This is a genomic window from Actinomycetospora sp. NBRC 106375 (genome assembly GCF_030269665.1).
GTDB lineage: Bacteria > Actinomycetota > Actinomycetes > Mycobacteriales > Pseudonocardiaceae > Actinomycetospora.
On sequence record NZ_BSTS01000004.1, the window covers coordinates 1 to 110,550 of the forward strand.

Consider the following 110,550-nt stretch of genomic DNA (forward strand, 5'->3'; position numbering starts at 1 on the left):
TTAGAGGGGGACGCGGGGTGGTCCGCCGGGGATGGGGTGGTGGTCGGTGTCGATGTACCAGGGTGGGGTGAACCAGGGCAGGCCGTCGGTGATGGCGACGGTCCAGTGGCCGTGGTGGATGAGTTGGTGGTGGTAGAGACACAGCAGCACCAGGTTGTGGATCTCGGTGGGGCCGCCGTCTTCCCAGTGATCGATGTGGTGGGCGTGGCAGCGGCGGGGGCCGCGGGTGCAGTCGGGGAACGCGCAGCCGCGGTCGCGGATGTTCAGGGCCCGTCGTAGGGCGTCGGTGACGCTGCGTTGGAGCCGTCCCACATCCAAGGGTTCGGAGCGGGTGCCGAGGATGGCGGGGAGGATCTCGGCGTCGCAGGCCAGGCGGCGCAGGGTGCGGATGTGGACCGGGGTGTCGTCGTCGAGGGTGCCGTGCCCGATCGCGTCGCGCAGCCACTGGTGGTCGATGGTCAGGGTGAGCAGCGCCCGCGCCGCCGACACCGGCCGGCGCCGCTTCGGGCCTGACGGCGACCCGGTGGACCCGGCGGTTCCGGCGGACTCGCTCGACTCGGGGCGGCGGGGTTCGGGGATCAGCGCGTCGAGATCGGACTCGGCCTCGGGCTCGGCATCGTGCTCGGCGTCGGCGTCGTCGGTGTCCTCGGTGTCGGTGTCACCCGTGTCGCCGTCGCCGCTGTCCCGGGTGGGCTGGTCGGGCTCGGCGAGCAGGCCGCTGGGGCTCAGGGCGTCGGCGACGAATTCTTTGAGGGCGGCGGCTTGGCGGCGTTCCAGGGGGCGGTCGTCGTGGGGGCCGGCGGGGGCCGAGCCCGCGTCGAACCCGCTCTGGAGGAGGGCGGCGTCGGTGGGATCGTGGATCGCGCCGCGTAGCAGCAGGGTGCCGTCGCGGCGGTGGGTGAGCCGGAGTTCGTCGCGGTGGTCCTCGAGGTCGTCGGGGGCGGTGCCGTCGGGGTCGAGGCGGGCGAGCAGTTCGGCCGCGGCGCGGTCGAGCCCGCCGGGCCCGAGCCGGGCGGCGTGGGCGGCGAGGTAGGCCTCGGCGGCGGCGATGACATCGGGGGTGAGGGTGTCGACCCGCTCCAAACGGCGCATGGTGCGCCGGATGATCCCCACCTGGGCGGGGGTGATGTCCCCGGCCGCGGCGCCGGCGGCGGTGGCGGGATAGCGCGGGGGCAGCGGCTGGCCGAGCAGCGAGGTCCGCGCGGTGAGGTCGTGGGTCTCGGCGACCAGCCGGGTCGCCTCGGCGCGGGTGACCCGCAGCAGCTCGGCGACCAGCCCGCCCAGCGACCGGTGACCGGTGGCGGCCACCACCCCGAGCCGTTCGAGCTCGGCGATCTGCTCCAGCCGCGCGAACCAGTCCCGGCGCCGCGAGCGTTCGGCGACCTGCAGGGCTGCGAGCGCGGCACGTTCCCGCTCCCCCAGGTCGTCGCTCATGTGTTCGAGTGTACCCGACACCGGCGACAAGAGCGACTTCTGGCGACAATCACTTACGTGCGCGACAGCGGCGACGGCGGCAAGCCCGAGCCTGGCGCCTCGGTGATCGTGGTGGGTTTCCTGACGTTGACCGTCAGCGTGGACGCCAAGCTGACGACCCCCGGCACCACGCGCACCGTCCGGGTCAGCCGCGGGGCGTCTTCCGCGTGTTCTGGAAGGCGCTCACGCGCCAGCCGGCGCCGTCGCGGACAAGCACGTAGGACACGACCGACGCGCGGTCGGCGGCCACCTGTGCCTCGCCGGCGGGCAGGATGCCGCCGCTCGCGTTGACGACGTGGACGACACCCGGCGCGATCTCGCGCAGGGTGATCTCCGGCTCCGGGGCGCCCGGTGGCGGCGTGAGGGTCGAGCTCCGGAGCGGACCGTCGAACAGCCACCGGTGCACGTTCTCGACGGCCTCGCGGCCGTGCAGGACGGTGCCGTCGAAGACGACGTAGGTGCAGTCGTCGGTGAGGGGGCGGCGAACGCGGCGGCGTCGCCGGCGTCCCAGGCGGCGGTGACGGCGTCCAGGACGGTCTGGATCTCGGTGGTGGTGGACACGGCGGTCTCCTCGTCGGCATGGAAGGACCCCGGGCGACGCCTAGACTCGGATGTGCAGTATCGCGCCGGGCGCCCTCGCGGGTGGTCGGGGCCGGCCCGGGTGGTGACGTGGCAGCGCCGCCGCCCGGGCCTCCTGCTGTCAGGTCACCGGAGGCACCCCCTCGGGCAGGACGAGCTCGCGCATGTCGGCGGGCCAGGTGAGCACGCCCGCGTCCAGATCGGCGACGAGCCCGTCGACGAAGGCGCGCTCGGCGTCGAGCCGGGCGGTCTCGAACTCGGTCTCGACGAGGAGCACGCGCGGCAGGTGGGGCACCTCGCCGGCTGCCGCGCGGTTCCCGTCGGCGCGGCGGGACAGCTCCTCCGAGCGCGCCCGCAGCGCTGCGGCGGCGTCGGCGACCGGCAGCACGCCGACGAAGGAGAGCGCGGCGGTCAGCAGCGTCGCGTCGGGATCGGGGACGGCGAGCAGGCGGCGAACGCGGTCGCGCAGCGCCTCACGCCCGGCGCCGGTGAGCGCGTAGACCGTGCGCTCCGGGCGCCCCTCCTCGCGCTCGACGCCCGCGACCTCGATGAGCGCGGCCTTCTCGAGCTTCCCCACCGCGTGGTACATCGAGCGCGGCAGCCCGGTGACGAAGTCCTTGTGCGTCACGACCATGAGCCGCTGCATCTCGTAGGTGTGCCGCGGTCCGGTGAGCAGCAGGGCGAGCACGGTCAGCCCCGGCAGGTCCCGGTCCTCGCGGCGCAGTGAGGTCATAGTGCGGCGGACATTACTGCAACCTGCACTATGAACACCAGAGCCCTTCAGCCGGAGGCCAGGTGCGGCCGGGATCATGTCGGCGTGCGAGGGACCGGGCGGGAGGCGACGGGATGACGGCCACGGTCGTCGAGGGCCTGACCGAGGCGCGGGCGCAGGAAGGGGCGCGCGCGGGCCGGGCCAACACGCCGGTCTCGGGCTCCGGCCGGACCACGGCGCGGATCCTGCGGACGACGGTCTTCTCCTTCTACAACAACACGCTGTTCGTCATCGGCATCGCGCTGCTGGTGCTCGGCCGCTACAGCGACGCCCTGGTCAGCGTCGGGCTGGGCATCGTCAACGCGGCCCTCGCGGCCGTCCAGGAGCTGCGGGCCAAGCGCCAGCTCGACCGCCTGCAGCTGCTCGCCCGCGAGCCCGTGACGGTGGTGCGCGACGGCGAGGACCGCACGGTGGCACCGGACGAGGTCGTCGTCGGCGACCTGGTCCGGGTGCGGACCGGCGACCAGATCGTCGTGGACGGACCGGTCGTGCAGGGGCGGGTCGAGGCCGACGAGTCGCTGCTGACCGGCGAGTCCGACCCGGTCGCCAAGGAGGTCGGCGACCCGCTGCTGTCGGGCTCGTCGTGCTCCGGCGGGGAGGCACTGATGCGCGCCGAGGCCGTCGGCGCCGACAGCCACGCCGGCCGGCTCACGCTCGCGGCACGCGCCGACACGACCGCGCTAACCCCGCTGCAGTGGCGCATCGACCTGGTGGTGGCGCCTGCTGATCCTGCTGGTGCTGCTGATGAGCGGCGCGATCCTGGCGCAGGCCGCCCTCGACGGGTCCACGGTGCTGCGCTTCGTGCAGACCTCCGCGGTCCTGTCCGGCCTCGTGCCCTACGGGCTGTTCTTCCTCATCGCGGTGGCCTACCCCGTCGGCGCCGCCCGCATCGCCGGGCGCGGGGCACTGGTCCAGCAGACCAACGCCGTCGAGGCCATCAGCCGCGTCGACGTCGTGTGCACCGACAAGACCGGCACCCTGACCACCGGCCGGCTGAGCCTCACCGAGGTCGTCGCCGAGGACGAGGCCGGTGCCCGGGCCCTGCTGGGCACCTTCGCCCGCTCGGTGAGCAGCACCAACGCCACCACGACGGCGCTGGCCGCGGACACCTCGCTGCCCGGCGAGCGCGCCGGGACCGTCGACGAGGTCGAGTTCCGCTCCGCGCTGCGCTGGTCGGGGATCACGCTGGCCGACGGCACCTCGCTGGTCCTCGGCGCCCCGTCCACCCTGCGGGCCGCGCTCGCCGACCCGGGCGTGGTCAGCGAGGACGCCGTCCGGGCCCGCACCGACCAGGGCCTGCGCGTGCTGGTCCTGGCCCGGGCGGAGGGCCCGCTGCGGGACCACGGCGGCGACGGGGACCGGCCCCGCCTACCCCGCCCCCTGCACGCGGTGGCCCTGGTCGCGCTGGCCGACGAGCTGCGCGAGGGCGTCACCGAGGTCCTGACCGGGCTGACCGACGAGGGCGTCGCCGTGAAGATCATCTCCGGCGACGACCCCGACACCGTCGCCGCCCTCGCCCGCCGCGCCGGGCTCGACGCCCCCGCCGTCCCGGGCCCCCGCCTCGCCGCCCTCGATGGCGCGGACCTCGACGAGGCCGTCGACACCTACGGCGTGTTCGGCCGCATCGCCCCCGAGCAGAAGGAACAGATCGTCGCCTCGCTGCGCCGCCGCGGCCGCCAGGTCGCCATGGTCGGCGACGGCGTCAACGACGCCCGCGCGCTGAAGCAGGCGCAGGTCGGGGTGGCGATGCGCTCGGGCAGCGCGGTCACCCGCGACGTCGCCGACATCGTGCTGCTCGACGACTCCTTCACCACCCTGCCGCCGGCCCGCACCGAGGGCCGCCGCATCATCGCCGGCGTCAGCTCCTCGATGTTCCTGTTCCTGTCCCGGGTCGCGACGCAGATGCTGGTCATCCTGACCGTGACCCTGCTCGGGCTCGGCTTCCCCTACACCCCCACCCAGGTCGGGCTGACCCTCTTCACGGTCGGGCTGCCGACGTTCTTCCTGACGATGTGGGCGCGCCCGGAACCCCCGGCCGAGGACCTGCTCGTGTCGCTGGCCCGCTTCGTCATCCCGGTCGGCGTCCTCACCGCGGGCTTCGCCACCGCGATCTACGCCTTCCTGTACACGCGGATCCTCTCCGGCTTCACGGAGACCCCGGAGCCCCGCGCGATCGCCCTGTTCGAGCAGTACACCGGCCTGACGTACGGGGTCGACGCCGACTTCGCCGAGGCGTCGGCCACGCTCGGCGCCCAGTCGGCCATGTCGGTGTTCGTCTCCGTCATCGCGATGGTCCTGATCCTGCTCCTGGAGCCACCGCACCGGATCTTCACCGCGTGGCGGCCGGTCAGCAGCGACCGGCGCCCGACCTGGCTGGCCCTGGGCCTGTTCGTCGCGTTCGTGATCGTCCTCATCGTGCCGGCGACGCGGGAGTACTTCGGGCTGACGGCGCCGGACCCGCCGGTGGTGGAGTTCCCGGCGATCGGCCTGGTGGTCTGGTTCGTGACGTTGAGCCTCGTGCTGCGCCACCGCGTCCTCGAGCGGATCCTGGGTCTGCGGGATCGGCCTACCGTCGGGGCATGACGACCGCGGCCGACGTCGACGACTGGTTCTGCGAGCACCTCCACCTCGAGGACGACGCCCTGCGTGCCGCGCGCGAGCGCGCGCAGGCCGAGGGACTGCCGGACATCGCGGTGCCGCCGTCCCACGGCGCGCTGCTCGCGACGCTCGCCCGTCTGGCCGGGGCCCGGCGCGTCCTGGAGGTCGGCACGCTCGGCGGCTACTCCACGATCTGGCTCGCCCGGGCCGTCGGCCCCGAGGGCCTCGTCACGACCCTGGAGGTCGACCCGCACCACGCCGAGGTGGCGCGGACCTGCGTCGACGTGGCCGGGGTCGGCGACCGGGTCGAGATCCTCCTCGGGCCGGCGCTGGACAGCCTGCCGACGGTGAGCGGGCCGCTCGACCTGGTCTTCGTCGACGCCGACAAGCAGAACAACGCCGCGTACGTCCGCGCCGCGCTCCCCCTCGCGCGCCCGGGCACCGTGATCGTCGTGGACAACGTCGTGCGGGACGGGCGGGTCGCCGACCCCGAGGACGACTCGGCGGTGGTGCGGGGAGTGCGCGAGGTCGTCGACCTCGTCGACGCCGACCCGCGCCTGGAGCTCGCCACGGCGCTCCAGACGGTGGGGCGGAAGGGGTGGGACGGGTTCCTCGTGGCGGTCGTGGGGACGACCGGCTGACCGGGTGATCCGGCGTGCGCCGATCCGGTGCTGTTTCGGTCCAGACCGCCCACCGATGGCGATGATCTCGTGACCTGGACCACCATCGCCGGTGCCGTGTTCAGTCCGCGAGGCACGGCCGACTCTCCGTGATCGTCGGCGTGGCTTTCCTGGCCCGCGAGCACGGCCCCGGTGGTGGACGAGGAGGTCCCCGCCCATGTGGCACCTGCACTGGCAGGCCGACGCCCGGCGTCGGCCACGCACCGTCGAGCCGCCGCGTCCCCGCGTGGCCGGCGACACGAGGTCGGGGCGGGCCTCGTTCCCGCTCGTCTGGCGCGACACCCCGGCCGGCACGCTCGCCGGCGACGTCCCGGAGTCGGTCCGTGTCCGCGGGCGCTGAGGGCACCCGGGCCGACATCTGCCGGGAGGTCTCGCACGCGCTGGCCCCGTGCTCGCGGTGCGACGGCGGCGTGACGCTCTCGGGCTCGGCGGCGGCCGCGCTCGCCGAGCTCTTCCGGTCGCTGGCCCGCGAGGGGGACGAGGTGCCCGACGCCGCCGTCCGGGCCGCCCGGCGGCTGCTCGCGGATCTCGAGCCCCCGGCCGACGCGGGCGCTCCCGAGCCCCGGGCGCCCGCCGACCGGACCGGGCCGCTGCTGGCGTCCCGCTGAGCGTCACGGAGCGCGATCGACGCCTCGCGGAGAAATCGTCCGTCGAGCAGGAACATCCCCGCCTCGCCGGGTCGTCAGAGAGCCGAACGCCCACCGCACCGGGCACCGAGCCATCCCTGGCACTCACCGAGAGCGAGCACCGATCATGAGCAGCACCGCCGGCGACAGCTACTCCTTCGCCAACGGCTCCGTCTACGACGCGTCCGGTCAGGTGGTCGGGACCTACCACACCGACGCCGCCGGGAACATCGACTCGGTGTCGACCGACGAGGACCACAACGGGTACGTGGACACCGTCATCGCCGACACCGACCACAACGGCTCCTTCGAGTCCGCCGTGGTCGACACGAACGCCGACGGCTACGGCGAGACCGTGCTCGTCGACACCGACAACGACGGTGACTTCGACACCGCGGCGGTCGACACGAACGCCGACGGCACCTACGAGACCACCTCCTACGACCCCGCCGGCTTCTGAGCTATGTGAGCGGAATTCCCGGCTATGACCGGGAATTCCGCTCACATGCGCCGTCAGGTCGAGGAGAACGCGAAGCCCGGGTAGCCGTCGGCGGCCAGCTGGTCGCAGTGCGCCCGGTAGTTCCCGACGCCGCCGATGTAGGCCATGAACACCCGCGGCTTGCCGGGCACGTTCGCGCCCATGTACCAGGAGTCCGCGCGCGGGTAGAGGGTGTACTCGCCGACCTCGCGGACGTGGTCGGTCCAGCCCCGTTCGGCGTCCTCGGTGGACTCGACGACGGTGTCGCCCCGCGCGTGCGCGAACGCCACGGCGTCGGCGACGAAGTCCACGTGCTGCTCGATCGACACCATCATGTTCGACAGCACCGACGGGCTGCCCGGACCGGTGATCATGTAGAGGTTCGGGAACCCGGCGACCTGGAGACCGAGGTGCGACACGGGCCCGTCGGCCCACTTGTCGGCGAGCGGCCGGCCGCCGCGGCCCCGGACGTCCATCGCCAGCAGCGAGCCGGTCATGGCGTCGAAGCCGGTGGCGAACACGAGGTCGTCGACCTCGTACTCCCGCTCGCTCGTGCGCACGCCGTGCTCGGTGACCTCCGTCAGCGGCGTTTTCTTCAGATCGACGAGGTGGACGTTCGGCCGGTTGAAGGTCGCGTAGTACCCGCTGTCGAGGCAGGGGCGCTTGGTGCCGAACGGGTGGTCGCGCGGCGAGAGCGTCTCGGCGGTCTCCGGGTCGTGCACGACCTCGCGGATCTTCTCGCGGACGAACTCCGCCGCGGTCTCGTTGGCGTCGGCGTCGACGATGCTGTCGGTGTAGGAGGCCAGCAGCCCCACCAGGTTGCGGCCCCACACCGACTCGTACTTCGCGTGCCGCTCGTCCGGGTCGACCTCGAGCGCGGACTGCGTCGCCTCCGGCACGGGGACGCCGAATCCCGAGGTGCGGGCGGCCTCCCGGTGCTCGCGGTAGGTCTTCTTGCGCTCCGTCTGCGCCTCGTCGGACAGCGGCGCGTTGTTGGCCGGCATGCTGAAGTTCGCGGTGCGCTGGAACACGGTCAGGTCGCCCGCCTGCTCGGCGATGAGCGGGATGGCCTGGATGCCCGACGACCCGGTGCCGATCACGGCGACCCGTCGGCCGGTGAAGTCGACGGGGTCGTGCGGCCAGTGCGCGGTGTGGAAGGTCCGCCCGGCGAACGTCCCGACGCCGGGGATCTCGGGCAGCTTCGACGTCGACAGGCAGCCCGTGGCCATGACGAGCTGCTCGGTGTCCCAGCGCTCGCCCGCCTCCGTCGTCACCGTCCAGCGGCCGTCCTCGTCGCCGAAGTGCGCGGAGGCCACGCGGGTGCCGAGGCGGACGCCGTCGTGCAGGCCGAACCGGTCGGCGACGTGGTGGACGTAGCGCAGGATCTCCGGCTGCGTCGGGTACTTCTCGGTCCAGTCCCACTCCTGCTCGAGCTCCGGGGAGAACGAGTACGAGTACTCCATGCTCTCGACGTCGCACCGGGCGCCGGGGTAGCGGTTCCAGTACCAGGTGCCGCCGATGTCGCCGCCGGCCTCGAGCACGACGGTCGTCAGACCGAGCTCGCGGAACCGGTGGAGCATGTAGAGCCCGGACAGACCCGCGCCGACGACGAGGGCGTCGACGCGCCGGGTGTCGGACGCGCTGCCGGACGCGGTGCCGGCGGGCTGGGCGAGGGTGTCGGTCATCGTGGTCACCTCCGGGGTGATCTCGGGCCGGTCAGCGCGACGCGAGCGCCTTCGCGATCTCGTCGACGACGAAGTCCATCCCCACGGCGGCGCCGGGCAGCATGAGGAGCGTGAAGAAGCCGTGCATCTGCCCGGGCACGAGCAGCGTCGAGACGCCGGTGCCCGCCTCGGCGAGGCGGTCGGCGTAGGCCTGACCCTCGTCGCGCAGCGGGTCGTGCTCGGCGAGCAGCACCGCGGCGGGCGGCAGGCCGCCGAGGTCGTCGGCACGCAGGGGTGACGCGTCGGGCTGCCCCCGCAGCGAAGGGTCCGGGGCGTAGTGGCCCCAGAACCAGATCATGGCGGCGCGGCTGACGATCAGCTGGTTGTCCGGGTCGACGTACGACGGGCGGTCGACGTTCGCGTCGGTGACGGGGTAGACGAGCACCTGGGCGGCCAGCGCCGGACCCCCCGCGTCCCGCGCGCGGCGGGCCACGATCGCGGCGAGGTTGCCGCCCGCCGAGTCGCCCGCGACGACGATCGGGACGCGGGCGCCGGCGAGCGTCTCCACCTGCTCGTCCACCCAGCGCAGCGCCGTCCACGCGTCCTCGACGGCCGTCGGGTAGCGGTGCTCGGGGGCGAGCCGGTAGTCGACGAGCACCACGACGCACCCGGTGCGCACGGCGAGCGTCCGGCCGAGGTTCTCGAACTCGTCGAGCGCCCCGATCACCCACCCGCCGCCGTGGTAGTAGACGACGACGCCGCGCGGGGTGCCCGCGGGCACGATCACCCGGACCGGCACGGGGGCGTCCGGGGGCTCCGCGACGAGCTCGACGTCGGGGCCGGGCCCGTACATCTCGGCCAGCGCCGGGCCCAGGCCCCGCGCCTGCTCCGGGGTCATGTCGCTGATCGGCGGCAGCCCGCTCTCCCCGAGCTGGGTCAGCAGCGCCGTGCTCGCCTCGTCGAGAGCCATGGACCCGCCTCGTCACGTCGGCTACCAAACGACCGGTAGTTTAACGACGACGTGGCCGTGATCACAATGATCTCCACGGACCCGGCGGACCCCACTCGGCGCGGCCGGTCACGGCGTCCCGCCCGTCGGCGTGCCGGAGCGCGAAGGTGCCGTCGTCGCCGGCCGCGGGCGTGACGACGTCGCCGGCCACGACGGTGGCCCGGAACCGCGCCTCGAACGCCGTGAGCGTCGCGTCCGGGCGCCGCGCGGTGAGGAAGGTCAGCGCGTACGCGAGGTTGGCGGGCCCCTGGTTGACGCACGCGCGGCCGTACCCGACCGCGGCCGCGGCGTCGGGGTCGAGGTGGATCGGGTTCGGGTCGCGCAGCAGCAGGGCCATCAGCTTCATCTCGTCGGCGCGGACGGTGAGCGACGGGCCCCGGTGCGGAAGGTGGGGGAGGTGCTCCCGGGGCGTGCCCACGGACGGGGCCGACGGCTCCGACGGCGCCGCGACCCCCCGCCGGGGCAGGAGGAAGCCATAGGTGGCCGTGAGCACCGGCACGCCGTCACGCTGCAGGTCGAGCACCATCTCGACGTCGTCGAACGTCCCCAGCACGCGGCCGTGGCGACGCCGGACCGTCGTGATCCCGCCGTGCACCTCGTGCTCGGCGTCGAGCACCAGGGGACCCGCGAACCGCGCACCGAACCGCCCCAGCAGCGGCCCGGCCTCGAGCGGGCAGCCGAAGCTCGCGAACAGCTCCCCCAGCGACGGGCCCATCCCCCGCTGCGGCGCGAGGAACGCCCAGATCGGGTGCGGTGCCGGCGCGCGGGGCGAACGTACCGCGTCGTGCATCAGCAGGCTCTCGTAGCCCTCGACACGGGACGTGCCGCCGGGCAGGCGCCGACCCGCGAGCTCGTCGGGGGCGGGCGCCGTCACGCGCCCACCCGGGGCGCCTCGGTGACGCCGGCCGCCGCGAGCTCCTCGGCGATCCGCGCCCGCAGCTCCACCTTGCGGATCTTCGTCCCGGACATGGGCCACTGCTCGACGAACCGCACGTAGCGCGGCACGCGGAAGCTCGCGATCCGCCCGACGCAGTGGGCGATCAGCTCCTCGGCGGTGACGCTCGCCCCCGGCGCGAGCTGCACGAAGGCCGCCGGCACCTCGACGTACCGGGCGTCGGGCGCGGCGACCACCGCGACCACGCCGACCGCGGGGTGCGTCAGGAGGTGGTTCTCGATCTCGGCGGCGGAGACGTTCTCCCCGCCGACCTTGAGCATGTCCTTGAGCCTCGTGCGGAACGTGACCCGCCGGTCGGCGTCGACGGTGACGACGTCGCCGGTGTGCACCCAGCCGTGCGCGTCGATGGTCGCCGCCGTGGCCTCGGGGTCGCGGAAGTAGCCGTCGAACGCCGTGGGGCCGCGGAAGAGGAGCTCGCCGGGGACGTCGGGCGGCAGGTCGGCGCCGGTCTCCGGGTCGACCACCCGCACGCTCATCCCCGGCATCGGGTGCCCGCCGGTGGTCAGCCGGGCCTCGAGCGGGTCGTCGAGACGACCGAGCGCGAGGAACGCCGACGACTCCGTCATCGCCACGCACGAGACGTGCACGGCCTGCGGCACCCGGTCGGCCATCGCGCGCAGCCGCTCGGGGACGCCGACCGCCATGACCAGCCGGATCGCCGACCAGTCCCGGTCCGGCCGGTCGGGGCGGTCGAGCACCGGCATCCAGATCGTCTCGAACGCCGCGAGCGCCACCGTGATCCGCTCGGACTCGAGCAGCGCCGGCGTCGTCGCGGGGTCGAAGAAGCCGGGGTGGACGAACGTGGCGCGGGCGGTGAGCGCACTGAGCGCGAACGTGATGCCGCCGCCGTGGAACAGCGGGATGGCGGTCCAGATCCGGTCGACGGACGTCAGCGCCATCCGCTCCGCGATCCCGGCCGCGAGCCGGACGAGCGCCTCGTGGGAGAGCAGCGCGCCCTTCGGCGCGGCGGTGGTGCCGGACGTGTAGACGAGCACGGCGGCGTCGCGGACGCGGGTGCCGGCCTGCACATCGGCGACGGCGGCCGGGTCCCCGCCGCGCAGCTCGTCGAGCGTCACCAGCGCGCGCAGCTCCGGCGTCGGGCCGGCGTCCACGGCCTGTCGGGCCAGCTCGGCGAGGTCGGGGGCGCCCGGGGTGCTCGGCGGCGCCGTGACCACGACCGCGGCCCCGGAGTGCACGACGACGTGGCGCACCTCGTCGGGCCGGTAGCGGGCGTTGACGGGCACCGCGACCGCCCCCACCCGCGTCACGGCGAGCAGCAGCGCGACGAGGTCGGCCGAGGCGGGCAGGAGCAGCGCGACGCGATCGCCCGGCGCGACGCCGAGCGCGAGCAGGGCGGCGGCGTGGCGGACGGAGCGGTCGACCAGCCCGCCGACCGTGAGCCGCTCGCCGTCGGCGAAGACCAGCGCCTCCGCGTCGGGGTCGGCGGAGGCGGACTCGTCGACGAGCTCGAACAGGGTGGTGACCCGGGGCCTCACGACCGGCTCCCCACCGCGTGCCCGTCGTGCACCACCGGCAGCGACGTCTGGGCCCGCGAGGCGATCGTCGGGAGGTACTCCGGGTCCCCCGCCACCCGCAGCCCCGGCAGCCGCCGCAGCAGCGTCCCGACGGCGATCCGGGTCTCGATCCGCGCGAGCTGCGCCCCGATGCAGGCGTGGATCCCCCGCCCGAACGCGACGTGCGTGGCCCGTTCGCGGGCGAGGTCGACGGTGTCCGGGTGCGGGAAGCGCTCCGGGTCCCGGTTGGCGCCGGGCAGCAGCAGGTAGACGCGCTCGCCCTCGCGGATCGTGCGTCCGCGCAGCTCGTGGTCGGCGACGACCCAGCGCACCAGCACCTTGATCGGCCCCACCAGCCGCAGGGACTCCTCCACGGCGGGGTTGACCAGCGCCGGGTCGTCGCGGAGGCGGTCGCGCAGCCCGGGGTCGGCCGTGAGCAGGCGGATCGCGTTGGCGATCGCGTTCGTCGTCGTCTCGTGCCCGGCGAACAGCAGCAGCGCGCACATGCCGACGAGCTCGTCGTCGGACAGGGCGTCTCCCTGCGAGCCCTCGGAGCCGCCGGCGATCATCGCCGAGAGCATGTCGCCCCCGGGGTCACGGCGGCGCCGGCCGACCAGCTCGCGGAAGTATGCCGCCATCTCCTCGAGCCCCCGCAGCGCCCGGGCGTGGCGGTCGGGCCGGGCGTCGCCGCCGGCGCCGAAGGCCACGAGCGCGAGCTCGTCGGACCACTCCCGGAACCGGTCGCGGTCGGCGGGCGGCGCACCGAGCATCTCGGCGATGACGATCGCGGGCAGCGGGTAGGCGACGCCGGCGACCAGGTCGGTGCCCCGCTCGGCGAGGAACGCGTCGACCAGCTCGTCGACCAGCGCCTGGATGCGCTCCTCCATCGCCGCGATCTGCTGCTGCTTGAACGCCGCCCCGGACAGGCGCCGCAGCCGGGTGTGTGCGGGCGGGTCGGTGACCACCATCCAGTCGCTGATCAGCCCGAGGATGCGCTGCGACGGGTCGTCGGACGGGCCCTTCTCCATCACCGGCCGCACCCGGTCCGACGAGAGCGCCGGGTTGCGGAACGCGGCGACCACGTCGTCGTAGCGCGTCACGAGCCAGGCGCGGTGTCGCGGGCTCCAGTGCACGGGGTCGTGGGTGCGCAGCACCGCCGCGGCCGCGTCGGGGTCCGCGATCGCCGCGGGGGCCAGCAGGTCGTCGGGGAGCTCGTCGGTCACGACACACCTCGGGCGGGGACGGGCTGGGGGGTCGATCCGGCGAGGCCGGGCCGCAGGACGTCGGTGACGAGCTCGAGGTGGCGCTCGACGACGTCGTCGGGCAGCCCGCCGAGATCGGCGAAGCAGAAGACGTCGGTGACGGGGAAGCCGCGCAGCTCGTCGAGCTGGGCCCGGACCGCGGCCACCGCGTCCTCACCGGTCTGCACCCGGAGCTTCGGGAACGTGGTGTCGCCCGGGGTCCTGGCCTGCTCGTCGTTGCCCCGGTAGGACTCCCGGTTGCGGCGGGCCGCGGTGCGCACCTCGGCCTTCGCCGCGTCCGGGTCGTCGGCGAGCAGCACGTTGACGAGCCCGCCGAGGCGACCCCGCGCGGCCGGCCACCCGCCGGCGGCGAGGCCCTCGGCGTACGGGGCGAGCAGCGCGGGGTCGAGCCAGAGCAGCCCGGCCCCGGCGCGCCCGGCGAGCCGCGCCCCGCGGGGTCCGCGGGCACCGACCCACGTCGGCAGCGGGTCCTGGACCGGCGCCGGGGTGACGGTGCCGTCGGCCCACAGCGCGGGCAGGCGGCGCAGCTGGTGCTCCAGGATCGTGTAGCGCTCCCGGTGCTCGACGCCGGCCCGGGCGAGCTCCTCGGCCCGCCAGCCCGCGCCGACCCCGAGCTCGAGGCGCCCGCCGGAGACGAGGTCGACCACGGCGGCCTGCTCCGCGAGCGTCTCGGCGGGCAGCATCGGCCCGATCACGACCGCCGTGCCGACCCGCAGCGTGCGGGTGCGGGCGGCGATCGCGGCGGCGGCGGTCAGCGGGGCTGGCAGGTAGCCGTCGGCGAACCCGTGGTGCTCGGTGACCCACGCGGCCTCGAGCCCGCGGTCCTCCGCCGCGGCGACGCGGTCGAGGGTGCGCGCGTAGACGTCGGCGCCGCGGGAGCCCGGCGGGAGGCGCAGGTCGAGGTAGAGGCCCACCCGCGGGTGGTGGTCGCCGCTCATGCCCGTGCCCCGGCCGACGTCAGGGCCTTCGCGAGGCCGAGGCGGTCGCGGACGACCTGCCCGCTCACGACGCGGCCGCCGGTGACGGTGACCAGCGCGGCGGCGTGCAGCGTCGCGGGTGCGCCGACGTGGTCGTCGGTGCCGGGACCGAGCCCCCCGCGGAACCGGCCGCGCACGGTCACGTGGAGCGCGGCCCGGTCGCCGGCGGTGAACAGGTCGTCGACCACGACCTCGTCGGCGTCGACGAGGTCGCCGGGCACGCGCCCGTCGTCCATGACCACGTCGTTCACGGCCGGGGCGCCCTGGGCGGCCCAGGCGGCCGCGACCGCCTCGACCCCGCTGTCGGGCTCCCGCGCCACGGTGTCCCACGGCGCGAGCGCGGGCGGCGGCACCGCGTCGGGGACGCCGTCGGCGAGCTGGCGGCGGCGGGCGAGGTAATCCTGCTCGACGCGGTTGGCGGTCAGCCGGCTGCCGTTCCACGCGTAGAGCCCGAGGCCGCGCCAGGCGGCCAGGGCACCGTCGTGACGCACCGAGGCGCCGTGCTCGGAGAAGAGGAGGGCGAGGCGCTCGCCGTTGGTCACGACGTCGTGGACGGTGAGCCCGAGGCCCGGGAACTGGTCGAGCTGGCGGCGCGTCGCGGGCTTGTAGGCCTCGTCGCGGCCGGCGACCTCGTGCGGGCCCATGACCAGGACGTAGTCGGGTTCCATGATCTCGTCGCAGACGGCGAGGTCGTGGGAGTTCGTGTAGTCGACGACGTAGCGGCGCATGAGCGCGACGAAGGGCTCCGGCTGTGTCGATGGTCGAGCTCCGGCAGGCTCCGTCTCCCTCACCGCCCCTCGAACCGCGGCGGCCGCTTCTCGGCGAACGCCGCGATCCCCTCGGCGGTGTCGGCGGTGTCCTGCAGCATCGTCACCGCCTCGAGCGAGTAGCCGGTCTCGCCGCGGTCGACGCCGCGGTTGATCATCTGCTTGCCGACGCGCACGGCCAGCGGCGCCGCGCGGGCGATGCGCTCACCCAGCGCCACGGCCTCGTCGAGCAGGGCGTCGTGCGCCACCACCTTCTGCACGAGCCCGACGCGCTCGGCCGTCGCGGCGTCGAGGCGCTCGCCGGCGAGCACCATCCACTTCGTCCAGTGCCGGCCCATCACGGCCGGGCCGCGCAGCACCCCGAACCCGGGGACCAGGCCGATCGCGCTCTCGGGCATCGCGAACTCCGCCCGCTCCGAGGCGATCACGAGGTCGCACGCGAGCGCCAGCTCGCAGCCGCCGCCGAAGGCGTAGCCGTTGACCGCGGCGATCACCGGCAGCGGGGACTCCTCGAGCGCGGCGAACGTCCGGAGGCACTCGGCCTGGAACGCGCGCTTGGCCGCGGTGCCGTCGAGCTCGCCGAAGCCCGCGATGTCGCCGCCCGCGGAGAACGCCTTCTCCCCGGCGCCGGTCAGCACGACGGCACGCGCCGTGCCGCAGGCCTCGAGACGGGAGAGCGCGTCGCGCATCTGCGGCCAGAAGGCCGCGGTGAGCGCGTTGAGCTTCTCCGGCCGGTCGAGGTGGATCACGGCGACCGGGCCGTCGTCCTTGATTGTGATCTCGGTGTACTCGGTGTGCTCGGTCATCCCGGGGCCCCCGTTCGCTGCGGCCGCTCGCCCCAGGCGATCTCGATGCTGGTGGCGATGACGTGGCGGGTCGCCGCGGGCGCGATGACGTCGTCGAGCGAGAGATGCGCCGCGGCCTCCCACGGCTCGGACTCGGCGACCCACTCCGCGGTGAGCTCGGCGGCGCGCGCGTCGCGGGCCTCCGGACCGTCGGACTCGAGGAGGCGGTCGAGCGCGCGCCGGTGCACCGTGCGGATACCGGTCTCCGGGGCCATGAACCCCATCTCGGCGGTGGGCCAGGCGTAGAGGAAGTCGGGCCGGGTGGGGCGCCCGCCCATCGCGAAGTGCCCGCCGCCGTACGCCTTGCGCAGCACCACGCCGACCCGGGGCACCGCGGCCCGGGCGATGCGCGCGACCGTGCGCTCGTAGGCGTGCAGGATGCCGGCGCGCTCCGCCTGGCTGCCGATCATCAGGCCCGGCACGTCGTGGAGGAACACGAGCGGCAGGCCGAAGGTGTCGCAGAGGTCGACGAAGTCGTGCTCCTTGGCCAGCGACTCCGGGTCGAGCGCGCCGGCACGCACCAGGGGCTGGTTGGCGACGATCCCGACCGGCGCGCCCTCGACGCGGGCGAGCGCGCAGAGCAGGCTCGGGCCCCAGCCGTCCGCCCACGGCAGCACCGAGTCCGCGTCGGCGACGGCCGCGAGCACGTCGCGCATGTCGTAGCCCGCGCGGGCGCCGGTCGGCACCACATCGGCGAGCGCCGCGGGGTCGCGGGCGGGGCCCCGCGGCGCGGCGACCGGGGCGGGCAGCGCGGCGTTCGAGGGCAGGTAGGACAGGAACGCGCCGAGCGCGTCGAGGGCGTCGGCCTCCGTGTCGACGACGAGGTGCGCGTTGCCGGCGGCCGTCGCGGCCTCGGGACCGCCCAGCTCGTCGTCGGTGAGCCGCTCGCCGATCGCGGGCTCGACCACCGACGGCCCGGACAGCGCGACCGAGGACCCGCGCGTCATCACGACGTAGTGGGCGGTAGCGGCGTGCAGGGCGGAGTCGCCGTAGCTCGGGCCGAGCACGGCCGCCGCGCGGGGCACGGCCGGGGCGCCGTCTCCTGCGCCGAGGAAGCTCGTGAAGTCCAGCGGCAGGCCCGAGAAGCGCCAGCCCATGACGTCGGGCATCCGCCCGCCGTCGGCGTCGCAGAGCAGCACGAGCGGGAAGCCGCCGCGCTGGGCGTGCTCGATGAGCCGGCCCTGCTTGCGCATGCTGATCGGCGCGGTCGTGCCGGCCACGGCGGTCGCGTCGATGCCGATGACCCCGACGCGGCGCCCGTCGAGCGTCCCGAACCCCGTCACCACCGCGTCGCCGGGCACCGGCTTCTCGCGCCGGATCTCGGGCTCGGCGAGCGCGCCGATCTCGAACCAGGTGCCGGGGTCGACGAGCGCCGCGACCCGCTCGCGCACCGGCATGCGTCCGGACGCGCGGTGCTTCGCGATCGCGTCGTCGCCGCCCATGGCCTCGGCGGCGGCGCGACGGCGGTCGAGCTCGGCGAGGGCCTCGTCCCTTCCCGCGCGGGGGGCGTCGTCGTCGGTCGTGGGCGGCTCGTGCCCTCCGGCGTGCTCGACCGGCACGGTGCCTCCCGCATGACGTGACGTGGCTCTCGCGGCGACGGTAATCTACCATCCGGCCGTTTGGTAGATGAGCCCTCCAGGGAGGTCGCGGTGGACGGACCCGTGCTCGTCGCCAACCGGGGCGAGGTCGCCGTCCGCATCGTGCGGGCCTGCCGCGAGCTGGGCCTGCGCACGGTCGCGATCCACACCGACGCCGACGGCGGGTCGCTCGTGACGCGGCGCGCCGACGAGAGCGTCCGGGTCGATTCCTACCTCGACGTCGACGCGGTCGTCGGGGCGGCGACGGCGTGCGGGGCGACGGCCGTGCACCCGGGGTACGGCCTGCTCGCCGAGGACGCCGGCTTCGCGCGGGCGGTCGTCGGCGCGGGCCTCGTGTTCGTCGGTCCCCCGGCCGACGTGGTGGCCGCGATGGGCGACAAGGTGCGGGCGCGGGCGCTGGCCGTCCGGAGCGGCGTGCCGGTGCTGGACGGGACCGACGGCCCCGTGGACCTGGACGCCGCCCGTGTCGCGGCCGAGCGGATCGGGTTCCCGCTGCTGGTCAAGGCCGCGCACGGCGGGGGCGGGCGGGGCATGCGGGTCGTCGCGGGCGCCGTGGGGCTCGCCGACGCGCTGGCCGCCGCCGGGCGTGAGGCCGCCGCCGCGTTCGGCCGGGGCGAGGTGTTCCTCGAACGCCACGTCGCCCGGGCGCGCCACGTCGAGGTGCAGGTGCTGGCCGACCACCACGGCGCGGTGGCCGTGCTCGGCGACCGCGACTGCACCGTGCAGCGGCGCCACCAGAAGCTGCTCGAGGAGGCGCCGGCGCCCGACCTGCCCTCCGCCGTCCGGTCGGAGCTGCACGACGCGTCCCGGCGGCTCGCCGCGGCCGTCGGGTACCGCGGCGCCGGGACCGTCGAGTTCCTGCTCGACCGGGACACCGGCGCCGCCGCGTTCCTCGAGATGAACACCCGCCTGCAGGTCGAGCACGGGGTCACCGAGATGGTCACGGGCGTCGACCTGGTCGTCGCGCAGCTCCGCCTCGCGGCCGGGGAGGCGCTGTCCTCGGTCGTCGGTGCGGTCGAGGTCCGGGGCCACGCCGTCCAGGCCCGGATCGCGGCCGAGGACCCGGGGCAGGGCTTCCGGCCCGCGCCCGGGTGCGTCACGGCGCTCACGGTGCCGAGCGGCCCCTGGGTGCGCGCCGACCTCGGCGTGGAGGCCGGCGACACCGTGCCCGGCGCCTACGACTCCCTGCTCGGCAAGGTCCTCGCCTGGGGCCCCGACCGCGCGACGGCCTCGGCGCGCCTTGGCGCGGCGCTCGACGAGCTCGCCGTCGAGGGCGTGCCGACGACGGCGTCCTACCTGCGCACGGTCCTCGACCGCCCCGCGTACCGCGCGATGACCCACGACACCGGCAGCGTCGAACGAGACTGGCCGCCGACCCCGACGGTCGCCCCCACGGCCGCACCGCCGCCGGTGACCGTGGCCGAGCGCACCGTCCGGCTCACCACCGACCGCGGCCCCATCGCGCTGCGGGTCCCGCGGCACCGGGCGGACGGCGCGCGCCGGGCCGACGCGTCCGCCGGGGGGTCCGCCGAGGGGTCCGGCGAGAGGGCGGCGACCCCCGGCTCCCCGGGCACCGGCGATCCGGTCGCCCCGATGGACGCCACGGTGGTGGACGTCCCGGTGCACGCGGGCGAGGACGTCGCCGCCGGGGCGGTGCTCGTCGTGCTCGAGGCGATGAAGATGGAGCTCCCGGTGCGGGCGCCGCAGGCGGGACGCGTCGACGCCGTGCACGTCGGTCCGGGCGACCGCGTCACCGCCGGGAGCGCGCTGGTGGTGCTGTCGTGAGTCTCCCCGATCGACGTCGTCGCCATCGGCACGGGCGGCTTTCGTGGAGCTGCGCGCCGGTGGATGACGCACTGGCCGCCGAGGCGGCGGGCGTAACAACGGACACGGAGATCACGGGCGCCTCATCGACCTCGCGGCGGCCCCGACGGGGGACAACGCGCTCCTGATCTCCCCCCTTCGGTCGGCAATCGCCGCGGCCCTGGAGATCAGGAGCACCTCATCGACCCCGGTGCGACGACCGCCAGCGTGCACCACGCGCCCCTGATCACCGGGCGCCCGCTCGCGCCGGGGTGATCAACGGGGACTTCGGGCGCGTAGAAGCAGCGAGATACCCGTTCGCTGCGACCTCTCAGGCGCCGACGGTCGCGCCCCGGGCGGCGAGGGCGTCGGCCGTCGCGACGCCGTGCACCGCCATCGCGGCGAGCTGCGCGCCGATCTCCTCGGGAGTCGAGGGGCCGTCGGCGCGGAACCAGCGGTAGACCCAGTTCGTCGAGCCGAGGATCGACAGGCCCGCGACGCGCGGGTCGACGTCGGCGCGGGTCAGCCCCGCGCGCTGGGCCTCGGCGACGAGGTCCCGGAAGACGCCCTGGTAGGCGTGGCCGGAGCCGAGAATCTCCTCGCGCCGGGCGGTGGGCAGGGACTCGAGCTCGTGGAGGAACACCGCGGTGGGCACGAGGTTGCGGCACGCGTGCTCGACGTGGGCGCGGATGGTGCGCTCGAGGCGGTCGAGCGGGTCGCCCGGCCCGCCGGCGGCGGAGGACACGACGGCGAAGCCCTCGCGGTGGACCTCGCTGATCACCTCGAAGAGCAGGTCCTCCTTGGACTGGATGTAGTAGTACAGGCTGCCCTTGAGCATGCCGAGGCGGTCGGCGATGTCCTGGAGGGAGGCGCCGTCGTAGCCCTTCTCGTAGAACATCTGGGTGGCGACCTCGAGCAGCTGCGCCCAGCGTTCCTCGCGGGGTTTGCGCTCCCCGGCGGCCCGGCGCTCGCTGCGCCCCGCAGGCCGGCGGTCCTGTGCCATGTGCTCTGCTCCCGTGGTCGAGGCGCTCGTGACGGCGCCCCGGTGCGCCCCGACCACCATACGGTCGGTAGGTGTCGTCCGCGCGGGTCACCCCGCCGTCAGGTGACGGCGCGACAGCCGCGGGGCCTCGGTGATCCCGCGCGCGGCGAGGTCGGCGGCGATCCGCTCGCGCAGCACCCCCTTCTGGACCTTCGTGCCGGACATCGGCCACGCGTCGACGAACTCCACCCAGCGCGGGGCCTTGAACGTCGCGAGCGCCGCCAGGCAGTGGTCGACGAGCTCGCGCCCGAGGGCCTCGCGGTCGGCGTCCCGGAAGGCCGGCGTCAGCTCCACGAACGCCGCGGCCACCTCGCCGAGCCGGGCGTCCGGCGCGGACACCACCGCCACGACGCCGACGGCGGGGTGCTCCGCCAGCCGTCCCTCGACCTCGGCGGCCGCGACGTTCTCCCCGCCGACCTTGAGCATGTCCTTGAGGCGGCTGACGAACGTGAACCGGCCCGCGCCGTCGCGGCGCACCAGGTCGCCGGTGTGGAACCAGCCCTCGGCGTCGATCCGCTCGGCCGTGGTCTCCGGGTCGCCGTGGTAGTAGGCCATGCGCGACACCCCCCGGTGCAGGAACTCCCCGACCTCGCCGGGCCCGCACTCCCGGCCGGTCGCCGGGTCGCGGACGGTCGCCTCCATGTCGCGCAGCGGCACCCCGCTCGTCCCGGCGCGGGCCTCCGGCGGGTCGTCGAGCGACCCGACGCAGCAGAAACCCGCGGACTCGGTCCCGCCCAGGCAGGAGATCTGGGTCGTCCCGGGCATCCGCGCCTGCATCGCCGCCATCCGCTCCGCCGGCCCGACGTTGATGACCGTGCGGAGGTCCGGGACGAGCGCCGGGTCGTAGGCGGGGTGGTCCAGCACCGGCAGCCAGATCGTGTCGAACGCCGGGAACGCCACGCTCGCGCGCTCCTCGACCAGCTGGCGCCACGCGACGTCGGGGGTGAACGCCCCGACGTGCACGAGCGTGCAGCCCGCGGCGAGCGAGCCCGTGAGCAGGTCGATCCCGCCGCAGTGGTGCAGGGGCAGCGGGGTCCAGAACCGGTCGTCGGGGGTGAGCCGGAGGCGCTCGACGAGGTTCTCACCCAGCGCGGCGTACGCGCCGTGGGTGTGCACGCAGCCGCGCGGGCGCGACGTCGTGCCCGAGGTGTAGAGCAGGATCATGGGGTCGTCAGGGGCGACGGCGACCTCGGGGGCATCACCCGCGTCCGAGACCACCTCGTCCGGCGTGACCGCCCCCGGCCCCGCGAGGGAGAGCAGCTCCGGGGACGCCACCACGGCCGCCGGGTCGGCGTCACCGCGCAGCCACGCGGTCTCGTCCGGGGTGCCGCGAGGGTTCAGCGGTGTCGGGATCGCACCCAGCATCGACGCACCCACGATGCCGGCGACGGCGTCGAGCCCGCTCGGGAGGACGAGCAGGACCCGGTCGCCCGGGCCGACCCCGCGCGCGTGCAGCCCGGCCGCCCACGACCGCGCGGCGTCCCGCACCGCGGGCCACGTCGCCCGCTCGAACGGGAACGCGACCTCCCGCGCCGGCGACCGGGCCACCGCGTCGTCGAGCAGCCCGGGCAGGGTGCGGAGCACCCTCACGCCGACACCTCCTGCCCCGGCATCGTCACCGTGCCGCCGAGGGCCTCGACCAGCGTGATCGGGTCGAAGTACTCGGCGAACCACGTGATCGCGCCGCCGCGCACCTGGAACCGCGAGATGTAGGTGTTCCGGTACGGCCGGTCGGTGGCGAGGATGCGGGCGTCGCTCGCGTACTGCGCCACGATCGATCCCGGGTCGTCGGCGACGGCGTCGATCCGGTAGTCGTGGAAGCGCAGCGGGGTGATCATCTCGGGCATCGCGGCGAAGAACCCCGTCACGCCCTCGCGGCCCTCCACCCGCCGCGGGAAGCCGGGCGGGGCGTAGGGCAGGTCCATGACGACCTCGGGAGCGAACGTGTCCGCGAGCGCGTCGAGGTCGAGGGCGCCGACGGCGTCGAGATATCGGCGGACGACGGTGTCCGGATCGCTCATGCCTCGAACCCCTCCATCTCCGGAGCGGTCAGCGGCGAGATGACCCGGCTGGCGATCTTCCAGCCGCCCGCCGTGCGCTGGTAGGTGTCGACGTTGAGCGCGGCCGCCTTGATCGACGCGCCGGTCGTCGTCTTCCCCTCGGCCAGGACGTAGTTCGTGCCGTGCGCGTGGTCGTCGTCGTCGAACTCGACGACGTGGTTGGTCATGATGTGGAACTGCTCGGACATCGAGCCGGCGTCGCGCTCGAAGAACGCCAGGACCTGCTCGCGGCCCTCGTAGCGGTCGAGCCCGACGCCGGTCGCGTCCCAGACGGCGTCGTCGGTGTAGGCGGAGAGCGCTTCCTTCGGGTCGAAGCGGTCGAGCCCCCGGGCGTAGAGGTAGGTGGCCTGGATGATCTCGGCGCGGTCGTTCGCATCGGGCATGTCAGGTCCGTCCCTCAGTCGTAGATGATCACGCCACGCACGTTCTTGCCGTCGTGCATGTCGCGGAACGCCTGGTTGATGTCGTCGAGCGAGTACGTGCGCGTGATCAGCTCGTCGAGCTTGAGCTCGCCGCGCAGGTAGAGGTCGGCGAGCAGCGGCACGTCGGTCCGGCTCGTCGTCGTGCCGTAGAGGGAGCCCTGCAGCCGCTTGCCCGACATCGCGAACGTGAACAGGTCGAACGGCACGTCGCGCTGCAGCACCGGGGCGGCGCCGGTGAGCACCATCGTGCCGCCGCGGCGCGTCATCTCCTGGGCCGGGTTCATGAGGTCGCCGGTCACGACGCCGACCGTGATGATCACGCGGTCGGCCCCCTGGCCGTTCGTCAGGCCCTCGACGATCTGCCCGGCCTCCTCGTAGTCCTTCGCGACGTGCGTCGCGCCGAACTCGACGGCCTTCTCGCGCTTGAACGGCGCCGGGTCGACGGCGACGACGTGGCGGGCACCCTTGTGCCGCGCGCCCTGCAGGGCGTTCATGCCGACCCCGCCGGTGCCGACCACGACGACGGTGTCGCCGAGCTCGATCTCCGCCGCGTACACCGACGAGCCCCACCCGGTCGGCACGCCGCAGCCGATGAGCGCGGCCTTGTCCAGCGGCATGTCCGCGGGGATCGGGATCACGGCGTCCAGCGGCGCGACGACGTAGGGCGCGAACGTCCCGAGGTAGGACATGCACCCGACGCCCTGGCCCTGGGCGTGCACGCGGTGCGTGCCGTCGGGGGCGACGCCGGCGAGCACGCCCGCGCCCAGGTCGCACATGTTCGACTTCCCCTGCACGCACATCCGGCAGCGCCCGCACGACGGCAGGAACGACAGGACGACGTGGTCGCCGGGCGCCACCGCCGTGACGCCGGGGCCGACCTCCTCGACGACGCCGGCGCCCTCGTGGCCGCCGAGCACCGGCGACCAGGGCAGCGGGATGTCGCCGGTGTCCAGGTGGTCGTCGGAGTGGCACACCCCCGAGGCGGCGAGCTTGATCAGCGCCTCGTTCGCCTTCGGCGGGTCGAGCTCGATCTCCTCGACGCTCCACCCCGATCGCGTGCCGGGCTCCCAGAGCAGGGCTCCTCGTGTCTTCACGTCTCCACCAATCGGTTGTCGGGTAGTGGGGCGCACCGGATGCCGTCGGGTCGGGTGGCGCTACTTGATCGCGGCGCCCGCATCGACGGGCAGCGTCGCGCCGGTGATGTAGCGGGCCTCGTCGGAGAGCAGGAAGAGCACGGCGTTGGCGACGTCGACCGACTCGATCCACGGGATCGCGAGCGCGTTCAGCGACGTGAAGCCCGGGATCGCCTTCTCCTGCGTGGGCTCCGGGTCACCCGGGGCGAACATGCCCCAGGTGCCCGGGTTCTGGATCATGTGCGTGTCGACGTTCGTCGGGTGCACCGTGTTGACGCGGATGCGGTAGGGCGCCAGCTCGTTGGCGAGGTTGCGCATCAGCCCGACCACGCCGTGCTTGGCCGAGACGTAGTGGCCGACCTGCGCGATGCCCTTGAACCCGCCGATCGAGCTGGTGAACACCATCGCGCCGCCGTCGTCCATCATCCGGGGGATGGCCGCCTTCGCGGTGTGCCAGACGCCGGTGAGGTTGACGTCGAGCATGTCCTGCCAGGTGGCGTCGTCCAGCTCCCAGGCGCGCCCGTAGCTCGCGATGCCGGCGTTGGCCACGACGCCGTCCAGCCGGCCGAGCTCGGCGATCCCGTCGGCCACGGCGCCGTCGAGCGCGGCCTGGTCGCGGACGTCGGCGACGCGCGCGACCACCCGGCGGTCGAGCTTCTCCACCTCGACGACCGTCTGGTCGAGGTCCTCGCGGGTGGCGGGCGGGTACTTGCCGACGACGGTGTCGATCCCCGCGCAGAGGTCGACCGCGATGACGTCGGCCCCCTCCTGGGCGAGGCGCACCGCGTGGCTGCGGCCCTGCCCGCGCGCGGCCCCGGTGACGAGGACGACCTTGCCCTCCATGCGTCCGGCCATGCGTGCTCCTCGTGGTTGGACGGGCTAGACCGAGCGCCCCTGCTCGCTCCAGTACGGAGCGCGCAGGTCACGCTTGAGGATCTTGCCGGTGGGCGCCTTCGGCAGGGCGTCGACGAACTCCACCGAGCGCGGCTTCTGGTACGACGCGAGGTGCGCGCGGGCCGTCTCGACGATGTCGGCCTCGGTCGCGCTCGTGTCCGGCTTGAGCACGACGAACGCCTTGACGCTCTCGCCCCACTCCTCGTCCGGCACGCCGATCACGGCGCACTCGAGCACGGCGGGGTGGTGGTTGACGGCCTCCTCGACCTGGACCGAGTAGATGTTCTCGCCGCCCGAGATGATCATGTCCTTGGCGCGGTCGACGATGAACACGTAGCGGTCGGCGTCCCAGGTCGCGAGGTCGCCGGTCCACATCCAGCCGTCGCGCAGGGTGTCGGCGGTGAGGTCGGGCCGGTTCCAGTAGCCCGCCATGTTGGCCTCGGAACGGATGACGATCTGCCCGACCGTGCTCCCGTCGGTCGGCACCGGGTTGCCGTCGACGTCGACGATGCGCACCGACGTCACGAACCCCTCGCGCCCGCACGACTGCAGCCGCTCGGGGTGGATCCCGTTGACCGCCGCGTGGTGGTCCTCCTGGGACAGGAAGCACATCGTCGTGCCCTCGGTCTGCCCGTAGCCCTGGATGAGCGTGCACGGGAAGGCCTGCAGCGCGTTCTTGACCACCGCCGAGGGCATCGGCCCGCCGCCGTACTGGATGTTGCGCAGGCTGGCGATGTCGTACGAGCCGAAGCCCGGGACCGCCATCATCCAGTTGAGCATCGTGGTGATCCCGAGGAACGCCGAGACGCGCTCCGCCTCGATGATCTCCAGCGACCGCTTCGCCTCGAAGTTCATCAGCACCAGCGGGCAGCCGTGGCGCATGTAGTTCATCGAGAGCACCACCGGGATGTGGTACATCTGCCCGGTCAGCATGTAGACGTCGGTCGGCACGATGCGCTCGGCGACGGTCTGGTTGAGCATCCCGAACGACGCGCTGCGGTGGGTGTGCAGCGCGCCCTTCGACGCCCCGGTCGTGCCGCCCGTGTAGAGGATGAAGAACGGGTCGTCGTCGCCGACGCTCGCGCTGTCGGCGGGCTCGGCGTCCGACGCGGCGGCCAGGAGGTCCTCGTAGCTGCCGTCGCCGCCCTCGCCGTACGCGAGCCAGTGCTCGACGTCGACCTGGCCGGCCAGCTCGCGCCCGAGCTCGGCCCACTCCCCCGCGACGACGATCGCGCGCGGCGCGCCGTCGGCGACGATGCGCGCCAGCTCGCCGACCCCGAGCCGCCAGTTCAGCGGCTGCACGACGAGCCCCGCCCGCCCGGCGGCGTAGTAGATCTCCTGGAACTCGGTGGAGTTCTTGGCCAGCACGGCGACGCGGTCGCCGCGCTGCAGCGCGAGCCCGTCCGGGCGCGGGCCGCGCAGCCCGTTGGCGAGCCGGCGCACGCGCTCGTCGAGCTCGGCCCAGCTGGTGCGCCGCTCGGTGGTGGTGTCGACGACGGCGTCCCCGCGCGGGGTCAGGGCCGCCCACTTCTCGGGGATGCGACCGATGTTGACCATGGTCAGTACGGGAGGTCGAGGTAGACGTAGCGGTCGGCGATGAGCCAGGTGCCGTTCTGCTGCACCAGCTGGTCGCGGTACCAGCCGCTGGAGAGCACCCGCACCGCGCCGTCCTCGATCGAGAGCAGCGTCAGGTTCGTGACGGCGACGGCCTCGTCGTCGCTCTCCTTCTCGAACCAGAGGTTGGAGAGGTTGTGCCGCCGCTGGTCGGTCTGGGCGGCCATGGAGTCGGCGTGCAGCTTGCGGATGGCGTCGCGCCCCTCGAACGGCCCGATCAGCTGACCGTCGCGGCCGATCCGCAGGCTCATCTGGGCGTCCTCGGTGAAGCAGGACGCGATGAGGTCGGGATCGGCCTCGTCGTAGCCCCAGGAGGCCTTGCCGAGGAGGTTCTCGATGTGGGGGCGGACGGGCACGGGGTCCTCCTAGCTGGGAGTGAACTCGAGGAGCAGCTGACCGGGGGCCCGGGTGAACACCCCGGTCTCGGGCGGCGCCTCGCCGCCCGCGAAGCGGATGTCGGCCATCGCGTCGAGGAGGTCGTTCATCCCGACCTCGATCTCGAACAGCGAGAGCAGTGCGCCGACGCAGAAGTGCCGGCCGAGGCAGAAGGCGAGGTGGTCGGCGGCGGCGGAGAAGGCGCGCGAGTGGTCGAGGTCGGCGCGCAGGACGTCGAACGTGTCGGGCCGGTCGAACCGCCGCTCGTCGCGGTTGGCGGCGCCGATGAGGCAGGTGACCGTGCGCCCGGCCTCGACGACCCCGCCGGAGAGCTCCACGTCCTCGGACGGCTGTCGCATGATCATGTGGACGGGCGGGGACCAGCGCAGCGTCTCGGCGAACGCGGCGGGGATGAGCGCGCGGTCCTGTCGGACCGCCGCGAGCTGCTCCGGGTGCGCGACGAGGTCGGCCATCAGGCTCGTGATCGCCTTGTCCGTGGTCTCGCCGCCCGCGGTCAGCAGCAGGCTGCAGAACGCCTTGATCTCCTCGTCGGTCATCGACTCGCCGTCGATCTCGGCGGCGCAGAGCGTCGAGAGGAGGTCGTCACCCGGGTTCTCGCGGCGCTCCCGGATGCGCGGGATCATGTAGGCCTCGAACTCGGCCTTCGTGCGCAGGCCCTCGGCCATCACGGCCTCGTCGCCCGCGAGGTTCCCGAGGAACCCCATGATCGACGTGTACCAGCCGTGGAAGAGGTCGTGGTCGGTGCGCGGCAGCCCGAGCATGTCGACGATGACGTTGATCGGGAACCGCGTCGCGTAGGCGTCGACCAGGTCCACCCGGCCGTCGGCCCGGAACGCGTCGATCAGCTCGCGGGAGTTGCGCCGGATCGTCGGCCCGAAGTGCTCCTGCAGCGCCTTGCCGCGGAACGCCGGCGCCACCAGCGCGCGGTGGGTGGAGTGCTCGCGGCCCTCCATCTGCAGGATCGTGCGTCCGTGCACCGGCTCGAGCTGCCAGGCGTAGTTCTCGCTCGTGAACACCGGGTCCTTGAACGCCCGCTGCACGTCGTCGTAGCGACTGATCACGTACGTCTGCATGGCCTCGTGCCACACCAGCGGGAACTCGTCGCGCAGCAGCCGGTAGGCGCTGTACGGGTCGCGGGCGAACTCCGGCGACAGGATGTCCGGCGGCTCGAGCCGTTGAATCGGAGCCGTCATGGGTCCCCCGACCTGGGCAGACGTCGATGTCGGCGTACCTACCGATCGTTTGGTACGCGGGGCGAGACTAGCATCACACCGGGGCCGGTCAAGGCCTCCGCGTCGCCTCCGGGGCGCGTGGAGAGCGGCGGGCGGGTGCAGGGATCGCGGGCGGGCCGAGCAGAGATCACGGGCACCTCGCCCTCACTCGCCGCTCGGGCAGTAAGGGTCGCCGGCGGGGCAGAGATCACGAGCACTTCATGCACGTGCCTCGGCCGTCGGACGTGGACAGCGCACTCCTGATCTCCGGCGCGTGGTGGAGCGTTCACGACTCCTCCCCGACCTCTGGAGATCAAGAGCACCTCATCCACGTGCGTCGGCCGTCGGACGTGGACAGCGCACTCCTGATCACCGGGACCGTCCGGCCATCTCGCGCCGCCGGGCGTCGACCGCGGCCCGCATGCGCCGGACGAACTCGGCCGGCCGCCGGAACACGTCGTCCGAGGTGATCGGGATGATCGACCAGCCGCACGACGTGAAGTCGGCAGTGCGGGCGGCGTCGCGGAGCCACTGCTCGCGGTCGGCGCGGTGCTGATCACCCTGGTACTCGGCCCCGAGCCGGCAGTCCTCCCACGCGAAGTCGAGGCGGCCGACGAACACGCCCCAGATGTCCCGGACCTCGAGCTGCGGTGTCGGCGTCAGCCCGGCCCGGCGCATGGTCAGGCGGGCGAGGGTCTCCGGCCGCGACTCGGCCCGGGTGTCGGCGTCGGCGACCACGGCGGCGAGCCGGCGTCCGCCACGCGGGTTGTCCCGTGCGGCCGGGTAGCTCAGCAGCGACTCCGGGGCGATCCGGAACCGGCGACCGAGTCCGTCGACGACGGCGACCGCCTCGTCGTGGTCCACCGTGCACGCCAGGTCGAACATCGTGCGCCGCGGCGAGGTCACCGTGACGCCGTCGAACGGCATCGTCTCGCCCTCGGCGAGGACGTCCTGTCGGAGTCGCACGCCCTCGCGGGCACGCAGGCGGCGCCGTCCCACGACGAGCTCGACGGTCGCGTCCCGCGGCGCGCAGTCGGCACCGAGGATGTCGGCGGCCGCGTAGCCGCCGACGACGGCGCCGGGAACGGCGAGCGCCGCCGCCGTCGCGCGGCCCCGCAGATCGAGCACGGTGCCGGCGGCGACGTAGGTGTCGTAGCCCAGGCGATCGAAGGCGGGGCCGTCGAGCCGGCGCCACGTGGTGGCCCCGGCGCGGACGGCGACGCTGCCACGGAAGGGTTGCGAGAGGTCCATACCGGGTTGGAGGGCCGCGGCGGCCGCACGGTTCCCTCCCCCTGCACGGCCCTCGCCTGCCGGTGATCAGGAGAGCGTCATCGACCTCGACCACCTGTCGGAGGTGGATGGCGCGCTCGTGATCTCCGGACCGCGCGACCCGCCGCGGGGCACTCGGAGATCAGGAGCGCGCCATCCACCCGGCGGGCCCCGCCGAGGTGGACCAGGTGCTCCTGATCTCTCGACGCCACCCGCGCGCCCGAGCCCGCCGGCGCGGGCCCCGCGAGGCCCAGCGAGGCAGGCCCGTTCCACGGGGCGGACAGCGCCCGGGTCAGGCCCGCAACGGCGCGATGACCTGCTCCGCGAAGCGCAGCACCGGTTCCGTCGACGACGGGTTGCCGAAGTCCACGACGAAGTGGTCGACGCCGAGCTCGACCTTCGCCGCGAGCTCGTCGACGAGCCGCGAGGAGTCCTCGTCGTTCTCCGGCAGCGCGCGCTCGAGGGTCGTCGAGACCTCGATCGCGTCCGGGTCGCGACCGGCGTCCTCGGCGGACCGCCGCACGATGTCGTAGCGCCGCGTGAACTCCGACGGCTCGCCGCGGGACGGGCCGTTCCACATGTCGGCGAGCCGCCCGACGAGCGGCAGCCCGATCTGCTCGCCGGCGGCGCCGATGCACACGCGCGGCGGCGGGTCGGTCAGCGGCGGGGCCGCGGCGCCGTCGATGCGCCAGTACCGGCCCTCGAACGACGGCTCGGCCTGGGTCCACATCAGCCGGCAGATCGTGATCGCTTCCTCGAGCTGGGCGAAGCGCACCGCGGGGCGGGGGAAGTCGTAGCCGTAGGCCTCGTACTCGTGGTCGCGCCAGCCGGCGCCGATCCCGAGCACGAAGCGGCCGCCGGACAGGTACTGCAGCGTCGCGGCCATCTTCGCCAGCAGCGGGGGGTGGCGGTAGCCGACGCCCAGGACGTGGTGGCACAGCTCGACGTCCGGGTGGCGCGCGGCGAGCCACGTCAGCGTCGTCCAGGCCTCGAGGAACGGGTCGGTCTTCTGGTCGAAGCCGTAGAAGTGGTCGGCGATCCAGAGCGAGTCGAAGTGCGGCAGGGCCGTCGGGAGGATCGCGGTGTCCTGGTCGGCGGCGATGGGGCGGTGATCGCTCCATCGGTTCCCGATCACGGGGGAGAGCCAGCCGAACTTGGGGGTGGTCGCCACCCGGGCATCATGCCAAGCGGCTTGACCCCGGCGGGCACCCTTGCCACTCTGTCGAACGGTCGTTTGGTAGACGGGAGGCCCGGGTGGCGAAGTACGACGTCGTGGTCATCGGAGCCGGCGCGGCGGGGCTGACGGCGGCGTCGCTGCTCGCCGTCGAGGGCAAGCGCGTCTGCCTGCTCGAGCGCTCGCCCTACCTCGGCGGGCGGGGCATGGCGGTGCCCGACGAGGGGTTCACGGTCAACGTCGGCGGCCACCTCATCGAGGACCCGGGGTCCGGGCTGACCAAGGTCTTCGAGCACGTCGGCAAGACGCTGCAGCACGGCGAGGTCTCCGCGGAGATGCCCGTCTGGGACCACGAGAACGACCGCTGGGGCTCGATCCGCGACCGCTACGCGGGCAGCAAGGGCGAGCTGAAGAAGGTCATCAAGGCGCTGCTGGACACCGAGTGGGACGAGCTCGACAACTGGGACGACCGCCCGCTGCGCCAGTGGCTCCACCAGCACACCGACGACCAGGGCGTGATCGACCTCTTCGAGTTCATCACCGTCCTCGAGTGCATGACCGACAACTGGTGGGACCACTCCGCCAGCGACAACCTCTTCCCCCGCAAGATGCACTTCAGCGAGCGGAACACCGCCGCCTACTCGTGCTGGCCCGGGCAGGGCTGGGACGGCATGTGGGCCGACCTCGCCGACGCGTTCACGACGGCCGGGGGCGACCTGCGCCTGTCCACCCCCGTCGAACGCGTCGTCATCGAGGACGACGTCACGAAGGGCGTCGCCATCGCCCGGCAGCCCCGCGTGCTGCCCAACGAGTTCTTCGAGGAGGAGATCCTCGAGGCCGACCACGTCATCTGCACCCTGCCGGTCTGGCACGTGCTGAACGTCGTCGACGAGAGCGACCTACCGGACTGGTACGCCGAGCAGATCAAGTTCCTCGCCCAGGATAAGTTCCGCATCGCCTGGCTCGGGCTCTACCTCGCGACCGAGGAGCCCGTGCACCAGTACGACCCGCGCGAGCTCTCGACCTGGCTGAAGACGCCGAACACCGAGCTCGGCGGCTTCATGTTCAACCAGACCGCAATGGACCCGACGTGCTCGCCCGAGGGCACCCAGCTGCACGTCATGGGCGGGGTGTTCCCCGGCGAGAAGGGCCGCGACCGCGCCTGGCTGCGCCGCGAGATGGAGCGCTTCGAGGCCGACGTCGTGACGATGTGGCCCGGGTTCGCCAAGACGGTGTGGCGCCGCCGCCACCTCGTCTTTGAGCCCAGCTTCGGTGTCATCCAGAAGCCCGGGCTGGTCGGGCGATACCGGCCGCACTGGCGCCCGCCGCGCCCCGAGGGGCTGTGGTTCGCCGGCGAGACGTTCCGCAGCCGCGGGGTCGGCACCGACCGGGCCGCGCGCGCCGCGCTCACCGTCGTCGAGGAGTACCTGGGCCGGCGCCTCGCGACGTTCGGGGACGGGTGGCGCTACTGATGCCGATCGAACTGGGCGTGCCCGGCCAGATCATGCCGCCGGCCGCGGCGGCGGTGAAGTTCGCCAAGCGCAGCGAGGACGAGGGTTTCGACGCCGTGTGGTGGCCCGACCACCTCATGGGCTGGCACCCCGACACCATGTGGACGCCGGACCTCACCCCGCTCGCGGAGCACCAGGCCAACCCGCACGTCTACTTCGACCCCGCCGTGATGATGGGCGTCGTCGGCGCGGCCACCGAGCGGATCAAGGTCGGCGTCTGCGTCACCGACCTCATCCGCCGCCACCCCGCGATGGCCGCCCAGACTGCGCTCACGCTCGACCACGTGACGCAGGGCCGCGCGATCATCGGGCTCGGCAGCGGCGAGCAGCTCAACGCGACCCCCTACGGAATGCCGTTCGACAAGCCGGTCGCGCGGCTCGAGGAGGGCATCGACGTGATGCGCCTGCTCATGACCGCCGACGGCCCCGTCGACCACGAGGGCCGCTTCCACCGCCTCGACAGGGCCGTCCTCGGCCTGCGGCCCTACGGGGAGCGGCCGCCCGAGATCTGGACCGCCGCCCACGGCCCGCGGATGCTGCGCCTGACCGGGCGCAAGGCCGACGGCTGGCTGCCGACCAAGCTCGGCCCGGCGGAGTACGGCGACGCGCTGCAGACGATCCGCACGGCCGCCGAGCAGGAGGATCGGGACCCCGACGCCATCACCCCCGGCATGCTCGGCTACGTCCTCATGGGTCCCGACGCCGAGACCGTGCAGCGGCTCACCGAGGCCCCGCTCGTGCGCGCGCTCTGCGTGCTTCTGCCGGCGCAGGTGTTCCGCGACCTCGGGGTGGACGGCCCCTACCCGGACGGCTCCGGCTTCCACGACTTCATCCCCACGGCCATCGACCGCGCCGAGTCGCTGCGCATCATCGACGCGATCCCGCCCGCCGTGGTGCGCCACTACGCCTTCTGCGGCACGCCCGACGAGGTCGCCGAGCAGGTCGAGGAGTACGGGGCACAGGGCCTGCGCCACCTCGTCATGTGGAACATCACGGCGTTCGGCGACCCGAGCCTCGCCCGCTGGTCGTTCGGCGCGATGTCCGAGCTGCGCAAGCGGCTGAGCGCATGAGCGCTCCGCCGGCGGTCGCGCGCTACTTCGCCGCGGTCAACGCCGAGGACTGGGCGACGATCACCGACGTGTTCGCGCCCGACGCCGCGCTGGTCAGCGTCGGCGCTCCGACGAGGAACGGACGCGACGAGATCGCCGCCCACTTCCCGAAGGTGCTCGCCGCCCTGCCCGTCCACCACGACGAGCCCACCCGCGTCGTCGTCGCCGGGACGACGGTCCTGGTCGAGATCGCGTTCGCCGGACGGACCACCGACGACCGGCCGGTGGCGTTCGACGCCGTCGACGTCTTCGACCTCACCGAGGACGGGACGACGATCACCAGGCTCTCCACCTGGTACGACACGGCCGCGGTGGCGAAGCAGATCCGCGCCGCATGACCGTCCTCACCGGTCTCGGCGTCACCCTCCCCGTCGACGAGGGCCTGTCGGCCGGGCAGTACCTCGACCTCGCGCGCCTCGCGGAGGACGCCGGGTGCACCGACGTGCTCGTCGGCGAGGTCGCCGGTCCCGAGGTCTTCGCGATGCTCGGCATGATCGCCGCCTCGACCAGCCGCATCCGCCTCGGCAGCGGGATCGTCGGCGTCTACCCGCGCACCGCGGTGCTCACCGCGATGGGCTTCACGACGCTCGCGTCGCTCGCCCCGGGACGGGTGCTCGCCGGCCTCGGCGCCTCGAGCCCGATCATCGTCGAGCAGTGGCACGGGCTGGGGTTCGACGCCCCGCGCGCGCGCATCGAGGAGTACGTCGCGGCCCTGCGCAGCGTCTTCCGCGGGGAGCGCACCGACCTCGACGGCGCCCACGTGCGCTCGCACGGCTTCCGCGCGGCGATGGCGCCCGTCGACGTCCCGATCCTCGTCGCGGCGATGAACCCGCGGATGCTGCGTGTGGCCGGGGCGGTCGCCGACGTCGCGTTCCTGACCTGGACCCCGCCCGAGGAGTACGGACCCAAGATCGCGCTGGTGCGCGAGGGCGCGGCGGCCGCGGGCCGGGACCCGGACGAGGTCGGCATCGCGGCGTCGTTCTGGGCCTACGCCGGCGACCGTGTCGAGGAGGCCCGCGAGCGCCTGCGCCGCTTCGTGCTCCAGTACGCGATGGTGCCGACGCACCGGCCCTCGTTCCGCGCGAGCTTCGCCGGCCTCGACGCGGCCGCCGAGGCCTGGGCCGCGGGCGACCGCAAGGCCGCGCTGGGCCTCGTCGACGACGACGCCGTCGACGCCATGTGCGCCCTCGGCTCCGGCGAGGACGTCGCCCACCGTGTCGACGCGTTGAGAGCCGCGGGCGTCGACCTGCCGATCGCCCTGACGCCGGGCGCCGTGCCCGGCGACCCCGAGGGCCCGGCGCAGACGATCACCCGCATGGCCACGACAGGAGTGCCGCGATGAGCGAGCTGCCGCAGGTCGACACGACGGTGGCGGAGCTCCCCCCGGACGCGGGCGTGCTGCGGATGGACCACGTCGCCGTGGCCGTCCGCGACCCGCGCGAGGGGGTGGCGCTGTTCGCGACCGCGCTCGGCGGGCGGTTCCTCTACGGCGGCGACGACGACCGCCAGGGGATCCGCGTCGTGCAGTTCGCCCTGCCCGGCGGCATGAAGATCGAGCTGATCTCCCCGCTGCGCGACGACGCCGCCGTCGCCCGGTTCCTGGAGCGCCGCGGCCCCGGCGTCCACCACCTCACGCTGCTGGTGGCGGACGTCGAGGTGGCCGTGGCGCGCCTGACCGGCCTCGGCTACGAGGTCGTCGATGTCGACCTCGCGAGCCCGTACTGGCGCGAGGCCTTCGTCCGGCCGCGCTCGGGCTGCGGCACGCTGCTCCAGCTCGCCGACACCACCATCCGCTGGGACACCCCGGCGGGGTCGGGCATCACGCTCGAGGACGTGCTGGCCGGGCGGGTCGTGTTCACCGACGAGGAGCGCGCGGTGCTCCGGGAGGGCTGAGGGCTACTCCCAGGTCTGGCGCCGCTTGTACTGGGCGATGATCTCGGGTGGGAGCGGGCCGTTGGTCGGCACGGGCAGGCCCTGCTGGCGCGCCCACATGCGTGCGGACTCGAGGAGACCGTGGACCTGGCCGTTGCGCGCCGGCTCGTCGGCGTCGTGCCGCTCCCGGGGAGCGGTCGGCTCGTTCGTCGCGTCGGACATCGAGACACCTCCGATGGCGTCGCCGTGGGTGGCGACGACCTCCCGACGTTACCCCCGTCACACTGCCCGCGTACCGCCCAACGGACCAGTGCCCGGATCTCGAACGGGACCACGAACCGGACCACAGACCGGACCACAGACCGGACCGGACCCTGGCCCACCGGGGCCGCCAGGGCGCACGATGCCTTCTCGAGAAGGGGGTGGCCCGTGGACGTGGTCGTCATCGGTGGCAGCGCGGGCGGGCTGGCCACGGCACTGGTGCTCGCCCGGGCCGGGCACCGGGTGACCGTGCTCGAGCGCGAGGACCTCACCCCCGCCGCGGCCCTCGAGACGGCGGCCGCGGAGGCCCTGCGCCCCACCGCGCCCCAGATCGTGCAGCCCCACGTCCTGCTCCCGGGTACGCGGGTGCTGCTGGCGCGGCTGCTGCCCGACGTGCTCGAGGAGCTGCGCGCGGCCGGCGCCCGCGACGCGCCCCTCGAGTCCCAGATGGCCGCCACCCTCACCGACCGCGATCCCGTCCCCGGTGACGACGAGCTGCGCCCGATCATGAGCAGGCGCGCCACGGTGGACTGGGTCCTGGGGCGCGCCGCCGCGGTCGAGCCCGGCGTGACGATCCGCCACGGCGTCACGGTGACCGGGCTGCTCGCCGACCCCGGCGACCCGCCGCACGTCCACGGGGTGCGCACCGACGCCGGCGACGTGACCGCCGACGTCGTCGTCGACGCCGCGGGCCGCCGCACGGCGATCGACCGGTGGCTCGACGACATCGGCGCCCACCGCAGCGTCGTCGAGACCGCCCCGTGCGGGCTGGCCTACTACGGCCGGCAGTACCGGATGCCCGACGGCGTGCCGCTGCCCGGCCCGGACACCGCCCGCGTCGTCATGGGCCTCGACGAGTTCACCGTCGGGTTCTGGGCCGGCGACAACCGCACCGCGCAGATCGCACTCGCCCCGATGGCCGCCGACAAGCGCTTCCGGACCGCCCGCGACCCCGCCGTCTTCGACGCGACCGTGCGCACGGTGCCGTACTACGCCGCCTGGCTCGACGTCCTGGAGCCGATCTCCGACGTGTTCGTCATGGGCGGGCTGCACAACACCTTCCGCCGCCTCGTCGCCGACGGGCACCCGGTCGCGACGGGGCTGCTCGCCGTCGGCGACGCGGTGTGCACCACCAACCCGACGTTCGGCCGCGGGATCGGCGTGGCCCTGCGGACGATCGCCGACCTCGCCGACGTCCTCGCGACCCACCCCGAGGATCCCGACGCCGCGAGCCTGGCCATGGACCGCGCGATCCTGGAGCACGTCCGCCCCTGGTACGCCGACCAGGCCGCCACCGACGCCGGCCGGCTCGCCGCGCTGCGGCACACGGTCCTCGGCGAACCCGCCCCGCCGGCGCCGCCCCTCGCCGACGACCGCGTGACGTTCGCCCAGCTCCGACGGGCCTCGCTCACCGACCCGCTCGCGTTCCGGGCCGTCGCGCGGATCATGGGCATGGTCGGCGACGCGGAGAAGCTCTACGCCGACCCGGACGTGGTCGCCGCGACCCGCGCCGCCCTCGGGCGTGACGGCGTCGCGCTGCCGCAGCCCACCCGTGCCGAGCTCGAGGCGGCGCTGACCGGCTGAGCGCCGATGACTTCCCCGCCCGCGGTCCGTCACACCGGGAGACGGACCGGAGGAGGAGACGTGATCGACCTGACCCCCGCCTGCCGCGAGCTCGCGACGCTCGTCGCCGGCATCGACGACGCCCGCCGGCCCGACCCCACGCCGTGCCCGGACATGACCGTCGGCGACGTGCTCGACCACCTCGAGGACGTCGCCGCGGGCTTCACCGCGATCGCCACCGGCCGCGAGCAGCCCCGCCGCCCCGACCTGCCGGCCGCCCTCGACGCCCTGGCCGCCGCGTGGGCGGACCCGGCGGCGTGGGAGGGCGAGACGGCCGGGCCCGGCGTCGCCCTGCCCGCCGCGACGTGGGGGCGCATCGCGCTCACCGAGGTCGTCGTGCACGGCTGGGACCTGGCCCGCGCCACCGGCCGGCCGTTCGCCCCGCCGGACGCGACGCTGGAGGCGTGCCTCGCGCATGTGCGGGACTTCGTCCCGCGCGCGCCGCTGCCGGAGCTGTGGGGCACGCCGGTGGCGCTGCCCGACGACGCCCCGCTGCTCGACCGCGTCGTGGCCGGCACCGGACGGCGGCCCGGCTAGATCTCCAGGCCCTTCGGCGGGCCCGCCAGCGCCTCCTTGATCGCGCGGCTGGGGGCGTCGGCGAGGACCTCCTCCTCGCCGGCGGCGACCGCGTCGAGGATGCGCTCGGCCACGGTGGCCGCGTCGATCTTCGGCACGTCGAGGTGGGCGACCATCTCGGTGTCCATGAAGCCGAGGTGCACCCCGACCACCTGGGTGCCCTGGTCGCGCAGCTCGGCACGGGCGGTGTTGGTGAACGACCAGGCGGCGGCCTTCGTCGCCGAGTACGCGCCCGCCCCCGGCATCGCCGCCCAGGACAGCGCCGAGAGCACGGTGACGGCCGCGCCGCCGCCGTTGCGGGCGAGCACCGGGGCGAACGCCCGCAGCATCGCGACCGGGCCCCAGAGGTTCGTCTCCATCTCGGCGCGGGCGCGCTCGGGGTCGGCCGTGAGCAGCGAGCCCGCGCCGCTCACACCGGCGTTGTTGATCAGGAGGTCGACGTCGCCTGCCCGTTCGGCGACCTCGTGGACCTGGCGCAGGTCGGTGACGTCCAGTCGCAGCGGGACGACCCGGGGGTCCTTGTGCGTCGCGGTGCGCGGGTCGCGCGCCGCGGCGTAGACGGTGCCCGCGCCGTGGGCCAGCAGGCCCTCGACGAGCGCGGCGCCGAGACCGCGGCTCGCGCCGGTGACGAGCGCGTTCGCACCCGAGATGATCATCGGACGGTCCTCTCCACGATGGTGGCGGCGGCCCCACACATCCCCTGCGATGAGGGACCGATTGGTCCGGGACCGACTGGTCCGAATACTGCGCCGCGCCCTCCCGACCGTCAACGCCGGGTGCCGCAGGTCACCGGCGCCCGGTGGACCGGCGGAGCAGGATGGGGTCATGGCAGACGAGAGCGCCGAGGTCCGCGTCGACCTCGCCGCGGACACGGCCGTCCTGCACGTGGACGGCGTCGAGGCGGGCCACGCCGACCTGCACCACCGCCACGGCGGCCACGATGCGCCGGCGGCGATCGTCCTGGTGCACACCGAGGTCGACGACGCGTACGCCGGGCGGGGCCTCGGCGGACGCCTGGTGCGCGCGGTGTTCGACGCGGCGCGCGCCGACGGCCTGCCCGTCGTCCCGCGCTGCCCCTACGCGCAGCGCTGGCTGCGCTCCCACCCCGAGTACCTGGCCGACGTGGCGCCACGCGACCGCGAGGAGCTCGGGCTGGACACTCTCGACACCACCGAGGAGGCGTCATGAGCGACACCGAGATCGACCCGCAGGCCGCGCCGTCGGGCACCGGGTGCCTGGAGTGCGACGCGAGCGGCGGATGGTGGTTCCACCTGCGTCGCTGCGCCGCGTGCGGCCACATCGGGTGCTGCGACTCGTCACCGAGCCAGCACGCGACGAAGCACGCCCGCGAGCAGGGGCACCCGATCCTCACGAGCTTCGAGCCCGGCGAGGACTGGTTCTTCGACGACCGCGACGGCAGCGTCGGCCGGGGCCCGGTGCTCGCCGGTCCGCAGAACCACCCCGAGGACCAGACCGTCCCCGGCCCGGCGGATCGCGTGCCGTCCGACTGGATGCAGCACATCCACTAGGGCCGGCCGCTAGCCGGTGGGGCCGAAGCGCTCCACGCGAATCGTGCCGGCGGGCTGGCCGGCGTCGACGAGCAGCGTCTCCATCGCGCCGGTGAAGCGCGCGGAGCCGCAGAGGTAGACGGTCACCTCCGGGTCGACGAGCCCGGCGATCACCGAGGCGTCGAGCCGCCCGCCCCCGGGCTCCCGCGTCAGCGCGATGTGCGCCCCGGCGGCCTCGAGCTCGCCGGCGTAGGGCAGCAGCTCGCGGGTCCGGGCGGTGACCGCGAGGCGCAGCAGCTCGGGCTCCCCGAGGTCGGTCGCGTGGCGCAGCATGCCGACCAGCGGGGCGACGCCGCTGCCGCCGCCGATCGCGACCGCCGGGCTGCCCCCGCTCCACACGAACCAGCGCCCGATCGGGCCGCGCACCTCGAGGTCGTCGCCCGGCTCGACGACGTCGGCGAGGAACCCCGAGACCTCGCCGTCGGGGATCCGCTCCACGAACAGCTCGACCAGGTCGTCGCCGGGGGCCGAGGCCACCGAGTACGACCGCTGGGCGGTGTAGCCGTCGGGGGCGCGCAGGCGCACCACGTAGTGCTGGCCCGGGTGGTGCTGCACGCGCTCGGGCACGGCCAGGCGCAGCATGACGGCGTCGACCGACGGGTGCGCGACCTCGACGACCCGCGCGTCGCGCCACTTGGCCGCGGCCCGCCGGTCGTTCGGCCCCCCGGCCCGGTCGTCGGGAACGACGTACCCGGTGTCCTCAGTCCCCGTCGAAGCGCTGCTCACGCCAGGGGTCGCCTCGCTCGTGATAGCCGTTCACCTCCCAGAAGCCGGGCTCGTCGTGGTCGAGCAGGGTGATCCGCTCGATCCACTTCGCGGACTTCCAGAAGTACAGGTGGGGCACGATCATGCGCACCGGCCCGCCGTGCTCGCGGCTCAGCGGCGAGCCCTCGTGCTCCCAGACGATCCACGCCTTGCCGCCGCGCACGTCCTCCAGCGGCAGGTTGGTGGTGTAGCCGGTGGTCGAGCGCTCGACGACGAAGCTCGCCTCCGGCTGCACGCCGACCGCGTCGAGCAGCGTGTCCAGCGAGATGCCGGTGAAGTTGGTGTCGAGCTTCGACCAGGTCGTCACGCAGTGGATGTCGCCCGCGTACACCGACGGCGGCAGCGCCCGCAGCTCGCGCAGCGTCCACGTCGTCGGCGTGTCGACCAGCCCGTCGACCGTGATGCTCCAGCGGTCCGCGTCCACGCGCGGCGTGGCCTCCGCGGTGAGCACCGGCCACCCCGCCCCGACGTCGTACTGCCCCGGAGGCAGGCGCGGATCGCGCTCCCCCCGCCGCCGCCCCAGGAACCCGCGCGTGGTCGCCACGATCGATCACTCCGTCCTCACGTCACTGCGCGTCGACAGTACGGGGCGCCGCTCCCGATGACGCCCCTCGAACAGAGCAGTTCTGTGTGACCTCTGCGCGACGACCGACGTTCAGCGGCCCACGGGCACGGACGGCTCCGGCGTCGGCGGCGGGACGGGTCCGCGCCCCGCGCCGCTGGTCGGGCAGGCCACGGCGTGGTCGGCGGCCACGGCCACCTGCAGGTCCGGCAGCCCCGACAGCGACAGCGTCACCTGCTGGCCGGCGATGATCTCGCCGACACCGGCCGGGGTGCCGGTGGACAGGACGTCGCCGGGGCGCAGCGGATAGCACGACGACGCGTAGGCGACGAGGGCCGCCACGCTCCAGATGAGGTCGCGGGTGCTCGCGCGCTGGCGCACGTGCCCGTCGACGGCGCAGACGAGGTCGACGTCGGTGGGGTCGACCTCGTCGGCGGTGACGAGCCACGGCCCGAGCGGAGTGAAGGTCGCGAACGACTTGCGCAGGGACCGGTCCTCGCCGCCGCGCATGGTGATGTCGAAGCATCCGGTGTAGCCGAGGACGTGGTCGAGCGCGTCGGCCTCCGTCACGTGCCGGGCCTCCCGCCCGATCACCACCGCGAGCTCGCCCTCCTGGTCGAAGCGCCGGTCGGTGTAGGGCAGCTGGACCGTGCCGCCGTGCGCGAGCACCGACGCGGGCGCCTTGAGGAACACCCCCAGCGCGCCGACGTGGCTCGTCTGGCTCATCTCGACCATGTGGTCGTGGTAGTTGACGGGCGCGGCGAGCACCGTGCCCGGGTCCGGCACGACGGGCGCGAGCGCGAGGTCCCGCAGGGCGAGCCGCGGGCCGGCGTCGGGGGTCAGCGCGCCGCGCAGGGCGTCCCAGGCCCCCGCGAGGGCGCGGATCGGGGACAGGCCGGCCGCGTCGGTGCGCGCCCGGACCAGGTCGGTGAGGTCGGTGACGGACGCACCGTCGGGGTCGACGAGCCCGACCCGGTCGGCGCCGCCGGCGGTGAACGAGACGAGACGCATCGCGGGCCTCCTCAGGCCTGTGGGTCGACGACGACGTGGCGGTCGAGCCGCAGCGCCTCGAGCACCGGGGCGTCGGACAGCACGAAGACGTCGGCGGGCCCCGCGTCGTCGGCGCGGTGGTCCACGGCCGCCCACGAGGGGACGGTGATCATGTCGCCCGGGCCCCAGGCGAACCTCACGCCGTCGACCGTGGTCGTGCCGTGCCCGGAGAACGCGACGCGCACCGAGGAGCCGGCCGTGCGCGTGGTCGCGGTCCGCGCTCCCGGCCGCAGGCGCTCCATGCGGCAGCGCAGGGTCGGCAGCACGTCCCGCCCGGTGGCCGGGTCGGTGAACGTCACCCCGACGCTCGGCTCGGCGGCCCGCAGCGCGAGGAGGTCGGTCAGCGCCGCGTCGGTGTGGGCGCGGCGGTAGACCGACAGCGGCGAGTGCCCCGCCGGGGCCGGCACGCCGTCGGGCCGCAGGCCGGGGTGCCCGTGCAGCGCCTCGCCCGGTGAGCGGTCGGGCGCGGCGGTGTTCGGGGCCTCGTCCTCGCGGGTCTCGAAGAACACGGCGTCGAGGGCGGCCACCATCGGCAGGTCCAGCCCGTCGAACCAGATCATGGTGTCGTCGCCGGGGTTGTGGTGCTCGTGCCACGTGCCGCCCGGAGTGAGCACGAGGTCGCCGGGGCTCATCGGGCACGGGTCGCCGTCGACCGCGGTCCACACCCCCTCGCCCTGCAGCACGAACCGCACCGCGCCCGGGGAGTGCCGGTGGGCCGGCGCGGTCTCGTGCGGGCCGAGGAACTGCACCGCGGCCCAGAGCGTGGACGTCGCGAACGGCAGCCCGCCCAGGCCCGGGTTGGCCAGCGCGAGCACCCGCCGCTCGCCCCCGCGCTCGATCGGGATGAGATCGCCCGAGCGGTGCGCGAGTGCGGACAGGGTGTGCCACGGCCACCGGTGCCCGCGGGTGCCGCCGCGCGGCGTGGGCGTCATGAGGTCGCGGGTCTGGGTCCACAGCGGCTGCAGCCCGGCCGCGGCGACGTCGCCGTAGAACCGCTCGAGGGCGGCGGTCTCGGACTCGAGGGTGGTCATCGATGTCTCCCCTGGGTGGACGTGTCACGAGGCCGCGGCGTCGAGCGGGCGCCCGATGCCCTGTTCGGCGACGGCGGTGAGCAGCGACGCCCGGCGCAGCCAGACGCGGGCGGCGGCGGGGTCGGCGGCGGTGGCGCGCAGCGCGGCCTGGTTCTCGGCGCGCACCGCCGGGTCGCGCTCGGCCATCATCTGGGTGTTGCGGTGGGTGTCGGCGCGGACGTAGTCCAGGGCGACCCCCCGCCGCACCGTGTCGTAGGCGGCGAGCTCGCCGCGCAGGTCTCCGGCCCCTCCGCCCGCACCGGCCGCGCGGACCAGCCGGCGGCCGAGGTCGACGGCGTCGTGGATGCCGGCGTTGAGGCCCATCCCGCCCATCGGGGAGTTGATGTGCGCGGCGTCCCCGGCGAGGACGACCCGGCCGTCGTGGAAGCGGTCGGCCACGCGCTGGTGCACGGCGTAGATCTGCCGGTCGAGGATGCCGTAGTCGCGGCCGATGTCGGCGAAGCCGCGCAACCGGCGCTGCAGGGCCGTCGGGTCGAGCGCCTCGGCCGGGTCCTCCTCGGGCGGGATCGGGAACAGCACCCGCCACGACTCGGGGGTGCGGAGCACGAAGACGAACTCGTCGGGGTCGGCGATGTAGCTGACCTCGGCGAGGTCGGCGTGCACGTCGGGCACCTCGGCCCGCAGGTCCTCGGCCACCGAGATGATGAGGAACCGCTGCGGGTAGGTGACCCCCTCGAAGCTCGCCCCGAGCAGCTTGCGCACCGCGGAGGCCGCGCCGTCGGCGCCCACGACGAGCGACGAGGGGTACGAGGCGCCGTCGTCGGTCGTCACGGTGGCGCCCTGCGCGTCCTGGTCGAGCCCGGCGGCCCGGGCCGAGAAGTGCTGCGCCACGCCGAGCTCCTGCAGGCGCCGCAGGAGGATCTCCACGAGGCGCTGCTGGTTGAGCTGCAGGCGGAAGGGGAAGCGCGTCTCGTCCGCCAGCAGGCCGAGATCGAACTCCGCGACGAGCCCGCGCCGGCGGTCCCGGTAGTGGTAGCGCGGCACCCGCAGGCCGCGCGCGAGCATCTCGTCCGCGACGACGCCGCCGTCGATGCCGGCGAGCAGCTCCATCGTCGCGGCGTGGAAGGTCGAGGCCCGCCAGTCGGTCCGGTTGACCGTGTCGGCCTCGAGGACGCGCACGGGCAGGCCGGCGTCGGCCAGCGACCAGGCGGTGACGAGCCCGACCGGGCCCGCCCCCACGACGGTGACCGGACGGTCGGCGGACGCGGCGAGCGACATCGGGTGGTGGTCCTCTCTCTCGGTCCCGGTCCGGGACGCTAAGCGCGCTGTCCGCCCTACGGGACGAATGGTGGGATGTGTTCTGTGGAGCGGAACCCGGACACGACGGCGGAGGACCAGGCGCTGCCGACGTACGCCATCGAGTCGGTCGACAAGGCCCTGCAGATCCTCGTGATGCTCCGCGAGCGGCGGCGGGTACGGGTGGTCGACGTCGGCGAGGAGCTCGGCGTCGCCCGGTCCACCGCCCACCGCCTGCTCGCGACGCTCGCCCACCGCGGGTTCGTGGTGCGCGACCCCCGCGACCGCAGCTACCGCGGCGGGCCCGAGCTGCTCGGCCTCGGGGCGGTCGGCGAGGTCGATCTCCGCGCCGCCGCGGGCGAGCACGTCCGCGCGCTGTCGGCCCGGCTGCGCGAGACCGTCAACGTCATGGTGCTCGAGGGCGCGTCGTGCCGGTTCCTCGACGGGGTCGCCGGCGAGCGCCCGCTCGGCACCCGCGTGCGCACCGGCGCGGTGCTGCCCGCCCACATCGTCTCCGGCGGGAAGGCCCTGCTCGCCGAGCTCCCGCCGCGCGAGGTGGACGCGCTGTTCGGCTCGTCCCTGCGCCGGATCACGCCGGCGACGATCGTCGACGTCGACGCGCTGCACGCCGAGCTCCGGCGGATCCGCGAGCAGGGGTACGCCGTGAACCGCGAGGAGAGCGAGCCGGGGCTCTCGGCCGTCGCCGTCGTGGTCCGGGCCGGCACCCGGGCCGTGGGTGCGGTCGCGGTCTCCGCCCCGACCCAACGGCTCGACGACGACGGTCTCGCGACCGCGCTCGAGGAGCTGCACAGAACCACCGCGGCCATCGGCGCCGAGCTCGGCTGACCCGACCTCACGCGGTCGCCGACACCGGCGCCGCGGCCGCCTCGTCCGCCGCGGGCGAGCGCGCCGCGAGGCGCCACACCGCCAGCCCGGAGATCAGCGACAGCAGGCCGATGTAGGCGGCGATCGCCTGCGAGGTGCCGGTGGCGGCGAGGATCGTGGCCGCGAGCAGCGGGGTCACGCCGCCGCCGAGCACCGCCCCGAACTGGTAGGACAGCGAGGCCCCGGAGTAGCGCACCGCCGTCGGGAAGGCACCCGACACGATGATCGCCTGCACCGCGGCGAGCATCCCCAGCACCAGGCCCATGAGCAGCATGGCCACGGCCACCGCGGGCGTGGCGCCCGTGTCCATCAGCCCGAACACCGCGAAGGGCACGACCACGCCGAGACCCGAGGCGAGCAGGAAGATCCGCACCGGGCCGACCCGGTCGCACAGGGCGCCCGCGGTGATCGTGACGGCGAGGTAGAGCACGGAGCCGCCGATGATCGTCAGCAGCATCGTCTGCTGGGGCAGCTTGACGGTGCCCGTGCCGTACGAGAGCAGGTACACCGAGAGCAGGTAGCCGAACGACGACGGCGCGAGGGTGATGCCCATGCCCAGGACCACGTTCCGCGGGCTGGTGCGCAGGACCTCGAGCACGGGCAGGCGCCGCACGCCCTCGGTGCGCTGGGTGGCGCGGAACTCGGGGCTCTCGGTGAGGCGCAGGCGGATCACGAGGGCCACGACGACGAGCAGGGCGCTGAGCACGAACGGGATGCGCCACCCCCAGGCCGCGAAGCCCTCGCGGCCGAAGGCGAGCGACGACACGAGGAAGACCACCAGCGCGGAGAGCGATCCGGCGGGCAGCCCCATCTGCGGGAACGACGAGAACCAGCCGCGACGGCCCGGCGGGGCGTGCTCCATCGCCATGAGCACCGCGCCGCCCCACTCGCCGCCGACCCCGAGCCCCTGCACGAAGCGCAGCGCGACGAGCAGGATCGGGGCGGCGATGCCGATCGCGGAGTACGTGGGCAGCACGGCGATGAGGAACGTGCCGATGCCCATGAGCAGCAACGAGGCGACCAGCGTCTGCTTGCGGCCGAGCCGGTCGCCGAAGTGACCGAAGACGATCCCGCCGACCGGGCGCGCGATGAAACCGACCGCGAAGGTGCCGAAGGCGGCGAGCGTCGCCGCGGCCGGCGAGAAGTTCGGGAAGAACTGCGGCGCGAAGATCAGGGCGGCGGCCGCGCCGTAGATGTTGAAGTCGTACCACTCGATCGCGGTCCCGATGAACGTCGCGCGGGCGACGCGCCGGGCGTGCGCCGGCGTGGGGTCGCCCGCGTCGGTGCGGGGCGGGGCTGTCGACACGGGGACTCCCTGGTCGGTGGTGGTCGGTGGTGGTCGGTGCTGGCCGGTGCTGGTCGGTGCTGGCCGGGCGGGCAGGAGGTGGTCCGGGACGCTAGGAGCGGGCGCGCAGGGTGCGACGCGTCACGCCGAGGTGTTCTGCTGGCCAGAACGGCGAGGGTGGAACGCGTACTCGGCGAGGTCCGGCTCGCGGACCATCCGCCAGTAGTCGATGAGCGGGAACGGCCAGACCTGGGACACCCGCCCGGTCGCGTTGCGGTACCAGCTGTTCACGGTCGCGGCGCCCCAGGCCATGCGCGCGCTGCCGGCGTCGACGCGGGTGTTGTAGGCGTCGTGGGCCTCGGGCCGAACCTCGACGGCGGCCGCGTCACGATCGAGGAGCTCGCGCAGGAGACCGAGGACGTGGTGCACCGCGATCTCGGAGAACAGCAGGATGCTCCCGTTGATCACCAGGCCGGTGTTGGGCCCGAAGACGCAGAACAGGTTGGGGAAGCCGGGCACGTGCACGCCGAGGTGGGCGCGGGCGTCACCGGCCCACTGGGCGTGCAGGTCGCGACCGTCGCGCCCGCGGACGGCGATCGGCGCGAGGAAGTCCTCGGCGTGGAAGCCGGTCGCGTAGACGACGACGTCGACCTCGTGCTCGGTGCCGTCGGCCGTGCGGAGGCCGGACGGGGTGATCTCGGTGATGCCCTCGGTCACCAGCGCGACGTGCTCGCGGTGCAGGGCCGCGGCCCAGACCCCGTTGTCGCGCATCATCCGCTTGGCCCCGGGCGGGTAGTCGGGCACGACCTTGGCGAGCAGGTCGGGCCGGTCGCCGAAGCGTGCCTCGAGGTTGGCCACCAGCGCCTGCCGCAGCGCCTCGTTGCGCGCCGACACCGACACCGGGTGCTCCCACTCCGGGTCCACCTCCATGAACGGACGGCGCCCGTCCACGGAGGTCCAGAACTGGAGGAACCGCAACCAGCGGGGATAGTGCGGCAGCGCGCGGGCCAGCGCGCGGGCGGGCTCCGCGATCGGCTCGTGGTAGGTCGGGGTCGGGGCCATCCACGGGGGCGTGCGCTGGAAGACCGTCAGCGACGCGACGCGGTCGACGATCGAGGGCACCACCTGGTAGGCGCTGGCGCCGGTGCCCACCACCGCGACCCGGCGGCCGGCGAGGTCGACGTCGTGACGCCAGCGCGCGGTGTGGAACGCCGGCCCGGCGAAGGTGTCGCGGCCCGGAACGTCCGGGAGCTTGGGCCGGTTGAGCTGCCCGGTCGCGCTGATCACCGCGTCGGCGACGAGGGTGAGCTCTCCCCCGTCGCGGTCGCGGGCCGTCACCGTCCACCGCGCGGTGTCCCCGTCGTACACGGCGGCGGTGACCTCGTGGCCGAAGCGCACGAGCCGGCGCAGGTCGAGGTCCTCGGCGACGGAGCGGAAGTAGGCGTGGACGTCGTCGCGCGCCGAGAACTGGTGGGGCCAGTCGGGGCGCTGGGCGAAGGAGTAGCTGTAGGCGAAGTTGGCCGTGTCCAGGCGGGCGCCGGGGTAGCCGTTCTCGAGCCACACGCCGCCGACGTCGTCGTTGCGCTCGAGCACCGTGACGCCCACGCCGGCCTGCGTGAGCCGGTGCGCGGTGACGAGGCCGGACATGCCCGCGCCGATGACGACGACGTCGAGGGTGCGCCCGGGGGCGACCTCGTCCACGGTCCACGTCGGCGCGCCGACGTCGTCGGGCAGGCCGAGCTCGTGCGCCATGAGCGGCAGGTACTCGTCGCCGACGTCGCCCGCGACGAACCGCATGAGCCGCCGCAGGGTCGCGGTGTCCGGCTCGGGGGCCACCGGCATCCCGGCGTCGCGGAACGCGCGCAACGCCGCCACCGCCCGCGCCCGGGCCTGCTCGACGACCTCGGCGGACATACCGCCCTGGGGCTCGACGCGGTCGGGCAGCAGGCGCAGCGGGGGCCGCAGCGCGTCGTCGACGAGGTCGAGGTCCCCGGTGAGGTGGGCGAGCGCGGGCAGCAGAGCGGGCATCTCGGCCGCGTGCACGGCCGCGACGAGCGCCGCGTCGTCGGCGAGCAGGCGCGCCGGCTCGTCGGTGACGGCGGTCGGTGCGGGGGTGACCGTCGGGGTCGCCATGGACTGCCTCTCGTTCGCCGGTGCTGGCCGGTCCACGATGCGGTCGGGCCGCCGACGTGGGGAAATGGCGAACCGGACGGCGGTGATTCCGCGCGGGAATGACCGGGGTCACAGGAGACGGAGGTGCCCGTGGAGCTGCGTCACCTGCGCTCGTTCGTGGTGGTCGCCGAGGAGCTCCACTTCGGCCGCGCCGCCGCGCGCCTGTACGTCGTCCAGCCGGCCCTGAGCAAGCAGATCGCCGCGCTCGAGCGCGAGCTCGACGTCGTGCTCCTCGAGCGCGACCGCCACGGCGTCGCCCTGACGACGGCCGGGCGGGCCCTCCTGGAGGACGCGCGGCGCGTGCTCGCCCAGGCCGACGCCGCGGTCGGGCGGGCGCAGGCGGTGGGCCGGGGCTCGACGGGGACCCTGCGCCTCGGCTTCATCGCCCCCGTCCTCTACGACCTGCTCCCCGGCCTGCTGCGTCCCTTCCGCGCGCGCTACCCGGACGTGCGCCTGGTGCTCGAGGAGATGCACAACCGCGAGGCCGTGCAGGGCGTGCTGGGCGGCCGGGTGCAGGTGGCGTTCGTGCGCCTGCCCGTGTCGCCGGAGCCGGACCTGCGGGTGCGCCCGGTGCGCAGCGAGGGGCTCGCGGTGGCGGTGCCCGCCGGGAACGCGCTCGCCGGCGACGACGGGCCGCTGTCCGTCGAGGACCTCGCCGACCAGGACCTCGTCCTCATCGGGCGCGCGCAGGAGCCCGAGCTCCACGACTCCTACCTCGCCCTGTGTGCCGCGCACGGCTTCAGCCCGCGCGTCGCCCACGAGGTCGACCGCACGCACGTCGCCGTCGGCCTCGTCGCCTGCGGGCTCGGGGTGGCGCTGGTGCCGCGGTCCGCACTGCGGGTCGCCCACCCCGACGTCGTGTACCGCCCGCTCGAGGAGCCGACCGCGCGACTGACCGTCGGCGTCGCCTGGCGCGGCCCCGACGAGGATCCCGTCGTGGCCAACTTCCTCGCGCTCTGCCCGGCGCCGGAGGGTTCCTGACGCCGGTCGGTCCTTAGCGGTCGGGGACGTGGCGGCGCTGCGGTGGGTCGGCGCCCTCGGCGACGGCGACCCGGGTGCGCGCCGCGTGGGCGATCCACGCCGGGTCGCTCGACGCGACGAACCGCCCCTCCTCGACGGCCACGAGGGCGGCGTCCGCGGCGACGGACGGGTCGACCCCCTCGGTGATCCCGCGGGCGAGCATGTCCACCGTGGCCGCGGCGACGGCGTCGTCGCGCCGCGGTGGAGGCGGCCCGAGGCGGTCGGGCCAGTGGTGGCGCTCGTTGAAGGTGGTCGCGACGGCGCCGGGGCACAGCACCGTCACCCCGACCGCGCTCCCCGTGCCGGCGAGGTCGCGGTGCAGCGACTCCGCCAGGGCGAGCAGCGCGTGCTTCGTCGCCGCGTACGGCGCCATCGCCGCCCCCGCCGACCACGACGCGATCGACCCCGTCACGAGCACGTGCCCGCGATCCCGGGCGACCAGGCCGGGCACCGCCGCGTGCAGCAGGTGCACCACGCCCCAGAGGTTGACGTCGACCACCCAGCGCCAGTCCGCGAGCGGGGTCTCCCACAGCCGCGCCGGGTGGCCGGGGACGCCGGCGTTGGCGGCCACGAGGTCCACCCGCCCGTGGCGCTCCTCGGTGTCGGCGACGACCTGCGCGACGGCGTCGGCGTCGGTGACGTCGAGCGGCACGGCGGTCGCGGCCCCTCCCAGCGCGTCGCGCGCGCCGCGCAGGGCGGCGGCGTCCCGGTCGGTGAGCACGACGTGCAGGCCGCGCCGTCCGAGGCCCGCGGCGAGCGCGCGCCCGATCCCGCTCGCCGCACCCGTCACGATCGCGACGTCACCCGCCCGCAGCTCCATGCGGCGATGCTCCCCCGGGGAACACCGCCGCGCCGGGTGTCGTTGCCTCCACGAGACCGCCTCCCGGAGGAGCTGCCGTGCCCACGCCTGACGTCCCGCTCGAGAAGCTGGGGTTCCTCACCCTCGGAACCTTCGACGGCGACGACCCCGGCCCCGGGATGGAGTCGACGCTGCAGGTCGCGGAGCTGGGCGAGGAGCTCGGGTTCGACAGCGTCTACCTGCGCCACCGGCACTTCCAGACCGGCATCTCCTCTCCCATCGCGATCATGGCGGCGCTCTCCCAGCGCACCTCCCGGATCGCCATGGGCACGGCGGTCACGCCGCTGGGCTGGGAGAACCCCCTGCGCATGGCCGAGGACCTGGCGACGGTCGACATCCTGTCCGGCGGACGGCTCGAGCCCGGCTTCAGCGTGGGCCCGCCGATCCACTGGGACGACGTCAAGGCCGCGCTCTACCCCGACACCGCCGACGCCGAGGACCTCACCTACGAGCGCGTGGCCCGGCTCCTGCGCATGATCCGCGGCGAGGCCGTCAGCACGTTCTCCGGCACCGCCGGGTTCGAGGAGTTCTCGGCGCGGGTCGAGCCGCACTCCCCCGGTCTCGGCGACCGCATCTGGTACGGCGCGGGCAGCAAGCGGTCGACGCAGTGGGCCGCCGAGCAGGGCCTCAACCTGCTCACCAGCAACATCATCAAGCCCGAGGACAGCGACCTCGAGACCGACGGGAAGTGGGACTTCGCCGCCATCCAGCAGCGCCAGATCGCGCTGTTCAAGGCCCACCACCCCGACGGCGACGCCGCCCGCGTCTCGCAGGGGCTGGTCGTGATCCCGACCGACTCGGCCACGCCCGAGCAGCGCGCCAAGTACGAGGCCTACGTCGAGAAGCGCACGCCCCGGACGTCCGCCCCGATGGGTCCGCCCGGGCCGGGCCTGCTCGCCGCGCCCGACGTGCTGGGGACGTCGGACGAGGTCGCCGAGAAGCTCTACGCCGACGCCGCCTTCCGCGAGGTCCGCGAGGTCGTGTTCGCGCTGCCGTTCACCTTCGAGCACGAGGACTACGTGCAGATCCTCACCGACATGGCGACGAAGCTCGGCCCGGCGCTGGGCTGGAAGGCCGCCGCGTAGATGGGCGAGCACGCCGACCGGACCGGTCTGGGCCCGCTGCTCGCGGAGCTGACGGCGCCGGGCGGGGAGTTCGCGATGCTCCCCACCGTCGTCGACGGCGTCCCGATGCGCGTGCACGAGCGCGGACCGCACACCCTGCGCGAGCTCTACCTCGCGACGCCCGCGCCCGACGACCGCGTGGCCACCGTCTACGGCTCCGAGCACGTCACCTACGACGAGCACCGGCGGCGGGTCGCCGCCCTCGCCCGGTGGCTGACCCGCGAGCAAGGGCTCGCGCCGGGCGACCGGGTGGCCGTCGCGATGCGCAACGTCCCCGAGTGGACCGTGGCGTTCTGGGCGGCGATCGTCTCGGGCCTCGTGGTCGTGCCGCTCAACGCCTGGTGGACAGGCGAGCAGCTGGCCGGCGCGGTCGGGCACGCGGACGCCCGGGTGATCGTCGCCGATCCCGAGCGGGTCGCGGCGCTCGCGGGCCGGGCGGACCTGCCGCCGATCGTGCGGGTCCGCGGCGAGGGCCGGGCGCCGGACGGGGTGCTGGCGTGGGAGGACGTCGTCCGCGCCGCCGACGAGCTCCCGCTGCCCGCCGTGGAGCCGGCCCCCGACGACATCGCGACGCTGATCTACACCTCGGGCACCACCGGGGCGCCCAAGGGCGTCGTGAGCACCCACCGCAACCACGTGGCGAACGCCCTCAACGTCGCCTGCCTGGGCCGGGCGGTCGCGCTGGCCGCGGCGCGGCGCGGCGACCCGGTGGCCGCCCCGGCCCGCCCCGGGACGCTGCTGGCGTACCCGATGTTCCACATCGCCGGGCTCAACGGCCTGTACGGCGCCGTGCTCTCCGGCGCGACGCTCGCGCTGATGCACCACTGGGACCCCGACGAGGCGCTGCGCCTCATCGCGACCGAGCGGCTGACGAACGCCTCGGGCGTGCCGGCGGTGCTGCGCGACGTCGTCGAGCTGGCCGTCGAGCACCCCGCCGAGACCGCCTCGCTGACCCGCGTCGCGATGGGCGGCGCACCGATCCCGCCGTCGCTGGTCCAGCGGGTCGCCACCGAGCTCGCGGGGCGCGCGTCGGCCGCCAACGGGTACGGCGCCACCGAGACGACGTCCGCGGTCTGCGCCAACACCGGGGCCGACTACGCCGCCCACCCGGACAGCGTCGGGCGGCCCGTCCCCGGCACGGAGCTGCGGATCGTCGACCCGGCGACCGGCTCCGTCGACGCCGAGGTGGGAGACGGCGAGGTCGGCGAGCTGTGCTTCCGCGGCCCGCAGATCATGCGTGGCTACTGGCGCGACCCCGAGGCCACCGCCGCCGTCCTGCACGACGGCTGGCTGCGCAGCGGCGACCTCGGCCTGCGCCGCGACGGCTGGGTGCACGTGGTCGACCGCGCGAAGGACGTCGTGGTCCGCGGCGGGGAGAACGTCTACTGCGGGGAGGTCGAGGCCGCCCTGCTCGCACAGCCGGGCGTCCACGAGGCGGCCGTCGTCGGCGTCCCCCACCCGCGGCTCGGCGAGGACGTGGCGGCCGTGGTCGTCGCCACCCCGGGCGTCACGGGGGACTCAGACGCCCTGCGGGCCGCCCTGGGGGCGACACTGCCCCCGTTCGCGGTGCCGGCCACGGTGCTCTGGCGCGACGAGCCGCTGCCGCGCACGGCGACCGGGAAGATCCTCAAGGACACGCTGCGGCGGGACCTGGCCGGCTGATCAGACCAGGGGCCGCCCGAGCGCGCGACGCACGCGCAGGTCGGTGAGCGTCGTCGAGTACGGCGCCTGCCGCACGGGGGCCGGCAGTGGGTGCAGCACGGTCCCCAGCCGCCGCAGGTGCGTCTCGAACCGCCGCTGGTCGTCGCGCGACCACTCCAGGCCGAGCAGCGACCGGAACGGCTCGTGCAGGAACCCGGTCGTGACGAACGACCGCGTCGACGCCGTGGCCCGGCGCACGGGCTCCGGGAGGAAGTCGCCGCGGAGCAGGCACCCGAAGTACGCCCGCACCGCGTCGTCGATCCGGACGTGGGCGAGCCCGTCGTCCCACGCGTCGTCGAACGCGGCCCGGTCGGCGGGCCATTGCTCGGAGCGCATCTGCAGCGTCGTCCCGAGCACCGCGCACTCCCGGTAGACGTCGTCCGGCAGCCGCATCCCGGGCTCGCCGGCGAGCAGGCCCCAGGTGTCCTCGAAGGCCCGGTACAGGCACAGGGCCACCCACCGCTGCAGCTCCGGGTCGAACGCGTCGTAGTCCACCGGGCTGCCCGCCGTCGCGTGGACGTGGGCGTGCGAGCGGCCCACCGCCCGCCGGTAGTCGCGGCGCTCGTCGACCGTGCCCAGCAGCGCGACGGCGAGGTAGGCGTTGGTCGTCCGGAAGCGGTGCAGCGGGTGGAGCATGACGTTGCCGGAGTCGACCCGGCTCTCGGCGACCCCGTGGCCCACGCCCGGCCACGACAGCTCCATGATCACGTTGGCGGTCGCCGAGAGCACCACGGGCCCGAGGACGAGGTCCCGGGCCGTGTCCGGCAGGCGCGTCACAGGCCGTAGGACTTGCCGATGATGTCGCGCTGGATCTCGCTGGTGCCGCCGTAGACGGTTGACACCACGCTCTGGCGCAGCAGGCGCTCCATGCCGTACTCGGTGGCGTAGCCGTAGCCGCCGAGCATCTGCATGCCCTCGAGCGAGAGGTGCTTGGCCAGCTCGGTGGCCTTGAGCTTGGCCATCGACGCCTCGCGGGGGAACAGCGCGCCGGGGTTCGCGTCGATGGTGCGGGCGGTGTCGTGCACGAGCAGCTTCGTGGCCGCGAGCTCGGTGGCGTTGTCGGCGATGCGGTGGCGCAGCGCCTGGAAGCTGCCGACGGGCCGGCCGAACTGGTGGCGCTCCTTGACGTAGGCGACGGTGTCGTCGAACGCCCGCCGCGCCAGGCCGAGCATGAGCCCGGCGAGGATCATGCGCTCGAGGTTCAGCCCGGCCATGAGCTGGCGCCAGCCCTGCCCCTCGGTGCCGACGACGGCGTCGGCCGGCAGGTGGCAGTCGGTGAAGTAGAGATCGTTGACCTCCTTGCCGCCCATCGTCTCGATGCCGTGCATCTCGAGGCCGTCGGCGTCGGTGGGCACCATGAACATCGTCAGCCCGTCGTGCTTGCCGCCCTCGGTGGACGTGCGCGCCACCAGCAGGATGTGCTGCGAGATGTGGGCGTTGGAGCACCACGTCTTCTGGCCGTTGACCACCCAGCCGTTCTCGGTCTTCTCGGCCTTGCACGTCAGGCCGCCGACGTCGGACCCGGCACCGGGCTCGGACATCGAGATGGCCAGCAGCTCACCGTTGACGACGTCGCCCAGCAGCTGCTGCTTCTGCTCCTCGGAGCCGCTGCGCTCCAGGGCCGCCGCGGTGATGATCGTGGTGCCGAAGCCGCCGATGGGGATCTGGTGGTACGAGGTCTCCTCGAGGAAGACCAGCAGGTCGGTCATCGACCCGCCGGAGCCGCCGTAGGCCTCGGGCAGCGCGATGCCCAGCCAGCCCTGGTCGGCCATCTTGCGGTAGATCTCCATCGAGTGCGGGCCCTCGGCGGTGAGCTCGTCGCGGCGCGCCTTGTCGGGCACCTCGCGGCGGGCGAACTCGCCGATCGCGCTCGCGAGCGCCTGCTGCTCCTCGGTCAGGGTGACGGGCATCCTCGGCCTCCTCCTGCTCAGCGTGTCTCGTCCCAGAAGCCGACCGCCTCGAGGTGGGCGACGAGCAGGTCGCGTCCGTCGAGGACGTGCCCCTCCATCGCCGCCCGGGCGGTGTCGGCGTCGCCCGACGCGAGCGCGTCGAGCAGGTCGCGGTGCGCCGCGACGGTCGCGGTGCGCCAGGCCTGCCGGTCGGTGTAGAAGCGCGGCGGCAGGTAGTGCGCGGCCCGGCCGACGAGCCAGGCGAGCTTGCGGGCGCCGGCCGCGCGGTTGAGCGCGGCGTGGAAGCGGTGCTCGGCCTCGGCCAGCGCGAGGTCGCCGGGCTCGCCGCCCTCGATGATCGCGTCGACCTCGTCGGCCAGCGCGCGCAGCCCGGCCACGCCGTCGGCGTCCAGGACGGACGCCGCCCGGGCCGCGAGCTCGCCGGTGAGCTGCGCCTGGACCGCGAACAGGTCGACGACGTCGTCGCGGTCCAGCGGCGCCACCACGAACCCGCGCCGCGGCAGCGCCCGCACCATGTCGTCCGCGCGCAGCGCCTGCAGCGCCTCCCGGACCGGCGTGGGGCTGACGCCGAGCTCGACGGCGAGGCGATCCGGGCGCAGGAACGTCCCCGGGCGCAGGACGCCGGAGAGAATCCGCTCCCGCAGCTGGAGGGCCACCTGCTCGGGCAGCGCAGGCGCGTCCCCGAGCACAGCCTCCGCACCGGTCACGGGCGCGACGATATCCTATGGGATTTGTCGCGGCCAGCGGCAGCCCGACGCAATGGCGGGTGGCGGGTTCACGGGAGCTATCCAGGATGATCTCCCGAGAACGTCGTCGACGTGGCCACGCTGCTGACACCGCCGGGCGATCGTTCCGGAGAGCACCCCCGGCCTCCGCACGGCCGCGGGGAGCGAGCGGCGGACGGGCAGAGTTGCGAGATCAGGAGCGCGGGACACACCCGGCACGGCCGCGCGCGGTGCGTGGCGCGCTCCTGATCTCCCTACGTTTCCGGCGCCGGTTCGCGGGTCAGGCGGGCGCAGGCGCCGGGTCCCGCGACCCGGCACGGCGCACCAGCCGGTCCGCGGCCAGCGCGCCGATCCCGGAGAGCACCGTGATCACGACCAGGTACGCCGCCGCGCCGGGCATCCCGAGCGGGGAGGCGAGCAGCAGCGTCGTGAAGATCGGGGCCAGGGCGCCGCCGACGATGGAGCCGAGCTGGTAGCCCACCGAGGCCCCGCTGTAGCGGATCCCGGTCGGGTAGCACTCCGCGGCCAGGGCGGCGGACGGTCCCCACATCGGCGCGGACGCCCAGCGCGCCCCGGCCACGGCGAGCGCGATGAGCAGCAGCGAGCCCGACGCCAGCAGCGGCAGGAACGCGGCGGCGACGACGGCCGTCGCGACGCTGCCGACGACGATCGTGCGGGACAGGCCCCAGCGGTCCGCGCCCGCCGAGACCCACAGGATCAGCGGCACCTCGAGCACGGCGACGACGAGCACGATCGCGATCAGCGGCGCCCGGGGCAGCCCGAGGGCGCTCGTGCCGTACTGGATGACGTAGGTCGCGGCCATGTACCCGATGCCGGTGATGCCCGTGAACATCGCGATCCCGCAGAGCACCTGCGGGAAGTGGTGGCGCAGCACCGAGGCGAGCGGCAGCGCCATCGACGACCCGGTGCGCCGGGCGGCCACGAACTCCGAGCTCTCCTCGATCCGCAGCCGGACCCAGAGGCCGACGAGGACGAGCAGCGCGCTGAGCAGGAAGGGGATCCGCCAGCCCCAGGAACCGAACGCGTCCCGGGGCAGTGCCGCCGCGAGCACGAGGAAGATCGCGTTCGACGCGATGAGCCCGATCGGGACGCCGAGCTGCGGGAAGCTGCCGTAGAAGCCCCGCTTCGACTCCGGGGCGTGCTCCACCGAGATCAGCACCGCGCCGCCCCACTCGCCGCCGACCGCGAAGCCCTGCACGAGACGCAGCACGACGAGCAGGACCGGCGCGAGCGCACCGACGGCGGCGTAGGTCGGCAGCACGCCGATGAGCGTGGTGGCGGCACCCATGGTGACCAGGGTCGTGACGAGGGTGGCCTTGCGGCCGATCCGGTCGCCGAGGTGTCCGAACACCACGCCGCCGATGGGGCGCGCGACGAAGCCGACCGCGAACGTCGCGAACGCGGCGAGCGTGCCCGTCAACGAGGAGACCTGCGGGAAGAACTGCGGCGCGAACACCGTCACGGCCGCCAGGCCGTAGATGTAGAAGTCGTACCACTCGATCGACGTGCCGACGAGGCTCGCCAGCGCGACCTTGCGGACCTCGCGGACCTCGCGGCCCGACCGCGTGCCGGTCATGACCGACCTCCCTGCGGGTTCGTGTGGCGGCGCCGGGGGCGGCCCGCGGCGAGGGCGTGCGAGACGCCGGCGGCGCTGGTCCGCACGAGCGGGGCGAGCACGGACACCGGCGGACGGCCGTGGTGGGCCACCACCGAGAGCGCGGCCACGACCTCGCCGGTGGCGTCGTGGACGGGCGCGGCGACCGAGGTCGCGTCGTCGGTGATCTGGCGCTCGCTGACCGCGTAGCCGCGCACCCGGGTCGCGGCGAGCGCCTGGCGGACCCGCGTGGGATCGGTGAGCGTCCACGGCGTGTGGCGGGTGAACGGCCCGTCGAGGACGCGCTCGACGACGTCGGTCGGGGCGTGCGCGAGGAGCACGAGCCCGACGCCGGTGGCGGTCATGGCCCAGCGCCCGCCGACCCGGGTGAGCACCCCGACCGCCCGGGAACCGGCCAGGCGCTCGACGTAGACGATCTCGTCGTCCTCGCGCACCGCGAGCTGGACGTTCTCCCGGGTCACGGCGCAGAGGTCCTCGAGGTAGGGCAGCGCCCGCTCCCGCAGGCCCGGGCCGCGCGGGGCGAGCGCGCCGACCTCCCAGAGCCGCAGCCCGACCTGGTAGCGGCCGCGCGCGTCGCGCTCGAGCGCACCCCAGGCCTCGAGCTCGGCGACCAGCCGGTGCGCCGTGGACAGGGGCACCCCCGAGCGCCGGGAGATGTCGCTGAGGCTCAGCGTCGGGTGCGCGTCGGAGAACGCCTCGAGCAGGCGCAGCGCCCGGGCCACGACCGGTCCCGTGGACGCCCGCTCGACCCCGTCGACGGGCTGCGTGGCCGTCATGACCCCTCCGGTGGCGTCGGCGGCACGGATCCGCGGAGTGTGCGGTCTGTCACGGGCTGTACCCAACAGTGGTTTCCGGATGCCGGAAGCCGCGTTGGCCCGCGCGAGCCTCCTCAGGCCGCCGTGAGCCGCACGGGCACGCTCGCGAACCCCCGCAGCCAGTTCGAGAGCCGGGGCCGCGACGGGCCCGCGGGCTCGATCCGCGCGACCCGCCGGGCGAGGGCGCCGAGGAGCGCCTCGGCCTCCATCCGCGCGATCACCTGCCCGACGCAGTTGTGCACGCCGGCACCGAAGGCGGTGTGGCCCGCCGCCTTGCGGTGCAGGTCGTAGGAGTCGGGCGCGTCCCACCGGCGCGGGTCGCGGTTCGCGGCGCCGAGCATCATCAGCAGCTTCTCGTCGGCCCGGACGACGGTGTCGCCGATCGCGACCTCGCGGGTCGCCGTCCGCCCGATCACCGGGCTCGGCGTGTGGAGGCGCAGCGCCTCCTCGAACGCCGCCCGCGCGAGGTCGGGGTCGTCGCGCAGCACCGCCCACTGGCCCGGCCGGCGGGCCAGCTCGTGCACCGCCGAGCCGAGCGCGAGGATCGTCGTGTCGATCCCGGCCGAGAGGAACGAGCGCACGAGCAGCGCCGCGTCGTCGGCCCCGATGTCCCCGGCCGCGGCGTGGGCGTAGATGGCCGCGCCGATCCCGTCGTCGGACAGCGCGTCGCGCCGCATCTGCCAGGTCACGTACTCCCGGGCCCCGCCCGCGCGGCGCTCGGCGTCGGCACGCAGCTCGTTGTGGGGGCCCATCGACTCGAAGTTCAGTGCCGCGTAGGGCAGGAGGTGCTCGCGTCCCTCCGGGGCCATGCCGACGGCGTCGGGCAGGACGGTCATCGGGAAGCGCTCGGCGAGGGCGACCGCCGCGTCGACCTCGCCCACCGCCACCGCGTCGTCGACGACCCGCGCGGCGACCTCCGCGAACCGCGCCGCGAGCTCGGCGAGCGCGCGCGGCGCCAGCACGCGGTTCATCACGCGGCGCGCGGCGGTGTGCGCGGGCGGGTCCGCATCGAGGAGCACGCTCGGCGGCCGCCAGCCCTCACCGCGGCGGATGTCGGCGAGCCCCGTGCCGGCCGCCGACGACCACGTCGACCAGTCCCGGAAGACCGCCGCGACGTCGGCGTGCCGTCCGGCGGCCCACACGCCGTGCGCGGGGAGCCACACGACGCGCGCGGCCTCGCGGATCGCCGTGTCGGTCGGCACCGGGTCGGCGAGGACGTCGGGGGCGAACGGGTCCACGTCGAGCTCCACTACCCCTCCTCGTCCTCCGGGGCCACGAGGGCGAGGGCCAGGAGCAGGCGGTCGCGGGCGTCGGCCAGGCAGCGGCCGGTGAGCGACTCGAGACGGGCGAGGCGGTACATGACGGTGTTGCGGTGGCAGTAGAGGACGCCCGCCGCGCGGGAGGGTGAGCCGTCGGCGTCGAGGACCGCGCGCAGGGTGCCGAGCAGGGTGTGGCGCTCCCGGGGCGGCAGGTCGAGCAGGCCGCCGAGCGCGGCGCGGCGCAGCCGGGGCACGAGGTCCGCCGACTCGGCGAGCAGGGCCTCGGGCAGGCGGTCGTCGAGGCTCGCCGCGGCGCCCGTCCCCGCGGGCAGCGTGCGGGCCGCGAGCCGCGCCCAGCGGTGGGCGAGGTCGAGCCGCCCGAGGCCGCGCACCGGGGGTGAGACGCCGACCGGCCCCGCCGCGCGCCGGGCCAGCGCGTCGACCACCGCGGGCAGCGCGACGACCGCGTCCTCGGTGGGCAGGACGATGCCGACGACCTCCGCCGAGCGCGCGTGCCAGATCGACGTCGCGACGCCGGCGAGGGCCTCGGCGGGTGCCGGCAGCGGGTCGTCGTCCCCGTCCCCGCCGTCGGGGGTCGGGGCGACCACGCACAGCACCTCGGCGTCCTCGGGCACGTCGAGCAGGCGGGCGGCGTCCCGGGCCATCGCGGGCTCGCGGCCCCGTCCGCCGAGCAGCCCTTCGAGGACCGCCCAGCGCCGTCCGAGCTCGAGCCCGCGCAGGCGGGACTCCTCGCGGCGGTAGGCGTCGACGAGCCGGTCGGAGCTCGCGTCGAGGATCCGCCACACGTCGTCGGCGACCACCAGCAGCTCGGCGTCGTGGGCCCCGGCGAACCGGGTGCGCGAGACCGCGCGCATCCGTTCCCACACCAGCCGCCCGCACTGCCGGTAGGCGCGCAGCACCACCTCGAGCGGCACGCCCTGGCGGGCACGGCGCCGCCCGGTGTCGACGGTCAGCGCGCCGGCGTCGACGTCGGGCGGCAGGTCACCGGCGAGCTGGGTGAGCAGCCGCTCGAGGCTGGCCCGGCACGTCGCGCGCAGATCGTCGCGGACCGGCACGCCGAGGGCGCCGTAGACGTCCTCCCGCTCGAGGATCCGGGCCGTCAGGCGGTCGGCGAGGTCGTCGACCTCCTCCAGCAGCGCCCGGCAGAGCACCGTGAGGGTGCTGCCGGTGGTGAGCGGGACGGCCACCCCAGCAGCATGCCGTGCCACGCGCTGTGCGGTCCATGTCACATCTTGTGCTCGGCGCCCATAGGAGATCGGGGGACCGCACGACGAAGCTTCCGGGTCATGACGGCCACGGGAGCAGGCGCGCCGGTCGACAGGAGCGCCGTGCGCAGGACCTCGCTGGTGAGCCTGCTCGGCTCGACCATCGAGTGGTACGACTTCTTCATCTACGGGACCGCCGCGGCGCTGGTCCTCAACACCGCCTTCTTCCCGAGCGTCGACCCGTTCATCGGCACGCTCGCGGCGTTCAGCTCGTTCGCCGTCGGGTTCATCGCCCGCCCGGTGGGCGGCATCATCTGGGGCCACTTCGGCGACCGGATCGGGCGCAAGAAGGCGCTGGTGTCGGCGCTGTTCCTCATGGGTGCGTCGACGACGCTCGTGGGCCTGCTGCCGAGCTACGCGACGATCGGCGTCGCGGCGCCGATCCTGCTGTTCGTGCTGCGCATCCTGCAGGGCCTCGCCGTCGGCGGGCAGTGGGGCGGCGCGGTGCTCATCGCCACCGAGTACGCCCCGCCGGACCGGCGCGGGTACTACGGCAGCTTCCCGCAGCTCGGCGTGCCCATCGCGGTGATCGTCTCCAACGGTCTGTTCCTCGCCCTCGAGGCGGGCCTGGGCGAGGAGGCCTTCGAGTCCTGGGGCTGGCGGGTGCCGTTCCTGCTGTCCGTGCTGCTCATCGGCGTCGCCCTCTACGCGCAGCTGCGCCTGGAGGACACGCCCGCCTTCAAGGAGATCCAGGCGCAGGACGCCGGGAAGAAGCGCTCGCCGATCATCGAGGTGCTGCGCTCGCACCCGAAGCAGGTGCTCCTCGCCGCGGGCTCGTTCATCGCGGTCAACGGCGGCTTCTACGTCTTCATCGTCTACGCGCTCTCGTACGGCACGAAGGTGCTCAAGCTGCCCGAGACGACGATGCTCGTCGGCATCCTCGGTTCGAGCGCGGTGAACCTCGCGCTCATCCCGCTGTTCGCACTGCTCTCCGACCGCATCGGCCGGCGCCCGGTCTACCTCGCCGGCGCGATCGGCACGGTGCTCGCCGCGTTCCCGGTGTTCTGGCTGATCGACACGCGCTCGACGTTCCTGATCTTCCTCGGACTGCTCATCGGCGGGATCGCGAACTCGGCGATGTACGGGCCGCAGGCGGCACTGTTCGCGGAGCTGTTCAGCGCCGAGGTGCGCTACTCGGGCGCGTCGCTGGGCTACCAGATCGGCGCGGTCCTCGGCGGCGGGCTCGCCCCGCTCATCGCCGCCTCCCTGTACGAGGCGACGGGCACCTCGGCGTCGGTCTCGGCGTACCTGCTGGTCATGGGCGTGATCACGGCCGTCTGCGCGTACCTGCTGCACGAGACGCACAAGCCCCGCGACCGGGCCACCGTCCACGAGCGTTCGGCGACCGCCGGCGACTAGCGCTTCGGCGGCTCGCCGCGCCACGTGAGCGACCGCGCGTCGAGCTCGCGCGGCAGCGGGTCGCCCTCGGCCAGGAGCCGGGCTACCGCGGCGTGGACCGGATTACTGGCTGGTGTCCCTCGCCAGGTGAGGGATACCAGCCAGTAGCACTTCTACACGAACCCCGGGCGGGGGCACGGTGCACGGGTCGAGCGACGTCGGAACGGGCACGCTCGGAGATGACCGCGACGACGACGGTGCCCGCCCTCCCGCCCACCGAGCCATCGCCGGACCCGGAGCGTGTGCGGCAGAGCGGGCCGGACGGCGTCACGCTGCCGATCCCGTGGCTCGGCACCATCGAGATCTCGAAGCCCGAGCTGGCCTACGTCGGCGGCATCGCCGGCCTCGCCGCGCTCGGCGTCCTCGAGTGGCCCATCGCGCTCGTCATCGCGGGCGGGCACGTCCTCGCCGCCGACCGCTCCAGCAGGACCGTGCGGGACCTCGGCGACGCGATGACGGCGGCGTGACGGGTCTACTGGCTGGTATCCCTCGCCTGGTGAGGGATACCAGCCAGTAGGCCGGGATCGTCGCCGGTCGCGGGCTCACGCGGCGGTGACGGCGTCGGCGGCGAGCATGCGGCGCACCACGTCGACCAGGTAGCCGGGCGTCTCCTGGAGGTCGTACCAGGACACGCGGATCACCCGCCAACCCCCGATGACGACCTCGTTCTGGCGCAGCCCGTCGCGCCGGAAGCGGTCGACGTCGCGGTGGAAGGCCCAGCCGTCGATCTCGATCGCGACGCGGTGCTGCGGGAACGCGATGTCGAGGACGACGCGACCGAAGCCCGGGAGGACCACCGGGAGGTTCGCCGTCCACCCGGTGACGCGAGCCCGCGTGAGGCGGCGGGCGGCATCGCGCTCCGCCTCCGACCGTGCCTCACCCTCGGCGAGCGCGACCAGCCGGCGCGCGAGCACGACGCCGTGTCGCTGCCCCATCTCCTCGAGCGCCTGGCGCAGCGACTCCACCGCCACGCGGTCCTGCTGGAGGGCCCGGTCGAGCAGACGGGCGCCTTCGACCAGCCCGAGCGACGTCGCCGCCTCGAGCGCGGCGGCGGCGCGGTGCGCGACCCACACGCCGTCGACCCTGACCCGGCCGGAGAGACCGATCGCCCGGCGCACCGTGCGGACCCCGGGAGGCGGGCAGTGCCCTCCGGCCGGTCCCACCGCGATCGCGATCGTCTCCACGGGGCGGTCGGTGAGGTTCCACCAGACGGCTGCTGCGTGGCCGATGAGGGTGGCCGCGTCGCCCGCCCAGAGCGCGGCGGCACGCAGGGTGGCGCGAGGGGTCAGGACGTGCGTGGCGGCGAGGTAGACGCGGGGACGGACGGCGAGCCACTCCCCGGACGCGACCCGCCGGTCGATGGCGGCGGGTGACATGCCGAGGTCGCGGGCCTGGTCGTGGCGGATCAAGCCGTCCTGCGTGCGGACGAGATCGAGGAGCTCCATACCGGGTTCGACGCAGCGACCCGGCCGCAGGCTCCATCGGCAGGGCGGGCCGGGAAACGGTCGGCGGTTACTGGCTGGTATCCCTCACTGAGCGAGGGATACCAGCCAGTAACCGCTCAACGCCAGCCGACGCCTCGCAAGCCCTCACGCCGGCGTCGGGACGCCCTCGCCACCCGAGCGGATCTCGGCCCGCAGGCGCTTCGCCGCGTCCGCGAGGGACCGCATCTTCCCGTACGCCGACTCCCGCGGCAGGTACTTCAGGCCGCAGTCGGGCGCGAGGACGAGCTTCTCGGGCGGGATGACGTCGAAGGCCCGCCGCGCCCGGGACGCGACGACGCCCGGGCTCTCGACGGCCGGATCCGAGAGGTCGAGCACGCCCAGGATGATCGTCTTGTCGGTGAGGTCGCTCAGCACGCCGAGGTCGAGGCCGGACTGCGCGGTCTCGATGGAGATCTGCTTGACCGGGCTGCCGGCGAGCTCGGGCAGGAACGAGTAGCCCTCGGGCCGCTCGTGGATGATCGCCGCGTAGCCGAAGCAGATGTGCACCGCGGTGGTGCCCGTGATGCCGTCGAGCGCGGCGTTCAGCGCCTCGAGCCCGTACGCGCGGGCGGCGTCGGGGCGAGCCTGCATGTACGGCTCGTCGATCTGCACGACGTCGGCGCCGGCGGCGAACAGGTCGCGTACCTCGGCGTTGACCGCCGCGGCGTAGGCCATCGCCGCCGCGCCCGGGTCGCCGTAGTGGTCGTCCTGGGCCTGCTGGGACATCGTGAACGGCCCCGGCACGGTCATCTTGATCGTGTGGTCGGTCGCCGACCGCAGGAAGTGCAGGTCGTCGAGCTGGATCGGCACGGAGCGCTCGATCGGCCCGGTGATCCGCGGGACCGGGTTGGGGTGCCCGCTGCGGTCGAGGGCGGTCCCCGGGTTGTCGACGTCGACGCCGCCCAGGGCCGTCGCGAAGTGGTTCGAGTAGCTCTCGCGCCGGATCTCGCCGTCGGTGACGATGTCGAGCCCGGCGCGCTCCTGCGCCCGGATCGCGAGCACGGTCGCGTCGTCCTGGGCCTGCTCGAGGAACTCCGGCGCCGGGCGCCACAGCTCCTTCGCGCGCACCCGGGGCGGGAACCGGTCGGCGAGCCGGGCCCGGTCGATGAGCCAGTCGGGCTGGGCGTAGCTGCCGACGAGCGAGGTCGGCAGGAGCGGGGCCGTCATGCGGGCTGGAGCACGAAGTCGTACCGCGCCTCGCACCAGGGCACGTCGCTGCGTCCGCCGTCGGGTGTCGGACCCGGTTCCCGCTCGACGAACGTGACCACCAGCTCGCGCTTGACGCCGAACACGACGTCGCTGTCGAGGTACTGCGCACCCTCCCGGAACAGGTGGGTGATCAGCGGCTCGTAGCCGGGCACGTTGAGCAGGAAGTGCACGTGCGCGGGCCGGTAGTGGCTGATGTCGGTCTGGTGGATGAGGTGCCCGACCGGCCCGTCCATGGGGATCGCGTAGCCGAGCGGCGCGATCGTGCGCACGCAGTACGTGCCGTCCTCGCGCGAGGTGTACTTGGCCCGCAGGCGCGCCTCGTCGACCGGGAGCTGCGACTCGTACGCGCCGTCGTCGTCGGCCTGCCACACGTCGAGCACCGCGCCGGGCACGGGCGCGCCGTCGAGCGAGCGCACCGTGCCGTGGACGTAGAGCGGCGTGCCCGAGATGCCCTCGGACATGTCGGCGCCGTACCCCAGCTCCGGCGAGCCCTCGATGTGGAACGGGCCGAGCACCGTCGCGGGCGTCGCGCCCTCGGCGAAGCGGTGGTTCTGCTGCACGACGAGCATGGAGAGCCCCAGCACGTCGGAGGCGAGGATGAACTCCTCGCGCTTGTCGTCGCTGATCTGGCCGGTGTCGGTGAGCCAGCGGATGGCCGCCATCCACTCGGCCTCGGTCAGCTGCGTCTCGCGCGCGAACGCGTGCAGGTGGCGGACGAGCGCGCTCATCAGCTCGGCGACCCGCGGGTCGTGTGCCGTTGACCACCGTTCGGCCGCGACGTCGGTGATCGTGTCCTCGGTGACGACGGTGGGGGTGACCGGGTGCGCCATCGCGCCCTCCTTGTTAGAGGCTGTCCTGGCCGACAGGTGGTGGCTCGTAGGGATCAGGATCGACCGGCCGGTTGTTGAGGTCCACCGACAGGAAGATGTCGTTCGCGACGGGGTGGCGCAGCTCCTCGGCGAGCTGGCCGATGAGCCCGGCGGTGCGGGCGAGCAGGGCGAACGCCCGCAGCAGCTCCAGCGGGAGGCCGAGGTCCGCCAGCGCCGCCCCGCACACCCCGGCGCCGTTGAGCGGCAGCGTCTTCCCGAGCACCTCCGGGTGAACCCGCCCGATCGCGGCGAAGAGCGCCAGGTGCGGGCCGGTGATCCCCTCCTCGGCGGCGATCGCCATGAGCCGCGGCGTGCGCGGGTCGCCGTCCTTGTGCACGTGGTGGCCCAGGCCCGGGACGAACTTCTTCGCCTCGCGCTGCCGCCGGACGGTCTCGAGCGCGAGCGCGTCCCAGCCGGCGTCGTCGGTCGGGAGCGCGCCGGCGTCCTCCAGCACGTCGTGCAGGAACCGCCCGCAGTCCTCGGTGACGCCGAGGAACCGCGACCCGCCCGCGAGCAGGCCCGCGGCGAGCGCGCCCTGCACCGAGTCGGGCGCGGAGAGGTGGGCCAGGCGGCTGATGATCGCGGTGGGCGTGTAGCCGTGGTCGGCCAGTGCCGCGAGCACCGCCTCGAACACGCGGGTCTCGCCGGGCGTCGGGCGGCGCTGGGTGGCCAGCCAGAACGCCAGCTCGCCGAAGCCGACCTCGCCCATGACGTCGTTCGCGAGGTCGTGCCCGAGCAGGGTGATCGCGTCCTTGGACGACGCGCCGAGCGCGGTGGGGTACTCAGGCATCGGACCCCAGCCACTTCCGCAGCTCGGCGCCGTGCTCGTCGCGCTCGGGCGGCGGCAGCTCGTAGGTCACCGGGGTGTCCGAGAAGCGGATCGGGTGGCGCGTCGTCGGCACCGCGCGGTCGCCCTCGCCCACCTCCACCACCGGCTCGAGCCCGAAGCGCTCGGCGATCGCGAAGCCGCCCGCGACGGAGTTGATCGGCCCGCACGGCACCCCGGCCGCGACGAGGAGGTCGAACCACTCCTCGGCGCCCTTGGCCGACAGAGCCTCGACGAGGATCGGCTTGAGCTCCTCGCGGTGCTCGGTGCGGTCGGCGTTGCGCAGGAAGCGCGGGTCGTCGGCGAGCTCGGGCAGGCCCAGGACGCCGACGAGCTTGCGGAACAGCCCGTCGTTGGCGGCGGCGATGACCATCGGGTTGTCCGCGGTCGGCAGCGGCTCGTAGGGCACGACGCTGGGGTGGGCGTTGCCCATCCGGGTCGGGACGACGCCTGCCGCGGCGTAGGCCGAGCTCTGGTTGACCATCCCCGACATCGCCGACGCGAGCAGGGAGAGCTCGACGTGCTGCCCCCGGCCGGTCGCGTCGCGGTGGCGCAGCGCCGCGAGGATGCCGATCAGCGCGTCCTTGCCCGCCATCACGTCGAAGATCGAGATGCCGGCGCGGTACGGCGGGCCGTCGGCGTCGCCGGTGAGGCTCATCAGGCCGGAGACGGCCTGGACCATGAGGTCGTAGCCCGGCACGTGCGCGCCCTTGGTCGAGCCGAAGCCGGAGATCGAGGCGTAGACGAGGCCGGGGTTGTCGGCGGCGACCGAGGCGTAGTCGAGGCCGTACTTCGCCATCCCGCCCGGACGGAGGTTCTCGATGAGGACGTCGGCACGGCGCGCGAGCTCCTTGGCGACGGCGACGTCGGCCTCGTCGCGCAGGTCGAGCGCGATCGAGCGCTTCCCGCGGTTGATCCCGAGGTAGTAGGTGGACGTCTCGTCGCGGGTCGGCGGCATCCACGTGCGGGTCTCGTCGCCCTGCGGTGACTCGACCTTCACGACCTCGGCGCCCAGGTCCGCCAGCAGCATCGTCGCGTACGGCCCCGCGAGGACCCGCGAGAAGTCGGCGACCAGCAACCCGGTCAGCGGCCCGCCTCCGGCCTCGGTCATGCACTCTCCTGTTCCGTCATGCGGACGACTGTCCGTCATCCGATCGAAGCCCTCCGTGGCCGTGGGTGTCAACCCGGGTCACGAGGCGGGCACGGTGACCTTCGGCAGCGTCGCCCGCTGCGCGAAGTCGGCGCTGATGTCCCCCGCCGCCTGGAGCAGCAGGGGCAGATGGTGCTCGAGCAGGTGGCCGACGGACGTCTCGGCGGCGTGGCAGTTGACGTTCACGCCGGCGATCACCCGGCCCTCGCCGTCGCGCAGCGGCGCGGCGACCGACCGGATGCCCGGCGCGAGCTGCTCGTCGGTGAGCGCCCACCCGCGGGCGCGGACCTCGCGCAGGGCGGCGTCCCGCTCGTCGCGGGAGGGCTGCCAGCGCGGGGTCAGGCCGGAGCGCGTCGGTTCCGCGAGGACGCGCTCGAGCTCGTCCGGCGGCAGGGCCGCGAGCTGGACCTTGCCGAGCGAGGTGGGCAGCGCCGGGAACCGCGTCCCGATCTGCACGGTCAGCGCGACGATCTTCGGGACGGCCACGCGGGCGACGTAGACGATGTCGGACCCGTCGAGCTGGGCGACCGAGCAGGACTCCCCCGTGCGCGCCACGAGCCGCTCGAGGTGCGGGCGCGCGACCTCCCACAGCCCGAGCGCGTCGACGTACGCGACGCCGAGCTCGAGCACCCGCGGCGTCAGCGTGAAGCCCCGCTCGCCGGCGCGGACGTAGCCGAGCTCGGTGAGCGTGAGCAGGATGCGCCGCGCCGTCGGGCGGGCGAGCCCGGTCGCCGCAGCGACCTCGGCGAGGGTCATCTCGGGGCGGGTGGCGCCGAAGGCCGCGATGACCTCCAGGCCGCGGGCCAGGGACTCGATGAAGTCCGGTCCCGCACCGTCGCGCGGCATCCGCCCACCGCCCTCCTGCACCCGTCGGACGTCCACGGCGTCCGGATCGCCGGGAGCGTAACCGCCGTGACCGCCTGGCGGACAGTTCCGGTCGCACCCGGTCAGCCTGGAGGTACCGACGGTTTCGTTGACAGCTACACCACCGCTGCACGACAGTGACCGCCATCATGTGACCGTCAGCCGGACGGTCGTCCGTACTTCTCTTCGAGGACGAGGAGCGTCTCCATGACCCAGTCCCCGGGCCCCGTCGTCCTGCGCGGCGGCACCGTGCTCACCGTCGACGGCGACCATTCCCTGCTCGAGGGTCACGACGTCCTGGTCGTCGACGGGCGGATCGCCGCCGTCGGCGTCGGCCTCGAGGTCCCGGAGGGCACCGAGGAGATCGACGCCACGGGCGGCGTCGTCATGCCCGGCATGATCGACACCCACCGCCACATGTGGCAGACCGCGCTGCGCGGCTACGGCGCCGACTGGACGCTGACCCAGTACTTCGTCTGGAACTACCTCGAGCACGGGCGGAAGTTCCGGCCCGAGGACATCCACGCCGGCGACCTGCTCGCGGCCCTCGAGGCGGTCGAGGCGGGCGTGACCACCTGCGTCGACTGGTCCCACAACCTGCAGACCCCCGACCACGCGAACGCGGCGATCGACGCCCTCGCCGCCGTGCCCGGCCGCTTCGTGCTGGCCTACGGCAACATCCAGGACGCGCCCGCCAACTGGACCGCCGACCGGGGGTTCCGCGACGTCCTCGAGCAGCGCCGCGGCGACGTCGACGGCTTCCAGCTCGCGTTCGACGTCACCGGCGACCCGACGTTCCCGGAGAAGCCGGCCTTCGAGGTCGCCCGCGAGCTCGGCCTGCCCGTGACCACCCACGCCGGCGTGTGGGGCGCGACGAACGACGACGGCATCCGCCTCATGCACGAGCACGGGTTCATGGGCCCGGAGACGATCTACGTCCACGCCGCGACGCTGTCGGCCGACTCCTACCACCGGATGGCGGCCACCGGCGGCTCGGTGTCGGTGTCGACCGAGAGCGAGCAGAGCGCGGGCCAGGGCTACCCGCCCTCCTGGGTGCTGCGCACGCACGCCATCCCGATGTCGCTGTCGATGGACACCTCGATGTGGTGGAGCGGCGACCTGTTCTCCGCCATGCGGTCCACGCTGTCCGCCGACCGCTCCCGCGAGCACCTCGAGGCCCACGCCAAGGGCGAGACCGTCACCCACCACGCCCTGCGCGCCGAGCACGTCGTCGACATGGCCACGATGGGCGGCGCCCGCGCCCTCGGCCGCGAGGCCGACCTCGGCAGCATCGAGGTGGGCAAGCAGGCCGACCTGGTGCTGATCCGCAACGAGCACTCGCCGGTCGGGTTCCCGGTCCTCAACCCCTACGGCCACGTCGTGTTCCAGGCCCAGCGCGGCGACGTCGAGGCCGTGCTGGTCGGCGGCCGCGTCGTCAAGCGCGACCACCGCCTCGTCGACGTCGACCTCGCCGCCGCCCGCCGCGCCGTCGAGCAGACCGTCGAGCACCTGCGCGGCGAGCTCGGCGAGGAGGCGTGGCAGCAGGGCATGAACCCCGACATCCCCGAGACCAAGGTCCTCGACAACCCGTACACCTACACCGACTACCGCTCCGCCGCGACGCACGGCGCCTGATCCCCCCTCGGCGCGCCGGCGGTTACCGCGGGGTGGAGCGAGGGTCACCTTCGCTGCATGGGACGCAGCCAGGGCGTCCCTCGGTCCAGCATTGTCGGGCGCGCCAGGTGGAGCGAAGGGCGCCTTCACTGCGTGGGACGCAGCCAGGGCGTCCCTCGGTCCGACGCGCTCCGTTGCTCCGTCGCCACGATGTGCGTCTCAGTCGGGGTCGACGCCGGCGTAGGCGTGCGCGAACCAGCGCCGCAGCAGGGGGTCGCGCCGCAGCGACGACACCCAGCCCTCGCGCAGGCCGAGACCGAAACCGTCGCGCTCGCCGTCGCCGCGCGGGGGTGCGCACATGATGTGCAGGAACCAGTCCGAGAACGCCTCCGTGCGCCAGATGGCGGGCAGCCGGGTCGCGCTGTAGTCCGCGACCCGGCTCGGGTCGCCCGCGTGCCGCTCGACGAGACCGTGGGCGAGCTCGAGCGCGTCGGCGATCGCGAGGTTCATCCCCTTGCCGCCCGCCTGCGTGATGAGGTGCGCCGCGTCGCCGACGAGGAACACGCGCCCGTGCTGCATCGGCGTCGTGACCCGCACCCGCAGGTCGATGACGTCGACCTCCGGCAGCTCCACGCCGCCGAGCGCGTCGCCGACGCCGAGCCGACGCCCGACCTCCCCACGCACCCGGGGTGCCGGCCAGTCGGCGGGCGACTCGTCGCGCGGGATCTCGAGGTAGAGCCGCGTGATCTCCGGCAGCCGGCGCATGTGGGCCGCGTAGCCGCGGGGGTGGACGGCGTAGATCGTGTGGTCGACCAGGGGCGGCATCGCCGCGCTGATCACCAGCATGCGCATCGGGTGCTGCCGCTCGTGCCGTGTCACGTGGCCCGCCAGCGATCGCGCGACCGCGCTGCCGGCGCCGTCGCACCCGACGACGACGTCGCCGGTGATCTCCTCCTGGTCGGTGACGACACGCGCACCGTCGGCGTCCTGCTCGACCCCGGTCACCCGCCGCTCGAAGAGCACCGTGCCGCCCGCGTCGCGGTACGAGGCGGCCAGGCGCGCCACCAGCTCGTGCTGGGGAAAGACCCAGTGCGGCCGCCCGCCGGTGATCTCGGCGTAGTCGACGAGCACGGACTCCTCGGCGGTGCGGAACTCGCAGCGCCGGTTGACGGCGGAGAACGGGAGCACCTCCGGCGCCAGCCCCTCGGCGGTGAGCAGCTCGACCGTGCGGTGCTCCACGATCCCGGCCTTCGGCAGCTTCCCCAGCTCCGCCGCCGGTTGCTGCTCGACCACGACCGTGTCGATCCCGGCCCGCTGCAGCAACCAAGCCAGCACCAGCCCCGCCGGCCCGGCACCCACGACGACGATCTCGGTCCGCACGGCCCCAGCTTCACCCGCGGCGAGCCGGGCGCGCAGCGCGGCTCCCGGTCGCCGGGAGACCGGCCGGCAGCGCGGCGCAGCGACCCGAGGAGTTACACGCGGCAACAACGGCGTAGTCCGGAGGCCATCACCCCGCAACGCACCCCGCCCATCGTGAGATCACAGCCGAGGGAGCGGGGAGCGATCATGGAGTTGTCGGGCGGGCACTGGCCGGTCGTCGTCGTGGGGGGCGGCCAGGCGGGGCTGTCGATGAGCCGGTGCCTGGGACGGCGCGGCATCGAGCACGTCGTGCTGGAGCGCTCCGAGGTCGCGCACTCGTGGAAGACCTACCGCTGGGACACGTTCTGCCTGGTCACGCCCAACTGGCAGTGCCAGCTGCCGGACTTCCCCTACGCCGGCGACGACCCGCACGGGTTCATGGTCCGCGACCAGATCGTCGACTACCTCGAGGCGTACCGGGCGTTCGTCGACCCGCCGATCGTCGAGGGCGTCGAGGTCACCCGGCTCACGCGCGACGACCGCGGCACCTACCACCTGCAGACGAGCGCCGGTGACCTCACCGCCGACCAGGTCGTCGTCGCGACCGGCGGATACCACACCCCGATCACGCCGCCGATGTCCGAGCCGCTGCCGGGCGGGATCACGCAGGTGCAGTCGCAGGACTACACGTCCGGCGCGCAGCTGCCGCCGGGCGAGGTGCTGGTGGTCGGGTCGGGGCAGTCCGGCGCCCAGATCGCCGAGGACCTGCACCTCGAGGGCCGCCAGGTCCACCTCGTCGTCGGTGACGCTCCCCGCGTCGCGCGCTTCTACCGTGGTCGGGACGTCACCGACTGGCTCGCCGAGATGGGCTACTACGACATGCCCGTCACCGAGCACCCGCGCCGCGAGGCCGTGCGGGCCCAGGCCAACCACTACGTGACGGGCCGCGACGGCGGCCGCGACATCGACCTGCGCAAGCACGCCGCGGACGGGATGGCGCTCTACGGCCTCATGACGGACCACCGCGACGGCGTGCTGTCGTTCAAGCCGGACCTCACCGAGCGGCTCGACCACGCGGACGAGGTGTCGGAGTCGATCAAGGACACGATCGACAAGTACATCGCCCGGGAGCAGGTCGACGCGCCCGTCGAGGAGCGCTACACGCCCGTGTGGACCCCCGGCGAGGAGACCACCGAGCTGCGCCTGGCCGACACGGGCATCACCTCGGTGGTCTGGTGCATCGGGTTCCGGCAGGACTTCCGCTGGGTCGAGGTCCCGGTGTTCACCGGGCGCGGCGCCCCGACCCACGCCCGCGGCGTCACCAGCGCGCCCGGCCTCTACTTCCTCGGCCTTCCGTGGCTGTGGACCTGGGGCTCGGGGCGCTTCTCCGGCGTCGGCCGCGACGCCGAGTACCTCGCCGAGCGCATCCGCTCCCAGCGCGGCCTCACCGGGACCGGCCCGCGCGGCGACGTCTGCAACGTGCTGGCGCTGGGCTCGTAGGGGCTCAGCCCATCGCCGACGGGTCCATCCAGACGACCTCCCAGACGTGGCCGTCCGGGTCGGCGAAGCTGCCGCCGTACATGAAGCCGTGGTCCTGGGCCGGCTTCCACTCCCGACCGCCGTTCGACAGCGCGGTGGACACCATCTGGTCGACCTCCTCGCGGCTGTCGGCCGAGAGCGCCAGCAGCACCTCGGTGGTCTTCTGTGCGTCCGCGACGTCGCCGACGACGAACTCCGCGAAGTGGTCGGGCGTCGCCAGCAGGACGGAGATGTTGTCGGCGATCGTCACCGCGAGGCTCTGCTCCCCGCTGAACGCCTCGTTGAACGAGAATCCGAGCTTGCCGAAGAAGTCGCGGGAGACGGCGACGTCGGCGACCTGCAGGTTCACGAACAGACTGCGCATGGTGGGTTCCCCCTCGGAAGTGGCGCTCTCTGCGTCCGACAGATACTGTTTACATGAGACACAGTAGAGCGGACAAGAGGGAAGCCCGATGACCCAGGACGGCACCGCCGGCGTCCTCCTCTGGCACCCGGCCCCGCCCCCGGCGCGCGGCCCGCGGCGCGGCGTCAGCCTCGCCGACATCGCCGGGGCCGCCATGGAGGTCGCCGACACCGAGGGCTTCGACGCGGTGTCGATGCAGAAGGTCGCGGCGCGGCTGCACCTGACCAAGATGGCGCTCTACCGGTACGTGTCCGGCAAGCCCGAGCTCACGGCGGTGATGCTCGACGAGGCGGTCGAGGAGCCGCCGGTGCTCACGGGCCCCTGGCGGGCCAGGGCCGAGGAGTTCGCCCGCCGACTGTCGGCCGTGTGGACCCGCCACCCCTGGATCCCGCAGAACACGGTCGGCGACCGGCTGATGGGCCCGCGCGAGGTCGGTTGGGTCGAGGCGGCCGTCGACATCTTCACCGGCACCGGCCTCGAGCCCGCCGAGCGCCTCGACGCGGCGTCGATGCTGTTCGGGCAGATGCGCGTCGTGCACTCCGCCGCCGCGTCCGGCACGCGCCCGTGGACGGTCGACGACGAGCACGACCCGCTCATGCGGCGCCTGCTCGGCGAACGGGCCGACCGCTATCCCGCGATGCTCGCCGCGATGGAGGCGACGCCGGACCGCCCCGCGGGCGACGTGACGACGACCTTCGGCCTGACCTGCCTGCTCGACGGCCTCGAACGCGTCATCGAGGCCCGCGCGGGGCGAGGTCAGCGAAGTGCCGTCACGGACACTCAGCGACAGTGACGGCACTTCGCTGACACACCGGGGAGCCTCTAGGCCGAGGGTGCGCCGGAGGGGTCCGGGTGGCCCGGGGTGTTGGCCGGCGCCGGCGGGGTCTGGGGGGTCTGCGGCGTCTGGTCACCCGTCGACGGCACCGCGCCGCGGTGGCGCGGGAGCCCGAGCGACTGGCGCTTCTGCGACGCCTCGCGCATCTTCTTGGCGGGCAGCGAGAGCCGCCAGATCGAGCGCGTGGCCTGCCAGAACTGCCGCGGGAACGACCCCGTGGTGTAGGGCAGCTCGTACTTCTCGCACAGCGCCCGGACGCGCTCCTGGATCTCCGGGTACCGGTTCGCCGGCAGGTCCGGGTACAGGTGGTGCTCGATCTGGTAGCCCAGGCTGCCGGACATCACGTGCATGAGCCGGTTGCCGGTGAAGTTCGCCGAGCCGAGCAGCTGGCGCAGGTACCACTCGCCCTGCGTCTCGTTCTCCAGCTCCTCCTCGGTGAACACCTCGGCGCCGTCCGGGAAGTGCCCGCAGAAGATGATCGCGTACGACCACACGTTGCGGATGAGGTTCGCGGTGAGGTTCGCGGTGGCCGTCGGCGCGAAGTTCTTGCCGGTCAGCGCCGGGAAGAGGATGTAGTCCTTCCCGACCTGGCGGGCCTGCTTGACCAGGATCCCCCGGAACTTCCGCTTGAACTCCTCCGGGTCCTCGAGCTGCCACTTGACGAGGCCGTCGATGTCGAGGTCGTGGAGCGAGACGCCGTACTCGAATGCCAGCATGAGCATGGCGTTCACGACCGGCTGGGTCAGGTAGTACGGGTGCCACGGCTGATCGGACCGGACGCGCAGGATCTCGTACCCGACGTCCTTGTCCTTGCCGATCACGTTCGTGTAGGTGTGGTGCAGGTAGTTGTGGGAGTGCTTCCACTGGTCGGCCGGGCAGACGTTGTCCCACTCCCACGTCGCCGAGTGGACCTCCGGATCGTTCATCCAGTCCCACTGGCCGTGCATGACGTTGTGGCCGATCTCCATGTTCTCGAGGATCTTGGCCACGGAGAGCGTCAGGGCACCGGCCCACCACAGCTCGCGCCGGTGGCTGCCGAACAGCATCGCCCGCGCGGCGACGTTCAGCCGCCGCTGGATGGTGATGAGGCGCCGGATGTAGGCGGCGTCCTCGTCTCCGAGCTTCTCCTCGAAGTCGGCGCGGATCTGGTCGAACTCGCGTCCGAGGGCCTCCACGTCGGCTTCGCTGAGGTGGGCGAACTCCTTGACGTCCGCGATGGCCATGGGCGTTCCTCCGTTGTCGGATCCGGGGGTCGAGCTGGACGTCGGCTAGACGTCGAGGACGACGTCGCCGGCGGCGGCGCCGATGCATGTCTGGATCTTGATGGCGTCCCAGTCGGCGCCACCGCTGCCGTCGGCCTTGTGCTCGGTGCCGTCGCGCAGGTCGCGCACGACGCCTTCGCGCAGCGGGACGACGCAGGTGTGGCAGATGCCCATCCGGCAGCCGAACGGGAGCTGCAGGCCGGCCTGCTCGCCGGCCTCGAGCAGCGTGGTCGCGCCGTCGATCTCGACCTCGACGTCGGACTGCGCGAAGCGGACCGTGCCGCCCTCGGTCTCGCCGCCGGCGAGGTCGACCGAGAAGCGCTCCAGGTGCAGCTGCTCCTCGAGACCCGCGTCGGTCCAGACGCGCTCGGCCTCGTCGAGCAGGGTGTTCGGCCCGCACACCCAGGCCTGGCGCTCGCGCCAGTCGGGGCAGAGGTCGGTGAGGTTCTCGAGGTCGAGGTGACCGTCGCTGCGGGTGTACTGCTTGTGCAGCCGCAGGTTCTCGTGCTTCTCCGCGAGCCGGTCGAGCTCCTCGCGGAAGATCAGGCTCTCCTCGTCGGGGGCCGAGTGCGCGACGAGGACGTCGGGCATCGTGCCGCGGCGGTCGAGCGTGCGCAGCATCGCCATGATCGGCGTGACGCCGCTGCCGCCGGTGAGGAAGAGGATCTTCTTGGGCGGCGGGTCGGGCAGGACGAACTCGCCGCGGGGCGGCGCCAGCCGGACGATCGTGCCGGGCTCGAGGCCCTCCACGAGGTGCTTCGACAGGAAGCCCTCGGGCATCGCCTTGACCGTCACCGACAGGTGGCCCTGGTCCTTCCGCGGTGGCGAGGTCAGCGAGTAGGACCGCCAGTGGAAGCGGCCGTCCACCGACACCGCGATGCCCACGTACTGCCCGGCCTGGTGGTCGAACGACCAGCCCCAGCCCGGCTTGATGACGAGGGTGACCGCGTCGCCGGTCTCGGGCACGACCTTGACGACCTTGCCCCGCAGCTCCCGCGCCGACCACAGCGGGTTGATCAGCGACAGGTAGTCGTCGGGCAGCAGGGGTGTGGTGAATCGGGAGGCGACCCTGCGCAGACGACGCACCCCACGGGGCAGTCGTCCAGGAGTGGTGCCCTCGGCATCGCTCACGGTGCTCACCTCCACGACACTACACGGAACCGGCAGTACCGGGAACCGTGAGTAACAGCAACGATACTGTCCGGCTCCGGATTGACCCAACGGGGACATCACGAAACACCGCCAGGTGTCATATGTCGCCCGGCGCTGTAACGAGCGTCGGACACTACGGTGGCGGTCCGTGGACACCGGGCACGCGATGACCATCGGGGTGCTCGCCCGGCGGGCGGGCATGACCGTGCGCAATGTCCGCGCGCACGCCGCCCGCGGCCTGCTCCCGCCCCCGCGCCTGCAGGGCCGCACCGGCTACTACGGCCCCGAGCACCTCGCCCGCCTCGACCTGATCACCCAGCTGCAGGACCAGGGCTTCGCGCTCGCGGCGATCGAGCGGCTGGTCGCCTCGACCCCGCGACAGTCGGCCGAGGAGGCGCTCTCGCAGTACCTGCACATGCTCGCGCCGTGGGCACCGGAGCCGGCGTTGGAGATGGGCGCCGCCGAGGTGCCCGGGTGGCTCGGCGTGGAGGTCACCGCACCGACGTGGGACGCCCTGTTCGCGGCGGGCCTGCTCCAGCGGCTCGACACCGATCGCGTGCGCATCCCGAACCCCGGTCTCGTGCGCGCCGGGGCGGAGGCCGTGCGCCTCGGGATGCCCGTGGAGGCGCTCGTGGTGATGCGCGAGGAGCTGACCACCCACGTCGGTGCGATCACGGCCCGGTTCGTCGACCTGTTCCGCCGCACGGTGTGGGCCGAGTACGCCGGCAACGGGTTCCCGGCGGACCGTCACGGTCAGGTCCGCGACGTCGTCGGCGCCCTGCAGCCGGTCGCCGCGCAGGCCCTGCTCGCGACGTTCCGGGAGTCCATGCCGGCGGCGATCTCGCTGTTCCTCGACGAGGTGTCGGACGCGTTCGAGAAGGAGGGACCCGGCCGGGGCGAGGGTCGGGCAGACTCGGACCGGTGAGCGAGACCACGGTCGCCCCCGACGTCGCGGACCTCGCGCGGGCCCGCGACGGCGACGACGCGGCGTTCGGCCGCCTCGTCGCGCCGCTGCGCCGGGAGCTGCACGCCCACTGCTACCGCATGCTCGGCTCGGCCCACGACGCCGACGACGCGCTGCAGGAGACGCTCGTGCGGGCCTGGCGCAAGCTCGCCGGCTTCGAGGGACGCAGCACGCTGCGCACCTGGCTCTACACGGTGGCCACCCGCATGTGCCTCGACCAGGTCGACGCCCGCGGCCGCCGCGCCCTGCCGATGGACCTCGGGCCCGCGAGCGAGCGGCCGGTGACCGGCGACGTCCCGCTCACCGAAGTCGCGTGGCTCGGCCCCTACCCCGACGAGCCCGGCGCCCGGGTCGAGGAGCGCGAGGCCGTCGAGCTCGCGTTCGTCGCGGCGCTGCAGCACCTGCCCGGCAACCAGCGCGCGGCGCTCGTGCTGTTCGAGGTGCTCGGCTTCTCGGCGGCCGAGATCGCCACGACCATGGACACCTCGACGGCGTCGGTGAACTCGGCGCTGCAGCGGGCGCGCAAGCTGGTCAGCGAGAAGGTGCCCGACCCCACCCAGCAGCGCACGCTGCGCGAGATCGACGACGCGCGGCTGCGCGAGGTCGTCGCCGGCTACTCCGCGGCCCTGGAACGGGGGGACGCCGACGCGCTCGTCGCCCTGCTGACCGAGGACGTCACCTGGTCCATGCCGCCGATGGGCCACTGGTACGCCGGGATCGAGCGCGTCGCGGCGTTCGCGCGGGCGGTGCCGCTGTCCGGCGACTGCGGCACGTGGCGCCACCTCGCCGTCACCGCCAACGGCCAGCCCGCCGTCGCCTCCTACCGGCGTCCGCCCGAGGAGCCCGACGACGCCCCGTGCCGGCCGTGGTCGATCGACGTCCTCACGCTGCGCGGCGAGCGGATCGCGGCCGTCACGTCGTTCATCGGCGCCGAGCACCACGCGGCGTTCGGCCTCCCGGACTCCCTGCCGTGACCGCGAACGCCGAGCAGCAGGAGGCCTGGAACGGGGCGACCGGCGCGATCTGGACCTCGTGGGCCGACCGCTTCGACGCGGGCGTCGCCGAGCACCACACCGCCTTCCTGGACGCCGCCGAGATCGCGCCGGCCGAGGCCGTCCTCGACGTCGGCTGCGGGGCCGGGCGCACCTCCCTCGACGCGGCCCGTGCCGCGGTCAACGGCCCGGTGACCGGCGTCGACATCGCCACCGGCCTGCTCACCATCGCCCGGCACCGCGCCGTCGAGGCCGGGGTCGGAAACGTCGTGTTCCGCGAGGCCGACGCCCAGACCCACCCGTTCCCGCCGGGCGACCTCGACGTCGTCGTGAGCCGCCACGGGAGCATGTTCTTCGCCGATCCCGTGGCCGCGTTCGCGAACCTCGCCACCGGCCTGCGCCACGGCGGGCGGCTCTGCCTGCTGACCTGGCAGGGCATCGAGCACCAGGAGTGGATGCGCGCGTTCCTCGCCGCCGCCGGTGTCCGGAACTCCCCGCCGACCGACGCCCCGAGCCCGCTGTCGCTGTCCGACCCCGCCCGCGTGCACCGGGTCCTCGGGGCCGCGGGCTTCGCCGACGTCACGCTCACGGCCCACCGGGCGCCGATGTGGTACGGCGCCGACACCGACGACGCGTTCGCCTTCGTCGCGGACCTGCAGGCGGGCCTGCTGGGCGACCTGCGCGCGGAGGACCGCGAGCGCATCCTCGCCGCGCTGCGCGCCGACGTCGCCGCGCACGAGGGCCCCGACGGCGTCACCTACGACTCCGCGACCTGGATCGTGCGGGCCCGCCGCCCGTGAGCGGCTGTTCGGCCCTCCCGATGACGCCGGACGACGCCTGACGTCTGCTTCGCCCGGCTGTGAGGCTGGACTGTTCCACCGCCGACACCCCGGGGGACGTCCTGATGAGCTCGCCGACCACCGACCCGACCTTCTACCGCTCGCCCGCCGAGGCCGCGGCCGCGCCCCCGGAGGAGCTCGCGTACGTCGCCGCGTTCGACCGGGCCGGCGCGCAGCCCGACGCCATGGCCGTGGTCGACGTGAACGCGCGCTCCGAGCGCTACGGGAGCGTCGTCGGGTGGGCCGAGCTGCCGGCGGGTGCCGAGCTGCACCACTTCGGCTGGAACGCCTGCAGCAGCGCGCTGCAGCACGAGGGTCACGACATGAACGGGCTGTCACGGCGCTACCTGCTGGTCCCGGGCCTGCGGTCGTCGGACGTGCACGTCCTCGACACCCACCCCGACCCGCGCTCGCCCACCCTCGTGAAGACGATCAGCGCGGCCGAGCTTTCCTCGAAGGCCGGCTACTCGCGCCCGCACACCCTGCACTGCGGACCCGACGGCGTGTTCCTGACCTGCGTCGGCGGCCCGCTCGACGACCCCGACGGCCCCGGGGGGATCGCGCTGCTCGACCACGGCACGTTCGACGTCGTCGGCCCGTGGGAGACCGACCGCGGCCCCCAGCACCTCCACTACGACGCCTGGTGGCACCTCAACCAGAACGTGCTCGTCTCCAGCGAGTGGGGCAGCCCGTCGATGATCGAGAACGGGCTGGTCCCGGAGGCCCTCCTCGGCGGGCGGTACGGGCACTGCCTGCACTTCTGGGACCTCGCGAAGGGCGTCCACCAGCAGAGCGTCGACCTCGGCGCCGAGCAGCAGATGGTGCTCGAGATCCGCCCGTCGCACGACCCCGAGGCGACCTGGGGCTACGTCGGGGTGGTCATCTCGACGGCCGACCTCTCGGCGTCCGTGTGGCGGTGGCACCGCGCGGACCCCGCCGGTCCGTGGCAGGTCGACAAGGTCATCACGATCCCCGCCGAGCCCGCGGACGCCTCGCTGCTCCCGCCCGCCCTGCAGCCCTTCGGCGCGGTCCCGCCGCTGGTCACGGACATCGACCTCTCGGTCGACGACCGCTTCCTCTACGTCTCGTGCTGGGGCACCGGGGAGCTCAAGCAGTTCGACGTCAGCGACCCGGCGCACCCCCGCGAGGTCGGCTCGGTGCGCCTCGGCGGGATCGTCGCGCGCCGCCCGCACCCGGCCCGGCCGGACGAGCCCCTGGCCGGCGGCCCGCAGATGGTCGAGGTGAGCCGCGACGGCCGCCGCGTCTTCGTCACGAACTCGCTCTACGGCGCGTGGGACGACCAGTTCTACCCCGACGGCGTGGGCGCCTGGATGGCGAAGCTCGACGTCGGACCGGACGGCGGCCTCACCCCGGACCCCCGGTTCTTCCCGCACGGCGACGAGTTCCGTGGCCGTCGGGTGCACCAGGTGCGGCTCCAGGGCGGGGACGCCTCGTCGGACTCGTACTGCTACCGGTCCTGACCGTCAGCGCACGGTCGTCTCGGGCCGCGCGAGCCCGGTCGACATCGACAGCGTGCCATCGCGTGCATGCCGGCCCGGCGTGCTCGTCGACCCCGCGGATCGTGGGTTCCGGGGGTGTGCCCCGCACCAGTGCGCCGGATGCTTCGGTTCCCGAAGCATTCGCCGGAGGTCACGGGGTGAGCGAGCCGCCCGCCTGTCGGTAGAGCGTCCAGACCAGCCCGCCCGTCGTGTCGTAGTCGCCCATCGCGGGGCTCGACGTCGTGGGGACGGACGGCACGACGGTGGTGACCGTCGAGGTCGGCGCCAGGAGGACGCCGAGGAGCACCAGCGCCCCGCCGACGACGAGGTAGGTCACCGTCCTGAGCAGCGTGCGCGCTTCGGCGGTCGCGGGCCGCGCGACGGCGGCGGCAGGTGCCTGGTGGGGCTGGGCAAGCAGGGTCATCGTTCTCGTCTCCCCCGACGTGGTCCGGTGTCGACCGCTCATCGCCGGGAGATCCCTGTCGTTAGCGCTCGTCACCCGTCCGTGTCCAGCACTCCGGGCGACTGCTCCGGTCTCCGGTGCATCTCCGGCCCACGATCCCGGGGAACGGCGCGCTCCGGCGCGCCCGGCGAGATCAGCGGAAGCCCGCCGTCACCCCGCCGTCGATCGAGATGTTCTGGCCGGTGACCCACACCGACTCGTCGGAGCGTCGGTGCCCATCGCCGGAGTGTGCGCACTTTGACGCGGGACCGTCAATCATCCGGTACACGACGTCGCCGGTGAACGGGCCATTGACACCGGGCTGAACTGTATCCACTGTGGGTACGAACCGCAGGGACACCGACGACCCGGGAGCCGCGGCGTGATCGAGCTGACGGACATCGCCTACGTGCGCTCCGGCGCGCGCGACCTGGCCGGCGCGGTGCGCTTCGCCACCGACGTCGTCGGCCTGGAGCTGGTCGACGGCGGCGAGCCGGGGGTCGCCCACCTGCGCGCCGACGCGCGGCATCACTGCCTGGCCCTCGTCGAGGGCGCGTCCGGCGTCATCGCGTCGGCGTTCACCGTCGCCGACCCGGGGGCGCTCGCCCTCGCCGAGACGGAGCTGGAGACGCGGGGCTTCCGGGTGTGGCGCGGGTCCGCGGCCGACGCCCGCTCGCGTCGGGTGGGCGAGGTCGTCGGGTTCGACGACCCGTTCGGCAACCGCATCGAGCTGGTGTGCGGCCAGCAGGTCCTCGGGCGGCCCGTCACGTACGGGCGGGGCGCGGGGATCACCGAGTTCGGCCACCTCTGCCTCGACGCCCCCGACGTCGCCGAGGCCCACCGGTTCTGGTCGACGACGTTCAACGCCCGCGCCTCGGACTGGATCGGCGACGCGGCGTGCCTCATGCGCATCGACGAGGTCCACCACAAGCTCGCGGTCTTCCGGGGCGACGAGCCGGGCCTGTGCCACATGAACTTCCAGGTCGCCGAGATCGACGACGTCTTCCGCAACTGGCACTTCCTGCAGGCCCGCGACGTCGTCATCGAGATGGGCCCGGGCCGGCACCCGCAGTCCGGCGCGATCTTCCTGTACTTCCTCGGCCCCGAGGGCCTGACCTACGAGTACTCGTACGGCGTCCGGCGCATCACCGACGAGGCCGCGTGGCGGCCGCGCTTCTTCGACCCCGCCGAGCCCGGCTCGATCGACATGTGGCTCGGACCCACGCAGAAGCCGCTGACACAACCTCAGCGCCCCCAGACCCAGGCACCCCAGCCCCAGCTGCTCCCGGAGGGCATCCGCCCATGATCTTCGTGACGCACGCGCTGCCCGTGAACTCCCCGGGCGAGCCGCTGATCACCCGCGACGCCCTGTGGGGTGGGCTCGTACGCAAGGCCGAGAACGCGCTGCCGTTCGTCCCCGCGATCACCGACTGCACCGTGACCGAGCGGTACGGCGACACGGTCTTCGACCGCGACATCGTGCTCCAGGGCGAGCGGTTCACCGAACGGATCACCCTCGAGCACCCGCACCGGGTCGTGTTCACCCGCCTCGCCGGGCCGGTGCTCGGCACGATCGCCAACGAGATCGAGGGCGACACCCCGGACACACTCACCCTGCGCTTCAGCTTCGCGCTGGTCGTCGCCGGCGAGGCCGGCGGGTCGGCCGGCGAGCAGGCCCACGCCGACCGGATGACCGGCATGTACCGCGCCGCGGTCGCGGCCACGCTCGACGCCGTGCGCAAGATCGCCGCCGGCGCTTCCGTCTGACCGATCAGAGGAGCCCCTGTGTCCGACTGGATCACCGACTACTACGCCGACGTCGACGCCCTGCGTCTGGAGCCGTTCGTCGCCCGCCACGCCGAGGACGCGGAAGTGATCTTCGGGAACCAGCCGCCGACCCGGGGCCTCGCCGCCATCCACGACGCCTTCGAGGGCTTCTTCGGGATGATCGGCGGGATGCGCCACGAGGTGCACCACCGGTGGGACGAGAACGAGGGCAACACCGTCATCCTCGAGGTGACGACGCACTACACCACGAAGGGCGGCGCCCACGTGCCGCTGCCGTGCGTGTCCATCCTCGACCGCGACGCCGAGGGCAAGGTGACCTCGCTGCGCATCCACATCGACCTCGCGCCGCTGTTCGCGGCCATGGCGAGCGAGGCACCGGCCGCCTCCGCCGGGGAGCCCGTCACCACGTGACACGGGCCCTCGCCGAGTGCGCAGCGTGACCGGCGTGCATACACTTCCCGGCGTGTCGATCGGCGAGATCCTCGGTGGCCGCGAGGGGCTGCGCATCGCCGACCCCCGCCAGACCAGCGTCAGCGTCCACGCCTACCTGCGGGACCTGATCATCTCGGGCGACCTCCCGCCCGACACGCAGCTCAAGCAGGCCGAGCTCGCCCGCGTGCTGGCGGTCTCCCGCACGCCGCTGCGCGAGGCGTTCCGGATGCTCCAGGAGGAGGGGCTCATCTCGGCCGAGCCCAACCAGCGCAGCCGCGTGCTCGGGCTCGACGCCGAGGCCCTCGACTCGCTCTACGCCGCGCGCGTCACGCTCGAGTCGCTCGGGGCGCGGATCACCGCCGGCGGGCTGAGTCGCGACGAGATGCGCAGCGCGACCGCCGCGTTCCGCGAGATGGAGCGCACCTACCGGGCGGGCGACATGGCGAGCTGGACGGTCGCGCACCGCGGCTTCCACCGATTGATGGTGGGCCACTGCGGCGCGACGGTCCTGCGCACGATCAACTCCTACGCCGAGCAGAGCGAGCGCTACGTGCGCATCGACCAGGCGCAGCACCGCCACGACTTCGCCGCCCGCCAGCGCGAGCACCAGGCGATCTTCGACGCCGTGCGCGACGGCGACGCGCGGGCCGCCGTCACCGAGATGTCCGCCCACCTCGCGGGCACCGCCCGACGCGTGGTCGAGGGCCACGCCCCCGGCCACGGGACGCCGTGCGTCGACGCGGCCCTCGCCCTGCTCGACGGCGCGTAGCGATCAGTGGTCCAGTGACGGCGGGTCGATCGGGCCCCACTGGTTCACGGTCGCCATGTCGACCTCCCAGGTCCGCGGGCCCATCGGGAACTCCTCGTGCCACGGGCGCGGCTCCCAGAAGCCCTTCGCCTCGTCGTGCACGACGTCGATCTGCGTGAACAGCTCGATGACGTTGCCGTCCGGGTCGCGGTGGTAGGTGAACAGGTTGTGCCCCGGCCCGTGACGCCCCGGGCCCCAGTGCAGCCGGTAGTCGTGCTGGGCGAGGTGGTCGAGCATCGAGATCAGGTGGTTCGGGTCGCGCATCTCGTAGGCGATGTGGTGCATTCCCGAGTACTTCTGGCTGGCCATGAAGTTGGCGGCGTGGTGGTCGGCGTTGCAGCGCAGGAACACGAAGAAGTCGCCGACGGTGTCCGACCACTTGAAGCCGAGCAGGTCCTGGTAGAAGGACTGCATCGGGGCCAGCTCCGGGGTGTAGGCCGCGACGTGGCCCAGCTTGGTCGGGCGCAGCGGGGTGAACCCCGCGACGCCGCTGGGGTCCTGGGCCGTGATCAGGTGCAGCGGCACGCCGGTGCCCGGCTCCTCGAGCACGAGCACGTCCGGCGTGCCCGGCCCGATGTCGCTGCGCCGCTGCGTGACGTACCCGGACTCCTTGAGGAGCTCCGCCGCGGTGTCCAGGTCGTCGGAGATCTCGTACCCCACGACCTGCCGGGCCCGCGTCCCGCCCTTCGTCACGACGACGCAGTGGTGGTCGACCCCGGTGGTGAGGAACGCGCCGCGGTCGTCGCCCTCGACGAGCACGAAGTCCAGCACCCGGGTGTAGTACTCCACGAGGCGCTCGACGTCGGGGGTCTCGAAGCCGACGTAGCCGAGCTTCGAGACGTTCACCGCACTCATGACCGGTCCTCTCGTTCGGTGACGGGGTTGCGCAGGGCGCCGACCCCCTCGATCTCGGCGACGACCTCGTCGCCCGGGGCCAGGAAGTCGCCGCGCGGGAAGCCGACCCCCGCGGGCGTGCCGGTGGCGATGACGTCACCGGGTTCGAGAGTGACCGCGCGGCTCGCCCCGGCGATCAGCTCGGCGATCGGGGTGACCATGTCCGCTGCGGTCGAGTCCTGCTTGACGACGCCGTTGACGGTCAGCCGCAGGGCCACCGCCTGCGGGTCGTCGACCAGCCACGAGGGCACGATCCCCGGGCCCAGCGGGCAGAAGGTGTCGCCCGCCTTGGCGCCCACCCAGTCGTGCCCGAACGGCGGCGCGACCGGGTCGGCGCGGTCGAGCAGGTCGCGGGCGGACACGTCGTTGACCACGGTCCACCCGGCGACGACGTCGAGCGCGCGCTCGACCGGGACGTCGACGCACCGGCGCCCGATCACCGCGCCCAGCTCGACCTCCCAGTCGATCTTCCGGCCGGCCCGCCGGGGCAGCACGATCGCCTCGTCCGGCCCGATCACCGAGGTCGTCGGCGGCTTGAAGAAGAAGTACGGCGCCACCGGCCCGGACGGCCGCGGGACCCCCATCTCCGCGAGGTGCGCGTAGTAGTTCGCGCCCGCGCAGAGCACCTTCGGCGGGTACCGCAACGGGGCCAGCACGACGGCCCCCTCGACGGGCGCCAGCCCGCCGGGGTCGAGTCCGCGCAGCAGCGGCGCGAGCGTCCCCCACTCCCCCAGCACCTCGAGCATCGAGCGCCCGGCCAGCTCGTCGGGTGCTCGCCGGACCACGCCGCCGGCGAGTACCCCGACCTCCGCCTTCGCCACGTCACCCTGGTGATGGGTGACCAGCGCCCACTCCGCCTCGCGCACGCGTCCCCGTCCCGTCTCAGTCGGTGGGGAGGGTGAGCACGACCCGCCCCATGTTCTCGTCGGCCTCGAGGAACCGGTGGGCCGCGGCCGCCTCGGCCAGCGGGAAGGACCGGTCGACCACCGGCCGGAACCCCCGCCCGACCTCCTCCCACAGCGCGCGGGCGCTGGCCGCATTGCCCGTGCGGACGCCCAGGACGCGCTGGTTGAGTGTGTACAGCCGTGCGAGGTCCAGCGGCACCCGTCCGCCCAGGAAGGCACCCGAGGAGACGAGCGCGCCGCACGGCGCGAGGACGTCGGTGGTGCGGGCGAAGATGTCCGGCTCGCCGAGGTCGTCGACGGCCACCGCGATCCCCGCACCGCCGGTCAGCGTGCGCACCTCGTCGACGAAGCCCGGGTCGGTCGGGTCCAGGACCGCGTCGAGGCCCCGTTCGGTCAGGCGCTCGCGCTTCCAGGCCGCACGGGACGTGCCGATGACGCGGGCGCCGAGGTGGCGCGCGAGCTCCGCGGTCGTGGCGCCGAGCGCCGAGGCCGCGCCCTGCACCAGCACCCAGTCGCCCGGGCGCAGGCCGGCCTGGCGCAGCTGGTTCATCGCGACCGGTCCCGCGAGGGCCACGCCGGCGGCGGTCGCGGGGTCGAGGTCGCTGCCCGCCGGGATCGGCCAGACCGCGGCCGTGGGCACGACGGTGTACTCGGCGTAGGCGCCGTGGGCGTGCACGCCGGCGATCCGCAGCCGCGCGCAGGCCTCCGACCGACCGACGCCGCAGTGCTCGCACTCCCCGCAGCCGAGCACGGGCCAGACCGCGACGTGCTGGCCGACCTCGATCGCGCTCACGCCCTCGCCGACGGCCGCCACGGTCCCGGCGTGCTCGACGCCGGGGACGTGGGGCAGCGCGGGCTTGACCGGGTGGCGCCCGGCGCGCAGCGCGACGTCGAGGAAGCGCCCGACGCACACCGCGGCGACCCGCACGAGCACCTCACCCGCGCCCGGAACCGGAGTGTCGACGGGCGCCGGGTGCAGCACCTCGGGCGGACCGAACTCGTCGAACACGACCGCGGTCATCGTCCGGGGTGGCGCCGCCGGCACGTCCGGCCACGCGAGAGGGGTGAGGGTCCGCATCGGCGCGCTCCTTCGCAGGTGCCCGGATCAGCGTGAGCACTGGCCCGCATAGTGCACACACTTTGGGGCGCGACGCAATGCGCGCTCAGCGCCGGACGCGGTACCGGAAGTGCGTGACGCGCCGGCCGGGCACGACGAGGTACGGGTCCTCCAGCACGGTCTCCGCGGCGTCCTCGCCGAAGAAGCGCTTGCCGCGCCCGAGCACCACCGGGGCGAGATCGATCTCGACCTCGTCGATCAAACCGGCGGCCAGGGCCTGCCCCCCGATGTCGCCCGCGGTCACGGTGACGTCGCCGTCCCCGGCGAGGTCCTGCGCCGCCGCGACCGCCCGCTCGATGCCCTCGGTGACGAACGTGAAGGGCGCGGTGCCGTAGTGCGCCCAGTCGGTGGGCACGGTGTGGGTCAGGACGACGACGTGGTCCCCGGCCGGCGGGCGGCCCTCCCAGCCGTTCGTGTGGTCGAAGAGGTGGCGCCCGATGACGCCGGACCGGACGCGCCCCCAGTGCTCGCGCATCCAGTCCGCGCTCTCCTTCCCCGTGCGGAAGGGGCGCTGCTCGTCGCCCGCGTGCACGTCGACCTCGCCGGCCGAGAACCAGTCGAAGATCGGTCCCACCGAGTCGTCGGGGCGGGCGATGAAGCCGTCGAGCGACATCGTCGCCACCAGGATCACTGTCATGAAGTGGACGGTATCGCTCTAGGACTCAATATTCAACCGGATAGTTGAACAACCGGAGGGACCGGTCACACGTCCTCGTTTGGTAGACCGGGACACGGCACGGTGTCGTGTCAGGGCTCAGGGACGAGCGTGTGTGAGAGGTAGTGCCAGTGGAGTTCCGGCAGTCGAACAAGCTCCGCGACGTCTGTTACGAGATCCGCGGTCCGGTGGTCGAGCAGGCGAACCTGTTGGAGGAGGCAGGACACAGCGTCCTGCGGCTCAACACCGGCAACCCCGCGCTCTTCGACTTCGAGGCGCCCGAGGAGATCGTCCAGGACATGATCCGGATGCTTCCCCAGGCGCACGGCTACACCGACTCGCGGGGCGTGCTGCCCGCGCGCCGAGCCGTCGCGCAGCGCTACCAGGCGCGGGGGCTCGAGGTCGACGTCGACGACGTCTTCCTCGGCAACGGGGTCTCCGAGCTGATCTCGATGGCCGTGCAGGCGCTGGTCGAGGACGGCGACGAGGTCCTCGTCCCGGCGCCGGACTACCCGCTCTGGACCGCCGTCGCGACGCTCGCCGGCGGGCGCGCCGTGCACTACCGCTGCGACGAGTCGGCCGACTGGTTCCCCGACCTCGACGACGTCGCCGCGAAGATCACCGACCGCACCAAGGCGCTCGTCATCATCAACCCCAACAACCCGACCGGGGCGGTGTACTCGGAGGAGGTCCTCACCGGCCTGCTCGACCTCGCCCGCCGCCACGGGCTGATGGTGATGGCCGACGAGATCTACGACCAGGTCCTCTACGACGACGCCGTGCACCACGACATCGCGTCGCTGGCGCCGGACCTCGTCGTCCTGACCTTCTCGGGGCTCTCGAAGACCCACCGCGTCGCCGGCTTCCGCTCCGGCTGGCTCGTGGTCACCGGCCCGCGCCAGCACGCGCGCGACTACCTCGAGGGCCTCGCGATGCTGGCCTCGATGCGCCTGTGCGCGAACACCCCGGCGCAGTACGCGATCCAGGCCGCGCTCGGCGGGCGCCAGACGATCGGCGACCTCACCGCCCCCGGCGGGCGGCTCTACGAGCAGCGCGACCGCGCCTGGAAGGGGCTCAACGCGATTCCCGGCGTGTCGTGCGTGAAGCCGCGCGGCGCGCTCTACGCCTTCCCGCGCCTCGACCCGGACGTCTACCCGATCAAGGACGACGAGCAGTTCGTGCTCGACCTCCTGCGCGAGGAGAAGATCCAGGTCGTGCAGGGCACCGGCTTCAACTGGCCGACCCCCGACCACTTCCGCATCCTCACCCTCCCCCACGCCGACACCCTCGACGACGCCATCACCCGCATCGGCACCTTCCTCGAGACCTACCGCCAGGGCTGAGGCTCGCCGGGTGTTCGAGCAATGCGGCTTTCCTGGCGTCTGAGGCCAGGATCGCCACATGCTCGCCAGGACGACACGCCGCGGGGTGTCAGCGTGGCGGCCACGCCGGCGTCAGACATCAGGAAAGCAACCACGATCATGGGCGACGAGCTGCCGACCCTCCTCGGGCTGCGGACGCGGCTGCGACCGTGGCGCGCCGAGGACGCGCCGGCGATCGAGGCGGCATGCCAGGACCCCGAGATCCAGCGCTGGACGACGGTCCCGTCGCCCTACGGGCCCGCCGACGCCGAGGAGTTCCTCGCCCACCGCGTCCCGGACGCCCGGGCCCGGGGCGGGGCGGCGTTCGCCGTCGACGACCTCACCACCGGCGAGCTCGCGGGCAGCACGACCCTGCTGCACGTCGAGCGCGGCGTCGGCGAGGTCGGCTACTGGGTCGCCCCGTGGGCCCGGCGGCGCGGCCTCGGCGCCGACGCGCTCGACACCCTCGCGAGCTGGGCGTTCTCCCAGCAGCTCGCCCACCGCCTCGAGCTCCAGATCGAGCCCGACAACGTCGGCAGCCGCGCCCTCGCCGTGCGCGCCGACTTCCTCCCGGAGGGTCTCCTGCGCGGTCGCCTGCTGATCGACGGCGAGCCTCGCGACGCGATGATGCACGCGCGCCTCGCGCCGCCGGGGGTCTGATCGTCCCCGGAAGTCGTGTGGAGGGACCGAGCCCGGACCGGGTGGTCGCGACCGTCACCGGCGGGTCGCCGGGAGCGCGCGCATGGAGATCACGAGCGCGCTGTGCACCTCCGCGCTTCGACGCGGGTGCACAGCGCTCCCGTGATCACGCGACAGGCGCCCCGCGCGCCGCTCCACGCACAGCGCTCCCGTGATCACGCGACGGATGACCGCGCGTCGCTCGAGGTGCCGTTACTGGCTGGTATCCCTCGCCTGGCGAGGGATACCAGCCAGTAACCGCGGGGACAGGGGTCTGCGCGCAGTCGCCCGCCGCTCAGGCCCGCTGAACCCCGCTCAACCCCCCGACCGCGTCGGTACGACCAGCCGGTGGTCCGGGGTGAAGAGCCGCCGCACGACGCCGAGGGAGACGACGGTCGTCGTGGTCGCGGCCGCCGCCAGGACGAGGAACATCACGACCGCCTGGACCAGGACCGCCGAGACGGGGTCGACGCCGGCGAGGATCAGCCCGGTCATGGCGCCGGGGAGGAACACGAGCCCCGTGGCCTTCGTCGTCTCGATCTGCGGGGTCAGCGCCGAGCGCAGGGCCGCCCGCAGGTACGGCCGCGAGGCCTCCGACGACGGCTGGCCCAGCGCGAGCCGCGCCTCGACCTCGTCGCGCTTGTCCTGCAGCTCCCCGACGAGGCGCCGCCCCACGAGGACGGTCGCGGTCATCGCGTTCCCGATGATCAGCCCCGCGATCGGGACGAGCGTGCGCGCCGAGAGCTCGAGCACCCCGAGTCCGAAGATCACCGCCATCGTGACCGCGCTCGCGGCGAGGAAGGAGACCGCCGCGACGGGCAGCAGACGGGGCACCTCGGGGGCGCGCTGCCGGGCCGTCCAGCCCGCGTAGGCGATCATCGCCGCCACCCACAGCCACGACCACCACAGCGACCGGCCCGGCGCCAGGAGCAGCACGAGGACCCCGCCGACGAGCAGGAGCTGGACGAGCGCGCGCAGCGCGGCCCAGAGGATCGAGAGCTCGAGACCCAGCCGCCAGGCCAGGGAGACGCCCGCCGCAACGCCGACGAGCAGCAGGGAGACGGCGAGGCCGGGCAGGCTGACGGTCACCGCCGATCACCACCCGGGACCGTCCCCGGCGTCACGGCTCCGCCGGAGACGTCCAGCACGCGGTCGGCGACGCGGCCCACCTGCGCCTCGTCGTGCCCCACCCACACCACGGTGATGCCATCGCGGGCGAGGTCGGTGACCGAGCGCTCGAACACCCGCCGCGGCTCCTCGTCGAGCGCCGAGGTCGGCTCGTCGAGCAGCAGCGCCTCGGGTTCGACGATCAAGGTGCGCGCCAGGCACATCCGCTGCAGCTCGCCGCCGGAGAGCGTCTCGGCGTCGCGGTCGAGCAGGTCGGCGTCGAGGGACACGCGCGCGAGCACCGCCCGGACGGCGTCGTCCCCGGCGTCCGGGGCGGCCACCGCGAGGTTGTCGCGCACGGTGCCGGCGAACGGCGTCGCGCGCTGGAAGACCATGCCGACGCGGCGACGCAGGCGCAGCGGGTCGAGGTCGTCGAGCGGGGTCCCGCCGTAGGAGACGGTGCCCTCGTCGGGGACGTCCAGGCGGTTGAGCAGGCGCAGCAGGGTCGTCTTGCCGGCCCCGGACGGCCCCCACAGCGCCGTGACGCCGTCGGGCGGGATCTCGACGTCCACGCCGTCGAGCACCGCGCGCCCGCCGCGGCGGACGACGACCCCGCGCAGGGTGAAGCTCCGGTCGGTCACGACGGGTCGGGTGCCCAGGCGGCCCACCGCTCACCCTCGCCGGGCGAGGCCGCCGGGGTGCTTCCGAGGAAACGATGCCCAGCGCGCCACCCCACGACGGCGCGGAAGGCGGCCGACATGAGCGAGCCAGGACCCGACACGGGGCCGATCGACTACCTGATCATCGAGTTCCCGCCCGGCACGGCGACGGGCGAGGGGATGCCCCTGCTGATCGACCTGGTGGACCGCGGCCTGATCCGCATCCTCGACCTGGTCTTCGTCGGCAAGGGCGAGGACGGCTCGGTGTCGGGCCTCGAGCTGGCCGACCTCGACGGCGACGGCGCCCTCGACCTCACCGTCTTCCACGGCGCCTCCTCGGGCCTCCTGGGCGACGAGGACGTCGCCGAGGCCGGCACCGTGATCGAGCCGGGCACGACCGCCGCGGTCCTGGTCTACGAGAACGTGTGGGCCGCTCCCCTCGCCGGCGCCCTGCGCCGCAGCGGCGCGCAGCTCGTCGCGGGCGGGCGCATCCCCGTCGACGACGTGGTGGCCTCGCTCGAGAACACGGTCCAGCACACCTGACGGAGGAGTGACATGCCCGGACTGCTGCGAGGCCTCGCCCGCACCGCCCTCGTGGCTGGCACGGCGACCGCCGTGTCGAACCGCGTCTCCCGCCGGCAGGCGGGCCGCTGGGCGGCGGAGGAGGCGCAGTACGCCCCGCCACCGCAGTACGCGCCACCCCCGGAACCCCAGTACGCACCGCCGCCCCAGTACGCGGCCCCACCCCAGGCCCCGCCGCCGGACGACATGATCGACCAGCTCCGGCAGCTCGGCGAGCTCAAGAGCCAGGGCGTCCTGACCCAGGAGGAGTTCGACGAGCAGAAGCGGCGCATCCTCGGCAGCTGACCGCCCCTTCCCGAGGTATCAGGTACGGTCGGTACCTAGTACATCGGAGGAGGTACCCCATGCTCGGCGACATCGCCGGCACCGCGCCCCTGCGCGAGGCCCTGGAGACCACCAACACCCTGCTCGAGCAGGTGCTCGACGAACTGCGGCGTGTGAACGCCGACGGCCTCGTGACGGTCGCGCAAGAGCTGCGCACGATCCAGCAGGCCCTGCCCGCTCCCGAGACGGCCTGACGGGCCCCACCATGGGCCGGTGCCCGCCACGGAGACCGCGCCGCAGCCCGGCGCCGTCGCGCCGGAGCTGCTCGCCGAGTACGGCGACCTCGGCCTCTGGTGGGTGTGCGTCGACGTCGCCCGGCGGTCCGCGGACGCCGGCCGTGACCGGCTGCGACGGCTCTCGGACGACTACCGGCCCCGCGAGGCCCTGACCCCGGGCGGGCGCCCCGCCACGCACGACGCGGCCCGGGCGTTCGCCCGCCAGGTCGGGCTCGACCCGGACGCCACGCTGCTGCGGCCCGACGCCGCGGCACGGGCGGCCGCCATGGCCGGGCGCCTCGTCCCGGCCGGGGCCGTGGCGGACGCGCTGCTCGCCGTGGCCGTGACGAGCGGTGTGACCGTGACCGCGGTGGACGCGGCCCGCGTCGACGGGCCGCCCGTGCTGCGGACCGCCGCGGACGGCGAGCTCCTCGGCCGCGGGCGGCGGGCGCGCGCCGTGAGCCCGGGCACCGTCGTCGTCGCCGATCACCAGCGCGTCCTCGCGCCCCTGTTCGCCGACCCGCCCCGCGCTCTCGACCCGCACCGCGCCCGGCGCGTGCTGGTCTGGGCCGTCGAGGTCCCCGGCGCGCCGCCGCTCGAGACCGAGGAGGCGGTGTGGCACGCGGGGCGGTTCCTCTCGGGCCGGTGAGCTTCTACCGTCGCGGGTCGGGAGGTGCCGCCATGACGATCGCCCACGAACGCCCCGTCACCTCGCCGCGCCCGGTCGCGGCGCCCGACGAGCACGCCGCGCGCGCCCAGCTGCGCGCCCAGATCGCCCGTCTCGAGCACCGCCTGGCCGCCGCCGGGCCCTCGTCGGGCGGGCCGGCGCCCGTGCCCGGGCCCCGCGTCCTCGACCTCGGCGAGCTCGAGCGCGTCCGCGATGACCTCGTCGAGCGCGTCGGCGTCGTCGAGCGGGCCGCCGCCGACCGCACCCGGGCGATCGCCGCCGCGCACGCTCGCCTCGCCGGGATGCTGGCCGACCCGGCCGCCCACCGCGGGGCGGTCGTCACCTCCGCGGATCTCGGCGAGCCGGGCTGCGTCCGATGGGCCGTCCGCCCGGTGCTCGGTCCCGTCGGGCGGCTCGCGGGCTGGTGGCGGGTGCGGATGTCGTCCGGGTGCCCTTGACCGTTCCACGTCACAGCCGAGCAGGAGAGCGTTTCGGGCGTCCGCCCGCGGGGACCCGCTTCCCGGCGCGGCACCTCGCGCCCCGAGACGAAGGGACTCTCCCTGGTGACCGCACTCCTGTTCGGCTCGATCAGCAGCGTCGCTGACACGTCCGAGATCCAGCGCGAGGCCTTCAACACCGCCTTCGCCGAGCACGGGCTGGACTGGCACTGGGACCGCGACGACTACCGGTCCCGCCTGGACAGCGCAGGCGGCGAGGCGCGCATCGCCGAGGAGGCCCGCCGCCGCGGCGAGGACGTCGACGCCGCCGCGGTGCACGCCACGAAGTCGCAGCGCTTCCGCGAGAAGCTGCGCTCGGGCGGGGTGGCGCCCCGTCCCGGCTTCCTGGACACCCTGCAGACCGCCAAGACGAACGGCTGGAAGATGGGCTTCGTGACCACGACGTCGCGCGACAACGTGCTCGCGGTGATCGACGCCCTCGGTCCGGCCGTCAGCGCCGACGACTTCGACGTCGTCGTGGCCGTCGACCAGGTCGAGACGCCCAAGCCCGACCCCGCCGCCTACACCTTCGCCCTGCAGGCCCTCGGCGAGGATCCCGCGAAGGCCGTCGCCGTCGAGGACAACCGCGACGGGGTCCGCGCAGCCGCCGCCGCGGGCGTCACCGTCCTGGCCTTCCCGAACGAGAACACCACCGGCTCCGAGTTTCCCGGCGCCGCCCGCCGCGTCGACGAGCTGACCGCCGACGAGGTCTCCGCCCTGGCCGCCTGACCAGGCCGCCCCCCGCCCCTACCTTCACCAGCCGTCCGGGACACGGCGGCCGGATCCCGCACGCCCGTTCGCGGCGCGTGCTGCTCGCACGCGCCCGGGATTCGGGCGACCAGCCCTGAGACGGGAGACCCATGACCGCCGAGCCGACCCTCACGACGACCGACCACGCGTTCCACGTCGAGGGCTACCAGAAGATCGACTACTCGCTCGTCGTCACCGCCGGGGTGTTCTCCCCCGCGAACACGGGGCTGGCCGACGCCTACCGCCCGTACGGGCGGTGCCTCGCGGTGGTCGACGCGACCGTCGCCGAGCTCCACGGCGACGCGATGCGGGCGTACTTCGACCACCACGGGATCGACCTCACGGTCTTCCCGATCGCGATCGACGAGGCCGACAAGACCATGCGCACCGCGGAGCGCATCATCGACGCCTTCGGTGACTTCGGGCTGGTCCGCACCGAGCCCGTGCTCGTCGTCGGCGGCGGCCTGACCACCGACGTCGCCGGCTTCGCCTGCTCGATCTTCCGGCGCGCGACCAACTACATCCGCATCCCGACCACGCTGATCGGGCTCGTCGACGCGAGCGTCGCGATCAAGGTGGCGGTCAACCACGGGAAGGCGAAGAACCGCCTCGGCGCTTTCCACGCCTCGCAGCAGGTGTTCCTCGACTTCTCCTTCCTCGCGACGCTGCCGATCGAGCAGGTCCGCAACGGGATGGCAGAGCTGATCAAGATCGCGGTCGTCGGCAACGAGGGCATCTTCGAGCTGCTCGAGAAGTACGGCGAGGACCTGCTGGAGACGCGGTTCGGCCACCTCGAGGGCTCCCCGGAGCTGCGCGAGGTCACCGACCGGCTCACGTGGGACGCGATCGAGACGATGCTGCGTCTCGAGGTGCCCAACCTCCAGGAGCTCGACCTCGACCGCGTCATCGCCTTCGGCCACACGTGGAGCCCGACGCTCGAGCTCTCCGGCGACGAGCCGTTCTTCCACGGCCACGCGATCAGCGTCGACATGGCGCTGTCGACCACGCTCGCGCAGCGCCGCGGCTACATCACCGAGGGCGCCCGGGACCGCGTCCTCGGGCTGATGAACCGGCTCGGCCTCTCGCTCGACAGCCCGCTGCTCACCCCCGAACTGCTGGCGAAGGCGACCGACTCGATCCTGCAGACCCGCGACGGGAAGCTCCGCGCCGCGGTCCCCCGGCCGATCGGGACGACCCACTTCGTCAACGACCTCGACGCCGGCGAGCTCGCCGAGACGCTCGACGCCCACCGCGAGCTGTGCCGCGGCTTCACCCGCGAGGGCGCCGGCGTGGACACGTTCCGGCGATGAACGCGCCGCCCCGCCAGACCCCCCGCCCGGTCACCCCCGTCGGCCTCATCGCCCAGGCCCTGGACCGGGTCGCCGACGGGCTCGACGGCGTCGCCGGTGTCCCCGACGGCGTGCGCGACGAGCTGCGCCGGGCCCGCGAGCTCGCGGGCGGGCTCGACCCGTACCTCGAGGACGTCACGACACCCGAGTCCGCCGCGCTGGCCGCGCTCGCCGCGGACACCCGCGCCCACGACTGGTCCGCCCGCGACCCGGACGCCGTGTTCCTCGAGCAGGAGATGCTCTCCGGGCACGTCGAGGGCCAGGCGCTGAAGATGCTGGTGGGAGCCACCGGGGCCCGCCGGGTGCTCGAGATCGGGCTGTTCACCGGCTACTCGGCGCTGGCCATGGCCGAGGCGCTGCCCGCCGACGGTCGGCTCGTCGCCTGCGAGCTCGACCGCGAGGTCGCCGAGCGCGCCCTGCGGTCGTTCGCCGCCTCGCCCGCGGGCGGGCGCATCACCGTCGAGGTCGGCCCGGCCCAGCGCTCCCTCGCCGCGCTCGCCGCGGCCGGGGAGACGTTCGACCTCGTCTTCGTCGACGCCGACAAGGCCGGCTACGCGGGCTACGTCGCGACCCTGCTCGAGGACGGCCTCCTCGCCCCGGGCGGCCTGATCTGCGTCGACAACACCCTGATGCAGGGCGAGCCGTGGCGCACCGACGAGCCGGGGGCGAACGGACGGGCCATCGCGGACTTCAACGCGACGGTGGCCGCCGACCCGCGCGTCGAGCAGGTGGTCGTCCCGCTGCGCGACGGCCTGACCCTGATCCGCCGTGCTGCGTGACCGCCTGCGGCGCGTGGCCGTCCACGCCCCGAAGACCCTGGGAGCGCTGGCGCTGCTCACCGTCCCGCTGCCGGTGACGGCGGCGGTGACGGCGGCGGCACTGGCCCGCTCGGCCGTGGCGCCGCCGCCGCGTGCGCACGCCGCCGAGCCCCGGACCGTCCTGCTCACCGGCGGGAAGATGACCAAGGCGCTCGCGCTGGCGCGGGCGTTCCACGCCGCCGGGCACCGCGTGGTGATGGTGGAGTCCGCGAAGTACCGGTTCACCGGCCACCGGTTCTCCCGCGCCGTCGACGCGTTCCACGTCGTCCCCGAGCCGGGCGCGCCGGGCTACGTCACCGCGCTGCGCGACGTCGTCGTCGCGGAGGGGGTCGACGTCTGGGTGCCGGTGTGCAGCCCCGCCGCCAGCTGGCACGACGCGCAGGCCAAGCCGGTGCTCGCCGAGTTCTGCGAGGTGCTGCACCCCGACCCCCAGGTGCTGCGCATCCTCGACGACAAGGACCGGTTCGCCGAGGCCGCCGACACCCTCGGGCTGCCCGTGCCCGAGACCCACCGGGTCACCGAGCCCACCCAGGTCGAGGACTTCGACTTCGACGCCCACCCCGGCCCGTGGATCCTCAAGAGCGTCCCGTACGACCCGGTCGCGCGCCTCGACCTCACGACGCTGCCGCGCCCCACGGCCACGGCGACCGCCGAGGTCGCCCGGGCGAAGCCGATGTCGGACGACGCGCCGTGGATCCTCCAGGAGCTCGTGCCGGGCCGGGAGTACTGCACGCACGCGACAGTGCGCGAGGGCCGGGTCCAGGTGTGGGCGTGCTGCGAGTCGTCGGCGTTCCAGCTCAACTACGCGATGGTCGACAAGCCGGAGATCGAGGAGTGGGTGCGCCGGTTCGTCGCCGCGCTGCGCGTCACGGGGCAGGTGTCGTTCGACTTCATCGAGACCGCCGACGGGCGCCTGGTCGCGCTCGAGTGCAACCCGCGGACCCACTCCGCGATCACGATGTTCCACCGCGACGCCGAGGCGCTCGCCCGGGCCTACCTGTCCGACGTCGAGGGACCGCCGCTGACGCCGCACCCCGACAGCCGCCCCACGTACTGGCTCTACCACGAGCTGTGGCGGATGCTGTCCCGTCCCTCGACGGCGCGCGAGCGGCTGCGCGTGATCCGCGCGGGCACCGACGCCGTCTTCGACCGCGACGACCCGCTGCCGTTCCTCCTGCTGCACCACCTGCAGATCCCGTCGCTGCTGCTGCGCAACCTCGTCACCGGGCGGCCGTGGATCCGGGTCGACGTCAACATCGGCAAGCTCGTCGAGCCGGCGGGGGACTGACGTGGCGCTCCGCCTGCTGCACCTCGCCGGGTCCGCGGTGAGCGACTTCCACGCCGACCTCTCGCTGACCTACGCCCGCGGCTGCCTGGCCGCGCACACCGACCCCGCGCGGTACGAGCACCACCCCGCCTACGTCTCTCCCGACGGGTGCTGGCGCTTCCCGGCGTCGTTCGCGCCCGACGCGATCGCCGCCGCCGTCGCGGTCGAGCCCGCCGACGCGCTGGCGTACCTCGGCCGGCTCGGCCTCGACGCCGTGCTCCCGCAGATGTTCTGCCTGCCCGGGATGACGTCCTACCGCGCGTTGTTCGACGTGCTCGGCGTGCGCGTGGTCGGGAACCCCGCGGAGGTCATGGCGATCGGGGCGCGCAAGGCGGCGGCGAAGGCCATGGTCGCGGCGGCCGGCGTCGACGTGCCCGCCGGCGAGGTCCTGCACCCCGGGCAACGTCCGACGGTCGCGCCGCCCGCGGTGGTCAAGCCCGAGGACGCCGACAACTCGCTCGGCGTGACGCTCGTGCGCTCGGCCGACGAGTTCGACGCGGCCCTCGACGCGGCGTTCGCCCACGCCGACCGGGTGCTCGTCGAGGAGTTCGTCCCGCTCGGGCGCGAGGTCCGCTGCGGGATCCTGGACCGGGACGGCGAGCTCGTCGGGCTGCCCCTGGAGGAGTACCTCCTCTCCGGGGAACGTCCCGTGCGCGGGTACGCCGACAAGCTGGCGCCGTCCTCCGACGGCGGGCTGCGCCTGGTCGCCAAGGACAACCCCGACGTCGTGGTGGTCGACCCGGACGACCCGGTGACCGCCACGGTCTGGGACGTGGCGAAACGCGCGCACGTCGCGCTGGGCTGCCGGGACTACTCGCTGTTCGACCTGCGCATCGACCCCACCGGGCGTCCGGTGTTCCTCGAGGCCAGCCTCTACTGCTCGTTCTCGCCGGCCAGCGTCCTCGCGGTGATGGCGAAGGCCGGCGGGATCGAGCTGGACGAGCTGCTGGCCGGTGCGCTCCGCGCACGTGAGCAGTTCGGACCGCCATAACAGCCCGAACTGCTCACGTGCGCGCAGCGCACCGATAGGATCAGTCGCCCGTGAGCTCCCCGTCCGCCCGCTTCGACGACGTGCACGCCGGGACGGCGCTGGCGTTCCCGCCGCCGTCCGAGGTGCTGGTGGAGACCACCGTCGCCTCCCTGGCCGTGCGCCTGACGGCGTGTGGTGCACCCCGCCCCTGCCGGCCGGCGCGCTGCCGGGCATCGAGCGGGCGGTGCGGCTCGAGCGCGGCGAGCTCACCGCGCGGACCCTGCACCCCGCCGACCTCCACCGCGCCGAGGGCATCGCCGTCCTCAGCTCGCTGCGCGGGTGGCGTCCCGCGACACTCGTCGGCGACGTCCCGACCAGCGAGCCGGCAGCCGACGAGGCGGCACCTCAGCCGTGCGCCTCCGGGACCACGAGCGACGCCGGCCCGTCCGCCGCCGGCCCGTCCGCCGCCGGCCCGTGGAGAGCGGCGACGAGGTCGGCCCGCGCCCGGGCCACCCGGGAGCGGACCGTCCCGATCGGGCAGTCGAGCACCCGGGCGGTCTCGCGGTAGTCCAGCCCGAGGATCTGGGTGAGGACGAACGCCTCGCGGCGGTCGTGGCCGAGCGTGTCGAGGAGGCGCTGCAGCACGACCCGCTCCGCGTGGTCGCCCGCCTCCGTCACCGTCGCGTCGTCGGCCCGGTCGGGGTCGTCGATCGGGGCGGCGGCGAGCACCGGGCGGCGCCGCGCGCGCCGCAGGTGGTCGGCGGCGACGCGCCGCGCGATGGCCAGCAGCCAGGTCCGCGCCGAGGCCTCGCCGCGGTAGGCCGGGAGCGCCGTGAACGCGCGCTCGTAGGTCTCCTGGGTCAGGTCGTCGGCGGCCGACCGGTCGGACAGGTTGGCGAGGAACCGCCACACCGCCGGCTGGGTCGCGGCGACGAAGGCCCGCGCGGCGTCTCGGTCGCCGGCCCGCGCGTTCAGGGCGTTCCGCGTCAGCTCGTCGGCGTTCTCCGCTGGGCCGGATGCCGGAGGCGGCCCGGCACCGTGGCAGTCGGAGGACACGGTCACGACATGCTTCGTGACCCGGCGCGCCCGGTCAAGGCCGGGATCCCGTCGCCGTGGTCACCCGCCACCGGCCCGACGGAATCGAGGGTCGCGGGAACCAGACCGGGATCGACGGCGACTACCCCCACCGCGCCGACCCCGACGGCGCACCGAGGAGGTCCCGTGTTCCCCGTCGGACTGTCGATCGCGTTCACCATCGTGTTCCTCGCCACCGGCGCCTACTCGCTCGTACGCTTCGCGCGGACGGTCGCCGTCCCCGGCGCCGCGGCCGGCGTCCGGGCGGTCGAGCTGCTGCACCTGCTGATGAGCATGGCCATGATCGCGATGGCGTGGGGGTGGACGGGCGGCCCGGCCACCGGCAGCGGCACCGTGCAGCTCGTCGTGTTCGGCGCGTTCACGCTCGTGCTGGGGACGCAGCTCGCGCGGGACCGGGCCCCCCGGGCGGCCTGCGCGTTCCACACCGTCATGGCGGCCGCCATGGTGTGGATGGTCGCGACCATGCCGCTGCTGATGGGGATGGGCGGTGGCGGCGGCACCGAGGCCGCGGACCATGCCGGCCACAGCGGTCACACCGCCGCCTCCGACGCGACGGCGGGGATGGCGGGGATGGCGGGGATGGCCGGGATGGCGCCCGGGACGGCCATGGCCCCACCCGCCGCGCCGGGCTGGGCGGTCGCCGGGACGTGGGTCGCGGTGGCCCTGCTGGTCCTGACCGCCGCGCCGGCCGCCGTCACCGCGGTCCGGACCGCCCGCGCTCGCCGGAACGCCCCGGCCGCCGGTCCGACCACACCGGTCGCGCCCGATGGTCCGGCCGCCGACGCTCCGGTCGCCGACGGGGCGGGCGCGGTCGCCGTGCTCGCCCGCCCCGCGCCGGCGCCGGACCTCGAGACCGACGCCGACGGCGGGCTCTACCCGGCCGCGTGCCACGCCCTCATGGGCGCCGGCATGGTCGTGATGCTGCTGGCGATGCTCTGAGCCGCTCCGCCCGGTCGCATCGAGAGGAGGACGGATGTCCCAGGTCCTGACCGGCCCGCCGTCCGGCGACGCCGCGCCCGATTCCGAGCTGTCCCGCTCCGAGCCCGCCCGCCCGGGCGGTGCCGACTGGTGGTGGCGAGGCCTGCGCCCGCTGGTGCGCCGGCTGCACTTCTACGTCGGCCTGTTCGTCGGGCCGGTCCTGCTCGTGGCCGCGTTCACCGGGCTGCTGTACACGCTCACGCCGCAGCTCGACCAGATCGTCTACCGCGACGCGTTGCACGTCGCGCAGGTCACCGGGACCCCGCAGAGCCTGCAGACGCAGGTCGCGGCCGCGACGGCGGCCGTCCCGGGCGGCACCGTGACCGAGATCCGGCCGCCGGGCGAGCCCGACGGCACGACCCGCGTGTCGTTCGACGCGCCCGGCGTCCGCGAGGACTTCAGCAGGACCGCGTTCGTCGACCCGTACACCGGGCGGGTCACCGCGGTGCTCGACACCTTCGGCGAGTGGCTGCCGCTGCGGGCGTGGTTCGACGAGCTCCACCGCACGCTGCTCCTCGGCGACGTGGGCCGGGTCTACACCGAGTTCGCGGCCAGCTGGCTCTGGGTGCTGGCGCTGTCAGGGCTGTCGCTGTGGGTCGTGCGCCGCCGCCGCAAGGCTCGCGTGCGCCGCACGCTGCTGCCCGAGACCTCCGCCGCAACCGGCAACCGGCTGCGCTCGTGGCACGGCGCGGTCGGGCTCTGGGCCGCGGTCGGGATGCTGTTCCTCTCGGCCACCGGCCTGACCTGGTCGCAGTTCGCGGGCGACAACGTCTCGTCCCTGCGCGAGAACCTCGACTGGACGACCCCCGAGGTCACCCAGACCCTGCCCCCGGGTCCCACGGCGGCACCGTCCGCTCCGGCCACCGACGTCGGCGCCACCTCCGACCGCGTCCTCGCGGCCACCCGCGCCGCCGGGCTCTCCGACCCGGTCGCGATCACCCCCGGCGACGCGGGCCAGGCGTGGACCGTCGCGCAGGTCCAGCGGTCCTGGCCGGAGAAGCGGGACGCGATGGCCGTCGACCCCGGGACCGGTCAGGTCGTCGACACCGTCCGCTTCGCCGACTGGCCGCTGGCCGCCAAGCTCGCGCGCTGGGGCGTCGACGCGCACATGGGGCTGCTGTTCGGCTGGGTCAGCCAGGTCTTCCTCGCCGCGCTCGCCCTCGGCGTGATGTGCATGGTCGTCTGGGGCTACCGGATGTGGTGGAAGCGCCGCCCCACCCGCGGTGGGCCTGCCGGTCCGCCCGGCGGGAGTCAGCGCCCCGGTGCCGGCGCGGTGATCGTCGTGGGGGTGGTCGCCGTCGTCGTCGGAGTGTTCCTGCCCCTGCTCGGGGTGTCGCTGCTCGCGTTCCTCCTCGTCGACGTCCTGCGCGGCGCGGTTCGCCGCCCGGAGGCGCCGTCCGATGGCCGGGACACGTCCCGATCGGGGAGCATGGCGCCGTGAACTGCCTGCGCTGCCGCCGCCTGACCTCGGCCGAGCTCGACGCCGAGGCCACGACCGACGAGCTGGCCGAGGCCCGTGCCCACCTCGCGGACTGCGCCGCGTGCCGGGAGCACCGCGAGCGCTCCGCGGCGGTGAGCCGGCTCGCCCGCGCGGCGGCGACCGAACCCGCCCCCGACCTCGTCGACGCGATCCTCGACCGGGTGCTGCCCGTACGGGCGGGCTGCGGGTGCCCCTCGACCTGCGGGTGCGGGTGCCAGGCCGGGCGGCCGTGCCAGTGCAGCCCGCAGGTGGCCTGACCCGGAGGGCGATCAGGTCGCCCGCGCGGTCCCAGGGCCTCGACGCAGGCGGTCGCGGAGCGCGAGTGGACCGCGCAGTGCGGGTGGTGGTCGGCGTGGGCGCCGCAGGCCTGGGCGCTCTCACGGCAGGCCGTCGTCGCCGCGTCGAGCGCCGCGGAGACGGCGGGGTCGTCGAGGGCTCCGTGCCGGGCCAGGACGCGCTCGGCCGCGCCGCAGAGGTCGGCGCAGTCGAGGGCGTGCCGGACCTCCTCCGCCATGCCCCCGATGTCGATCATCGATCCCGCGCAGGCGGTGCTCACGCGCCCGCACTCGGCGAGCGCCGCCAGTGCCGTGTCCATAGCGGTGGAGACCTGGGTGCGGTCGGTCGTGTCGGCCATGGTTCGTCGACCCCTTCGTCGGGACGCGTCCACGGGCCCGTGGACGACGAGGAGTGTCCCGCGAGTGTCAAAGTTGCAAGTTCTGGGCAACAACATCACGCTGGCCCTTCAGCGTTGTCTGCACCTGCCGACCCTCGGACGGGAGAACACCCGATGGCGGAGTACACGCTCCCCGACCTGCCCTACGACTACGGCGCTCTCGAGCCGCACATCTCGGGCAAGATCATGGAGCTGCACCACGACAAGCACCACAACACCTACGTCACCGGGCTGAACACGGCCGTCGACGCCCTCGCGGAGGCCCGCGAGCAGGACACGATCGGCACGACGGCCCTGCTGTGGGAGAAGAACCTCGCCTTCAACTACGGCGGGCACATCAACCACTCGATCTTCTGGGTCAACCTCAGCCCGGACGGCGGCGACAAGCCGACCGGCGAGCTGGCGTCGGCGATCGACCGTGACTTCGGCTCGTTCGACCTCTTCGGAAAGCACTTCACCGCGGTCGCCACGACCATCCAGGGCTCGGGCTGGGCGATCCTCGGCGTCGACACCCTCACCGGCAAGCTGCGCATCTTCCAGCTCTACGACCAGCAGGCCAACGTGCCGCTGGGGATCGTCCCCGTGGTCATGCTCGACATGTGGGAGCACGCCTTCTACCTGGACTACCAGAACGTCAAGCCGGACTACGTCAAGGCCTGGTGGAACGTCGTGAACTGGGCCGACGCCGCCCAGCGCTTCGACCACGCGCAGGGGCTCCGCATCGCCTGAGCCCACCCCCGATCTCGCGCGGTGATCGTTCCGACAAGCGTCCGCCGCGCGGCGCACGGCGACCCCTCGACCCTCCTCGGTCGGGGGGTCGTCGTGTGTCTCAGCCCGGGAGGAGCCCCAGCAGCTTCGCGCGGATCTCGGGGCGGCCGGCGGCGACGAGGGTGAATGCCGCCTCGCGGGCCAGCCGCCGGGCCGGGTGCCGGCCGACGATGGCACGGCTCCCGACGGCCACGGTGAGCGAGGCGGCCGCCCGCACGGCCAGCGCGGACGCGGCGGCGCGGGCGGCGGGCATCGCCGTGGCGTCGGCGAGGCCGGCGTCGAGGTCCTTGCGGGCGGCGTCGAGGGCCTCGGTCAGCGCCGCGGCCGCCGCCGGCTCCCCGGCGTCGGACACGAGCGCGGCGCACCGCCCGACCACCCCGAGGGCCAGGCAGCCGTTGACGCGCGCGCTGACGTGCTGCCCGGCCAGGAACGCGGCGCGGGAGCGCAGCGAGACGACCGCGTCGTCGGGCACCATCCAGCCGTCGACGTCGAGACGCACCGTCCGGCTGCCGTTCGCGGCCGCGAGGTCGAGCGGGTGCACGGTGACGCCGGTCGCCGCGTGCGCGGGCACCAGCAGGGCCACCACCTGCGCCTCCTCGTCGCCGGCGTCGACGGTCGCGGCGTCGCGGGCCGAGATCTGCAGCAGGTCGACGATGCCCCAGCCGGTGACCAGCGGGGCGACACCGTCGAGGCGCCAGCCCCCGTCGACGCGGGTGGCCAGGAGCTTCGGCGGCTGCGGGATCGCGCCGGCGAACGCGACACCGCAGCGGGTCTCGCCGCGCACCGCGGCGGCGAGGTGGCGTTCCCGCAGGTCGGCGCGGTCGGTCGACGCCAGCGCGCGGGCGACGCCATGGTGCTGCATCCACGTGAACGTGGTGGTCAGGCAGGCACCGGCCAGGGTCTCGACGGCGCCCAGGAAGTCGTCGAAGGGCACGTCGTCAACGACGGCGAGGCCGTAGAAGCCCGCGTCGGCGAGCGCCCGGAAGTGGCCCTCGGGGATCGTCGCGGTGGCGTCCACCTCGTCCGCGGCCGGCGCGAGCACGTCGGCGGCCAGCTCGCGCGCCCGGTCCAGCACGTCACCCATGGCACCGGAGGATAGCTTCCGGCGACCTCGGAGTAAGGCTGTCCTAACTCATGCGTCGGCGTCCCGGATGTTCACAGGGCCATGTCGCCGCGTCACCGGCCGGTCTCCGCGCGCCGCTACCCTCAGGGTCATGGCCGGGTCCGACGCGCAGCGCACGGCGGCCGTCGACGACTACATCAAGGCGATCTACGCGGTCGACGAGCGCGGCGAGGGCCCGGCGTCGACGACGGCGCTGGCCAAGCGGCTGGGCATCGGCGCGTCGTCGGTGTCGGGGATGCTGCGCAAGCTCGCCGACCAGGGCCTCGTCGAGCACCGGCCCTACGGCGGTGTCCGCCTCACCGACGCCGGCACGCGCGCGGCGCTCGACGTGGTGCGCCGTCACCGGCTGCTCGAGACCTACCTCGTCCACGAGCTCGGCTACGGCTGGGACGAGGTGCACGTCGAGGCCGAGGTGCTGGAGCACGCGGTGTCCCCGACGCTGCTGGACCGGATGGACACCCGGCTCGGCCACCCCCGGTTCGACCCGCACGGCGACCCCATCCCGGCCGCCGACGGCACGGTCGCGCCGTTCGCGGGCCGGCGGCTGGCCACGCTCGAACCCGGCGACCGGGGTCGTCTCGTCCGGGTGGACGACGGGGACCCCGAGATGCTCGCCTGGCTGCGCGACCAGGAGATCGAGCTCGGTGTGTCGATCGGACTGGTGACCCGGCGGCCGTTCGGCGGCCCGTTCCTCGTGCAGCTCACGACGCCGGACGCGCCGCGCGAGATCGACCTCGGCCCGGAGCTCGCCGACGCCCTCTGGCTCGGCGATGTGGTCGAAGGGGTGTTCCGTCGGGGCTCCGCATCGTAGAGTTCGGCCAGCCGAACTTTCGTGCACCGGTGCGACGAACACGGGTGCGGAGCCAGGGGTGGCCCATGACGCTCGACGAGATGCCCCGGGACCGGCGCGGTGTCGTCACCGCGCTGGACACCCGGGGTGCCGAACGCCGCCGCCTGATGGACCTGGGCCTGCTGCCCGGCGCCGCGATCGCGCCCGAGCTCACCAGCCCGCTCGGCGACCCCGTCGCCTACGAGGTCCGCGGCACGCTCGTGGTCCTGCGCGCGCAGCAGGCGCGCACCGTCCACGTCGAGCTCGAGGAGCACTGAGCCGTGGCGGCCCCGCTGCCCTCACCGGGGGTCGGGCCGCCGGACGACGCGCCGCCGGCGGCGGGGCCCTGCGGCTCGTGCGCGCAGGCGAGTCCCGGCCGTCTCCAGCGGCTCGGCCTCGCTCCCGGCCGGCACGACCACGTCGTCGCCCTGGCCGGCAACCCGAACACCGGTAAGAGCACCGTCTTCAACGCCCTGACCGGCCTGCGCCAGCACGTCGGCAACTGGTCGGGCAAGACCGTCTCCCGCGCCGAGGGCGGCTTCACCTACGGCGGGGCGAAATACCGGATCGTCGACCTGCCCGGGACGTACTCGCTGCTCTCGACCAGCACCGACGAGGACGTCGCCCGTGACGCGCTGCTGTTCGGGCGGCCGGACGTCACCGTGGTCGTCGTCGACGCGACGCGCCTCGAGCGCAACCTCCCGCTCGTGCTGCAGGTCCGCCAGATCACCGGCCGCGTCGTCGTCGCCCTCAACCTCGTCGACGAGGCCCGCCGCCACGGCATCACCGTCGACACGCGCCACCTGAGCCGCGAGCTCGGGGTGCCGGTGGTCGCGACGGCCGCGCGGCGCGGCGACGGCCTGCCCGAGCTGCTCGCCGCGATCGCCGGGACGGCGACCACCGACGACCCGCCGGAGCCCCTGGCGCTCGTGCACCACGACCCCCAGCTCGAGGAGGCCGTGGCCGCGCTCGCGGCGCGCGTCGAGGCCCGCTTCCCGGGCGTCCCGAACGCCCGCTGGGTCGCGCTGCGCCTGCTCGAGGGCGACCCGGGGATCGAGGAGGCGGTGCGGGCCGGGACGCTCGGCGAGCTCGCCGGGGCACCGCCGCTGGAGGCCGCGGGAGGCGCAGCATGACCTCCGACCTCCTCGACGACGCCACGCGGCTGCGCGACGGCCTGCCCGAGGACTTCCGCGACCGCGTGGTCGAGTCCCTCTACACCGACGCCGCGCGCATGGCTGCCACCAGCGTCGACCGCGACGGGGTGCGGGCCCGCCTGACCGTCGACCGCGCGCTCGACCGCGTGCTGACCCACCATGTGTGGGGCTTCCTGGCGATGGGCGTGCTGTTCTTCGGGGTCTTCTGGTTCACGATCGCCGGCGCGGCCGTGCCGTCCGAACTGCTCTACGACCTGCTGGTCGACGACGTCCACGGGTGGCTGCTCGAGGTCTTCGCGGCCGTCGGCGCGCCGTGGTGGGTCACCGGGCTGCTCGTCGACGGCGTCTACCTCGCGACGGCCTGGGTCATCGCGGTGATGCTGCCGCCGATGGCGATCTTCTTCCCGCTGTTCACGCTGCTCGAGGACTTCGGCTACCTGCCGCGCGTGGCGTTCAACCTCGACCGGCTCTTCGCCCGCTCCGGCGCCCACGGCAAGCAGGCGCTGACGATGATGATGGGCTACGGCTGCAACGCCGCCGGCGTCACGGCCACGCGGATCATCGACAGCCGCCGCGAGCGCCTGATCGCGATCATCACCAACAACTTCAGCATCTGCAACGGCCGCTGGCCGACGCTGATCCTCATGGGGACGATCTTCGTCGGCGCCGTGGTGCCGCCCTGGCTCGCCGGGTTCGTCGCCGCGGGCAGCGTGATCGCCGTCGTGCTGGTCGGGATCGGCGTCACGCTCGCGGTGTCGTGGCTGCTCTCGCGGACCGTGCTGCGCGGCGAGAGCTCCGTCTACTCCCTCGAGCTGCCGCCCTACCGGCCGCCGCAGGTCTGGCGCACGCTCTACACCAGCATCATCGACCGCACGCTCAAGGTGCTGCGCCGCGCGGTCGTCATGGCCGCCCCGGCCGGCGCCGTGATCTGGCTGATCGGCAACGTCCACCTCGGCGACGCCAGCGTGGCCGCGCACCTCGTGACGGCCCTCGACCCGATCGGCTGGGTGATCGGGCTCAACGGCGTCATCCTGCTCGCCTACCTCGTGGCGGTGCCGGCGAACGAGATCATCATCCCGACCATCGTCATGCTGACCCTGACCCTCGGCGCGAACACCCTGGGCGCCGCCCCGGGGGTGATGCTCGAGCTCGGTGACGACCAGCAGATCGGCTCGGTGCTGGTCACCGCGGGCGGGTGGACGCTGCTCACCGCCGTGAACCTGATGCTGTTCACGCTGCTGCACAACCCGTGCTCGACCACGGTGCTGACGATCTGGAACGAGACCCGCAGCGTGCGCTGGACGGCCGTGGCGACGCTGCTCCCGCTCGGGCTGGGCTTCATCGTCTGCGCCATCACCGCCCTGGTGGCCCGTCTCGTGATGTGAGCAGTTGGCGCCCCTACCGGGGCGCCAACTGCTCACATGGGTCAGGCGGCGGTGACCTCGGGGGTGCGGTCGGAGGACTCGCCGCGGGCGAGACGGCGCTCGACCAGGCCCCCGAACACGAGGCCCAGCACCCCCCACAGCAGCAGCTGGGCGGTGAACGACGCGAGGCGGAAGTCGTAGAGCACGTCCGCGTCGAACCCCGGGTAGATGATCGTGCCGGCCGCGTCGCGCAGCGGCAGCGGCGTCTCGCTGGCCCGCGGGCCGTTCTCGACGACGTTGATCGTCAGCTCGCCGAGCCCCGGCAGCACCGTCATGAGGATCGCCGACAGGGCAACGTAGACGACGCCGCCGACCAGCACCGCGTTCCAGAGCCCGAGACGCTCCCGGACCAGCCGGGTGACCGCGACCGCCGCCGCGAGGAACACCAGCGAGCCCACGACCATCACCAGGTAGAGCGCGGTGCGGTCGCTGATGGTCTCGTCGGAGCCCACCGCGGGCGGGCTGGCGGGGTACTTCACGAACGGCGTGGCGTAGATCGTGAGGAACCCGGCCCCGGCCACGACGAGCGCGAGGACCCGGGGGCGCAGGGCGACCCGGCCGTGCAGGAGCGTGTAGGCGACGGCGAACAGCAGGCCCAACGCGACGCCGATGCCCACCATGCCGACCCCGATGCCGAGGGTGGCCTGCACGCCGCGGCTGACGATCTCCTCCTCGGCGCCGCCCGCCGGCGGCGAGCCGGCCGCCGTCGCCAGGGTGGCCTCGGCCTCGCCGCGGCCCTCCTCGTACGCGATCGCTGCGTCGATCTGCGGCTCGGCGAAGACGAGCGAGAACAGCCAGGCGACGAGGCCGGCGACCGCGCCGGCGAGCACCCCGCGCAGGACGAAGGAGCGGGCTTCCATCAGTGGCAGGGGAAGCCGAGGAAGTGGCGGGCGTCGTGCACGAACTCGTGGATGTAGCTCGTGTCGCCGAACACCGAGACCGCACCCTCGTCGATGCCGATGAAGTAGTACAGCACCAGCCCGACGAACAGGGCGCTGATCAGCCACGGCAGGGTCTGCGAGGCAGGGATGGCAGTGGCCCTGGCGCGGGCGACGGCACCGGCTGTGGTCACGAGGTGTCTCCTGTCCGGAAGGCGCGACGACGTCACCGTCCACGACGGGCGGCGACCGAGGAGAGACGCTAGGTCCGCACCGAGGTGACGTCAACGTCTCAGCACCTGATGAGGTGTCGGGTGTGAGGTGGGCGATCCCGCCCGCCCCGCCGTCGGAGAGGAAGATCGTCCCGTGCGCCTGCACCTGCTCGCCCACGCCGGCACCGACGCCGCGCGTGCCGCGCGGTTCCCGGACGACGAGCCGCTCGACGCGGGCGGGCGGCGCACCGCCGCCGCCCTGGCGGGACGGCTGCCCGACCCCGATCGCCTGTGGTGCGCACCGTCGACCCGCTGCCGGGAGACCCTCGCCCTCGTCCTGCCGGACCGGACCGCCGACGCGGAGGCGCCGTCTGGGCCGGCGTCCGGTGCGTGGGCGGGGCGATCGCCCGCCGACCTCGCCGCCGAGGACCCGGCCGCGCTCCGGGCGTGGATGACCGACCCCGGCGCCGCGCCGCCCGGCGGCGAGTCGGTGAGCGCGTTGCTGACACGCGTCGCCGCGTGGATGGACGGGCTCGACGCCGGGGAGCGCGAGGTGGGCCTGGCCGTCGTCGACCCGCCCGTCGTGCGCGCCGCCGTCGCCCACGTGCTCGGCGCCG

114 protein-coding genes and 3 pseudogenes (1 of these 117 only partly in view) are annotated in these 110,550 nt (G+C 74.1%); 55 read left to right on the forward strand and 62 right to left on the reverse strand.

The window, feature by feature from the left end:
- From QSK03_RS07795 to QSK03_RS07805, 3 genes are all read right to left on the reverse strand, one after another.
- Positions 1-1,434 carry an HNH endonuclease signature motif containing protein gene (locus tag QSK03_RS07795; RefSeq protein ID WP_285650103.1) on the reverse strand — a complete coding sequence of 478 codons (1,434 nt, stop codon included), beginning with the start codon at positions 1,432-1,434 and terminating at the stop codon, positions 1-3.
- 184 nt (positions 1,435-1,618) lie between these two features.
- Positions 1,619-1,984 (reverse strand): SgcJ/EcaC family oxidoreductase, encoded by a 366-nt coding sequence (locus QSK03_RS07800; protein WP_285650901.1) that lies wholly within the window; start codon positions 1,982-1,984, stop codon positions 1,619-1,621.
- A 189-nt stretch (positions 1,985-2,173) separates the two neighbouring features.
- The gene (locus QSK03_RS07805) at positions 2,174-2,785 is read right to left on the reverse strand and encodes a PadR family transcriptional regulator (RefSeq protein WP_285650105.1); all 612 of its coding nucleotides are present in this window, start codon (positions 2,783-2,785) and stop codon (positions 2,174-2,176) included.
- A gap of 113 nt (positions 2,786-2,898) precedes the next feature.
- Here QSK03_RS07805 and QSK03_RS07810 point away from each other — a divergent pair.
- From QSK03_RS07810 to QSK03_RS07835, 6 genes and pseudogenes are all read left to right on the forward strand, one after another.
- A pseudogene (locus QSK03_RS07810) lies at positions 2,899-3,417 on the forward strand (P-type ATPase actuator domain-containing protein); the annotation flags it as partial.
- A gap of 151 nt (positions 3,418-3,568) precedes the next feature.
- On the forward strand, positions 3,569-5,407 hold the full coding sequence (locus tag QSK03_RS07815) for an HAD-IC family P-type ATPase (RefSeq protein ID WP_285650107.1): 1,839 nt from the start codon (positions 3,569-3,571) through the stop codon (positions 5,405-5,407).
- Positions 5,404-6,063: an O-methyltransferase gene (locus QSK03_RS07820; RefSeq protein WP_285650902.1), complete on the forward strand. Its 660-nt coding sequence runs from the start codon at positions 5,404-5,406 to the stop codon at positions 6,061-6,063. Before QSK03_RS07815 ends, QSK03_RS07820 begins: the two co-directional genes overlap by 4 nt.
- A 196-nt stretch (positions 6,064-6,259) precedes the next feature.
- Positions 6,260-6,442, forward strand: a complete 183-nt coding sequence (locus tag QSK03_RS07825) for a hypothetical protein (protein ID WP_285650110.1) — start codon at positions 6,260-6,262, stop codon at positions 6,440-6,442.
- Positions 6,426-6,710 carry a hypothetical protein gene (locus QSK03_RS07830; RefSeq protein ID WP_285650112.1) on the forward strand — a complete coding sequence of 95 codons (285 nt, stop codon included), beginning with the start codon at positions 6,426-6,428 and terminating at the stop codon, positions 6,708-6,710. The genes QSK03_RS07825 and QSK03_RS07830 overlap by 17 nt, the downstream gene beginning before the upstream one ends.
- A gap of 145 nt (positions 6,711-6,855) precedes the next feature.
- Complete coding sequence (locus QSK03_RS07835; protein ID WP_285650114.1) at positions 6,856-7,188, forward strand: hypothetical protein; 333 nt, start codon at positions 6,856-6,858, stop codon at positions 7,186-7,188.
- A gap of 53 nt (positions 7,189-7,241) precedes the next feature.
- On the opposite strand, the gene QSK03_RS07840 is transcribed toward QSK03_RS07835, so the two are convergent.
- The 9 genes from QSK03_RS07840 to QSK03_RS07880 form a co-directional block, all read right to left on the reverse strand.
- Positions 7,242-8,891: a flavin-containing monooxygenase gene (locus QSK03_RS07840; protein ID WP_285650117.1), complete on the reverse strand. Its 1,650-nt coding sequence runs from the start codon at positions 8,889-8,891 to the stop codon at positions 7,242-7,244.
- 31 nt (positions 8,892-8,922) lie between these two features.
- Positions 8,923-9,840, reverse strand: coding sequence for an alpha/beta hydrolase (locus tag QSK03_RS07845; protein WP_285650120.1), 918 nt, complete (start codon positions 9,838-9,840; stop codon positions 8,923-8,925).
- 61 nt (positions 9,841-9,901) lie between these two features.
- Positions 9,902-10,753 carry a MaoC family dehydratase gene (locus QSK03_RS07850; protein WP_285650122.1) on the reverse strand — a complete coding sequence of 284 codons (852 nt, stop codon included), beginning with the start codon at positions 10,751-10,753 and terminating at the stop codon, positions 9,902-9,904.
- Entirely contained in the window at positions 10,750-12,330 is a 1,581-nt protein-coding gene (locus tag QSK03_RS07855; protein ID WP_285650124.1) for a class I adenylate-forming enzyme family protein, read from the reverse strand. The genes QSK03_RS07850 and QSK03_RS07855 overlap by 4 nt, the downstream gene beginning before the upstream one ends.
- Positions 12,327-13,571, reverse strand: a complete 1,245-nt coding sequence (locus QSK03_RS07860) for a cytochrome P450 (RefSeq protein ID WP_285650126.1) — start codon at positions 13,569-13,571, stop codon at positions 12,327-12,329. Before QSK03_RS07860 ends, QSK03_RS07855 begins: the two co-directional genes overlap by 4 nt.
- Complete coding sequence (locus tag QSK03_RS07865) at positions 13,568-14,548, reverse strand: LLM class flavin-dependent oxidoreductase (RefSeq protein WP_285650127.1); 981 nt, start codon at positions 14,546-14,548, stop codon at positions 13,568-13,570. The genes QSK03_RS07860 and QSK03_RS07865 overlap by 4 nt, the downstream gene beginning before the upstream one ends.
- Positions 14,545-15,315, reverse strand: coding sequence for a nuclear transport factor 2 family protein (locus tag QSK03_RS07870; protein WP_285650129.1), 771 nt, complete (start codon positions 15,313-15,315; stop codon positions 14,545-14,547). Before QSK03_RS07870 ends, QSK03_RS07865 begins: the two co-directional genes overlap by 4 nt.
- Positions 15,316-15,374: 59 nt before the next feature.
- A complete protein-coding gene (locus tag QSK03_RS07875) occupies positions 15,375-16,160 on the reverse strand; it encodes an enoyl-CoA hydratase/isomerase family protein (protein ID WP_285650132.1) in 786 nt (261 codons plus the stop codon).
- Entirely contained in the window at positions 16,157-17,758 is a 1,602-nt protein-coding gene (locus QSK03_RS07880; RefSeq protein ID WP_285650135.1) for an acyl-CoA carboxylase subunit beta, read from the reverse strand. Before QSK03_RS07880 ends, QSK03_RS07875 begins: the two co-directional genes overlap by 4 nt.
- Positions 17,759-17,848: 90 nt before the next feature.
- Between QSK03_RS07880 and QSK03_RS07885 the strand changes: the two genes are divergently transcribed.
- On the forward strand, positions 17,849-19,582 hold the full coding sequence (locus QSK03_RS07885) for an acetyl/propionyl/methylcrotonyl-CoA carboxylase subunit alpha (RefSeq protein ID WP_285650137.1): 1,734 nt from the start codon (positions 17,849-17,851) through the stop codon (positions 19,580-19,582).
- A gap of 349 nt (positions 19,583-19,931) precedes the next feature.
- Here QSK03_RS07885 and QSK03_RS07890 read toward each other — a convergent pair whose 3' ends face one another.
- The 11 genes from QSK03_RS07890 to QSK03_RS07940 form a co-directional block, all read right to left on the reverse strand.
- Positions 19,932-20,603 (reverse strand): TetR/AcrR family transcriptional regulator, encoded by a 672-nt coding sequence (locus tag QSK03_RS07890; RefSeq protein WP_285650140.1) that lies wholly within the window; start codon positions 20,601-20,603, stop codon positions 19,932-19,934.
- Positions 20,604-20,690: 87 nt separating this feature from the next.
- The gene (locus QSK03_RS07895; protein ID WP_285650142.1) at positions 20,691-22,232 is read right to left on the reverse strand and encodes a class I adenylate-forming enzyme family protein; all 1,542 of its coding nucleotides are present in this window, start codon (positions 22,230-22,232) and stop codon (positions 20,691-20,693) included.
- Entirely contained in the window at positions 22,229-22,663 is a 435-nt protein-coding gene (locus tag QSK03_RS07900) for a nuclear transport factor 2 family protein (protein WP_285650145.1), read from the reverse strand. Before QSK03_RS07900 ends, QSK03_RS07895 begins: the two co-directional genes overlap by 4 nt.
- A complete protein-coding gene (locus tag QSK03_RS07905; protein WP_285650147.1) occupies positions 22,660-23,085 on the reverse strand; it encodes a nuclear transport factor 2 family protein in 426 nt (141 codons plus the stop codon). The genes QSK03_RS07900 and QSK03_RS07905 overlap by 4 nt, the downstream gene beginning before the upstream one ends.
- A 14-nt stretch (positions 23,086-23,099) precedes the next feature.
- Positions 23,100-24,218 carry an NDMA-dependent alcohol dehydrogenase gene (locus QSK03_RS07910; RefSeq protein WP_285650149.1) on the reverse strand — a complete coding sequence of 373 codons (1,119 nt, stop codon included), beginning with the start codon at positions 24,216-24,218 and terminating at the stop codon, positions 23,100-23,102.
- A 60-nt stretch (positions 24,219-24,278) separates the two neighbouring features.
- Positions 24,279-25,112: a mycofactocin-coupled SDR family oxidoreductase gene (locus QSK03_RS07915; protein ID WP_285650152.1), complete on the reverse strand. Its 834-nt coding sequence runs from the start codon at positions 25,110-25,112 to the stop codon at positions 24,279-24,281.
- A 24-nt stretch (positions 25,113-25,136) separates the two neighbouring features.
- Positions 25,137-26,708 carry an AMP-binding protein gene (locus QSK03_RS07920; protein ID WP_285650155.1) on the reverse strand — a complete coding sequence of 524 codons (1,572 nt, stop codon included), beginning with the start codon at positions 26,706-26,708 and terminating at the stop codon, positions 25,137-25,139.
- Between the two features lie 2 nt (positions 26,709-26,710).
- The gene (locus QSK03_RS07925; RefSeq protein ID WP_285650158.1) at positions 26,711-27,121 is read right to left on the reverse strand and encodes a nuclear transport factor 2 family protein; all 411 of its coding nucleotides are present in this window, start codon (positions 27,119-27,121) and stop codon (positions 26,711-26,713) included.
- A gap of 9 nt (positions 27,122-27,130) precedes the next feature.
- A complete protein-coding gene (locus QSK03_RS07930) occupies positions 27,131-28,354 on the reverse strand; it encodes a cytochrome P450 (RefSeq protein ID WP_285650161.1) in 1,224 nt (407 codons plus the stop codon).
- 387 nt (positions 28,355-28,741) lie between these two features.
- Positions 28,742-29,623, reverse strand: a complete 882-nt coding sequence (locus QSK03_RS07935; protein ID WP_285650167.1) for an endonuclease domain-containing protein — start codon at positions 29,621-29,623, stop codon at positions 28,742-28,744.
- 310 nt (positions 29,624-29,933) lie between these two features.
- Positions 29,934-30,812 (reverse strand): LLM class flavin-dependent oxidoreductase, encoded by an 879-nt coding sequence (locus tag QSK03_RS07940; RefSeq protein WP_285650170.1) that lies wholly within the window; start codon positions 30,810-30,812, stop codon positions 29,934-29,936.
- Between the two features lie 83 nt (positions 30,813-30,895).
- Here QSK03_RS07940 and QSK03_RS07945 point away from each other — a divergent pair, with 83 nt between their 5' ends.
- The 5 genes from QSK03_RS07945 to QSK03_RS07965 are packed head-to-tail and all read left to right on the forward strand — an operon-like array spanning position 30,896 to position 35,328.
- Entirely contained in the window at positions 30,896-32,287 is a 1,392-nt protein-coding gene (locus tag QSK03_RS07945) for a phytoene desaturase family protein (protein WP_285650172.1), read from the forward strand.
- Positions 32,287-33,396, forward strand: a complete 1,110-nt coding sequence (locus QSK03_RS07950; protein ID WP_285650175.1) for an LLM class flavin-dependent oxidoreductase — start codon at positions 32,287-32,289, stop codon at positions 33,394-33,396. Before QSK03_RS07945 ends, QSK03_RS07950 begins: the two co-directional genes overlap by 1 nt.
- On the forward strand, positions 33,393-33,773 hold the full coding sequence (locus QSK03_RS07955) for a nuclear transport factor 2 family protein (protein WP_285650178.1): 381 nt from the start codon (positions 33,393-33,395) through the stop codon (positions 33,771-33,773). Before QSK03_RS07950 ends, QSK03_RS07955 begins: the two co-directional genes overlap by 4 nt.
- Positions 33,770-34,777, forward strand: coding sequence for an LLM class flavin-dependent oxidoreductase (locus QSK03_RS07960; protein WP_285650180.1), 1,008 nt, complete (start codon positions 33,770-33,772; stop codon positions 34,775-34,777). The genes QSK03_RS07955 and QSK03_RS07960 overlap by 4 nt, the downstream gene beginning before the upstream one ends.
- On the forward strand, positions 34,774-35,328 hold the full coding sequence (locus QSK03_RS07965; protein ID WP_285650183.1) for a VOC family protein: 555 nt from the start codon (positions 34,774-34,776) through the stop codon (positions 35,326-35,328). The genes QSK03_RS07960 and QSK03_RS07965 overlap by 4 nt, the downstream gene beginning before the upstream one ends.
- A gap of 3 nt (positions 35,329-35,331) precedes the next feature.
- Here QSK03_RS07965 and QSK03_RS07970 read toward each other — a convergent pair whose 3' ends face one another.
- Positions 35,332-35,529, reverse strand: a complete 198-nt coding sequence (locus tag QSK03_RS07970; RefSeq protein ID WP_285650186.1) for a hypothetical protein — start codon at positions 35,527-35,529, stop codon at positions 35,332-35,334.
- Between the two features lie 207 nt (positions 35,530-35,736).
- On the opposite strand from QSK03_RS07970, the gene QSK03_RS07975 reads away from it, so the two are divergent.
- Positions 35,737-37,152, forward strand: a complete 1,416-nt coding sequence (locus QSK03_RS07975; RefSeq protein ID WP_285650189.1) for an NAD(P)/FAD-dependent oxidoreductase — start codon at positions 35,737-35,739, stop codon at positions 37,150-37,152.
- Positions 37,153-37,212: 60 nt separating this feature from the next.
- A complete protein-coding gene (locus tag QSK03_RS07980; RefSeq protein WP_285650191.1) occupies positions 37,213-37,728 on the forward strand; it encodes a TIGR03086 family metal-binding protein in 516 nt (171 codons plus the stop codon).
- On the opposite strand, the gene QSK03_RS07985 is transcribed toward QSK03_RS07980, so the two are convergent.
- Positions 37,725-38,423, reverse strand: coding sequence for an SDR family oxidoreductase (locus tag QSK03_RS07985; RefSeq protein WP_285650193.1), 699 nt, complete (start codon positions 38,421-38,423; stop codon positions 37,725-37,727). The two genes, QSK03_RS07980 and QSK03_RS07985, sit on opposite strands and share 4 nt — an antisense overlap.
- Before the next feature lie 169 nt (positions 38,424-38,592).
- Here QSK03_RS07985 and QSK03_RS07990 point away from each other — a divergent pair, with 169 nt between their 5' ends.
- Both QSK03_RS07990 and QSK03_RS07995 read left to right on the forward strand, forming a co-directional pair.
- The gene (locus QSK03_RS07990; protein WP_285650195.1) at positions 38,593-38,955 is read left to right on the forward strand and encodes a GNAT family N-acetyltransferase; all 363 of its coding nucleotides are present in this window, start codon (positions 38,593-38,595) and stop codon (positions 38,953-38,955) included.
- On the forward strand, positions 38,952-39,296 hold the full coding sequence (locus tag QSK03_RS07995) for a UBP-type zinc finger domain-containing protein (RefSeq protein WP_285650197.1): 345 nt from the start codon (positions 38,952-38,954) through the stop codon (positions 39,294-39,296). Before QSK03_RS07990 ends, QSK03_RS07995 begins: the two co-directional genes overlap by 4 nt.
- 9 nt (positions 39,297-39,305) lie before the next feature.
- On the opposite strand, the gene QSK03_RS08000 is transcribed toward QSK03_RS07995, so the two are convergent.
- The 5 genes from QSK03_RS08000 to QSK03_RS08020 all read right to left on the reverse strand — a co-directional run bounded on the left by QSK03_RS08000 (position 39,306) and on the right by QSK03_RS08020 (position 44,021).
- A complete protein-coding gene (locus QSK03_RS08000; RefSeq protein ID WP_285650199.1) occupies positions 39,306-40,061 on the reverse strand; it encodes an FAD-binding oxidoreductase in 756 nt (251 codons plus the stop codon).
- Positions 40,036-40,647, reverse strand: a complete 612-nt coding sequence (locus tag QSK03_RS08005) for a sulfite oxidase-like oxidoreductase (RefSeq protein ID WP_285650903.1) — start codon at positions 40,645-40,647, stop codon at positions 40,036-40,038. The genes QSK03_RS08000 and QSK03_RS08005 overlap by 26 nt, the downstream gene beginning before the upstream one ends.
- 108 nt (positions 40,648-40,755) lie before the next feature.
- Positions 40,756-41,673: a fumarylacetoacetate hydrolase family protein gene (locus tag QSK03_RS08010; protein WP_285650201.1), complete on the reverse strand. Its 918-nt coding sequence runs from the start codon at positions 41,671-41,673 to the stop codon at positions 40,756-40,758.
- 11 nt (positions 41,674-41,684) lie between these two features.
- Positions 41,685-42,743 (reverse strand): cupin domain-containing protein, encoded by a 1,059-nt coding sequence (locus tag QSK03_RS08015; protein WP_285650203.1) that lies wholly within the window; start codon positions 42,741-42,743, stop codon positions 41,685-41,687.
- Between the two features lie 24 nt (positions 42,744-42,767).
- On the reverse strand, positions 42,768-44,021 hold the full coding sequence (locus QSK03_RS08020; RefSeq protein WP_285650206.1) for an FAD-dependent oxidoreductase: 1,254 nt from the start codon (positions 44,019-44,021) through the stop codon (positions 42,768-42,770).
- Between the two features lie 84 nt (positions 44,022-44,105).
- On the opposite strand from QSK03_RS08020, the gene QSK03_RS08025 reads away from it, so the two are divergent.
- Complete coding sequence (locus QSK03_RS08025; RefSeq protein ID WP_285650208.1) at positions 44,106-44,885, forward strand: IclR family transcriptional regulator; 780 nt, start codon at positions 44,106-44,108, stop codon at positions 44,883-44,885.
- Between the two features lie 7 nt (positions 44,886-44,892).
- On the opposite strand, the gene QSK03_RS08030 is transcribed toward QSK03_RS08025, so the two are convergent.
- Both QSK03_RS08030 and QSK03_RS08035 read right to left on the reverse strand, forming a co-directional pair.
- The gene (locus QSK03_RS08030) at positions 44,893-46,230 is read right to left on the reverse strand and encodes an MFS transporter (RefSeq protein ID WP_285650211.1); all 1,338 of its coding nucleotides are present in this window, start codon (positions 46,228-46,230) and stop codon (positions 44,893-44,895) included.
- A 120-nt stretch (positions 46,231-46,350) separates the two neighbouring features.
- Positions 46,351-48,342, reverse strand: coding sequence for a flavin-containing monooxygenase (locus QSK03_RS08035; protein ID WP_285650213.1), 1,992 nt, complete (start codon positions 48,340-48,342; stop codon positions 46,351-46,353).
- A 129-nt stretch (positions 48,343-48,471) separates the two neighbouring features.
- On the opposite strand from QSK03_RS08035, the gene QSK03_RS08040 reads away from it, so the two are divergent.
- Positions 48,472-49,362 carry a LysR family transcriptional regulator gene (locus QSK03_RS08040; RefSeq protein WP_285650216.1) on the forward strand — a complete coding sequence of 297 codons (891 nt, stop codon included), beginning with the start codon at positions 48,472-48,474 and terminating at the stop codon, positions 49,360-49,362.
- Positions 49,363-49,375: 13 nt separating this feature from the next.
- Here QSK03_RS08040 and QSK03_RS08045 read toward each other — a convergent pair whose 3' ends face one another.
- The gene (locus QSK03_RS08045) at positions 49,376-50,221 is read right to left on the reverse strand and encodes an SDR family oxidoreductase (RefSeq protein ID WP_285650218.1); all 846 of its coding nucleotides are present in this window, start codon (positions 50,219-50,221) and stop codon (positions 49,376-49,378) included.
- A gap of 77 nt (positions 50,222-50,298) precedes the next feature.
- Between QSK03_RS08045 and QSK03_RS08050 the strand changes: the two genes are divergently transcribed.
- Both QSK03_RS08050 and QSK03_RS08055 read left to right on the forward strand, forming a co-directional pair.
- A complete protein-coding gene (locus QSK03_RS08050; RefSeq protein ID WP_285650220.1) occupies positions 50,299-51,345 on the forward strand; it encodes an LLM class flavin-dependent oxidoreductase in 1,047 nt (348 codons plus the stop codon).
- Positions 51,346-53,046, forward strand: a complete 1,701-nt coding sequence (locus QSK03_RS08055; RefSeq protein WP_285650222.1) for a class I adenylate-forming enzyme family protein — start codon at positions 51,346-51,348, stop codon at positions 53,044-53,046.
- On the opposite strand, the gene QSK03_RS08060 is transcribed toward QSK03_RS08055, so the two are convergent.
- The 7 genes from QSK03_RS08060 to QSK03_RS08090 form a co-directional block, all read right to left on the reverse strand.
- On the reverse strand, positions 53,047-53,862 hold the full coding sequence (locus tag QSK03_RS08060) for an oxygenase MpaB family protein (RefSeq protein ID WP_352231960.1): 816 nt from the start codon (positions 53,860-53,862) through the stop codon (positions 53,047-53,049). It abuts the gene before it with no gap.
- Positions 53,859-54,995, reverse strand: a complete 1,137-nt coding sequence (locus tag QSK03_RS08065; RefSeq protein ID WP_285650224.1) for an acyl-CoA dehydrogenase family protein — start codon at positions 54,993-54,995, stop codon at positions 53,859-53,861. Before QSK03_RS08065 ends, QSK03_RS08060 begins: the two co-directional genes overlap by 4 nt.
- A gap of 17 nt (positions 54,996-55,012) precedes the next feature.
- Positions 55,013-55,702, reverse strand: a complete 690-nt coding sequence (locus QSK03_RS08070; RefSeq protein ID WP_285650227.1) for a GntR family transcriptional regulator — start codon at positions 55,700-55,702, stop codon at positions 55,013-55,015.
- A 298-nt stretch (positions 55,703-56,000) separates the two neighbouring features.
- Positions 56,001-57,317, reverse strand: a complete 1,317-nt coding sequence (locus tag QSK03_RS08075) for an MFS transporter (protein ID WP_285650229.1) — start codon at positions 57,315-57,317, stop codon at positions 56,001-56,003.
- The gene (locus QSK03_RS08080) at positions 57,314-58,132 is read right to left on the reverse strand and encodes an IclR family transcriptional regulator (protein ID WP_285650231.1); all 819 of its coding nucleotides are present in this window, start codon (positions 58,130-58,132) and stop codon (positions 57,314-57,316) included. The genes QSK03_RS08075 and QSK03_RS08080 overlap by 4 nt, the downstream gene beginning before the upstream one ends.
- 113 nt (positions 58,133-58,245) lie before the next feature.
- Positions 58,246-59,421: a cytochrome P450 gene (locus QSK03_RS08085; RefSeq protein ID WP_285650233.1), complete on the reverse strand. Its 1,176-nt coding sequence runs from the start codon at positions 59,419-59,421 to the stop codon at positions 58,246-58,248.
- On the reverse strand, positions 59,421-60,638 hold the full coding sequence (locus QSK03_RS08090; protein WP_285650235.1) for a PucR family transcriptional regulator: 1,218 nt from the start codon (positions 60,636-60,638) through the stop codon (positions 59,421-59,423). Before QSK03_RS08090 ends, QSK03_RS08085 begins: the two co-directional genes overlap by 1 nt.
- Positions 60,639-60,779: 141 nt before the next feature.
- Between QSK03_RS08090 and QSK03_RS08095 the strand changes: the two genes are divergently transcribed.
- Entirely contained in the window at positions 60,780-62,075 is a 1,296-nt protein-coding gene (locus QSK03_RS08095; protein WP_285650238.1) for an MFS transporter, read from the forward strand.
- 218 nt (positions 62,076-62,293) lie between these two features.
- Positions 62,294-62,581 carry a hypothetical protein gene (locus QSK03_RS08100; protein WP_285650239.1) on the forward strand — a complete coding sequence of 96 codons (288 nt, stop codon included), beginning with the start codon at positions 62,294-62,296 and terminating at the stop codon, positions 62,579-62,581.
- A 75-nt stretch (positions 62,582-62,656) separates the two neighbouring features.
- Here QSK03_RS08100 and QSK03_RS08105 read toward each other — a convergent pair whose 3' ends face one another.
- The 6 genes from QSK03_RS08105 to QSK03_RS08130 form a co-directional block, all read right to left on the reverse strand.
- Positions 62,657-63,559: a type IV toxin-antitoxin system AbiEi family antitoxin domain-containing protein gene (locus QSK03_RS08105; protein WP_285650242.1), complete on the reverse strand. Its 903-nt coding sequence runs from the start codon at positions 63,557-63,559 to the stop codon at positions 62,657-62,659.
- A gap of 144 nt (positions 63,560-63,703) precedes the next feature.
- On the reverse strand, positions 63,704-64,765 hold the full coding sequence (locus tag QSK03_RS08110) for a 5-methyltetrahydropteroyltriglutamate--homocysteine methyltransferase (RefSeq protein WP_285650244.1): 1,062 nt from the start codon (positions 64,763-64,765) through the stop codon (positions 63,704-63,706).
- Positions 64,762-65,637, reverse strand: coding sequence for a dioxygenase family protein (locus tag QSK03_RS08115; protein ID WP_285650245.1), 876 nt, complete (start codon positions 65,635-65,637; stop codon positions 64,762-64,764). The genes QSK03_RS08110 and QSK03_RS08115 overlap by 4 nt, the downstream gene beginning before the upstream one ends.
- Before the next feature lie 13 nt (positions 65,638-65,650).
- Positions 65,651-66,466, reverse strand: coding sequence for a citryl-CoA lyase (locus tag QSK03_RS08120; protein ID WP_285650249.1), 816 nt, complete (start codon positions 66,464-66,466; stop codon positions 65,651-65,653).
- Positions 66,459-67,613, reverse strand: coding sequence for a CaiB/BaiF CoA transferase family protein (locus tag QSK03_RS08125; RefSeq protein WP_285650251.1), 1,155 nt, complete (start codon positions 67,611-67,613; stop codon positions 66,459-66,461). Before QSK03_RS08125 ends, QSK03_RS08120 begins: the two co-directional genes overlap by 8 nt.
- Before the next feature lie 78 nt (positions 67,614-67,691).
- Complete coding sequence (locus tag QSK03_RS08130) at positions 67,692-68,498, reverse strand: IclR family transcriptional regulator domain-containing protein (RefSeq protein ID WP_285650254.1); 807 nt, start codon at positions 68,496-68,498, stop codon at positions 67,692-67,694.
- A 225-nt stretch (positions 68,499-68,723) separates the two neighbouring features.
- Between QSK03_RS08130 and QSK03_RS08135 the strand changes: the two genes are divergently transcribed.
- Entirely contained in the window at positions 68,724-70,151 is a 1,428-nt protein-coding gene (locus tag QSK03_RS08135; protein ID WP_285650257.1) for an amidohydrolase family protein, read from the forward strand.
- Between the two features lie 198 nt (positions 70,152-70,349).
- Here QSK03_RS08135 and QSK03_RS08140 read toward each other — a convergent pair whose 3' ends face one another.
- Positions 70,350-71,510 carry an FAD-dependent monooxygenase gene (locus QSK03_RS08140; protein ID WP_285650260.1) on the reverse strand — a complete coding sequence of 387 codons (1,161 nt, stop codon included), beginning with the start codon at positions 71,508-71,510 and terminating at the stop codon, positions 70,350-70,352.
- A gap of 186 nt (positions 71,511-71,696) precedes the next feature.
- On the opposite strand from QSK03_RS08140, the gene QSK03_RS08145 reads away from it, so the two are divergent.
- Positions 71,697-72,989 carry an MSMEG_0569 family flavin-dependent oxidoreductase gene (locus QSK03_RS08145; RefSeq protein WP_285650262.1) on the forward strand — a complete coding sequence of 431 codons (1,293 nt, stop codon included), beginning with the start codon at positions 71,697-71,699 and terminating at the stop codon, positions 72,987-72,989.
- A gap of 4 nt (positions 72,990-72,993) precedes the next feature.
- Here QSK03_RS08145 and QSK03_RS08150 read toward each other — a convergent pair whose 3' ends face one another.
- Positions 72,994-73,392 carry a VOC family protein gene (locus tag QSK03_RS08150; protein ID WP_285650264.1) on the reverse strand — a complete coding sequence of 133 codons (399 nt, stop codon included), beginning with the start codon at positions 73,390-73,392 and terminating at the stop codon, positions 72,994-72,996.
- 88 nt (positions 73,393-73,480) lie between these two features.
- On the opposite strand from QSK03_RS08150, the gene QSK03_RS08155 reads away from it, so the two are divergent.
- A complete protein-coding gene (locus QSK03_RS08155) occupies positions 73,481-74,224 on the forward strand; it encodes a TetR/AcrR family transcriptional regulator (RefSeq protein ID WP_285650267.1) in 744 nt (247 codons plus the stop codon).
- Between the two features lie 29 nt (positions 74,225-74,253).
- On the opposite strand, the gene QSK03_RS08160 is transcribed toward QSK03_RS08155, so the two are convergent.
- Both QSK03_RS08160 and QSK03_RS08165 read right to left on the reverse strand, forming a co-directional pair.
- On the reverse strand, positions 74,254-75,489 hold the full coding sequence (locus QSK03_RS08160) for a fatty acid desaturase family protein (RefSeq protein ID WP_285650268.1): 1,236 nt from the start codon (positions 75,487-75,489) through the stop codon (positions 74,254-74,256).
- Between the two features lie 45 nt (positions 75,490-75,534).
- Positions 75,535-76,659, reverse strand: coding sequence for a ferredoxin reductase (locus QSK03_RS08165; protein WP_285650271.1), 1,125 nt, complete (start codon positions 76,657-76,659; stop codon positions 75,535-75,537).
- Between the two features lie 169 nt (positions 76,660-76,828).
- Between QSK03_RS08165 and QSK03_RS08170 the strand changes: the two genes are divergently transcribed.
- From QSK03_RS08170 to QSK03_RS08185, 4 genes are all read left to right on the forward strand, one after another.
- The gene (locus QSK03_RS08170) at positions 76,829-77,605 is read left to right on the forward strand and encodes a MerR family transcriptional regulator (RefSeq protein ID WP_285650273.1); all 777 of its coding nucleotides are present in this window, start codon (positions 76,829-76,831) and stop codon (positions 77,603-77,605) included.
- Complete coding sequence (locus tag QSK03_RS08175) at positions 77,602-78,618, forward strand: sigma-70 family RNA polymerase sigma factor (protein ID WP_285650275.1); 1,017 nt, start codon at positions 77,602-77,604, stop codon at positions 78,616-78,618. Before QSK03_RS08170 ends, QSK03_RS08175 begins: the two co-directional genes overlap by 4 nt.
- Entirely contained in the window at positions 78,615-79,436 is an 822-nt protein-coding gene (locus tag QSK03_RS08180; RefSeq protein WP_285650278.1) for a class I SAM-dependent methyltransferase, read from the forward strand. The genes QSK03_RS08175 and QSK03_RS08180 overlap by 4 nt, the downstream gene beginning before the upstream one ends.
- Before the next feature lie 104 nt (positions 79,437-79,540).
- A complete protein-coding gene (locus tag QSK03_RS08185; RefSeq protein WP_285650281.1) occupies positions 79,541-80,956 on the forward strand; it encodes a selenium-binding protein SBP56-related protein in 1,416 nt (471 codons plus the stop codon).
- Positions 80,957-81,125: 169 nt separating this feature from the next.
- On the opposite strand, the gene QSK03_RS08190 is transcribed toward QSK03_RS08185, so the two are convergent.
- Complete coding sequence (locus QSK03_RS08190) at positions 81,126-81,398, reverse strand: hypothetical protein (RefSeq protein ID WP_285650284.1); 273 nt, start codon at positions 81,396-81,398, stop codon at positions 81,126-81,128.
- Between the two features lie 400 nt (positions 81,399-81,798).
- On the opposite strand from QSK03_RS08190, the gene QSK03_RS08195 reads away from it, so the two are divergent.
- Genes QSK03_RS08195 through QSK03_RS08210 form a run of 4 tightly spaced genes read left to right on the forward strand, consistent with a single transcriptional unit; the run spans position 81,799 to position 84,405 of the window.
- Entirely contained in the window at positions 81,799-82,722 is a 924-nt protein-coding gene (locus QSK03_RS08195; RefSeq protein WP_285650287.1) for a VOC family protein, read from the forward strand.
- Positions 82,719-83,183, forward strand: coding sequence for an SRPBCC family protein (locus QSK03_RS08200; RefSeq protein ID WP_285650289.1), 465 nt, complete (start codon positions 82,719-82,721; stop codon positions 83,181-83,183). Before QSK03_RS08195 ends, QSK03_RS08200 begins: the two co-directional genes overlap by 4 nt.
- A gap of 18 nt (positions 83,184-83,201) precedes the next feature.
- Positions 83,202-83,615 carry a nuclear transport factor 2 family protein gene (locus QSK03_RS08205; protein WP_285650291.1) on the forward strand — a complete coding sequence of 138 codons (414 nt, stop codon included), beginning with the start codon at positions 83,202-83,204 and terminating at the stop codon, positions 83,613-83,615.
- A gap of 52 nt (positions 83,616-83,667) precedes the next feature.
- Entirely contained in the window at positions 83,668-84,405 is a 738-nt protein-coding gene (locus QSK03_RS08210; RefSeq protein ID WP_285650293.1) for a GntR family transcriptional regulator, read from the forward strand.
- Positions 84,406-84,408: 3 nt separating this feature from the next.
- On the opposite strand, the gene QSK03_RS08215 is transcribed toward QSK03_RS08210, so the two are convergent.
- The 4 genes from QSK03_RS08215 to QSK03_RS08230 all read right to left on the reverse strand — a co-directional run bounded on the left by QSK03_RS08215 (position 84,409) and on the right by QSK03_RS08230 (position 87,997).
- Entirely contained in the window at positions 84,409-85,299 is an 891-nt protein-coding gene (locus QSK03_RS08215; RefSeq protein WP_285650295.1) for a VOC family protein, read from the reverse strand.
- Positions 85,296-86,204 (reverse strand): fumarylacetoacetate hydrolase family protein, encoded by a 909-nt coding sequence (locus QSK03_RS08220; protein ID WP_285650298.1) that lies wholly within the window; start codon positions 86,202-86,204, stop codon positions 85,296-85,298. Before QSK03_RS08220 ends, QSK03_RS08215 begins: the two co-directional genes overlap by 4 nt.
- Positions 86,205-86,220: 16 nt before the next feature.
- A complete protein-coding gene (locus QSK03_RS08225) occupies positions 86,221-87,321 on the reverse strand; it encodes a quinone oxidoreductase family protein (protein ID WP_285650301.1) in 1,101 nt (366 codons plus the stop codon).
- 85 nt (positions 87,322-87,406) lie between these two features.
- Positions 87,407-87,997: a dihydrofolate reductase family protein gene (locus QSK03_RS08230; protein ID WP_285650302.1), complete on the reverse strand. Its 591-nt coding sequence runs from the start codon at positions 87,995-87,997 to the stop codon at positions 87,407-87,409.
- A 149-nt stretch (positions 87,998-88,146) separates the two neighbouring features.
- Here QSK03_RS08230 and QSK03_RS08235 point away from each other — a divergent pair, with 149 nt between their 5' ends.
- Both QSK03_RS08235 and QSK03_RS08240 read left to right on the forward strand, forming a co-directional pair.
- Positions 88,147-89,358, forward strand: coding sequence for a pyridoxal phosphate-dependent aminotransferase (locus QSK03_RS08235; RefSeq protein ID WP_285650304.1), 1,212 nt, complete (start codon positions 88,147-88,149; stop codon positions 89,356-89,358).
- 138 nt (positions 89,359-89,496) lie between these two features.
- Complete coding sequence (locus tag QSK03_RS08240; protein ID WP_285650305.1) at positions 89,497-90,036, forward strand: GNAT family N-acetyltransferase; 540 nt, start codon at positions 89,497-89,499, stop codon at positions 90,034-90,036.
- A 333-nt stretch (positions 90,037-90,369) separates the two neighbouring features.
- Here QSK03_RS08240 and QSK03_RS08245 read toward each other — a convergent pair whose 3' ends face one another.
- Complete coding sequence (locus tag QSK03_RS08245; protein WP_285650308.1) at positions 90,370-91,143, reverse strand: ABC transporter permease; 774 nt, start codon at positions 91,141-91,143, stop codon at positions 90,370-90,372.
- Complete coding sequence (locus QSK03_RS08250; protein ID WP_285650311.1) at positions 91,140-91,802, reverse strand: ATP-binding cassette domain-containing protein; 663 nt, start codon at positions 91,800-91,802, stop codon at positions 91,140-91,142. Before QSK03_RS08250 ends, QSK03_RS08245 begins: the two co-directional genes overlap by 4 nt.
- Before the next feature lie 117 nt (positions 91,803-91,919).
- On the opposite strand from QSK03_RS08250, the gene QSK03_RS08255 reads away from it, so the two are divergent.
- From QSK03_RS08255 to QSK03_RS33115, 11 genes and pseudogenes are all read left to right on the forward strand, one after another.
- Positions 91,920-92,363, forward strand: a complete 444-nt coding sequence (locus tag QSK03_RS08255) for a DUF6325 family protein (protein WP_285650314.1) — start codon at positions 91,920-91,922, stop codon at positions 92,361-92,363.
- A 12-nt stretch (positions 92,364-92,375) separates the two neighbouring features.
- Positions 92,376-92,687 (forward strand): SHOCT domain-containing protein, encoded by a 312-nt coding sequence (locus tag QSK03_RS08260; RefSeq protein ID WP_285650317.1) that lies wholly within the window; start codon positions 92,376-92,378, stop codon positions 92,685-92,687.
- A gap of 59 nt (positions 92,688-92,746) precedes the next feature.
- On the forward strand, positions 92,747-92,920 hold the full coding sequence (locus QSK03_RS08265) for a hypothetical protein (RefSeq protein ID WP_285650320.1): 174 nt from the start codon (positions 92,747-92,749) through the stop codon (positions 92,918-92,920).
- A 19-nt stretch (positions 92,921-92,939) separates the two neighbouring features.
- On the forward strand, positions 92,940-93,590 hold the full coding sequence (locus QSK03_RS08270; RefSeq protein WP_285650322.1) for a hypothetical protein: 651 nt from the start codon (positions 92,940-92,942) through the stop codon (positions 93,588-93,590).
- Positions 93,591-93,622: 32 nt separating this feature from the next.
- Positions 93,623-94,066 carry a hypothetical protein gene (locus QSK03_RS08275; protein WP_285650324.1) on the forward strand — a complete coding sequence of 148 codons (444 nt, stop codon included), beginning with the start codon at positions 93,623-93,625 and terminating at the stop codon, positions 94,064-94,066.
- A 105-nt stretch (positions 94,067-94,171) separates the two neighbouring features.
- Entirely contained in the window at positions 94,172-94,834 is a 663-nt protein-coding gene (locus tag QSK03_RS08280) for an HAD-IA family hydrolase (protein ID WP_285650327.1), read from the forward strand.
- Positions 94,835-94,965: 131 nt separating this feature from the next.
- The gene (locus QSK03_RS08285; RefSeq protein ID WP_285650329.1) at positions 94,966-96,165 is read left to right on the forward strand and encodes a sedoheptulose 7-phosphate cyclase; all 1,200 of its coding nucleotides are present in this window, start codon (positions 94,966-94,968) and stop codon (positions 96,163-96,165) included.
- Positions 96,162-96,983, forward strand: a complete 822-nt coding sequence (locus QSK03_RS08290) for an O-methyltransferase (RefSeq protein ID WP_285650332.1) — start codon at positions 96,162-96,164, stop codon at positions 96,981-96,983. Before QSK03_RS08285 ends, QSK03_RS08290 begins: the two co-directional genes overlap by 4 nt.
- A complete protein-coding gene (locus QSK03_RS08295; RefSeq protein ID WP_285650338.1) occupies positions 96,973-98,310 on the forward strand; it encodes an ATP-grasp domain-containing protein in 1,338 nt (445 codons plus the stop codon). Before QSK03_RS08290 ends, QSK03_RS08295 begins: the two co-directional genes overlap by 11 nt.
- Position 98,311: 1 nt before the next feature.
- Complete coding sequence (locus QSK03_RS08300) at positions 98,312-99,340, forward strand: D-alanine--D-alanine ligase family protein (RefSeq protein WP_285650340.1); 1,029 nt, start codon at positions 98,312-98,314, stop codon at positions 99,338-99,340.
- A gap of 169 nt (positions 99,341-99,509) precedes the next feature.
- A pseudogene (locus tag QSK03_RS33115) lies at positions 99,510-99,662 on the forward strand (hypothetical protein); the annotation flags it as partial.
- A gap of 62 nt (positions 99,663-99,724) precedes the next feature.
- Here the strand turns inward: QSK03_RS33115 and QSK03_RS08305 are convergent.
- Entirely contained in the window at positions 99,725-100,375 is a 651-nt protein-coding gene (locus tag QSK03_RS08305) for a sigma-70 family RNA polymerase sigma factor (RefSeq protein WP_285650906.1), read from the reverse strand.
- Between the two features lie 165 nt (positions 100,376-100,540).
- Between QSK03_RS08305 and QSK03_RS08310 the strand changes: the two genes are divergently transcribed.
- Genes QSK03_RS08310 through QSK03_RS08320 form a run of 3 tightly spaced genes read left to right on the forward strand, consistent with a single transcriptional unit; the run spans position 100,541 to position 103,129 of the window.
- The gene (locus QSK03_RS08310) at positions 100,541-101,353 is read left to right on the forward strand and encodes a DUF5134 domain-containing protein (RefSeq protein WP_285650342.1); all 813 of its coding nucleotides are present in this window, start codon (positions 100,541-100,543) and stop codon (positions 101,351-101,353) included.
- A 34-nt stretch (positions 101,354-101,387) separates the two neighbouring features.
- Positions 101,388-102,833: a PepSY-associated TM helix domain-containing protein gene (locus tag QSK03_RS08315; RefSeq protein ID WP_285650344.1), complete on the forward strand. Its 1,446-nt coding sequence runs from the start codon at positions 101,388-101,390 to the stop codon at positions 102,831-102,833.
- The gene (locus QSK03_RS08320; RefSeq protein WP_285650346.1) at positions 102,830-103,129 is read left to right on the forward strand and encodes a hypothetical protein; all 300 of its coding nucleotides are present in this window, start codon (positions 102,830-102,832) and stop codon (positions 103,127-103,129) included. Before QSK03_RS08315 ends, QSK03_RS08320 begins: the two co-directional genes overlap by 4 nt.
- A 50-nt stretch (positions 103,130-103,179) precedes the next feature.
- Here QSK03_RS08320 and QSK03_RS33405 read toward each other — a convergent pair.
- A pseudogene (locus QSK03_RS33405) lies at positions 103,180-103,602 on the reverse strand (four-helix bundle copper-binding protein); the annotation flags it as partial.
- 57 nt (positions 103,603-103,659) lie between these two features.
- On the opposite strand from QSK03_RS33405, the gene QSK03_RS08325 reads away from it, so the two are divergent.
- Positions 103,660-104,274 (forward strand): superoxide dismutase, encoded by a 615-nt coding sequence (locus QSK03_RS08325; protein ID WP_285650349.1) that lies wholly within the window; start codon positions 103,660-103,662, stop codon positions 104,272-104,274.
- 100 nt (positions 104,275-104,374) lie between these two features.
- Here the strand turns inward: QSK03_RS08325 and QSK03_RS08330 are convergent, their stop codons facing one another.
- The gene (locus tag QSK03_RS08330) at positions 104,375-105,397 is read right to left on the reverse strand and encodes an acyl-CoA dehydrogenase family protein (protein ID WP_285650351.1); all 1,023 of its coding nucleotides are present in this window, start codon (positions 105,395-105,397) and stop codon (positions 104,375-104,377) included.
- A gap of 130 nt (positions 105,398-105,527) precedes the next feature.
- Here QSK03_RS08330 and QSK03_RS08335 point away from each other — a divergent pair, with 130 nt between their 5' ends.
- From QSK03_RS08335 to QSK03_RS08350, 4 genes are all read left to right on the forward strand, one after another.
- A complete protein-coding gene (locus QSK03_RS08335) occupies positions 105,528-106,247 on the forward strand; it encodes a metal-dependent transcriptional regulator (protein ID WP_285650354.1) in 720 nt (239 codons plus the stop codon).
- Positions 106,248-106,312: 65 nt separating this feature from the next.
- On the forward strand, positions 106,313-106,543 hold the full coding sequence (locus QSK03_RS08340; protein ID WP_285650355.1) for a FeoA family protein: 231 nt from the start codon (positions 106,313-106,315) through the stop codon (positions 106,541-106,543).
- A 3-nt stretch (positions 106,544-106,546) separates the two neighbouring features.
- Positions 106,547-107,398, forward strand: coding sequence for a FeoB small GTPase domain-containing protein (locus QSK03_RS08345; protein WP_285650358.1), 852 nt, complete (start codon positions 106,547-106,549; stop codon positions 107,396-107,398).
- A complete protein-coding gene (locus QSK03_RS08350) occupies positions 107,395-108,804 on the forward strand; it encodes a nucleoside recognition domain-containing protein (protein WP_285650360.1) in 1,410 nt (469 codons plus the stop codon). The genes QSK03_RS08345 and QSK03_RS08350 overlap by 4 nt, the downstream gene beginning before the upstream one ends.
- A gap of 41 nt (positions 108,805-108,845) precedes the next feature.
- Here QSK03_RS08350 and QSK03_RS08355 read toward each other — a convergent pair whose 3' ends face one another.
- Entirely contained in the window at positions 108,846-109,703 is an 858-nt protein-coding gene (locus QSK03_RS08355; RefSeq protein ID WP_285650363.1) for a CbtA family protein, read from the reverse strand.
- Positions 109,703-109,915, reverse strand: a complete 213-nt coding sequence (locus QSK03_RS08360) for a CbtB domain-containing protein (RefSeq protein WP_285650365.1) — start codon at positions 109,913-109,915, stop codon at positions 109,703-109,705. The genes QSK03_RS08355 and QSK03_RS08360 overlap by 1 nt, the downstream gene beginning before the upstream one ends.
- A 172-nt stretch (positions 109,916-110,087) precedes the next feature.
- Between QSK03_RS08360 and QSK03_RS08365 the strand changes: the two genes are divergently transcribed.
- A protein-coding gene (locus QSK03_RS08365) for a histidine phosphatase family protein (RefSeq protein WP_285650366.1) crosses the window boundary here: on the forward strand, positions 110,088-110,550 show its 5' portion. It continues 110 nt past the right edge of the window; 463 of the gene's 573 nt are visible here — the first part of the coding sequence; it begins with the start codon at positions 110,088-110,090; its stop codon lies off the right edge, out of view.

Excerpts from the sequence above, each read along its gene's own strand:
- QSK03_RS08215 (WP_285650295.1), bottom strand. The coding sequence starts at position 85,299 with ATGAGTGCGGTGAACGTCTCGAAGCTCGGCTACGTCGGCTTCGAGACC.
- QSK03_RS08120 (WP_285650249.1), bottom strand. The coding sequence starts at position 66,466 with ATGCCTGAGTACCCCACCGCGCTCGGCGCGTCGTCCAAGGACGCGATC.
- QSK03_RS08115 (WP_285650245.1), bottom strand. The coding sequence starts at position 65,637 with ATGGCGCACCCGGTCACCCCCACCGTCGTCACCGAGGACACGATCACC.
- QSK03_RS07955 (WP_285650178.1), top strand. The coding sequence starts at position 33,393 with ATGAGCGCTCCGCCGGCGGTCGCGCGCTACTTCGCCGCGGTCAACGCC.
- QSK03_RS07795 (WP_285650103.1), bottom strand. The coding sequence starts at position 1,434 with ATGAGCGACGACCTGGGGGAGCGGGAACGTGCCGCGCTCGCAGCCCTG.
- QSK03_RS08100 (WP_285650239.1), top strand. The coding sequence starts at position 62,294 with ATGACCGCGACGACGACGGTGCCCGCCCTCCCGCCCACCGAGCCATCG.
- QSK03_RS08230 (WP_285650302.1), bottom strand. The coding sequence starts at position 87,997 with ATGACAGTGATCCTGGTGGCGACGATGTCGCTCGACGGCTTCATCGCC.
- QSK03_RS08145 (WP_285650262.1), top strand. The coding sequence starts at position 71,697 with ATGGAGTTGTCGGGCGGGCACTGGCCGGTCGTCGTCGTGGGGGGCGGC.
- QSK03_RS08075 (WP_285650229.1), bottom strand. The coding sequence starts at position 57,317 with ATGACCGGCACGCGGTCGGGCCGCGAGGTCCGCGAGGTCCGCAAGGTC.
- QSK03_RS07950 (WP_285650175.1), top strand. The coding sequence starts at position 32,287 with ATGCCGATCGAACTGGGCGTGCCCGGCCAGATCATGCCGCCGGCCGCG.
- QSK03_RS07920 (WP_285650155.1), bottom strand. The coding sequence starts at position 26,708 with ATGGTCAACATCGGTCGCATCCCCGAGAAGTGGGCGGCCCTGACCCCG.
- QSK03_RS07995 (WP_285650197.1), top strand. The coding sequence starts at position 38,952 with ATGAGCGACACCGAGATCGACCCGCAGGCCGCGCCGTCGGGCACCGGG.
- QSK03_RS08185 (WP_285650281.1), top strand. The coding sequence starts at position 79,541 with ATGAGCTCGCCGACCACCGACCCGACCTTCTACCGCTCGCCCGCCGAG.
- QSK03_RS08275 (WP_285650324.1), top strand. The coding sequence starts at position 93,623 with ATGACGATCGCCCACGAACGCCCCGTCACCTCGCCGCGCCCGGTCGCG.
- QSK03_RS08315 (WP_285650344.1), top strand. The coding sequence starts at position 101,388 with ATGTCCCAGGTCCTGACCGGCCCGCCGTCCGGCGACGCCGCGCCCGAT.
- QSK03_RS07890 (WP_285650140.1), bottom strand. The coding sequence starts at position 20,603 with ATGGCACAGGACCGCCGGCCTGCGGGGCGCAGCGAGCGCCGGGCCGCC.
- QSK03_RS07990 (WP_285650195.1), top strand. The coding sequence starts at position 38,593 with ATGGCAGACGAGAGCGCCGAGGTCCGCGTCGACCTCGCCGCGGACACG.
- QSK03_RS07805 (WP_285650105.1), bottom strand. The coding sequence starts at position 2,785 with ATGACCTCACTGCGCCGCGAGGACCGGGACCTGCCGGGGCTGACCGTG.
- QSK03_RS07835 (WP_285650114.1), top strand. The coding sequence starts at position 6,856 with ATGAGCAGCACCGCCGGCGACAGCTACTCCTTCGCCAACGGCTCCGTC.
- QSK03_RS08255 (WP_285650314.1), top strand. The coding sequence starts at position 91,920 with ATGAGCGAGCCAGGACCCGACACGGGGCCGATCGACTACCTGATCATC.
- QSK03_RS08065 (WP_285650224.1), bottom strand. The coding sequence starts at position 54,995 with ATGCCCGTCACCCTGACCGAGGAGCAGCAGGCGCTCGCGAGCGCGATC.
- QSK03_RS08155 (WP_285650267.1), top strand. The coding sequence starts at position 73,481 with ATGACCCAGGACGGCACCGCCGGCGTCCTCCTCTGGCACCCGGCCCCG.
- QSK03_RS08325 (WP_285650349.1), top strand. The coding sequence starts at position 103,660 with ATGGCGGAGTACACGCTCCCCGACCTGCCCTACGACTACGGCGCTCTC.
- QSK03_RS08010 (WP_285650201.1), bottom strand. The coding sequence starts at position 41,673 with ATGCGTCTCGTCTCGTTCACCGCCGGCGGCGCCGACCGGGTCGGGCTC.
- QSK03_RS08225 (WP_285650301.1), bottom strand. The coding sequence starts at position 87,321 with ATGCGGACCCTCACCCCTCTCGCGTGGCCGGACGTGCCGGCGGCGCCA.
- QSK03_RS07870 (WP_285650129.1), bottom strand. The coding sequence starts at position 15,315 with ATGCGCCGCTACGTCGTCGACTACACGAACTCCCACGACCTCGCCGTC.
- QSK03_RS07815 (WP_285650107.1), top strand. The coding sequence starts at position 3,569 with ATGAGCGGCGCGATCCTGGCGCAGGCCGCCCTCGACGGGTCCACGGTG.
- QSK03_RS08130 (WP_285650254.1), bottom strand. The coding sequence starts at position 68,498 with ATGCCGCGCGACGGTGCGGGACCGGACTTCATCGAGTCCCTGGCCCGC.
- QSK03_RS07935 (WP_285650167.1), bottom strand. The coding sequence starts at position 29,623 with ATGGACCTCTCGCAACCCTTCCGTGGCAGCGTCGCCGTCCGCGCCGGG.
- QSK03_RS08020 (WP_285650206.1), bottom strand. The coding sequence starts at position 44,021 with ATGTCGCTCGCCGCGTCCGCCGACCGTCCGGTCACCGTCGTGGGGGCG.
- QSK03_RS08160 (WP_285650268.1), bottom strand. The coding sequence starts at position 75,489 with ATGGCCATCGCGGACGTCAAGGAGTTCGCCCACCTCAGCGAAGCCGAC.
- QSK03_RS07840 (WP_285650117.1), bottom strand. The coding sequence starts at position 8,891 with ATGACCGACACCCTCGCCCAGCCCGCCGGCACCGCGTCCGGCAGCGCG.
- QSK03_RS07960 (WP_285650180.1), top strand. The coding sequence starts at position 33,770 with ATGACCGTCCTCACCGGTCTCGGCGTCACCCTCCCCGTCGACGAGGGC.
- QSK03_RS08045 (WP_285650218.1), bottom strand. The coding sequence starts at position 50,221 with ATGGAGCTGCGGGCGGGTGACGTCGCGATCGTGACGGGTGCGGCGAGC.
- QSK03_RS07905 (WP_285650147.1), bottom strand. The coding sequence starts at position 23,085 with ATGCCCGATGCGAACGACCGCGCCGAGATCATCCAGGCCACCTACCTC.
- QSK03_RS08355 (WP_285650363.1), bottom strand. The coding sequence starts at position 109,703 with ATGGAAGCCCGCTCCTTCGTCCTGCGCGGGGTGCTCGCCGGCGCGGTC.
- QSK03_RS07930 (WP_285650161.1), bottom strand. The coding sequence starts at position 28,354 with ATGACGGCTCCGATTCAACGGCTCGAGCCGCCGGACATCCTGTCGCCG.
- QSK03_RS08335 (WP_285650354.1), top strand. The coding sequence starts at position 105,528 with ATGGCCGGGTCCGACGCGCAGCGCACGGCGGCCGTCGACGACTACATC.
- QSK03_RS08200 (WP_285650289.1), top strand. The coding sequence starts at position 82,719 with ATGATCTTCGTGACGCACGCGCTGCCCGTGAACTCCCCGGGCGAGCCG.
- QSK03_RS08110 (WP_285650244.1), bottom strand. The coding sequence starts at position 64,765 with ATGACGGCCCCGCTCCTGCCGACCTCGCTCGTCGGCAGCTACGCCCAG.
- QSK03_RS08285 (WP_285650329.1), top strand. The coding sequence starts at position 94,966 with ATGACCGCCGAGCCGACCCTCACGACGACCGACCACGCGTTCCACGTC.
- QSK03_RS08330 (WP_285650351.1), bottom strand. The coding sequence starts at position 105,397 with ATGGGTGACGTGCTGGACCGGGCGCGCGAGCTGGCCGCCGACGTGCTC.
- QSK03_RS07965 (WP_285650183.1), top strand. The coding sequence starts at position 34,774 with ATGAGCGAGCTGCCGCAGGTCGACACGACGGTGGCGGAGCTCCCCCCG.
- QSK03_RS07985 (WP_285650193.1), bottom strand. The coding sequence starts at position 38,423 with ATGATCATCTCGGGTGCGAACGCGCTCGTCACCGGCGCGAGCCGCGGT.
- QSK03_RS08055 (WP_285650222.1), top strand. The coding sequence starts at position 51,346 with ATGGGCGAGCACGCCGACCGGACCGGTCTGGGCCCGCTGCTCGCGGAG.
- QSK03_RS07970 (WP_285650186.1), bottom strand. The coding sequence starts at position 35,529 with ATGTCCGACGCGACGAACGAGCCGACCGCTCCCCGGGAGCGGCACGAC.
- QSK03_RS07825 (WP_285650110.1), top strand. The coding sequence starts at position 6,260 with ATGTGGCACCTGCACTGGCAGGCCGACGCCCGGCGTCGGCCACGCACC.
- QSK03_RS08035 (WP_285650213.1), bottom strand. The coding sequence starts at position 48,342 with ATGGCGACCCCGACGGTCACCCCCGCACCGACCGCCGTCACCGACGAG.
- QSK03_RS07865 (WP_285650127.1), bottom strand. The coding sequence starts at position 14,548 with ATGAGCGGCGACCACCACCCGCGGGTGGGCCTCTACCTCGACCTGCGC.
- QSK03_RS08340 (WP_285650355.1), top strand. The coding sequence starts at position 106,313 with ATGACGCTCGACGAGATGCCCCGGGACCGGCGCGGTGTCGTCACCGCG.
- QSK03_RS08125 (WP_285650251.1), bottom strand. The coding sequence starts at position 67,613 with ATGACCGAGGCCGGAGGCGGGCCGCTGACCGGGTTGCTGGTCGCCGAC.
- QSK03_RS08350 (WP_285650360.1), top strand. The coding sequence starts at position 107,395 with ATGACCTCCGACCTCCTCGACGACGCCACGCGGCTGCGCGACGGCCTG.
- QSK03_RS08135 (WP_285650257.1), top strand. The coding sequence starts at position 68,724 with ATGACCCAGTCCCCGGGCCCCGTCGTCCTGCGCGGCGGCACCGTGCTC.
- QSK03_RS08080 (WP_285650231.1), bottom strand. The coding sequence starts at position 58,132 with ATGACGGCCACGCAGCCCGTCGACGGGGTCGAGCGGGCGTCCACGGGA.
- QSK03_RS08240 (WP_285650305.1), top strand. The coding sequence starts at position 89,497 with ATGGGCGACGAGCTGCCGACCCTCCTCGGGCTGCGGACGCGGCTGCGA.
- QSK03_RS07915 (WP_285650152.1), bottom strand. The coding sequence starts at position 25,112 with ATGGCCGGACGCATGGAGGGCAAGGTCGTCCTCGTCACCGGGGCCGCG.
- QSK03_RS08105 (WP_285650242.1), bottom strand. The coding sequence starts at position 63,559 with ATGGAGCTCCTCGATCTCGTCCGCACGCAGGACGGCTTGATCCGCCAC.
- QSK03_RS08290 (WP_285650332.1), top strand. The coding sequence starts at position 96,162 with ATGAACGCGCCGCCCCGCCAGACCCCCCGCCCGGTCACCCCCGTCGGC.
- QSK03_RS07875 (WP_285650132.1), bottom strand. The coding sequence starts at position 16,160 with ATGACCGAGCACACCGAGTACACCGAGATCACAATCAAGGACGACGGC.
- QSK03_RS07900 (WP_285650145.1), bottom strand. The coding sequence starts at position 22,663 with ATGAGCGATCCGGACACCGTCGTCCGCCGATATCTCGACGCCGTCGGC.
- QSK03_RS08260 (WP_285650317.1), top strand. The coding sequence starts at position 92,376 with ATGCCCGGACTGCTGCGAGGCCTCGCCCGCACCGCCCTCGTGGCTGGC.
- QSK03_RS08265 (WP_285650320.1), top strand. The coding sequence starts at position 92,747 with ATGCTCGGCGACATCGCCGGCACCGCGCCCCTGCGCGAGGCCCTGGAG.
- QSK03_RS08190 (WP_285650284.1), bottom strand. The coding sequence starts at position 81,398 with ATGACCCTGCTTGCCCAGCCCCACCAGGCACCTGCCGCCGCCGTCGCG.
- QSK03_RS07845 (WP_285650120.1), bottom strand. The coding sequence starts at position 9,840 with ATGGCTCTCGACGAGGCGAGCACGGCGCTGCTGACCCAGCTCGGGGAG.
- QSK03_RS07820 (WP_285650902.1), top strand. The coding sequence starts at position 5,404 with ATGACGACCGCGGCCGACGTCGACGACTGGTTCTGCGAGCACCTCCAC.
- QSK03_RS08015 (WP_285650203.1), bottom strand. The coding sequence starts at position 42,743 with ATGACCACCCTCGAGTCCGAGACCGCCGCCCTCGAGCGGTTCTACGGC.
- QSK03_RS08150 (WP_285650264.1), bottom strand. The coding sequence starts at position 73,392 with ATGCGCAGTCTGTTCGTGAACCTGCAGGTCGCCGACGTCGCCGTCTCC.